We start from the raw sequence: 96,176 nt of genomic DNA on the forward strand, positions 1-96,176 counted from the left end.
CGGCTGGAGCCCCATGGGCGGCGGGTGGGCGGCGCCGTTCGACACCGATCTGCAGGCCCGATCGGGACTCGCGATCCAACTCGTCGACGGCGCCGCGAAGATGGCGCGCGTCGACTGGAAGGCGCAGGGCCTCGACGGCTTCGGTAAGCCAGACGGCTTCCTCGACCGGCAGGTGGATCGCTGGCTGTCGCATCTGGCCGGGTTCAAGTTCCGCAACATTCCAGGACTGGACGAGACCGCAACGTGGCTCCGCAACCACCAGCCCCGGACCTTCGAGCCCGGAATCATGCACGGTGACTACCAGTTCGCGAACGTCATGTATCGGCACGGTGCGCCGGCCGAGCTCGCGGCGATCATCGACTGGGAAATGGCGACGATTGGCGACCCGTTGCTCGATCTCGGTTGGGTGCTGGTCGCGTGGCCGCCCGAGGGGGATGCGATGCAGCATGCCCGCTATCTGAACTACGACGGGATGCCGTCCCGTGAAGACATGCTCGAGCACTATGCGACGGTCAGTGGACGCGACGTCTCCGACGTGGACTACTACGTCATTCTCGCCCGGTTCAAGCTGGCCATCGTGTTGGAGGCGAGTGTCGCCCGGCACGCGAAGGGTGAGGCGGACGACCGCGTCGCCCGTTTCGGTCCGATCGTGCTCGAGCTCATGCAGTTCGCCGCAAACCTGACGAAGACGACGTCGCTCCGCTAGTGCAACGACGTCGCACCGAAGAATCGAGGAATGGGAATGTCCTGGGATTTCGAAACCGATCCTGAATTTCAGAAGAAACTCGACTGGACCGCGCAGTTCGTGCGCGACGAGGTCGAGCCGCTCGATCTGGTGTGGCCGCACGACAACTACAAGCCACTCGACGACGAGCACCGTCGAGTCGTGGATCCGCTCAAGCAGAAGGTGCGCGACCAGCAGCTGTGGGCATGCCATCTCGAACCTGCTCTCGGCGGGCAGGGGTACGGACAGCTGAAACTCGCCCTGCTCAACGAAATCCTCGGCCGCTCCGCCTGGGCTCCGGTCATCTTCGGGACCCAGGCTCCTGACACCGGGAACGCCGAGATCATCGCCCACTTCGGCACCGAGCAGCAGAAGGCGACCTATCTCCAGCCGTTGCTCGACGGGGAGATCTTCTCCTGCTATTCGATGACCGAACCACAGGGCGGCGCCGACGTCTCCGGTTTCGAGACGACGGCCGTCCGCGACGGTGACGACTGGATCATCAACGGGTGGAAGTTCTTCTCCTCCAACGCCCGCTACGCGGCGTTCTGCATCGTCATGGCGTACACGGACAAGGACGCCGGCCCGCACAAGGGCATGTCGATGTTCCTCGTTCCCACCGACTCTCCGGGTCTGACGATCGAGCGCAACCTGGCACTGATCCACGAACCGGCGGACGAGGGCTCGGAAGCCTACATCCACTACGACAACGTCCGTGTTCCCCACACCGCGTTGCTCGGTGACGAGGGACGTGCTTTCGAGGTGGCGCAGGTCCGTCTCGGCGGTGGTCGCGTCCATCACGCCATGCGCACGGTCGGACTGGCGCAGCGTGCACTGGACATGATGTGCGAGCGGGCACTGAGCCGCACCACCCGCGGGAAGGCATTGTCCGAACGCGAGACCGTGCAGAACTACATCGCCGAATCATATGCGGAACTGGAGCAGTTCCGGCTGTTCGTTCTTCGCACGGCGTGGTTGATCGACAAGACCAAGGACTACTCGCTGTGCCGCAAGGACATCAGCGCGATCAAGTTCCTTACCCCCAAGGTCCTCCACGACATCGTCCAGCGCTCGATCCAGGTACATGGCGCCCTCGGTGTCACCCAGGACACTCCGTTGGCCAAGATGTGGGTCACGGCGCCGGTGATGGGCCTCGTGGACGGTCCGACCGAGGTTCACCTGCGCCAGGTGGCGAGGGCTGTGCTCAAGGACCACCGGTCCACCGATGGGCTCTGGCCGACCGACCACATCCCGTCGAAGCTCGAAGCAGCGAAGGACAAGCTCGGCATCGTCTGACCGCCGACCTGGGGAGCGTGGAGCCGCATGTCCGCGCTCCCTTTCCTGTGTCCGCGGTCGAGTGAATTCGATTGGGGGCCTGCCGTGCCCGAGGCTCCGCGGCTTTGACAGATGTGAGCTGGAGCACTAGCTTTCTGAACGGCGTGAAAATTCCGCCATTCAGCTGATCCCCGGGAACATTCTCGCCGGATCTCGGCATCTGATCGGAGATCTTCATGGCTTCGTCTCGTGTGATCAAGATCGGGGCACTCGCGGCCGCCACCCTCGTCGCGGCCGCCTGTGGCGGCTCCGGTGGTAGTGAGGGCCAGACCGATTCACTGACGGTGGCGTGGTTCATTCCACCGTCGTCGATGGATCCGCACATGAATCCGAGTGCGGCCGGCGCTCACCCGTACATCGACCTCCTGTACGACCGGCTGACCGCAATCGAACCGGTCGACGGTGTACCCACGGTGGTGCCGAGTGTGGCGGAGTCCTGGGACTATTCTGCCGACGGCCGGACGCTGACGTTCTCTCTCCGACGCGACGTGAAGTTCCACGACGGCACGCCACTCGATGCGAAGGCGGTCGTCGCGAGTATGGACCGGGCTCTGCACCGCCCGCAGTCTTCGGCTCAGGACAAGTTCACCATGGTCGAGGACGTCAGTGCGCCAGGCGATTACACAGTGCAGTTCGCGCTCGACGAGCCGTCGACCGATCTGCCGTTCATTCTGGCGACGACTCTGGGATCGATCGTCAATCCGAAGGCAGTCGATGACGACCTGGGTGCGCATCCCGCTGGGTCGGGCCCGTACGAGCTGACGTCTCTGACGGTCGGGGACAAGGCAACGTTCACGAGGGTGCACGACTACTGGAACCCGGACACCTACGTGATTCCCAAGGTCGAGATCCGTGGGATCGTGGATGACAACGCGCGCATGAATGCGCTTCGCAGTGGTCAGATCGACGCCGCGCTCTCGCGGATGAGCCAGTACCGGGATGCGACGGCGATGGCCGAGTCGGGCGACTTCACCTTGTCCACCTCGGGGCGGACGTCCTGGTACACCATCTATCTCAACTCCGATCGCGGACCGCTGCGCGATCCCCGCGTCCGTCAGGCGCTCAACTATGCGATCGACCGGGACGCGTTGAACGATTCTCTGATGAACGGACAGTGCGCTCCGACGTCGCAGCCGCTCCAGGAGGGAGTCGACGGCCATGTGTCCGAGGACGGATTCGGATATCGTCACGACCCCGACAAGGCGCGGGCCCTGCTGGCCGAGGCCGGTTACACCGACGGCCTGGAGATCAAGGCGTTGACGACCGGCGCGCACGCTCAACTGTCTGTCGGCATCCAGGCGCAGTTGCAGGCGGTCGGTGTGAAGATCGACTTCGAGAACTCCGATTTCGGTGAAGCGCTGCCGAGATGGGAATCGGGCGACGTCGACGCCTGGCAGTACAGCATGGCGGGAAACCCCGAACCGGGCTTCACCCTTCGCGACCGCTACCTGGACCGGAGCCAGCAGGGCCCGCTCCCCGACGGTTTCGCGCAGACGATCCGGTCAGCGCTTGCATACGAACCTGGTGACCGAACCCGTACCGCACTGCTGGAGCAGGCGTCCCGAGTCGCGTCCGAGCAAGCGCTGGAAGTATTCATCTGCGCGCCGGCAACTCAGTACCTGCACACGCCGGGAGTCGTGGGATTCGACGAGATGACCCCACCGTTCGTCGGTGGCCCGTTCGAACTCCGGCACGTCCATTTCGCGGAGTGATGTAAGGGTCGGCGGCGGCCGGGCGGTGTCAGAAGTCCGTGCCGCCGTCGATGTTCACCAAGGCACCGGTCATATAGCCGGCGCGCGGTGACAGGAGAAACGCAACGAGTTCGCCGACCTCGTCGGGCTGTCCGGGCCTGCCCAGCGCCGCCTCGAGGCCCCACTCCTCCACCATCACCCGTTCCAGAGCTTCCTCGTACGGGTATCCCCGTTCCTCCGCCACGTGGGCACGGATCGCCCGCAACGCGTCCGTCTCGATGGCCCCCGGGCAGATGCAGTTCGCGCGAATGCCCTTGCTGCCATACGCCTTCGCGATCCCCTTGGTTAACACCGCGACGGAACCTTTCAGTGATGCGTACGGCAGCCGCACGAGGTCGGGAGAGCGCACCGAGTATGCCGCCGTCGTCACGATCGTGCCTCGGGTGGAGGTGAGATGGGGGAGTGCGGCCTCGACCGTCCGCGTCGTGCCCAGCACGACGTCGCGGAGAGCCCCGATCCACATCTCCTCGGGTGATTCGATCGGCTCCTTCCCGAGGATGCCGGTGGTCACTGCAACCCCGTCCAGGCGGCCGAGGAGTTCGACGGCCTCTGCCACGGCCTCTTCGGCCTGGCCGGCGACGCCGACGTCGAACGACAGTCCGTACGCACGTGCGGCGCCGGCTTCGCGAATCGCGGCGGCTGCGTGTTCGGCTCGTGCTGCGTCGCGCCCGACCACAACGATCGAGGCACCGTCGCCGGCGAGTGCGCGGGCCGACGCGAGCCCCATCCCTGCAGTTCCACCGACGACGAGATAGCCCTTGTTGCGAACGAGAAGATCCATGTGTTCCACGCTTCCTTGATGTGAGCCCAACCTTCCGTTGATGACACTATCGTCAGAATAATTCGGCCCCAGAGGAGACTGCCCTGTCGGGTCGGGGATCGGTTCGGGATCCGCGCGGGCCTGTCGGCGAGGTTCCGCATCGAGTGAGCGGCGGGATCGCCGTTGTGTCCCCGAGGAGCTTCGGGTTGTCGACATCGGCGAGTCTGCCCAGGTGGGGCTTCGGACGCACCATTGACATGTGAACGGCGTCACAATAATGTGCGTTGTGTCAGATGCTGATCCCCTTCAGAGTTCGATGTTCGTTTCTTTCGGAATCGAAACTGCATGGGCGCGATGGGTGCACTGTCGGGAGCTGCGTCCGATGAACAGGATGTCCGATCTCCGCCGCACCTGCGTGCCATCAGACGCTGTCGAGGCGAGCATCTTCACCCGAAACGTCAATCGAGGAGAGTCGTGAACCGAGTTGAAGGCAAGATCGCTTTTGTCACCGGAGCAGCGCGCGGGCAGGGACGAAGCCATGCTCTGAATCTTGCTCAGGAAGGCGCCGACATCATCGCCTTCGATCTGTGTGAGGACATCGAGACGAACGAGTACCCGCTGTCGACCGAGGAAGATCTCGCGCACACGGTCAAGCTGGTGGAAGCCGAAGGTCGGCGCGTCGTGTCGGCGAAGGTGGACGTGCGTGACCGTGTCGGACTGGAGAAGGCTCTGGCGTCAGCCGTTGCGGAACTGGGTGGTCTCGACATCGTCGTCGCGAACGCCGGAATCTGTCCGCTCGGCAAAGACATCCCGATGCAGGGTTTCGTCGACTCGTTCGACGTCGACTTCCTCGGGGTCGTGAACTCGATCCACGGTGCCCTGCCACACCTGCGTGACGGCGGCTCGATCATCGCCACCGGTTCGCTCGCGGCCCTCATGCCTGCCGGTCTGACCAGCCCGGGAGGAACCGGGTACGGACTTGCCAAACGGATGATCCCGCAATACGTACGCACCGTGGCACATCTGCTGGCAGCCAGGGGCATCCGGGCCAACACGATTCATCCGTCCAATTGCAACACTGATATGTTGCAGAGCCCCCCGATGTACAAGATGTTCCGCGACGACCTCGACAATCCCACTCTCGACGACGTCAAAGACGGTTTCGCGAGCATGCATCCCATCCCGACGCCGTGGGTGGAACCTGCCGACATCTCGAGCCTCGTGGTCTACCTCGCCTCGGACGAATCCCGCTTCGTCACGGGCCAGGAAGTGCGGGTGGATGCCGGTGCTGGACTGGCTCTCGGACTCTGATTCGCACGCTCGACTTCGCCATCGGCAATCGTGCTGCGACGGCGTCGCGGCCCCACACGAAGGAAGTACGTCATGGGATCTTCAGTCAACGCACCGATGAGCGCACCGACGTTGTCGCTCGCCGAACCGCGGATGCTGATCGGCGGTGAGTTGGTCGACGCCCTGTCCGGCCGGGTGTTCGACAACATCGATCCCGCAACGGAGCACGTTCTCGGTGTCACCGCAGATGGATCGACGGAGGACGCCGATCGCGCCGTGAGCGCCGCGCGCCGCGCATTCGACACGACCGACTGGTCGACGAACTCGTCCCTGCGAAGCCGGGTGCTGCGGCAGCTCGCCGACGCGATGGACGAGCGCCGAGTGGAACTCGGCGAGGTCGTCACGGCCGAGGCGGGCGCTCCCATGGCCCTTCACGACATGATGCAAGTCGGTCCCGGCATCGAATCGCTGCGGTGGATGGCGGATCTCGCCGACACCTACGAATACGAGAAGCAGTTCCCCACCCGCGTAGCGCTGGGCACCTCGACAGCGCCGCTGGTCCGAAAGGAAGCGGCCGGAGTGGTCGCGGCGATCACCGCCTGGAACTATCCGTTCTTCCTGAACATGGTCAAGCTGTCCGCCGCACTCGCAGCCGGGTGCACGGTGGTGCTCAAACCCGCACCCGACACCCCGTGGTCCGCGACGATGATCGGAAAGCTCGCCGCCGAGTACACTGACATGCCCGCCGGCGTGCTCAACGTCGTTACCTCGTCCGACAACGCCGTCGGTGAGGCGCTCACCACGGATCCGCGGGTAGACGTCGTCACGTTCACCGGGTCGACGGCCACGGGACGCAAGATCCTTGCCGCCGGCGCACCGACGGTGAAGCGCACCCTTCTCGAACTCGGCGGCAAGTCCGCTGCAATCGTTCTCGAAGATGCAGACATGCAGGCAGCCATCGGGCTGGTCGCCGGTTCGGTCTGCTCGCACGCCGGTCAGGGCTGCGCACTGACCACGCGTCTGTTGCTTCCGCGTTCTCGCTACGACGAGGGGCTGCAGGTCGCCCAGGCGGTCATGTCCGCGATGGTGCCCGGGGATCCGAAAGACCCGTCGACATTCATCGGCCCGGTGATCAATGCGGTTCAGCTCGAACGTGTGCTCGGGTACATCGAACTCGGCAGGACCGAGGGGCGGATCATCTTCGGAGGGGGCCGAGCGGAGAACCACGATCGCGGCTTCTTCGTAAATCCGACGCTCATTGCGGATGTCGCCCCCGATGCGCGGATCGCTCAGGAGGAAATCTTCGGTCCGGTACTCGTCGTGATTCCCTACGAGACCGAGGACGAGGCGATCGATATCGCGAACAACTCGTTGTACGGCCTGTCCGGCTCGGTGTTCGGCGGCGATGTCGCCCATGCGACAGACGTGGCCAGGAGGGTCCGGACCGGCACGATTTCCGTGAACGGTGCTGCGTTCCTCGCCGACGACGTCCCGTTCGGTGGGTATCGCCACAGCGGTCTGGGACGGGAGCACGGCGTCGAAGGCTTCGAGGAGTTCCTCGAGAGCAAGACCATCGGCATACCGGCGACAGCGTGACAGGGGGCTCTCCGACGGCGGAACCGTCGACGGTCCGAGAACCTGTGTGCACACCCGACTGGTGGGCGGACCGCGACCCCTCGCGCCCGGCGGTGGTCGTGCCCGGCGGCCAGACGCTGACCTACGGCGAACTCGCTGCGAAATCACGCTGGCTGGAACGGGACTGGATCTCGAAGGGCATCTCACCCGGGGATCGCGTCGCCGTTGTCATGGAGAACCGCACCGACTATGTCGTCGTCGCGATCGCGGCGTTGCGGTGCGGCGTCCGGTTGGTCGCGGTGAACGTCCACCTGACGCGGGCGGAAGCCGTTCACGTCATTTCCGACTCGGACGCCCGGCTGATCGTCGCCAGCGACCGGTTTGCTGATCTGGTGGCCGAGGCGGCGGGTGCGTCGCCCGCAGTGGAGGCGGTGCAGATTGTCGGCGAAGTCCGGGACGGGTACGAGCGCCTGTACGACGGCGAGGAATCCGGGCCAGCCGCCGGAGCAACACCCAGCGCTGATAGGGCGGTGCGCCAGGGCACCTTCATGTTCTACTCCTCGGGGACCACCGGAAAACCCAACGGAATTCTTCGGGAAATGCCCGACGTGTCGTTCGAGCAGGGCGATCCGTTGACCGCCAACTTCCCGCTGACGTGGGGGTTCGACCAGGACTCGGTGTGGTTGAACTCGGCTCCGCTCTATCACGCGTATCCGTTGCAGACCTGCACGTCCGTGGTCAGGTGGGGCGGAATGCTGGTTCTGACCGAGAAGTTCGACGCCGAGGAGAGTCTTCGGATCGTCGATGAATTCGGTGTCACGCACACCAGCATGGTTCCCACCATGTTCGTTCGCTTCCTGCGTTTGCCCGAGGACGTTCGGCGGCGCTACGACGTCTCGTCGATCCGGTTGGCGATTCATGCCGGCGCTCCCTGTTCGGTGCCTGTGAAGCGCGCAATGATGGAGTGGTGGGGGCCGGTGCTCTACGAGTTCTACGGCGGCAGTGAGAACATCGGCATGGTCCTCATCACGCCGGACGAGTGGCTCGCGCATCCCGGTTCCGTGGGTCGGCCGGCACCCGGAACCATATCGGTGCTCGGCGAGGACCACGCGCCCGTGGCCCCGTACGAGCGGGGAACCATCTGGTTCGACCATGCCCCGAGTTTCAGCTACCACCATTCACCGGAGACGACCGCGGGTGTCTTCGACGCGGAAGGGCGCGCGACGCTCGGTGATCTGGGCTACCTGGACGAGGACGGCTACCTGTACCTCGACGGCAGACGCACCGATCTCATCATTTCCGGGGGAGTGAACATCTACCCCGCCGAAATCGAGGCTCGGCTGGCCGAGCACCCCGCAGTGTTCGATGTCGCGGTGATCGGTGCTCCGGATGAGGAATACGGCCAGCGGGTCGAAGCCTTCGTGCAACTCGACAGCGGCGTTGCGGGCGACGCGGAGTTGGAGCGTGAGCTCCTCGAATTCTGCCGAAGGGAACTTGCGTCCTTCAAGTGCCCGAGATCGGTGACCTTCGAGGAGTCCCTACCGCGGACTCCGGCCGGAAAGCTACTCAAACGCGTTCTGATGGAAAGGGTCTGGACATGACAGCCGTGAAGCAGACTGCAGTGAACGATGCGGTGGTACTGATCCACGGCGGGCAGCACACGAGAGAGTGCTGGGACCCCACCGTCACAGTGCTGAGTGAGCTCCGACCGGATGTGACGGTACTGGCCGTGGACCTACCGGGCCGGGGGTCGAAGCCCGCCGCCCTGTCCGAGGTCGGTATCGCCGAGTGTGTTCGCTCGGTGGTGGCCGACATCGATGCGGCCGGATTTTCCGAGGTGGTACTTGTCGCGCATTCGATGGGCGGCGTCACGATGCCTGGAGTGGCCGCGGCGTTGGGGAAGGAGCGTGTCCGCCGGATGGTCTTCGTGGCCGCTGCGGCACCACCGGACGGAATGTCGATCCTCGATGACCTGATGGGTGAGCTTCAGGAGGACATCCGGGAGCGCGTCGACGCTCCGGCGGAGTCGCCTCCCTTTCCCCGCGAGACGGTGGAATCGCTGTTCTGTAACGGGATGACCGAAGAACAGACGGATTTCGTCGTGCGGTGCATGTGCCCGGAGAGCAACCTCCTCGCCACGCAGAAAGTCGATCGCAGCGACATGCCGCCGTCGATTCCGCGGACCTGGGTACTGACACTGCAGGATCGGGCGGTGCCGCCCGACCAGCAGCGGCAACATGTCGACAATCTCGGGGGAGCCGACGAGATCGTCGAGATCGACACCTGTCACGACGTGATGGTGAGTGAACCGGAGATCCTCGCGAAGATCCTGATCGATCGCCTCGTCTGATCCGAGCGATGCGCAGGAGCACCGGGGAAACGCCTCGGTGCACCTGCGTATCCGGAGGATCAGGGGATGCCGCCGTCGGACCGGACGATAGTTCCGGACGTGTAGCTGGACGCGTCGCTGGCGAGGAAGAGTGCCGCACCGACTATTTCGGCGGGATTCCCGATCCGCTCGAGATGCAGGCGCGAGGCCATTCTGTTCGTGTGCTCCATGTCCCAGGCTGCGGCGATGTCGGTCAGATACTGGCCGGGCATCAACGTGTTCACCCGGACTTCGGGTCCGAGCAGTTCGGCGTAACCCTCGGTCATTGCGTTGAGCCCGTTCTTGGCGGCGGCGTAGGGAATGATCGAGCCCATGGGTCGCAGCGATCCGGTGCTGCTGACGTTGATGACACTTCCCGAGCCGCGTTCCTTCATGCGGGTTCCCACCAGCTGGGTCAGTCGGAAGGGGCCTTTGAGGTTGAGGTTGAGGACACTGTCGTACATCTTCTCGGTGACGTCGGTGACCTTGTCGTACACGGGCGACATCCCGGCGTTGTTCACCAGGACGTCCACCTTGCCGAACCTCGCGTACGTGGCGTCGACCAAGCCTTCGATCTCGTCCCATCGACCCATGTGGCAGCTGTAGGCGAGGGCGTCCCGCCCGGTCGTCGACCTGATCTCGTCCGCGACCTCCTCGCACTTCTCGAGATTGCGGCTCGCGACGACGACGTCCGCCCCGGCTCGTGCGAACGCCACACTCATTTGCCGGCCCATGCCGCGACTACCACCGGTGACCAGCGCGACCTTGCCCTCGAGGCTGAACAAGTCGAACGGGGACGGAAGGTCTCCCTTCGTGTGAACAGGGGTGTCGTCCATACTGGAAGCCATACGTCTCCTCAAAACAGAATCGGATTACTCGATATGCAGAACGATACATCAGAGTCGCAGTCACGGGCAGGGGTCAGTCGCGCCGCACAAGCGGCTGCGCGACGAACCGCACGTCAGCGCCAGTCGGCCGAGGACGAGATCGAGCGTCTGCTCGAGGTGACGCTGGAGCTGATCGAGAAGTCCGCGCCTGCAATGCCTTCCGTGTCAGCGATCGTCGCGGCCGCGGGAATTTCGAATCAGACTCTGTATCGATCCTTTCCGAGCAAGGACGACCTGATCCTCGCTGTCCTCGAGAAGGGTGTCCACCGCGTGGCCGACTACATCACCGCACGCATGGCTGGTGTCGATGATCCGCACGAGCAGATTCTCGTGTGGACGCGCGGAGTCCTACGACAGGTCAGTCACAGCGATGCTGCGCAGACAAGTCGTTCCGTGCTCGAGCACCTCGAGAAGGCCGGATCGTCGAGTCAGGAGGACGGCGGTCAGGACGAACTGCTGAAGCCGGTGACGAGTCTGCTCGCGTCCCCGTTGGAGGCACTCGGATCCGACCCGGTTCTCGAGGGTGCCTGCATCTCCGACCTGGTGCTCGGGGCGATGCGCCGCCACCTCTGGACATCGACCGCGCCCTCTCCCGAGGAGATCGAGGGGATCGGGCGGTTCGTCCTCGGCGGGCTGAATGCGAACAACCGGGACCGATAGCGGGACGTTCGGCCGGTTGACACGTGACGCCTGATCGCCGAGGTTAGGAGAACCGGTGGTGAGTGAACTCCCATCCGGTGTCCTTCATTCACCGGCCGAACGTGTCGTCGCTCCCGTGCATTCGCAGCGCAGCGACGATTGTGGTCGAACTCCAGAAAGGCTTCTACATGTCGACTGGCATCCCCTGTCTCGACGGAACCGTCTCCATCGTCACCGGAGGGGCTTCAGGTATAGGTTTCGCGATCGCCGAAGCGTTGATCGCCGAGGGCTCGACGGTAGTGGTGGCCGATGTCGAGGCCGCCGCCCTCGCGCGAGCAGCCACCGATCTCGGCGCCGCCACGGTGCTCGCCGACGTGAGTAGTGCCGACGACATTCAGCGAGTGGCAAACGAGGTTGTCCGTCGGCACGGGCGCATCGACATCGCTGTCAACAACGCCGGAATCGCGCGCGTAGCACCGTTCGACGAGTTGACGCTCGACGACTTCCGTTGGGTGCTGGACGTCAACCTGTGGGGCGTGATCCACGGGATGAAGTCGTTTCTACCGGTGATCGAACAGACGTCGCAACGCGGATACATCGTCAACACCGCGTCCATCGCGGGTCTGCGCACCGCAGCCGGCCTCGGTGCCTATGCCGTGTCGAAATTCGGCGTCGTCGCGTTGACGGAGACCGTGGGTATGGAACTCGACGCGAGAGGCTCGCACGTCGGTGTGGGGGTACTGCTGCCCGCAATGGTGCGGTCCAACATTGCGACAAGTGAGCGGAACCGGCCGGGTGTGGTTCCCCGTGGCACGAGCGGTTCGGGGGCATCGACACGGGTACCGGTGGCAGCAATGGGCGCGGACGTCGTCGGTCGCCTGGTCGTGGACGCGATCAAGCGGGGCGATCGATACATCGTGAGTCATCCGGAGACGCTCGAATCCGTCCGCGCGCGGCACCGCGGCATCGAGGAGGCGTATGCCGCAATTCCATCCGTCGAATAACGAAGACATACCGTCAGAAAAGTGCGGTGGCTACGTGCCGGCGGGCCCATGTGTGAGAGGTCGTAATGGGTTGGAGCTGCGACCCAACGGGAGATATCGCGGGACATCTTGACACTTGTGATGGCGATCACTAGCGTACGAAGCGTCAGATAATCGGCATAGACCGCGGGCAGAGACCGATGCGCTACCCGGATCGTGCCTTTGTTCGAGTAGGAGTAGCAGTGCCGCTTCAAGACCATATGCAATTGATCTCCGTGGACGACCATTTGATCGAGCCCCCGAATCTGTGGACCGATCGCCTGCCCAAGAAGTTCCACGAGCAGGGCCCGCGGATCGTCGAGATGGACATGAGCCAGAGCCACGGCGACGAGGGGTTGTCGGCGGCTCTCCTCGATGCCGCCCGACAGGGAGACACCGCCCCGAGGGAGAAGAAGCTCGCCCAGGTGTGGTCGTACGAGGGCCGGATCTATCCGAACATCGGTCTCAATGCGGTGGCGGGCAAGAAGCCGCAGGAGTACGGGATGGACCCCACCCGGTATTCCGACATGCTGCCGGGGTGTTACGACCCGAAGGCGCGGGTGGCCGACATGGACATCGACGGCGTGCAGGCTGCGCTGTGCTTCCCGTCCTTCCCGCGGTTCTCCGGCACGGTCTTCCTCGAAGCCGAGGACAAGGAACTTGCGCTGCTCTCAGTGAAGGCGTGGAACGACTTTCACCTCGACGAATGGTGCGCTGCATACCCGGACCGGTTCATCCCGATGATCATTCTGCCGCTGTGGGATCCGCAGGAGGCGGCCAAGGAGATCTACCGGTGCGCGGCGAAGGGTGCGAAGGCGATCACGTTCCCCGAGAACACCGTCGGTTTGGGGTTGCCGTCGTTCTACACCGATTTCTGGGATCCGGTCTTCCGTGCCGCGGAGGAGACGAAGATGCCGCTGTGCATGCACTTCGGCTCGTCGGGTAAGGCGCCGATCACCTCTCCCGAGGCGCCGATGGCGGTCATGATTGCCCTCTTCGGCACCAACTCGATGGATGCGACCGCGGACCTGTTGTTCTCGCCGGTGTTCTACAAGTTCCCGAATTTGAAGGTGGCGCTGTCCGAGGGTGGTATTGGGTGGATGCCGTATCTGCTCGAGCGGATCGACCTGACGTGGGAGAAGCACCGCTGGTATCAGAACGTGAACAAGGAAGTGCGTCCGTCGGATCTGTTCCGCGAGCACATGTACGGCTGCTTCATCGACGACTTCGAGGGTGTCGCCCGTCGCCACCAGATCGGTATCGACAACATCATGTGGGAGTGCGACTACCCGCACTCGGATTCCAACTGGCCCAACAGCCGGCAGTACACCACGAAACTGCTCCAGGATGTTCCCGACGACGAAGCGCACAAGATCGTCGAACTGAACGCCCGCAGGCTCTACAACTTCCCCCGCATCGACAGAAAGTGACGGGATCTGATCATGGCCCACGAGAAGGACATCGACGCGGCAGACTGGACCGACCAGGATCTCCTGACCCGCGACGAAGCCGGTGAACGCCTCGACGACGAGATCGAGACGACACGCACCCGGCTCGCCGAGTTGAAATCCCAGTCCGGCGATGACCCGAATCATGCCTCCGCCCTCGACATGGTCAATCGCCGCTTGGCGGCCATGGAGAATCTTCGCGATTCTCTGTAGATCGCGCTCAGGCCGTTCCGGTTCCACCGGAACGGCCTTCTGCGTCTCGGACGCGCGTTCGAGACTTCGACACGACACACACTGTGAAAGGTGAGGACGGGCATGGGAGCACGACTCGAAGGTAAGGTGGCGCTGGTCACCGGCTCGACCAGAGGTATCGGCCGTTCGATCGCGGAACTCTTCGCATCGGAGGGGGCGAAGGTGGCGGTCACTGGCCGCACCGCGGACCGCGGCCGGAAAGTGGTCGACCGAATCCGGGACGCCGGTGGTGAAGCGGAGTTCTTTCCGCTCGACGTCACGTCGGAGGACAGTGTGCGCGACGTAGTGGCAGCTACCGCAGCGCATTTCGGCACTCTCACGACACTGGTGAACAACGCTGCGCCCACCGATGCTGTCGCGAGTACCGTCAAGCCGCTGCACGAGTACTCGACGGACGAGTGGCAGCGAATCATGACGGGAACGTTGACGGGCAACGTGTTCTGGGCGTCGAAGTACGCGTGGCCCCACCTTGCGCGTGCCGAGGGTGCCTCGATTCTCAACATCTCCTCCGGACAGTCTCTCGCCGGATTCAAGGGCTTCGGGGCGTACGGTGCCGCAAAGGCCGGAGTGAACAGCCTGACCCGATCACTGGCGGTGGAGGGCAGTGCCGACGGCATTCGGGCCAACTGCATCCTCGTGGGACGGGTGGTGTCGTCGCGGGGCGACTCGGGTCATCACACCGGTGGTGGACGCTTGACCCGTATCGGAAATCCGATGGATATCGCTCATGCCGCAACCTGGTTGGTCTCGGACGAGGCGGCGTTTTCCACCGGCGCGTTGGTGACGATCGATGGCGGATTCTCGATCAACGGTGACGCCGCCACCGATGCCGAGAATCTGGCCTCGGTGGCGGGCTGAACCTTCTGTCCGGGCAGGTCAGTTCGGTAGCCGGTCGATCACGTCCGCTGCCGAACTGACCCTTGTCAACACGGTGAGCAGATTTGCCACCATGAAGGTGTGTACCTCGTCCGACGAACCCGCCGTACAGTCCTCTGCAAGGATGACGTCGTAGCCGCGGTTCACGGCTTCGAGGGCAAGTCCCGGAAGTGCGACGTTCGTGGAAATACCTGCCAGCACCAGGGTTTCCACCTTCTGCAACCGCAGCATCGCGTCGAGGTTCGTTCCGTAGAACGCCGTCAGTCCGGTGGCTCGACTGCTCACGATGTCGCTCGGTTCGGGGCCCAGTTCGTGCGGGATCTCGACATCGATACTGCCCGTGCTCATCCCGCGGCTCCGCAGTGCCATCGTCCCGAGATACGAATTGGGCAGCATCCCCTTCTGGTCCTGGCGATGTTCGATGACGCAGTGGAACACTGGCAGACCGCGGGCGCGGAAAGCCCGCGCAAGCTGCGCTGTGCGTGGCACCACTCCGCGTCGGGCGGCCTCGTGTGCGAGTCCCGGCGAAACCGACCTCTCGGGTTCCAGAATTCCGTGCTGACATTCACTGATGACCAGCGCCGCTGAACTGATCGGCCGGGGAAGGGCTCGAGATGGTTGTGAGGACTGGGACGACACGTCGACTCCGTTCGAGTATGAATGGGATTCAAGGTGACGATATAGCCAGTTGCCACTCGGCGATAGTCAAACGGTGTGGATGAACTTGCTGGTAGTCCTGGTTGCCAATTAGTGACACTAATGCCAGAATTGGGGAGCGAGTAACCCGGGTGACAGAGTGGGATGCGCGACCATCCCAGTCCGACTCGGCCGTCGGCCGAAGGAGCCGTGCGGCGCGGGTCCCCACTTACGAAGAATCGAGGCGGTGCCAATGATTGAAACCGACGAGGTCGCGTCCACTCGACTGAACGACCTCACATGGTGGCAGAACGGGGCGGCAGAACGTGATGCGTTGTTCGCGGGCCTCCGCCGCGACAATCCGCATGCATTCGTCCCGCTGCCGGGTCAGGCGGGTGACGGTGCGAGAGGCTTCTGGGCCCTGACCCGTCACGCGGACGTGCTCGAGGTCAGCCGCCGGCCCGAGGATTTCTGCTCGGGTGAGGGCACTCAGATCTTCGATCAGCCGCAGAAGCTCCGCGAGTATCGCGGCTCGATCATCGACATGGACAACCCTGAGCATGCCCGTATGCGCAAGATCGTCTCCCGCGGTTTCACGAACAAGAGCCTCGAGGGTATCCGGAGCGAGGTCGAGACTACCGTCCGCGAGATCCTCGACGAGATGCCGTCATCGGGGGAGTGCGACTTCGTCAGCGACTTCGCGGCGTTACTGCCGCTCCGCATCATCGACAATCTCCTGGGCATACCTCGTGAGCACGAGAAGTTCATTCTCGAGGCCACCAACACCATTCTCGGCGCGAGCGATGCCGAGTACATCGAGGATCAATCCGCGGTCGGTATCGGCAAGGCTGTGACCGCGGCCAGCGAAGGGCTCATCGACCTACTGCGATCGCTGTCGGAAGAGCGAATCGCACGTCCCAAAGACGACCTGATCACCAAACTCGTGGCGGCGGAGGGCGAGAATCTCACTCCCCAGGAGATGGCCAAGTTCTTCATTCTGCTCGTGGGCGCGGGCAACGAGACGACCCGCAACGTCATCACACACGGCCTTTTCGTACTCACGAGAAATCCGGACCAGCGCGACATATGGATGGCGGACTACGACCGCCTGGCGCCGGCAGCCATCGAGGAATTGCTGCGGTGGGCGAGTCCCGTCGTGCACATGCGCCGGACGGTGACGCGAGACGGTGTCCGCCTGGGAGAGCAGGTGTTTTCTCAGGGCGACAAGGTGGTCTTGTGGTACAACTCCGCCAATCGCGACGAGTCCGTGTTCGTGGATCCGTTCAAGTTCGATATTTCCCGTAACCCCAATCCGCATCTCGCGTTCGGTGCTCCCGGACCGCATTTCTGCCTGGGTGCACACCTCGCGCGTCTCGAACTCGACGTCGCGTTCCGGGAACTGTTCAGGCGGTACCCGGACATTCGGGCGGTGGGGGAGCCTGCGGTGCTGCGGTCGAACTTCTTGAACGGCATCAAACATCTCGACGCACACTACACAGTCAAGTGACGGCAATTCGCGAGGAGACATCAGTGACCGAGACGATCGCCGAGCGGGACCTCGGCACATCCGTTCTGCACCGGGTGGAACAAGGGGTCATGACGATCACCTTGAACCGACCGGATGCGGCCAACGCCATCAGACCGGACGACCGCGACCTGCTGATCGAGTTGTTCGCCGAAGCAGATGTGAATGCCGACGTTCGAGTGGTCCTGCTGAGGGCGAACGGACGGCACTTCTGCGCAGGGGCTGACGTGGTGAAACTCGCTGACGGGCATGCGAAGAACGTCAAACGGGTGACCGGCCCGATGCGCACGATCATGAACGGAGCGCAACGCCTGGTGGCATCCGTGCTCGATTGCGGCAAGCCGGTGGTCACTGTCGTACAGGGTGCGGCTGCAGGCATCGGCGCTCACCTCGCCTACGCGTCGGACCTGGTGATCGCGACCGAGCAGGCCTACTTCGCGGAATCCTTCGTCAAGCGTGGGTTGGTGGTGGACGGCGGCGGCGCGTACCTGCTGCCGCGCAGGATCGGCATGCAGAAGGCCAAGGAGATGGTCTTCTTCGGCGAGAAGCTTCCGGCTCGGGAGGCACTGTCTCTGGGCCTGGTCAACCGCGTCGTCGCGATCGACGAACTGGACACGGCAGTGGACGATTTCGTCGGTCGACTGGCTGCTGCGCCCACCAGCGCGATCGCGCTGACGAAACGACTGTTCAACGACTCGCCGGACGGTGACCGAGCCAGCGCCTTCACCGAGGAAGCCATGGCGCAGGAGATCCAGTCCTACTCGCACGATGCGGGCGAGGGCGTACGTGCGTTCGTGGAGAAGCGCTCCGCGGACTTCGTGGGGTGGTGACCACCATGCCTGACAAGACCGCCGCAGTCCCGGCCGAGAAGCCGCGCGCCGACATTCCGACCATCGAGAACGGAAGTCGCCCTTACTGGGACGCCGCGAAAGAGGGTCGCCTTCTCATCGCGAAATGTAACGGCTGCGGGAAAGTCCACCATTATCCGCGCCCGTTCTGCCCGTACTGCTGGAGTGAGGATGTCGTCCAGGTGGAGGCGAGCGGGCGAGGAACCCTCTACACCTATTCCACCGTGTACGTGAACGACCTGCACCCGTTCAAAGGCAGGCTGCCCTACGTCGCGGCGATCGTGGAACTCGAGGAAGGGCCGCGACTGATGACCAACATCGAAGGCTGCGAACCCTCGGACCTCGAAGTAGGAATGCTGGTGCAGGTGGACTTTCGGGCGATCACCGAAGACATCGATGCCACGGTATTCCGTCCTGCCGGTGTGTAGACGCACGGGCCATTCGATAACTGCAAGGAGACACTCACAATGAGCGGATTGCTCGACGGTAAGGTCGCGCTGGTCACGGGTGCGGGTCACGGTATCGGCCGTGGGCACGCCCTGGAACTTGCCAAGCACGGCGCGACAGTGATCGTCAACGACCTCGGAACCTCGATCGACGGGGAGGGCACCGGAAAGGTCGCCGACGAGGTCGTGCAGATAATCAAAGATCGTGGCGGCGAGGCAATCTCGGACTTCAGCGACGTCGGAGACGAAGAACAGGTCGAGTGGCTGGTAGAGCGGGCGTATTCGGAGCTCGGACGGCTCGACATCGTGGTCAACAATGCGGGCATCGTCCGCGACCGGGCGATCTGGAACATGAGCGCGGACGATTTCGATCTCGTCATGCGAGTGCACGTGCGCGGTAGCTGGCTGACCAGCCGCGCGGTGGCCCGCAAGTGGCGGGAGGAATCCAAGGCGACCGGTTCCAAGGTTTACGGCCGCATCATCAACACCACGTCCGGCGCCGGCCTGCTCGGCCACTTCGGACAATCGAACTACGGTGCTGCCAAGGCTGCGATCGTAGGTCTGACCCAGACGCTGAGTCTCGAGCTCGCGTCCCTCGGTGCGACGGTCAATGCGATCAGCCCCGGCGGGCGCACCCGGATGTCCGCCACCATGGCCGGCGCCGATGCCCCGATCGAACCGGATGAGCGCGGCGAGGACGAGTTCGATCCGAAGGATCCGTCGCTCGGCTCACCCGTGGTCGCGTGGCTGGCCAGCCCGGAGGCGGGGCATGTGAGCGGGCAGGTCATCAAGGCGCTCGGCGAGAACATTCAGTGGCTCCAGGGTTGGACACCGGTCTCCACGGTCTCCAACGGCGGCAAGCGCTGGGATGCGAACAAGCTCGGCGCCGTCATGGGCACAGACGTGTTCCGCACCCGGGCCGCGGGACTGCGATTCGGCGGATAGCCGCAGAGTCGTCGCTGATGACGGCCTCGGTCCCTCGGGACCGAGGCCGTTCACGTGTTTTCAGGTCAGTATCGGATCTCGGGGCAGTCCGAGGGTGCGTTCGGCGATGTGATTGCGCATCACCTCGGAGCTGCCCCCGGCGATCGTGAGGCAGCGGGCGAACAGATACGACTCCTCTACCACCGGGAGCCCGCCCGTCGTCGCGGCCAACCCGCCCAGACGCATTCCGAGATCCGTGATCTTCTGGGAGTGTTCGGCTTTGACGAGCTTGGACAGGGCGGCTTCCGGGCCGGGGTCCGTCCCCTGCACAGCGCGTGAGGCCTGTCGGAGGTTGAGCAATCGGAGCGCGTGTCCTTCGGCCAGCAGTTCACCGATCTCGCGGAGGTCCTCGTCCGCGGCCATTGCGAGAAGATCGGTCGCGGCGAGAGGAACGGATCCCGCACCGGCTCCGATCGACACCCTCTCGTTGCCGAACGTCGCTCGCGCGACCTTCCACCCTGCTCCTACCTCGCCGAGAACATTGGAGTCCGGCACGAAGACCTCGTCGAGAAACACCTCGTTGAAGCCGGCCTGACCGTTGAGTTCACGGATGGGGCGCACGTCGACACCCTCCGCTGCGAGATCGACTGCCATCATCGTGATGCCGGTGTGCTTCGGTGCCCGAGGGTCGGTACGGACGGTCGCGATTCCCCAATCGGATTCGTGGGCGAGACTCGTCCAGATCTTTTGGCCGGTGACGCGCCACCCGCCCTCGACCCGGACCGCCGATGTGCGGATCGCGGCGGCGTCGGAGCCTGCCCCGGGCTCGCTGAAGAGCTGACACCATTGCGTCTCGCCGAGCAGCACCGACTTCACCCACCGTCGCTGCTGGTCGGGGGTACCCAACTCCGAGATGGTGAGAGCAATCCATCCAGTGATCGACAAGTCGGGAACCGGTGTGGTGCGGAACTCCTCTTCGATGACGAGTTGTCGGACGGGATCGGCCGCCAGACCCCACGGCTTCTTCCAGTGCGGCACGAGATATCCGCTCTCGACCAGGAACGCGCGCTGCCGATCGTCGGGGAGCGATTGCCAATGATCGCGGGCCGCTCGCGCCGCCGTCCGGTAATCCTGCGCCTCGGGCGGAAGGTCGAGAGTGAGGCGGGGCGTCGGGTCGGCGCGGTATCCCTCCGTGACTGCGCGTGCCGCACTACCGCATTCGGCGACGAAGGACTGGAGGGCTTCGGCTCGACGTAAGTACAGATGAGCATCGTGTTCCCACGTGAATCCGATACCGCCGTGCAACTGGATGTTCGTCCGAGCGCAGAAGATTTGCGCGCGGCGCGCGTATGTCGCGGCGACGGCTGCCGCGAGGCCGGCTCGGTCGGGGTCGGTGATGCGGGCAGCATCCCAGGTGGCGGCCACGGTGAGTTCGGCGTCGAGCAGCATGTTCGCAAGGTGGTGCTTCACGGCCTGGAATGTGCCGATCGGGCGGCCGAACTGAACTCGCTCGAGGGCGTACCGCTTCGACATCTCGACGCACGCCAGGGTACTCCCGAGGGCTTCGGCCGATGCCAGCGTGCGCAGCCTCGTCCGGGCCGCCGACGCTGCACCCGGCAGGACGGTGACCGCCGACAGGGGGACATTCCGTGCGGTCACACGCCCGATCTGCCGTGTGGGATCGAGTCCGGGCAGGATCTCCACGGCCAGGCCCTCCGCGTCGGCGTCGACGACGAGGACGTCCTCATGGGAGAGAAGGACGAGAACGTCGGCGTAGCCAGGGGTGAGCACGCCCTCGGATCGGCCCTCGAGTCCGTGGTGATCGACAACCCAGGTGCCACCCGAACCGAATCCCGCGACCACGGAACCGTCGGCGAGTCCGGGGACGAGCCTTCGCCTCAGTTCGTCGGATCCGTCGTCGCACAGAATCGCGGACGCCAGCACGGTGGGCAGGAACGGACCGGGCACGAGACCGTGCCCTGTCGCTTCGAGGACGACACACAATTCGGCGATGCCGTATCCGGAGCCTCCGTAACTGTCGGGCAGGTGCAGTCCCATCCACCCGAGTTCGGCCATCTCATCCCAGAACGGCGGAAGGGATTCATTCGATTTGTCCAGCGACTCCCGGGCGGAGGCCAACGAAGCGTGACGGGACAGGAAGGCCGTGGCGGCGTCGGCGAGTTGGCGGTGTTCGTCGGTGATTGCCAGAGCCATGTGCGGCTCCTTTCGATTCGGCCGATCCTATTCGGCGGGTGAGGAATTGCATGCCTGACTACGTCCGTGAGCGACGACGTCCGCCGTGCGCCCCGCGACGGCGGACGCGTCGGCCGACCAGGAGCGGTTCACGGCGGCTTCGCGGTGCACGGCATCGGCGATACCGTCGGCCGACGCCGCGTCGTACAGTCTCCACACCGCGTCGAGTGTGGGCTGGTCGGCCGCCGAGAATGCGTCGGCCACGGCCCACCCACGGTCGGCCAGCTCGCAGTCGTCGACGATCTCGTTCACCAGACCCCAGGACAGCGCGGTACGGGCGTCGATATAGCTGCCGGTGGCACTCATCTGGCGAGCACGACGAACTCCGACCGCTTCGGCGAGTCGAGCCGTCAGACCTCCACCCGGGACGATGCCCACCCGGCAATGGGTATCGGCGAATCGGGCAGACTCGCCCGCTATCAGGAAGTCGCATGCGAGAGCCAGCTCGAAACCCCCTGTCACCGCCGGGCCGCTGACGAGACCGATGACGGGTGTCACCAGTTCGGCGACCTGGGTGATGCAATTGCCGTCCGTTGCTTCTGCGCCGTCGAAGCCGCTCTCGGCGAGATCCTTCAGGTCGACGCCGGAGCAGAAGGCTCCGCCGGCGCCGGTGAGCAGGACAACCGTGACGGTGGGATCCGCGTCCGCCGCGCGGAGGTGGTGCACCAGTTCGGCGCTGAGGGCTCTGCTCAACGCGTTGCGCACTCTCGGCCGGTTGAGTGTGAGCATGCGCGCGCTGCCGCGTTGCTCTACGGCGACCAGATTGCCGCTGTCCTCGGCAGCATCTGGTTTGCGTGGGATCGCGTTGCTACTGTCGGTCATCACTTGCAGCCTTTGCTTCGGTATCGGTATCGGTATCGGTGAGTGCGGGTGTCCTGTCCGCCGACACGGCCTGTCGCCGCGTCATGGCACGGATGCGTCGGCGCACGTTGCGCTGCGCGGCCAGAGCGTCCCCCGCGATGATCGCTTCGACCAGTTCGACGTTGCGTTCGTGGATCCACCGGCGTTCCGTCTCTATCGGGCTGACGCCGTGGATGCGGGCAAGGTTGTTGCCGATGTGCATGAACAACTCGAGCACGGGATTACCCGTCAGGCGGGCGATTTCGGTGTGCACGGTGACTGCCTGCGCACGCAGGTCGTCCGAGCGGGCTTCCTCGGCCAGCACCTGACGGAGTCTGTCGATTCCCGCGGGATCGATCGTTGCGGACAACTGCGCGGCTGCGGCGGTCTCCAACGTCTCCATCGTCTCGAACAGGTCGGCGGCAGCAAAACCCGCGTACTCGAGGTACAGCGAGGCGTGGTCGAGCACAGCGGACCGCTCGGGTGCGGTCACCACGAGGCCGCCGCCCGGTCCGCGGCGCGGTTTCGCGACGTGCCTGCTCTCCAGGATCCGGCACGCTTCCCGGATGACCGAGCGTCCCACATCGAACCGTGCCATCAGGCTGGCCTCGGATCCGAGTGCCTCACCCACCCGCCACCCGGCCGCGACGATCTCGTCCTCGATCGCCCGCGCCACATCCGCGGCCCGAGGACGCGGTGGCCCGTCACTGCGGGACTCGGTCTCGTCTTCTGATCGTGCCATGGCTCCTCCTCGGCAATTCCGTGGACTGAATTGAAGGTATCTGCTCTAATCGTTGAAGGGAAGAGGTGAAACTCTCCCAATTGCGTTGACCTAATGCATTGCTCGGTCCGAGTAGAGCTGCCGTCTCCAGTCTGGAGTGACATGAAATTCGAAGTTTGTCGGCGTCCGCCGTTCGATGTGGTCGTCGACCCGGGAACCGGACGCGCCGCCGAGATCGCGCACCGCGCCGAGGACGTCGGGTTCGGCGGCTTCTTCCTCGGCGAAACCAGTCATGATCCCCTGCTTCTCTTGGCGGCGGCCGCGCAGACGACGTCGACGATGACGCTCGGGACAAGTATTTACGTCGCGTTCGCGCGAACACCGATGGTGACCGCGGTCGCGGCCAACGACGTGCAGGCGCTCTCACACGGACGGCTCCGGCTCGGTCTCGGGAGTCAGGTGAAGCCGCACATCACCCGGCGTTTCAGCATGCCGTGGTCGCGGCCGGCGGCGCGGATGCGCGAATACGTTCAGGCTCTGCACGCCATCTGGGACGCGTGGGAGACCGGTTCGCGGTTGTACTTCGACGGGGAGTTCTACCAGCACACCCTGATGACGCCGATGTTCGATCCCGGACCGAATCCGTTCGGGCGCCCGCCCGTCCAGCTCGCCGGTGTCGGTGAGGCGATGTCACGGGTGGCAGGAGAGGTCGCCGACGGATTTCTCGTGCATTCCTTCGTCACCGACCGCTACCTTGCCGAGGTCGTACTACCCAGTGTGAAAGAAGGATTGTCGAGTTCGGGCCGGTCCCGGAGCGATTTCACCATCGGGGTCACCCCGATGGTGGCGTGCGGTACCACCGCGGAGGAGATCGCGGAGGCCCGCGACTACGTGCGCGGGCAGATCGCCTTCTACGGATCGACGCCTGCCTATCGGGGCGTGCTCGATCTGCACGGCTGGGCCGGACTTCACGAGAAGTTGTATGCACTGTCGAAAGCCGGGCAGTGGGACGTCATGCGGAGTCTGATCGACGACGACGTTCTCGCAGCCTTCGCCGTCGTGGGCTCCGTGGAGGAGGTGGCGGACGCACTGGTCGCGCGGTGGGGAGCGGTGTCCGATGACATCAGCGTCGCTGCACGTTCGAGCGAAAGTCTCGAGGGTTGGCGCTCGGTCTTGAAAAACATTGAGGCACAAGATATCAATGAAGTACATGAGTGAGAATTGTCTGACCCCGAAGCACGGTATCCACGCACCGTCGATCAGCACGCCTGCGCGCCGACCGTGTTCGGTCCGTCGCACGACCTCTGTGGACATCGAGCGCCCTCGGGGACACTCCGACCTTCTCCGACTCCGTGGGGCCGGAGTCGATGTCGTGACGGACAAGGCAGGGGAGTGGTCGAGAACAGGCGGGGGTGCCGTCGATGTCGACGTCGACCTGGGCCGAGGGCGCACCGTCACGGACATCGCCGATGGCACCGTGGCGGTCGACCTCACACCACTGATCGGACTCTCCGCATCGTCGGGATTTCGCAAAGCGGCGAAGGGTTGCCTCGCACCTCACGATCAGGGCAGCGTGATCGCGCGACTACTGGACGACGTCCCGGTGGCGACTGTCATCTCGGGATATGCACTGACCCGCGAACTCTCCGCAGAGGAGCAGTTGCGCCTCGGTGGTCGCGGTGCCCTCGCACGGGCCGACTACTGTGCCGGCTTCGCAGCCGGAGGAACGATGATGACGGGCGTCGCGCGAGATGGAGCACCTCCCCTCGTCAACGGCCCGCAGGCGCCGGACCTTGTCGGGGTGGGCGCCGGCTGGCACCTGATGAGTGAACTTCGGCCGGGGTCGATGCGACGCATTCGGCGGATCGATGTGAGTGTGGGCGATGACGCGGAACTGTCGGTGGACGCGATGTTCCGCGACACCTACGTGAACGCCGCCGGGATCGAAACCGTGGTGCACGAGTACGGGACCGACGTTCTCATCGACTCACGCACGTTGACGGTACATCGGTTGACCGTCACCCCGCGTGTCCTGCCCTGGCCGGAATGCCCTGATGCTGTGGCCGGCGCGCAACGCCTCGTCGGGCGCAAGGTCACGGAGATCGAGGGCGTGGTCGGCTCGGATTTCCACGGTGTCGGATCCTGCACCCACCTGAACGACCTACTGCGATCGCTTGGTGACGTCTCCCCGCTCACGGTACTTCTCCCCGGCCCCGACAATTCGTCCGCGCACGTCTGAAAGGCAACACATGACCAGATATGACCGTACCGAAGTGGAGGGCGCCTTTCGGCACTACTTCACTGTGGGCCCCATTTTGGAGAACTGGGACGCGATGGCGCAGCTGTTCACCGACGACGGTGTCTACCGAGACCACTTCTACGGCATGTTCACCGGGCCCTCGGAGATCTCGCGCTATCTCGAAGGCGCCATGGGTGCTGCCCCGTACGTGTACAACCCGCTCGTCTGGTACACGATCGACGACGACCGGGTGGTGTACAAGGTGGTCAACCGGGCAGACAATCCGGAACCGGGCGCACCGGCCCTCGGGTTCGATTCACTACAGGTGCTCACGTATGCGGGACGGGGAAGGTGGTCCGCGCAGGAGGACTGGTGGGCGATGTACGAGATGAAGAAGTTCGCCGCCGAGTTGCGCGAGGCGTCGTCGAAATTTCCCATACCGGACTCGCCCCTCAGCCGAGAGGACTGGGGTGACTGGGTCGACTGGGCGCGTCCGGCAGAGGGCCATGTGGCCCACCCGTCCTGGATGGACAGAGACGGTTTCACACCCATCTCCGGACGGGCCGACATCGACTTCGGGATTCGTAGCAGTTAACACCGAATCAGCTGCGCAGCAGCGTGATCGCACTCATCGGGCAGGCCGAGGCACCGGACTCGGCCTGCCCGGTCTGTGACTCCGCCACCTCGAAATCGGCGGTGGCGGCGAAACCGTCGTCGTCGAGTTCGTAGAGGTCAGGTTCGGTGGCGGCGCACATTCCGTGGCCTTCGCATTGTTCGAGTTCGATGTGAACCTTCATGACGTTACCTTTCGAGTGTGTGTGGGTCGGGTGAGGGAGTGTCCTTCGTGCCGTGCCATCAGGTGCGTAGTCGGTTCTCCCACGCGCGCAGGTCGTCTCGGTTGGCACCGTGATCGACGAGCCAGCCGTCCGGACCCGTGCGCCACCCCTGTAGGCGGTCGACGACTGCGGTGATGGCTTCTTCCGGTGTGAGCAACCATTTCTCGTCCACGACGGGACGATGCCCACCCGCGCGGGCCCTGGCTGACCACCGCCGGCGGAGGTCGTTCATGTTCCGGGCCGTCACCAGATAGTCGGCGATCACTTCGGAAGGCTCGACTCCGGCACCGAGAAGAAGCGCGGCGACCACGACGCCCGTGCGGTCCTTGCCTGCCGCACAGTGCACGAGAACCGGGCCGTCTGCCCTGGCCACGAGCGCGAGCAGACCGGCCACCCGGTCGGGCACGGTATCGAGAATGTGCAAGTACAACCCGCTGAGATCCGGTGGACGTTGGTCGGTCGGTGCCGCAGCGTCGTGCAGAGGCCGGTGATGGGATGCCGTTGGTTGCATCCACTCGAAATGTGCGCGATCACGTTCGGCGGACGAGCGCAGATCCACGACCGCGACGGGTGGCCACGGTGAAACATGTTCGGGTAGAGAGTCTCCGGAGTAGGGCGCATCGCTGCGGTAGAGGATTCCGGTGCGGGTGATACCGCCGTCGGTGAGGCGCAGACCGCCGACGTCGCGCAGGTTCGCGAGGCGGTCGGTGGTCACGGTCTCGTACAGGAGCGCTTCGTGTTCGTCGATCACGCCCGACGTCCCTTCTCTGTGTTTCGCCGGGCCGGCGGCTTCGCGGCGACGAGTTCCCGCAACCGGACCCGATCGGTCTTCGACATGGCGGTCAGCGGAATCTCGTCGACGACCACGAGGTGATCGGGTGCCTTGTAGTCCGCGAGTCGCGTGGTGGTCCATGCGCGGAGTTCCGGCAACGACGGTGCCCTGCCGGGAGACACGGGAACGACGAACGCGACACCTATCTCCCCGATCACCGGAGCGGAGTAACCGATCACCGCTGCGTCCCGGACCTCCGGGTGCTCGGCGAGCACCTGTTCGACTTCGACGGGGTGGACGTTGAAGCCGCCCCGAATGTAAAGGTCTCCGGTCCGGCCGGCGAGAACCACGTTGCCTTCTTCGGTCAGCATCCCCAGGTCGCCGGTGACGAAGTAGCCGTCGGAGTCGAATGCGTCGGCGGTGCGCCCGGGGTCGTTCCAGTAGCCGCGCATCACGCAGCCGCCCTTCACGCGAATGCGGCCGATCTCTCCGGTGGGCAACTCGGCGCCGTCCTCGCCGGTGACCCGCACCGTCATCCCGGTCTGGGGGCGGCCGACAGTCCGGAACTGCACCGAGGGCGGATCCGTGGGCTCGGTGCCACAGACGGTGGGAGATTCGGTCATGGCGTATCGAACGACCAGGGGCACGCCGATCAATGCGGCGGTCTTCTCGACCAGTTCGGGAGAGGCGGGCGCGCTCGCGACGACGCCCACACGAAGGTGCGGCAGGGACTCACGGTTCACGCCGGGTTCGTCGAGCAGCTTTGCCCATTGGGTAGGGACTCCACCACCGACCGTGATCCGCTCGTCCCGCAGCACCGCGAACATTTTCGCGGCCGACCACGGAACTGGGGAGATGACGACGGTCGTTCCCCACACCAGTTGGTCCCAGAGTTTCGACATGTAGCCGGCGTGCGGGAACGGTGTCGACGACAGCCGGCGGTCGTAGGGTGCGCTCATGATCCCGGACGCCATCGCGGACGCCGCGAGGTTGTCGGAATCGAACCATGCCCCCTTGGGAAGGCCGGTCGTTCCACTCGTGAAGATGATCGACACAGGGTCGCCGCGAGTGAGAACCGCATCGGGTAGTGCGCCGGCGGCGCCTCCCTCGGCAGCGGTGAGTTCCGAACGCGGCAGGACGGCGATCCCGTCGGGAACTTCGGGCAGGCCCGCATCGAAGTCGCGGATGACGAGGGCCGGCGCGACGCCGAGCAGGATCGAGTCGGTCTCGCGTGGGCCGAGTCGCGGATTCAATCCGGTGGCGACGGCGCCCAGAAACGCTGCGGCGCAATAGCAGACCGCATAGTCGATCCCAGAAGGCAACATCAGTGCGACGACGTCGCCCTTGCGTACCCCGCGTTCCGCCAGATGTGTGGCGAGTCGGCGAGCTCGGCCGATCCACTGCGCGAACCCGATTCGCGTGCCGTCCGGTTCCACATACGCATCACGCTCACCGTGTACCTGCGCCGCCGCCTCGAGCAGCATCCGGGTGTTGGCGAACTCGCCCACGACCGGTGGCCCGGTCACCCCTGTGGGAGCGACCGGACCGCCGACTGCCGCAGACACGGTCACGGTGCTTCTGATCCGAGGAGTACCGTTCCGCTCGAGCAGAACCAACCACCGGTGCCGCTGACGCAGGCGATCTTCGCGTCCTCCACCTGGCGTGGGCCGCATTCTCCGCGCAGCTGCCTGGCCGCCTCGACGATCAGGAACAATCCGCGCTGACCGGGATGGCAGGCGGACAGTCCGCCGCCGTCGGTGTTCGTCGGCAGTTCGCCACCGAGTCGCAGCGTGCCCTTCTCGACGAAGGCGCCGCCCTCACCCTTCTCGCAGAATCCGAGGTCTTCCATCGTGAGCATCAGCATGTAGCTGAAGGCGTCGTAGACCTCGGCGACGTCCACGTCCGAGGGCTTCAACCCCGCACGCTCGAACGCCAGCGGCCCGGTGATCGATGCCGGCCCGACGGTCATGTCGTCCCACTGGCTGGTGAGCATGTGTGACGTGGCCTCGCCGGTGCCCAGTACCCACACCGGTTCGGAACGAAGGTCCTTCACCCGGTCCTCGGCCACGAGAACCGCGGCGGCGCCGCCGTCCGAACGGATGCAGCAGTGCAGTTTTGTGAACGGATCGGCGATCATGGGGCCGGACAGCACGTCGTCGATGGTGATCGGGTCGCGGTAATACGCTTCCTCGTTGTCCTTGGCGTTGAATCTCGCGGACACGGCCACTTCGGCGAGTTGCTCGATCGTCGTGCCGTACTGGTACATGTGCCTGCGGGCCGCCATCGCGTACTTCGACACGAGCGTGTGCCCGTAAGGGGCATCCCACTGCAGTGGTCCGCGCGAGCCCCAGTTGATGTTCGCGGTCCGCAGTCCCTTGCGCAGGTCGGCGCGTGCCGTCGAGCCGTACGTCAGCAGGACCACGTCGGCATGACCGGCCGAGATCGCGTCCGCGGCATGGGCGAGCATGACCTCCCACGAGGCCCCGCCCACCGACGTCGAGTCGATCCAGCGCGGCTTCAGGCCGAGATACTCCCCGACATCGGTGGGCGGCAGCGTGCCCTGCCCGGTGGAGGCGAGTCCGTCCACGTCCTCGGGGCGCAGTCCCGCGTCGGCGAGGGCCCTGCGACTGGCCTGCCCCATCAGTTCGTAGGCGTTTTTGTCGTCGACGCGTCCCACGTCCGACAACGCGACACCGGCGATGGCAACTCTTCGGCTCATTGCGGTGCTCCCTGCTCCAGAAGTTCGGCCAGCACGTCGGCCGGTTCGTCGAATAGGTGGGTCAGTACGTGCGCGCGCTTGAGGTAGAGGTGCGCGTTGTGCTCGTACGTGTAGCCCATCCCGCCGTGGACCTGGATGCTCGAGGCTGCGTTGCCCACGGCTGCTCGGGCGGCGACGGACTTGGCGGCGAGGATCTGGAACAAAGCGTCCTGACGGCCGGACTGCAGGCTCACGGCGGCGAACAGTGTCTGCGACAGCGCCGCGTCGGCGGCCACCGCCATGTCGGCGCAGGCGTGCTTGATCGCCTGGTTCACACCGATCGGGCGTCCGAACTGGACGCGGGTCTTCGCGTGCTCGGTCGACAGCCGCAGCGTCGCCTCGGCGAGTCCGGACAAGCCGGCTGCGGTGAGTACCATGGCGCGCAACCAGATCGAGTCCGTCTCGGCGGGCAGCCAGTGCTGCACACGCCCGCCGGTGACGGTCGACGTCGCGAGCCGGGTTCCCGGATCCATCGACCTGAGGGGAGTGACGTCGGTGAACTCGGACATCTCGACCAGCGCGGCTCCGTGCCGGGCAACGAGCAGCACGTGGCTGACGCCGACGCAGTCCAGGAGATCGAAGGAGCCCTTGAACCCGTCCTGGTCGATCGCGCCGTCTCCTCGCAGTTCGCCGAGTCCCACCACGGCGTCTCCGGACCCGATGCGGTCGGTGAGATCCTGGTCGCCGTGTGCCGCACTGACGCGGGTGGCCAGTGTGGAGGCGAGGAAGGGACCTGTTGCAAGGTGCTCGGCGAGGGCCGCGAACAGGAGTACCTCGTCGTCGAGGGGCCGGCCGGAGCCGCCGTGGCCCTCGTCGAGCCCCAGCGTGAGCAGGCCCAGTTCGGCGCCCTCGGCCCACACGCTCCGATCCACCGACGACTCCGCGCGCGCACGCCGCCTGATGTCCTCGATCGGCATGCGTGTGCTGATGAAATCGACTGCTGCGGCGACCAGTTCGATTTGGTCCTCGGAGGGGAGAAGATTCATGATCTCTGCTTTCTGTCAGCGCGGGAGGCCGAGGATGCGATCCCCGATGATGTTCCGTTGGATTTCGGACGTTCCGCCGCCGATGGACTGAGAGAAGGAATGGAAGTAGTTTCCGACCCAACCGTGGTGGTCCCATCGCGAGGTTCCGCGGAGGGCTTCGGCGCCGACGATGTCCATCGCCAGCGCGGCAACTTCTTTCGCCAGATCGGCGTAGTGGAGCTTCAGCATCGATCCGCGCGGTCCGGGAGTGTCGGATTGCATGTTCTGGCAGATCCCCACGTAGGTCATCGCACGCAGTGACGCGACGGAAGATCGGGCGCGCGCCAGCCGCCGGGAGATCTCGTCGTCGGCGATGGCCGGACGCCGACCGTCCGGTCCGACGTGGTCGCGGGAAAACTCGATCAGGTCCTCGACGACCCCCGCCAGGCGAACCTGGTTGGCGGTGAAGGCGGTTCCGCGCTCGAACGACAACGTCGACATCGCGACACTCCAACCGGAACCGATCTCGCCGACGACATTGCTGACGGGGATCCGGACGTCGTCGTAGAAAACCTCACAGAATTCGGCACCGCCCTCGATGGTCTCGATGGGACGGACGTCGATGCCCGGTGTATGCATGTCACAGATCACCCAGGTGATGCCCTGGTGCTTCGACCCCGCGTTGTCGGTGCGTACCAACAGTTCTTGGTAGTCCGCGCACTTGGCGAAACTGGTCCAGATCTTCTGGCCGGTCACCACCAGATGGTCGCCGTCGATGACGGCCTTGGTCTTGAGGGACGCCAGGTCGGAACCGGCCTCCGGCTCCGAGAAGCCCTGGCACCACACGGCCTCGCCCTGCAGGATCCTCGGCAGGTGGAACGCCTTCTGTTCCTCGGTGGCGCGGGTGATGAGGGTGGGGCCGGCGTGGTTGAGACCGACGAAGCTCGCATCGATTCCGGGCAGTCCCTGGGCCGCGTACTCCTCGTACCAGATCAACTGCTGGAGCAGGGTCAGACCGCCGCCCCCGTACTCTTTCGGCCAGGCGATTCCGGCCCATCCGCCTTCCCACTGGGTCTTCTGCCAGGCCATGTCGTATTCGCGAATACCGGCGTCGTCCCGCGGGCGCGGGTCGCGGGGCTTGTTCTCGACCAGCCACGTACGTACCTGGTCGCGGAACTCCACCTGCTCCCGTGTGAAGTCCAAATCCATAGGAGACCTTCCATAGCGGCGGATCGCGAAGATCCGCACTCGACCACTCGAGTATAAGTGACAATAGTGTCAGATTAAAGAGGTTCAGGCCGTTTGATCAGAATTGGCCGAATACCGTCTGGCCAGTGCCTCACTGCCCCGGGCAAGGACGGTCACGTCGGCGCCGACGAGGACGAAGCGAGCACCGGCGGCCATGTACCGCCGCGCGATGGTCTCATTGAAGGCATTGACACCGGCAGCCTTGCCGGAAGACGCGATGACGGAAATTGCCTTCTCGATCACTTCGACGACCTCGGGGCTCTCCGGCTTTCCCAGGTAGCCCATCGAGGCCGCGAGATCGGCGGGCCCGATGAAGACGGCATCGATTCCGTCGACGGCAAGAATCTCCTCCAGGCAGTCCAGCCCCTCCATCGACTCGACCTGAACGGTCAGGGTAAGGCCCTCGTCTGCTGTAGGCAGGTAGTCAGAAATTCGGTTCCATCGTGATGCGCGGGCAAGGGCGCTACCTACGCCGCGGATGCCCAGCGGGGGATAGCGGGTAGCCGCGACGAGTGCGCGTGCATCCTCCGCCGATTCCACCATCGGGATGATGAGATTGGTTGCCCCGATATCGAGAAGTTGCTTGATCGCCACGGGGTCGCCGGACGCGGGACGAACGAGAACCTCGACCGGGTACGCCGCCAGCGTCTGCAACTGCGCGAGTGTCGAACGAATGTCGTTGGGGACGTGCTCCTGATCGAGCATGAGCCAGTCGAGCCCTGCACCGGCGCAGATCTCGGCGCTGTACGCGTTGCCGGACGCGATCCACATGCCGATCCGGGGGCGGTCGTCGCGGAGGAGTTCCGCCCATCGATTGCCCATCACCCGGCGTCCTTGGCGAAGGCACACGAGACCGTACCCAGAGGTCCGTAGTCGGCGACGAACGTGTCGCCGGGGTCGGCGAAGATCGGCGTGGTGAACGAGCCCGCCAGAATCACTTCGCCCGCACGCAGGGGCACACCGTGCGGTGCGAGACGGTTCGCGAGCCAGGCCACGCCGTTACCCGGGTGGTTGAGTACCGCGGCTGCGACGCCCGACTCCTCGATGGAGCCGTTGCGCAGCAGCAGCGCACTCACCCATCTCAGGTCGACGTCCATCGGTTTGACGACGCGCCCACCGAGAACGAGGCCCGCATCGGCTGCATTGTCGGCGATTGTGTCGACGATGGTGCGGAGATGGCCGGTCTCCGGATCGCTCATCTGTACTCGTGCGTCGAGGATCTCGAGAGCGGGGGTGACGTACTCGCTCGCGCTCAGGACGTCGTACAACGTCACCCCGGGGCCCTTCAGGTCCTCGCCGAGAATGAAGGCGAGTTCCACCTCGACGCGGGGCCGGATGAATCGCCCGGCCGGCACGGTCCCGCCGTCGTCGAAGAACATGTCGTCGAAGAGCGCGCCGTAGTCGGGTTCGCTGATCGATACGGCGCGCTGCATGACCTTGGACGTGAGTCCGATCTTGCGGCCTTTGACGCTGCGTCCGTCGGCCACCTTCAGGTCGACGAGCGCCCGCTGAACCGCGTACGCGTCGTCGATCGTCATGTCCGGATACTGCAGCGAGAGTTGGCGAATGGGGATCCGAGTCTTTTCCGCTTCGTAGAGGCGGCGCGCCGTGTCGGCGATCGCCTCCGGGTTCAGTGTGCCGGAATCAGGCATGATCATCGATCACTTGCCCAGGAAGGCCAGAGCGGCCGGATTGAAACTCGCGGGATCCTCGAAGTGCGGCCAGTGGCGTACCTCGGGCATCTCGAAGACCTCGGAGTCGGGAATCAGCCTGGCGACGGTGCGCGCGGTGTTCTGGTACTCGCCGTGGTCCTGTCCGGACGCGACGATCATGGTCGGTGCCGTGATGGTCTTCCACTTCTCCTCGGGGATCAGGTTGCGGTCGCGGGCGGCGGCGTCCTGCAGGATAAGTAGGTGGTCGATCGTCTCGCGGGTGTCGTCGCGGCGATAGATGGCCTGACGCAGGGCGACGAGGTCGGGTAGACGGTTGTCCTCGTCGGCGATGAGGTGCTCGAAGACCTTGTGGATCGACTCCCACGTGGGGTTCTCGACCGCGGCGGTGCGCTCGGCACGGATCCGGGCCATGTTGGACGCCGTGGCGATCAGCCCCGCCGGCGACATCAGGATCAGTTTGTGAACGCGGTCGGGATGCTGCACGGCAACAGCAGCGGAGACCCATGCCCCAAGTGACATGCCGATGAAGTGCGCCTTCGACATTCCGAAGTGGTCCATCACGGCCAGCATCTGCCGCACGTAAACCGCAATTTCGTAGTCGTGATCGGGCTTCTCGGAGAAGCCGTTGCCCACCATATCGATGGCGACGCAGTGGTACTGCTCGCTCAGTGCGGCGAGATTCGGGGCGAACGTCTCCCAGTGGCCGCCGGTTCCGTGGAGCAGGATCGCATGCGGCTTGTCGGGAGAGCCTGCCTCGGCGAACCGTGTCCGCACGCCGTCGACATCCACGAATCCTTGACGGAAGTCGAGCTCGCGAAGGAAGCCCCAGATGCTGCGGTAGTTGTCGGTGGCGACGGCCGGGACGGTCATCGTTGTCTCGCTCATGTACAGGCCTTCCTGGATTCGACGGCGGCGCCGCGGCCGGACATCGATCTGACGGTTGTGTCTTATTTTGATCCTAGTATGCACAGTGTGCACGTTTAGGTTTGTGGAATTCAATAGGGTTGAACTGGGAAATCCTGAAGATCCTGGATCGCAGACCTCGATTTCCGGGCATTGTTTCTGACACCCACATACGATATGACTATGAGGGGTGTTCAGTCGATTGGGCAAGCCTCCCTGGACGCGAAGTGCACACCGGACCGCCTGCGATGTCCGTCGCGGGCGGGTCACGAGAAGAGCTGAGGGCAATGTCGGTACATGAGGAGACCCGCGCAGTCGAGCGACGGGAGCTGGCACAGCTGGCCAACGAGTTCGCCGTGGTCCGCGTGTCGCTGGACACGAGCGGTAACGGTCCCAGATTGCTGGTCGAGGACGCCGAGACAGGAGATCACATCTTCCTCTCGCCGCTCGAACTCGCGAGCCTGTGTCTCGCGACCCCCGAGGACCGTGAGGAATGGATGCGCGTCGGCAACTACCGCGACGAGCACCGCGACCGCTCACTGGGTCCGGTGGGGACGGTTCGCCCCCTCACCAGGGACGTGTCGTGACGGTCGACCTGGTCGGTCTCGGCATGACCACGATGTCGCTGAGGCCTGGTGACACCCCACTGCAACTCGCCTGCCAGGCGACCCGGGCTGCTCTGGCCGACGCCGGAATCACACACGCGGACGTCGACGGACTTCTCGTCGGGTCCTCACAGGGTGTACGGCCCGACCGCCTCGGGGTGACGTTCGCGGCACAGGGCGGATTCTCGGACCTTCGACTTCTCGAACACATCGAGATCAAAGGCGCCACCACGATCGCGATGATCCAGCGAGCACAGGCTGCCATCGACGCCGGCGCGGCCGGGACCGTCGTCTGCGTCTTCGCCGACGCCCCGCTGGTAGAAGGCAAGGGGGCGGGATCGACGTACGCCCACAGCGGGGGCAACACCGGGACGCGGGGTCTCGAGCGGGCTTCGGGACTGCTGGGGTCGGTGCCCACCTACGCATTGCTCACCCAGAGATGGATGCACCTCACCGGGGGCACGGCCGCCGACCTGTGTGCCGTCGCCACGACCACCCGCAGCTGGGCCTTGGGAAATCCCGACGCCGTGGTCACGAAGCCGCTGGACGACGAGGGGTACCTGGCCAGCCCGATGATCGCCGATCCACTGCGCCGCCTCGACTGCGCACGGCCTGTGAACGGTGCCGTAGCGGTGGTCGTCACCGGTGACACCGGGATCGGCAACGACATCCGGCTCACCGTCCGCGGGACGGGGCGGGACCACCCGGTCCGGCATCGCCGGGCCGGGGGAGAGTCGTGGTTCGGCGGGGGCGCGCGTGCAGTGGACGACGCGCTCGGTCAGGCGGGAATGTCCCGGACGGACCTGGACGTCGCGCAGCTCTACGACCCGTTCTCGGTCGTCACACTCCTCCTTCTGGGGGAGTACGGGCTCACCGGCGGAACGCCGGCGGGCGAGTTCGTACGAGGCGGCGGAACGAGCCGGGGTGGCGCACTTCCTACCAACACCGGCGGCGGTCAGCTGTCCGGCTTCTACCTTCAGGGCATGACGCCCCTCGCGGAGGCGATGATCCAACTGCGCGGCGAGGGAGGTGAGCGCCAGGTGCCCGGCGCTCGCACCGCCCTCGTCGGTGGAATCGGTGGCCGGGTCGATCACCACGCCGCCATGATCCTGGAGAGAGCGGCATGACCACGACGACGTATGACACCGACTGGCTGCTCCACCCCGGTCTCGAGCCGGATGTGGCTGCCGACTCTCTCGCACCCCTCTACGAGGCGAGCGCCCGCGGCGAACTCGCCCTGCCCTTCTGCACCCGCTGCGGAATACCCCTCGGCCTCGAGCAGTACGTCTGTGACGGTTGCGGGTCGAGCGACAGCGACTGGAGAGTGGTCGAACCGACCGGAGTCGTACATTCCGCCACGACGATGCACCGCTTCGAGCCGGGACTGGTGCGGACGGCCGAGCCCTACGCGATCCTCGACGTCGAGCTGTCCGCGGGGCACCGGTTGATCATGACCACGCTCCACCCGACGGCTCACCCGCCCCGTGTCGGCGACGCCGTCGAGGTCGACTTCCGGCGACTGGGCAACGTATGGATTCCCGCTGCGTGCAACACCGAGACATCAAGTGAAACAACAAGTTCGGCTGAGCCGACCGCCCGGACCACAGCCCCAATCGAGACGGAGGCCCACTCATGACCACCATGGAATCGACGCCGACCACGGCGCCCGACGACTTCGACGTCGCGCGCATCGTGCAGAACGATCGCGTGCACGGTTCGGTCTATACCTCGCCCGAGATCTTCCAACGCGAGATGGACACCATCTTCCGGAAAGGGTGGGTCTACGTAGCGCACGAGAGCGAGGTCAGCGAGCCGGGCGACTACCTCACCCGCCGTATCGGCCACGACCCGGTGGTCGTGGTCCACGGCAAGGACGGCACGATCCGGGTCCTGCTCAACCGCTGTTCGCACCGCGCCAACAAGCTGTGCAACGCGGAGATGGGCAACGCCAACTCCTTCCGATGCCCGTACCACGGCTGGACTTTCAGCAACGACGGATCGCTCACCGCTGTTCCGATGCGGAACGGCTACGGCGAGGCCTTCCAAAAGGTGCGCTCGGAACTGGGCATGGCCGAGGCCCCGCGCGTGGACAGTTACGGCGGCTTCCTCTTCGCGTCCCTCACTGCCGACGGTATCTCACTGCAGGAACATCTCGGCAACGCGACGAAAGCGATCGACCGACTGCTCAACCTGTCACCGACGGGCACCATCGACCTCCGGTCGAACTGGATGAAGCACCTCCACCACGCGAACTGGAAGATGGTGGTGGAGAACAACGTCGATGGCTATCACGCGCTGTTCACCCACGCATCGGTCTACGACGCCATCCGGCCCGCCAAGGTGTCGCACATTCCGTCGAAGGTCGATGTCGTGGTCCGCGACATGGGCGGCGGGCACTCGGAGATCGACTACTCGGCGGAGTACCGCAAGTTGGACGAGGAATTCGTCTGGTACGGACGCACACCCCGCGAGAAGCTGCCCGAGTACGTCGCGGCGCTGGAGGCGGCACACGGTCCCGAGAAGACGCACGACTCACTCGTGGTGGGCCCGCCGCACACCCTGATCTGGCCCAACCTGTTCCTCGCCGAAATGAACATCATGTACGTCGAACCGATCGGTCCCGACGAGACGGTGGCCTACACCACGGCAGCGCTGTTCCCCGGGCAGGACCGCATGAACGAGCGGATGCTGCGCCGCTCGGAGGGCGCGATGGGCCCGGCCGGATTCCTGATCGCCGACGACGGTGAGATCGGAATGCGCAATCAGGCAGGCCTCGCCGCCCGGGACCCCGAGTGGCTGAGACTGTCCCGCGGTCTGGAGACCGATGCGCAGGACGAAACCGGAATCGTCAACAGCGACAAAAGCGCCGAGACCCCGCAACGCGGTTTCTACCGCCAGTGGGCGAGCGTCGTCGGACAGGAGATCTGAGCATGACCACCGTGGAGAATTCGGCGGCCCCCGCCCTGCAGAGTGCACCCCTCCCGCTGCCCGCGCCCGACGCCGACATCGTGGCCTTCCTCAACCTCGAGGCGCGCCTCGCGGACGAGGCCCGGTACTCCGAGTGGGAGCTCCTGTGGGACAACGACGCGCTGTACTGGGTCCCCATGCATCCCGACGACGACCCGAAGACCCGGTTGTCGTACATCTACGACAACCGGCGTCGCATCAAGAGCCGGGTGGCTCAGCTCAATACCGGAAACCGGCATTCGCAGACCCCGCCGTCGGTGATGCGCCGACTGCTCAGCAACTCCGAGGTGCTGGACACCGACGAGGACACCGTGACCGTGGGATCTAACTTCGCGCTCTTCGAGTACCGCTACTCCCAGCGGGTCTGGGCCGGCCGGGTGATCCACCGTGTCCGCCGCACACCCGGCGGACTGAAGCTGGCCGGGAAGACGGTCCACCTCATCAGCGCGGGCGGCCCCGTGGACACACTCGCTTTCCTCATCTGACCGAAAACGCACCCCACCATCGAAGGCGCCGCCTTCCAGAATCAAATTTGCGAGGAACAGTGCTAGTAGGCGACATCCCACGGAACAACGCACGGCGATACCCGAACAAGCCCGCCGTCGTCGAGGGCGATCGAACCCATACGTGGACGACGGTCGACGAACGGGCCCGGCGGTTGGCGAACCATCTCCTCGACCAGGGTCTGGCGAAGGGTGACCGGGTCCTCGTCATCGCCCGCAACTGCATCGAATGGCCGGAGATCACCTACGCCCTCGCCAAGTCCGGACTCGTCGCGGTTCCGGTGAACATCCGCCTTGCTCCCGACGAACTCGCGCACGTCCGCGACGACTCGGGGGCTCGCGGCGCGATCGTCCACACGGACCAGGTGGAGCGGTTCGGCGCGGAACTGAACGATCTGGCCCCGGTTCTCGAGATCGGGGGCAGCGTCGTCGGTGCCGACTACGAGACGGCATTGCGCGGTGCGCGATCCACCGAGCCGACTCCGGCGGATCTCACTCCGGACGACATCCAGTTCATTCTCTACACGAGCGGAACGACAGGACGCTCGAAAGGGGTTGTGAACACGCACCGCGGGATGCTCGCCCAGGTCGTGGACACCACTCTCGTCACCGAAGGCGATCGTTCGGACGTCTTCCTCGCCACCACCCCCTTCTTCACCGCAGGCGGGATGGTGCGCACCCTGTCCTGGACCTATCTGGGTCAGACCATGGTGATCCACCGTCGGTTCGACCCTCAGGCCGTCATCGACGAGATCGAGCGCAGTGGAGTCACGTTCACCACCTTCATCCCCACGATGCTTCAGCGGACCCTGCGGATCCTGGAGGAGGGACCGGCACGGGACATGTCCAGCCTGCGCCGAATCAGCTACGGTTCGGCGCCCGTCCCTCCGGGGTTGGCGAAGAAGGCTATGGACATGCTCGGCTGCGACATGCAGCAGCGATACGGGCTGACCGAATGCGGTGGGCAGGCGACGATCCTGACGCCCCAGGACCACCGGGACATGGTGGCGGGCAAGACCTCGATCCTCACCTCGTGTGGTCAGGAGACACCGATGTGTTCCATCCGCATCGTGGACGCCGACGGCAACGAACTCCCTGCAGGTGAGATCGGCGAGATCGTGATCGAGAGCGAAGCGAACGCGGTCGGGTACTGGAACCGCCCGGAGCAGACGGCCGAGGCGTTCCGCTCCACCGGTCTCTGGTCCGGCGATCTCGGTTACCTCGACGAGGAGCGATACCTGCACATCACCGGGCGCAAGACCGACATGATCATCTCGGGCGGATTCAACGTGTACCCGGCGGAGATCGAGCGGGTCATCGGGCACCACACACAGGTCGAGATGGTGGCCGTGGTGGGAATTCCCGATCCGGAGTGGGGCGAGACACCGGTCGCGGTGATCGTCCCGCGCGGTGACGTGGACGAGGACGCCCTCACGGCCGAGCTGACGGCGTTGTGCCGGGCGGAGCTGGCCGGGTACAAGCAGCCCAGGCGCTTCGTCTACCGCGGCGACTTCCCCCTCGGCCCCGCAGGCAAGATCCTCAAGCGCGTCATCGCCGACGACCTCCGGGTCTCGGCGGAGTAGGGAGGACGGGCATGGTCAGCGCCCAGAGCGTGGTCGACGCGAGCCGAGTACAGGTGGAATCGATCTGGGAGACGCTGGCGGCGAGAGCCGCCATCACCCCGTCCGCCGAGTTCGCGGTCGACGAAACGCGGCGTTCCTTCTCCTTCGACGCATTCCGGCGGTTGGCGGAAGGAATCGCGGCGACGCTCTACACGAGAGGGATTCGAGCCGGTGACGTGGTGTCCTGGCAACTGCCGAACACGGTCGAGACCATGGCTCTGGCCATGGCCCTGTCCCGGCTCGGCGCGGTGCAGAACCCACTCGTCACGATGTTGCGTGACCCGGAGATCGCGTTCATCAGCGAGCAGGTCGGTTCGCGCCTCCTGATCGTGCCCCGGATGTTCCGCGGATACGACTACGCGGACATGGCGGCGCGGGTCGCGGCCGGAAGTGCCCGCGGCCTGGAGGTACTCGTCGTCGACGGGGACTGGGAACTCGGCGACCCGGCGGTCCTACCACCACCGGCGCATCCCGCGGGCCCGGACGACGTGTCGTGGATCTTCTTCACCTCCGGTACCACCGCAGCTCCCAAGGGCGTCAAGCACACCGACGGCGGACTCCTCGCGGCAGCGGCGACTTTCGTCACCAACGTCCGGGCCCGTCCGGAGGATCGCTGCGCCGCACTGGCACCGGTCGCCCACATCGGGGGCATCGCGCACCTGCTGCACGCGGTGATCGTCGGACACGCCCTCATCGTGAGCGCGACCTTCGTCCCCGAGGAGACGACGAATCTTCTGATCGAGCAGAACGTCACCCTGGTGGGTTCCGGTCTTCCGTTCACCAACGAGTACCTTCGCCTCTCCCGTGAACGGGGTGCGGTGCCGCTGTTTCCCCACGCCCGGGCCACCCTCGCGGGTGGATCACCGCGACCCCGTGCGCAGCACGCCGCGGCGAAGACCGCCCTCGGCGGGGTCGGCGTCATCTCGGGCTACGGAATGACCGAATGCCCCTACATCACCTGGGGTACCCCGGACGACACGGACGAGCAGCACGCGGTCTTCGAAGGCTTCCCCGCGGGTGGGGGTGCGGTCCGGATCGTTCGCACCGACGAAACCGACGCGGCGCCCGGTGAGATCGGGGAAATCCGGGTGCGCGGACCGCAGCTGTTCAAAGGCTACGTGGACAGCGCACTTGACGAGGGAACGCTCGACCGCAACGGATTCTTCCGCACCGGCGACCTGGGCTATGTGGACGCCGACGGTTGTCTGGCGGTCACCGGCCGCATCAAGGACATCATCGTCCGGAAGATGGAGAACATCTCGGCGCGTGAAGTCGAGGAAGCCGTCGTCGGCCATCCGGCCGTCGCGGACGTCGCGGTGATCGGGATACCGGACCCGAACAGCGGCGAACGGGTCTGTGCCGTGGTGGTACCGGCGAATCCCGGCCAACCGCCGACACTGGAGGACCTGCGGGACTTCCTGCACGCGGTCGGTCTGAACATCCGTAAGTACCCGGAGCAGGTCGAGGTGCTCGACGTGCTGCCACGCAACGCGATGGGAAAGATCGTCAAACCCGAACTACGGAAGCTGTTTGCCTCCGAAGACAGCACGCAACCGACGCCTTCGGGACATACACGAGTGGAGCCGAACATGCTCGAAACCGTATTCGACACCATCGAATTCGAGGTCGCGAACCATATCGCCATCATCACCCTGAACCGCCCGGACCAATTGAACTGCTTCAACGAGGCCATGACCCGGGAGGTGGCCGCGGTGTGGGCACGGGTGCGGGACGACGACGACATCCATGTCGCCGTGGTGCGCGCGAAAGGGGAGCGGGCCTTCTGCACCGGAGTCGATGTCAGTGCCGCACCCTGGTGGACCCACCTGAACCAGTGGAACCAGGAAGACCCCGGAGTGCTGCTGGGCCCCCGGCAGCACAAGGTGTGGAAGCCGGTCGTCTGCGCGGTGAACGGCATGGCCGCCGGCGGCGCGATGTATTTCGTCAACGAGTCCGACATCGTGATCTGCTCGGAGGACGCGACCTTCTTCGACCCACATGCTAACGGCGGCAGGGTCTCCGCCCTCGAGCCGATCGGCATGCTGGCGCGCGGAATCCCGTTCGGGGAGGTCATGCGGTGGGCGCTGCTCGGCAGCGACGAACGCATCACGGCGCATACCGCACTGCGGGCCGGAATCGTCACCGAGGTGACCGCACCCGGGCAGTTGTGGGATCGCGCCCACGAACTCGCGACCGAGATCGCGGGACGGCGCCCCGAGGCCATCCAAGGAACCGTTCGCGCCATCTGGGAATCCCTCGACATGATGCCGTCGATGGCACTGCGCAACGGACTGTCCTACACCCAGATCGGAAACAACGGCAGGGACGACGTCGACTCCCGCACCAACAAGCGCAAGCCGCGATTCCGCTGAACCTGCCCCACCGAACAAGGAGTGTGCTGTGAGCAGCAGCGTCGTTACAGAACAAGTGATCCGGTTTCCGCTGCTGATCGGCGGCGCCGAGGTGGAAGCCGAATCGGGCAAGACGTACGACAGTCTCGACCCGTTCACCGGAAGGCCCTGGGCCACGGTCCCCGACGGTGGCGCGTCCGACGTCGACCGTGCGGTTCGTGCCGCGAGGGAGGCACTGAACGGTCCGTGGGGCCGGATGACCGCGACGGCCCGCGGCAAGCTCATCTGGAAGCTCGGCGACGTCATTGCCCGTGAGGCGGACAACCTCGCCGAACTCGAGGTCCGCGACGGCGGAAAGCTGTTGCGGGAGATGGCCGGACAGATGAAGGGTCTGCCCGAGTACTACTACTATTACGCCGGCATGGCCGACAAGCTCGAGGGTGGTGTCATTCCGACGGACAAGCCCAACTACCTCGTGTACACGAAACACGAGCCGGTCGGTGTCGTCGGGGCGATCACCCCGTGGAACTCGCCCCTGCTGCTGCTCACCTGGAAGCTTGCCGCGGGACTGGCGGCGGGGTGCACGTTCGTCGTCAAGCCGAGTGACCACACACCCGCGTCGACGCTCGCCTTCGCGCGGCTGTTCGAGGAAGCGGGCTTCCCGCCCGGGGTCATCAACGTGGTCACCGGATGGGGTCCCGAGACGGGCGCCGCTCTCGCGTCGCATCCCGGGGTCGACAAGGTGGCCTTCACCGGTTCCACCGGTACGGGCATCAAAGTCGGTCAGGCCGCCCTGGAGAACATGACCCGGTTCACGCTCGAGCTCGGCGGCAAGTCGGCTCAGGTCGTGTTCCCCGACGCCGACCTCGACGCCGCTGCCAACGGGGTGATCTCGGGGATCTTCGCCGCGACGGGACAGACCTGCCTCGCCGGGTCGCGCCTGCTCGTGCACGAGAGTGTCGCCGAGGAACTGGTGTCGAAGATCGTCGCCCGGGCATCGACGATCGTCCTCGGGGACCCCCGGGATCCGGCCACCGAGATGGGGCCGGTCTCCAACGAGCCGCAGTTCCGGAAGGTGCTGTCGCACTTCGAGTCGGCGCGCGAGCAGGGAGCGACCATTGCCTACGGTGCAGAAGCAGTGGAGGAACTCGGCGGCTACTTCGTCAAGCCCACCGTCCTGACCGATGTCACACCGGACATGCGCGCTGTGGCCGAGGAAGTGTTCGGACCCGTCCTGGTCGTCTCCACGTTCACCGACGAGGACGAGGCAGTCGCGGCTGCGAACGGCACGGAGTTCGGTCTCGCGGGTTCGGTGTGGACCAAGGACGTTCACCGGGCGCATCGGGTGGCAGGCAAGCTGCGTGCCGGCACGATCTGGATCAACGCGTATCGTGCCGTCTCCCCGAGCGTGCCCTTCGGCGGCATGGGGGCCAGCGGCATCGGCCGCGAGAACGGTATCGACGCCGTCAAGGACTTCACCGAAACCAAGGCGGTGTGGGTCGAGCTGACCGGCGACACCCGTGACCCCTTCACGCTCGGCTGACCCCGCGCATCCCACTATCGAAGGACTGGACAGTGTCAGAATCAGGAAAGATCGAAGCCGTCATCGTCGCCGGTGCCCGTACGCCCATCGGTACGGCGTTCAAGGGCACTCTGCGCGACACCACCGCCATGGAACTCGCCCGTGTCGTACTCGAAGAAGTGCAGAAGCGCTCCGGGCTCGAGGTTTCGCAGATCGACGACATCATCCTCGCCGAGTCCAACTACGGCGGCGGTGACATCGCCCGCCACGCGGCGGTGGTCGCCGGGATGCTCCAGGTGCCCGGACAGGCCGTCAACCGGCACTGCGCAGGCAGCCTCACCGCGATCGGCAACGCCGCCGCTTCCGTGATCGCGGGAGCGGAGCGCGCGGTCATCGCGGGTGGCGCCCAGTCGACCTCCACCGGCCCGCTGCAGAAGTTCCGCACTCCCGGGACCGTCGACGAGTTCACCGACAAGTGGATGCCGCCGACACACCCGGACTCCGCCGAGGCACCCAACATGGACATGTCCATCACGGTGGGGTGGAACACGGCACGTGAGGCCGGCATCACGCGCGAGGAAATGGATGCGTGGGCTCTCAGATCACACGAACGCGCTTTCGCTGCAATCGATTCCGGTGCATTCGCGGACGAGATCGTCCCGGTGCAGGTGCTGCAGTCGGACGGCTCGGTGATCGAATTCTCCACCGACGAGCATCCGCGCCGCGGTTCTACCGCGGAGAAGCTGGCGAGGCTGAAGGTTCTCCACCCCGAGATCGAGGACTTCTCCATCACCGCGGGTAACGCCAGCGGCATCAACGATGCCGCCGCTGCGGTGGCGATCGTCGGCAGCGACCTCGTGGCCGAGGCCGGACTGACACCCCTCGCCATCGTCAAGTCCTGGGCGGCGACGGCAGTGGACCCGGCGCGCACCGGACTTGCGGTGCTGGACGTGATCCCCAAGGTGCTGGACCGGGCCGGAATCTCGATCGCCGACGTGGGCCTGTGGGAGATCAACGAGGCGTTCGCGTCGGTTCCCGTTGCGGCGTGCAAAAAGCTCGGGATCGACGAATCGATAGTGAACACCGCCGGTAGCGGATGCAGCCTGGGTCACCCGGTGGCCGCCTCGGGCGCCCGGATGGTCGTCACGCTCATGAACGAGCTGCGTCGACGGGGTGGCGGTTTCGGCGTCGCGGCGATGTGTGCCGGTGGCGGTCAGGCCGGCGCAGTGGTGATCGAAGTTCCGGCCTCGAAAGACTAGAAATGAACACAACTGTCAGATAAAGTGAGGGAACGGCAGCCCGGGCGGGTGGGTACCTCGAATCCTCGCCCGGGCCGCCGAGACAAAACTCCCGGTGTGGCCCCAAGTGCGGCGCAGCCCACAAGGAAAGGCGGTTCGGATGGAGCTCGATGTAGAGCCTATGGACGTTCCGGAAACGCTGAGCATTCAGGGGGCCGGACTTCAGCTCTCGGCAGACCGGTGGAAAAGGTTCGGCACCAGCAACGAACCCGCTGGTGTCGTCCTCCTGCTGCACGGCGGCGGACAGACCAGGCACTCGTGGCGCCGAACCGGTGAACGCCTGGCGGCGGCCGGCTGGACCGCGTACGCGGTCGACCTCCGCGGCCACGGTGACAGTGAGTGGGACGAGTCCGGTAACTACGGTATGTCGATCATGACCGAAGACGTCCGTTTGATTGTCCATCATGTCAGAAATGAGCACGGTGACCTTCCGGTCGCTCTGGTCGGCGCCTCTCTCGGCGGCAAGGTGTCGTTGATCGCGATCGGTGAGGATCCCGAGCTCGCGCAGGCACTCGTGCTCGTCGACATTGCAGTGCGTGTCGAGGTCGCGGGCGGGCAGCGCGTCCGGCAGTTCATGACGAGCGCCCCCGACGGCTTCGCCTCCCTCGAGGAAGCCTCCGAGGTGATCTCCGCATATAACCCACGCCGCCGCCACTCCGGCAACCTCGAAGGCCTGAAGAAGAATCTCAGGCTGCGCGACGGTCGATGGCACTGGCACTGGGATCCCCGTGTGATGTTCAACGACGATGCGAGTACGCATCCTGATACGCCGGTCAGCGCAGTCATCTACGAACGTTCGCGCCGGGCGGCACGCAACATCACCTGTCCGGTCCTGCTGGTACGCGGCAAGGAATCCGACGTCGTATCCGACGAGGGCGTCGCCGAGATGCGCGAACTGATACCGCACGCTCAGGTCGTCGACGTCAGAGATGCCGGCCACATGGTGGCGGGCGACGACAACGACATCTTCACCGCGAGCTTGCTCGGGTACCTCGACCAGGCGATTCGGGCTCACGCCCAGGAGTCGTCGAAGGGAAGTCAGTAGCAGATGGAATCCACCACTCAGGCGGCGACCGGACCGGTCACCAAACTCGAACAGGTCGTCATCCGTATCGCCGGTGACTCCGGCGACGGCATGCAGTTGGCCGGTGATCAATTTACCGCGGAGGCAGCCGCTTTCGGCAACGACCTCGCGGCGCAGCCGAACTTTCCCGCCGAGATCCGGGCGCCACAGGGAACGCTGCCCGGCGTGTCGAGCTTCCAGATCCAGATCGCCGAGTACGACATTCTCACGGCGGGTGACCGCCCGGATGTCCTCGTCGCGATGAACCCGGCCGCACTGAAGGCGAACATCGGCGATCTGCCTCGCGGCGGCACGCTGATCGTGAACAGCGACGAGTTCACCAAGCGGAATCTGTCGAAGGTCGGGTACGACGGCAACCCTCTCGAGACCGCCGAGTTCGAGGACTACCAGGTCCACGAGATCGCCATGGCCACAATCACACTGGGTGCGGTGGAATCTGTCGGGCTGGGCAAGAAGGACGCCGAGCGGTCGAAGAACATGTTCGCACTCGGGGTGCTGTCCTGGATGTACGGCCGGCCTCTCGCCGCCATCGAGGAGTTCCTGGGCAGCAAGTTCGTAAAGAAACCGGACATCGCGAAGGCCAACGTCCTGGCCCTGCGTGCAGGGTGGAACTACGGCGAGACGACAGAGTCGTTCGCCACGAGCTTCGAGGTGGCGCCGGCGACCCTGCCCGCGGGAACGTACCGGCAGGTCACGGGCAACACCGCCCTGGCCTACGGGTTGCTGGCGGCGGGCCGGACGTCCGGGATGGACGTCTTCCTCGGCACCTACCCGATTACGCCTGCCTCGGACATTCTGCACGAGCTCAGCAAGCACAAGCACTTCGGCGTCGTCACCTTCCAGGCAGAGGACGAGATCTCCGGAATCGGAGCGGCGCTCGGCGCGTCCTACGGCGGTGCCCTGGGTGTGACGAGCACGTCGGGTCCCGGACTCGCCCTCAAGTCCGAGGCGATCGGGCTGGGCGTGATGACGGAACTGCCGTTGGTCATCGTCGACGTGCAGCGAGGTGGGCCCTCGACCGGGCTGCCGACGAAGACCGAACAGTCCGACCTGCTGCAGGCCCTGTACGGCCGCAACGGGGAATCCCCGGTCGCGGTGATCGCGCCGCAGTCGCCCGCCGACTGCTTCGATGCCGCCCTCGAGGCCGCGCGCATCGCCGTCACCTACCGCACTCCCGTTCTCGTGCTGTCCGACGGTGCCATCGCGAACGGCTCGGAACCGTGGAGTATCCCGGACGTCGGCGCGCTACCCCCGATCGACCCGGCGTTCGCCGCCGCCGGGCAGGGAGGTGGTGCCGAGGGCGGCTACCTGCCCTACGCCCGTGACCCGCAGACGCTCGCCCGCGACTGGGCTGTACCCGGTAGCGCAGGTTTCGAGCACCGGATCGGTGGACTCGAGAAGGAGAACGGCAGCGGCGACATCTCGTACACCGACGTCAACCACGAACTGATGACCCGGATTCGGGCCGCGAAGATCGCCGGCATCGAGGTTCCCGATCTGATCGTGGACGATCCCGACGGTGACGCCGACGTGCTGGTGATCGGCTGGGGTTCGTCCTATGGCCCGATCGGTGAAGCTGTCCGGCGAATGCGCCGTGGTGGCAACAAGATCGCTCGTGCGCACCTGCGGCACCTGAATCCGATGCCGGCGAATCTCGGCGACGTGTTGACCGGATACCGGCGCGTGCTGGTGCCCGAAATGAACCTGGGCCAACTGTCGATGCTGCTCAGTGCTCGGTTCGATGCCGACATCCAGCCCGTCACCAAGGTGTCGGGCATGGCGTTCCGGGCCGACGAGTTGCACGAGGCATTCCTCGAAGAGTTCGGCGGCACGCTCGCCGGCTCCGAATCCGCCAAGACCCCGGCCGCCCTCGCTGCCGTCGTCACACGCTAGCGCCGCGACCCACAGTTTCTCGATTGGAGTTCCCATGACCAGTGTCATCCCGTCCGATCTTCGTGGAATCGAACTAGGGCTCAGTGCCCTCGACACCGTCCCGAAGTCGGATGTGCCGATGAAGGCCAAGGACTTCGCGTCCACCCAGGAGGTGCGCTGGTGCCCCGGTTGTGGTGACTATGTGATCCTGGCAACCGTCAAGAGCATGCTTCCGCAGCTGGGCCTCAAGCGGGAGAACATCGCGTTCATCTCCGGTATCGGCTGTTCCTCACGGTTCCCGTACTACCTGGAAACGTACGGTGTGCACTCCATCCACGGCCGGGCACCGACCCTCGCGACCGGCCTGTCGGTCACCCGGCCCGACCTGTCGATCTGGGTGGTCACCGGTGACGGCGACGCCATGTCGATCGGCGGAAACCATCTGATCCACGCTCTCCGCCGCAACGTGAACATGCGGGTCCTGATGTTCAACAACAGGATCTACGGCCTCACCAAGGGGCAGTACTCGCCGACCTCGGAGGTCGGCAAGGTCACCAAGTCCACGCCGATGGGATCGGTGGACGCACCGTTCAACACCATGTCCCTCACCGTGGGCGCCGAGGCCACGTTCGTTGCCAGGGCCCTCGATTCGGACCGTGCAGGGCTGACCGAGGTGCTGATGGCTGCGGCCCGCCACCGCGGGACGGCGTTCGTCGAGATCCTGCAGGACTGCCCCATCTTCAACGACGGATCCTTCGACGCCCTCCGCAAGGAGGAGGCGGCGAAGCGACTGATCCCGCTCCGGCACGGGGAGCCGATCACCTTCGGCGCCGACGACGAACTGTGCGTCGTGCGTAATGGTTTCGGACTGCGAGTAGCGGACACCGCCGACGTCGCCGCTCACGAGATCGTGATTCACGATGCCCACGGTGACGATCCGGAGTACGCGTATGCGCTCTCGCGCCTCTCCGATCAGAGCCTGAGCTACACCGTCACCGGCATCATCCGATCGGTGACCCGCCCCACGTACGACGACGCCGTCCGCGACCAGGTCTCCACCGCGCAGGCTTCCGGAGGTGAAAGCCTGCAGGACACCCTCAACGGCCACAACACGTGGACCGTCGACTGATCAAGGGCCCCGCAGTCCCGATACCAGCGAATAACCATCCCGAGATGAAGGAACACACCATGACCGTCGATTCCGATGCCGCCAACAAGGTGCTTGCCGGGCTGCGGCCCTTTCCCGTCGCCATCACCACCGTCGACGGTGGGTTCGGCAACGGCCTGATGTCGCTGTCCGCGGGCTCCGCAAGCATCATTCCCGAAGCTCCGCGCGCCACCATCAGCCTCACCAAGTACAACAAGACCCACGACATGGTGGCAAACTCCGGCATCTTCGTCATGCACATGCTCAGCGCCGAGGACGATCAGCTCGAGAAGTCCCTCGAAATCCTGATGACGCTCGGCGGCAGTTCGGGCCGTGACGGGGAAAAGCTCGCGAAGCTGCGCACCAAGACCGGAGTCACCGGGGCACCGATCCTGCTCGACGCGCACAGCTACGTCGAAGCCCGGATCGTCGGCACCCTGGACGTCCAGGAAAGCTCGATTTTCGTCGGCGACGTCGTCGCTGCCGAGATCCTCAACCCTGGCCAACGTCTGAAGATCAACGAGGCGTGGGGCAAGCTCCCCGAGCAGTGGATCGCCCAGTACGACGCGAACCACGAGCCGCAGCTCGCCAACGCCCGCGCGCGACGCTTCGGCCAGACGGTCTAGGAACGGCAGATGACCACTGTCGAACAGACCTCCGTCACGGGAGCGTGGGAACTGCCCGAAGAGTTCCGCATGCTCCGCGACACCGTGCGAAGGTTCATGGAGTCGGAAGTACATCCGCTCGAGGCCACCCTGCCGCACGACGCGGCCGGCCTGCCCCGCGAACAACTGATTCCGCTGCAGGAGAAGGCGCGTTCGCTCGGCTTGTGGGCGATGCAGACACCGGAGGAGTTCGGCGGTGCCGGCCTCAGCGTGCTGGGGCAGGTCCTTGTGGCCGAGGAAGCCGCGAAATGCCGCATGGGTGCGTTCTTCCCGGCGCTGGGTGCGTTCGGTGGCAATCCACCGAACGTCATGTACAAAGCGACGGAAGAGCAGTTTCGCAAGTACGCACAGCCGATCATCGACGGCACGGCCACCAAGGCGTACACCTCGATCAGCGAGGCGTCCGGGGGGTCGGATCCGGCGCGGGCGATCAAACTCAAGGCAGTCCGCAACGGCGACCACTACGTGCTCAATGGGAGCAAGATGTGGACCAGTCACGCGGAGAAGGCGGACTGGGGCGTCGTCTACGCACGCACCGGTGAGGGCCGGGGCGGCATCTCCTGTCTCATCGTGGAGAAGGACACTCCGGGAATGTCTTTCCACCGGATCGGGGTGATGGCGTCGTTCGCGCCGTACGAACTGCATTTCGACGACGTCCGCATCCCCGTCGGTAACCTGATCGGTGAGGAGGGCAGAGGGTTCGCCCTCGCCTCCGACTTTCTGGTGCACGGCCGGATCCAGTACGCAGCCGGTCCCATCGGCATCGCGCAGACGGCCCTCGACATGGCGTGCCGGTGGGCGAAAGACCGGGATGTGTTCGGCGGAAAACTTGCCGACAAGCAGGGTATCCAGTGGATGCTCGTCGACTGCGAAGTCGAACTGCGGGCCGCGCGACTGCTGATGTACCAGGCGGCGTGGAACGCGGATCTCGGCCGGGACGTTCGGACCGACGCGTCCGTGTCCAAGATGTACGGCACCGAGGTGGCGTACAAGGTGATCGACCGGTGCATCCAGATCCACGGCGCTCTCGGGCTCTCCGACGAACTGCCACTCGAACGGTGGTTTCGCGACCTTCGCGTGAAGCGACTGGGTGAGGGCGCCACCGAGGTTCAGCGCGTCGTCATCGCGCGCGAACTGCTGAAGTGACAGGAGAACTCAGGGCCATGGATCTGAAATTCAATCTGATGTTCCCGATGCGCGCCGTGAAGCACTACCCGCAGTGGATCGGCAACAGTAGTCTCGGGCAGGTCGCCAAGTGCGTCGAGGACGCCGGTTTCGACGGGTTCTCGATGAGTGAGCACCCGTACCCGGACAAGAAGTGGCTCGCCAACGGCGGTCACCACGCCTTCGACCCGTTCGTCGCACTGAGTATGGCAGCGGAGGCGACGACACGGATTCGACTCATCACGTACGTGATGGTGGCTGCGTATCGCAGCCCCTACCTCGGGGCCAAATCGGCAGCGAGCCTCGACCTGCTGTCGGGTGGACGGCTCACCCTCGGCATGGCCGCGGGCTATCTCGAGACCGAGTTCAACGCGCTGGGAGCAGATTTCGCTCGCCGTGGGAAGTTGCTCGACGAGGCCATCGCCGCGATGCGCGCCACCTGGGTGGGCGAAGATCACGACGGCCCGGAGTTCGGATGCAGCAACCACCTCTCGCTCCCGCTGCCGGCGCAGCCCGGTGGACCACCGATCTGGATCGGGGGCAACAGCAAGGCAGCCCGACGTCGCGTCGTCGAATCGGCGGACGGATGGATGCCGATGGCGCAGTCCGCTCAAATGGCGGAGATCACGAGAACTCCGCCGCTCGAAGACATCGACACCCTTTGCGAGATGATCTCCGCGCAGAACAAGAAGCGGGCCGAAGCCGGCAAGTCGTCCATCGACGTCTCGTTCGTGCCCTTCGAGAAGAACCTGCAGCAGTCCGGCGACTCCACCGCATTCTGCGACGCCCTCGCACCGCGGTTGAGTGCCTACGCGGACGCCGGCGTCACCTGGATCACGATCGAGCCGTCCAGTCGCAGTCTCGGCGAGTTCGAGCGCGACATCGCCATGATGAGCGAACGGCTGATCAGCCGATAGACCCGGCGGTGTCCCGGCACGAAAATCGAGCGGACCCGCGCGTTCCGATGGAGCGCGCGGGTCTCCGCTTCCCACGATCAGGAGCGAGACGAAGGAGTCACAGTGCCCAAATCGACTGTCCCGAGTGAACAATCCGTGACGTCCCCCTATCAACCGGGGGAGTGGGCGCGAGACGTGGTGGAGGAAATGCCGGGGAGCCGCGAGTTCGGTGAGCTCGTCGAGACGTTCCGTGAACTGCAGTCCGCACTGTGTGCAGCAGCGCCTTCGGTCGAACTCATGGCGCAGTTGAACCGGGAGTTCCGGGATGCGACGGAGCGGCTGACGGAGTTCCGGGTGCCCGAGCTCGAACGCTACCCGCGGCGGCCCGATCTGACCGGCCGGGGACATCCGGTGCTGATCCCGTACATTGTCCAGGAACTACGCGACCGGGACATGGTCGCGGTCGTCGAGTTCACCGACTCCCAATTGGGCGGAAACGGTGCCGTCCACGGCGGCACCATCCCGCTGCTGTTCGACGATCTGCTCGGGATCTTCGTGAGTATCAAGGGACAGCCGGGATCGCGGACCGCGTTCCTGAAGGTGAACTATCGGAAGATCACCCCGATCCACAGGAAGCTTCGAGTCGAAGCATCCATCGACCGGATAGACGGTCGCAAGACGTGGATCACGGGGCGCCTCCTCGACGGCGACGAACTGCTGGCCGAGGCGGAAGCGCTGTTCCTGCGACTGCTACCCGGGCAGCCATGACGGCCGACGTACGCCACCGGATGGGTGACCTGCAGTTCGGCGTCTACGTCCCCCAGTTCAAGATGGATGTGTCCGCCGTACTCGCGACCGCGACAGTGGTGGAAGAATGCGGGTTCGATTCCTTCTGGCTGATGGACCACCTCTACGCGCCGGGCGCTCCTCCGTGCGACACGCTCGAAAGCTGGACTCTGCTGACGGCAGTCGCCGGTGTGACCTCGCGAATACGACTCGGCCATCTCGTTGGATGCAATCCGTTCCGGCATCCCGCGCTGCTCGCGAAAATGGCGGCCACCTTGGACCAGATCAGTGGTGGGCGGCTCGATCTGGGACTGGGTTGGGGCTCGGTCGAGGCCGAATTGACCGCGTTCGGGTTTCCGCTCGGATCCAGACGTGAGCGCTCGGAAGCGTTGGGGGAGACTCTCGATATCCTGGAACTGATGTTCACCGGTGAGCCCTTCGATTACGAGGGCCGGCAGTTCCAGCTGCATAGCGCGTACGGACTTCCACTTCCCGTGCACGGCCGGATCCCCATTCACATCGGCGGTGGTGGCCCGACGCTGACCATGCCGCTGGTCGCCCGGTACGCCGATTGGTGGAACTGCGTTGGGGGAGCGAGGAACAGACTCGAGGAACTGTCCGAGCTGAAAGGTCGAGCACGGATCTCCGCCCAGTACGCCGTCGGAATGGCAGCGGACGAAGCGGACGTCGAACACGTGGCAGCAGTGACCGCGCGGCGGATGCCGGTACCTGCGTGGGGAGCCGCCCTCGTCGGCACCTCCGCGCAGCTGGTCGAGCAGTTTCGACGGGAACACGAACGCGGAGTGGAACTATTCGTCCTCCGGTTCCACGATTTCGCTGCTGCAGACACCCTCAGACGTTTCGCAGGTGAGGTTCTGGAACCACTCAAAGCATTGGTGGAGGCGTGATGGTGAAGTTGGGTTACAAGGCTTCTGCGGAGCAGTTCGGTCCGCGGGAGTTGGTGGAGCTGGGTGTTCTGGCGGAGGCGCACGGGATGGACTCGGCGACGGTGTCGGATCATTTTCAGCCGTGGCGGCACGAGGGTGGCCATGCGCCGTTTTCGTTGGCGTGGATGACGGCGGTCGGGGAGCGGACGGAGCGGCTGCAGTTGGGGACGTCGGTGATGACGCCGACGTTCCGGTACAACCCGGCGGTGGTGGCGCAGGCGTTCGCGACGATGGGGTGTCTGTATCCGGGGCGGATCATGCTCGGGTTGGGTACCGGTGAGGCGCTCAACGAGATCGCGACGGGTTTTGCCGGAGAGTGGCCGGAGTTCAAGGAGCGGTTCGCGCGGCTGCGGGAGGCGGTCCGGTTGATGCGCGAACTGTGGTTGGGTGATCGGGTCGATTTCGAGGGCGAGTACTTCAACACCAGGGGGGCGTCGATCTACGACGTGCCCGAGGGCGGGATTCCGGTGTACATCGCCGCCGGTGGTCCGGTGGTGGCCCGGTATGCCGGTCGTAGTGGTGACGGGTTCATCTGCACGTCCGGTAAGGGCATGGAGTTGTACACGGAGAAGTTGATGCCGGCGGTCGCGGAGGGGGCGGCGAAGGCGGACCGTGATGTGGCGGAGATCGACAAGATGATCGAGATCAAGATTTCGTACGACACGGATCCGGAGTTGGCGCTGGAGAACACGCGGTTCTGGGCGCCGTTGTCGTTGACGCCGGAGCAGAAGCACAGCATCGATGATCCGATCGAGATGGAGAAGGCGGCGGATGCGTTGCCGATCGAGCAGGTGGCGAAGCGGTGGATCGTGGCGTCGGATCCGGATGAGGCGGTGGCGCAGATCCGCCCGTATCTCGATGCGGGGTTGAACCACCTGGTGTTCCACGCTCCCGGGCATGATCAGAAGCGGTTCCTGGAGTTGTTCGAGCGGGATCTAGAACCCCACCTCCGTGAACTTCCTTCTACGCCAAGCGCGGATACAGCCTCAAACGCTTCGTACACCACGGTCCAGTCAGCTCCCGGCACCCGGGCACGCACGAAGGAATAGGGATGCCTGCAAAGCTACCGAAACTACCTATACCGATCTCGGAGGTGTGGGACTGGCAGTTGTCCGCTGCATGTCGTGGTACCGACACGACAATTTTCTACCACCCGGACAACGAACGTGGTGAAGCACGGTCGGAGCGGATACGTGTTGCCAAACTGATCTGCGATAGCTGTCCAGTGCGAGCGGCGTGCTTGAACTACGCGTTGGAAACGGCCGAACCCCACGGCACTTGGGGAGGTTTCACTGAGGAAGAACGCAAGGAATGGCGACTCCGGAAACGGTTCCGATCCCTGCGCGAAGACCGCGAACGCAGACTCAACCAACGGCCTGCGCTCGTGTCGAGAAAGAATGAGGAAGCCGAGCCCTCGGCTGCCGGCAGGGCATTCCGACGCTGCGGTACTTCCAGGTGAGTCGCATTCGAGTGTGCGAGCAGTGCAGAGCACACTGAGTAGTGATACAGCGGAACCTCGAGAATCGAGCGTCAATGACTCGGCTCGGTAACGAGTGCCGTACTTGCAAGAGGCAGGACTGCATCGATCTTCTCGACTCTTGTGATGCAGACGAGCGGGATCGGATGGAGTTCGAGCGGTGGGCATATCTATGCCAGGCGCAAACGTTGTAAATGGTGCTCTGTGCCCTGCAGCGGACCGCGCCCCACGCGGGCGGTTCTGCTCCGCGCCCTGCAAACGTTCCGAACGCGGATGCTCGGTCCGCGCTCTTCACTTCGGACAGGGAGCGATCCGCAGGCACAAATGTGGCCGAGGCGATACGTTCCGGACGAGCACAGGAAGGTGACAGTTCCCGGTCGAGATGAGATCAGTCGGTACTCGGTGAGCCACGTCGGGGTCTGCTCGTACAGCGAGTGCGTCGATATCGACTTCCCGGAGACCGGTGAGTACGCGTTACCCGTCGACGCCATGCCAATCGATCAGATGTCCAACTCATGATTCGCGCCCACGCTCGGGCTGATCGCGCCAGCACCAATGCCGGGCTGCGGGGTGCCGGACGTCTGAACTGCGCGGCGTATCGAGGTTGAGAGAACGTCGAGATAGGGCCGAGGCATCGGGTGGCGGCGTTACCCTGAGAACACAGGTTTTCAAGGTATGCGCGGTGTCGATCGTCGAGCGTCGCGGATCGGATGGATCGCTGGATAGCTGATGACCGAGGACGAAGATCCCCTGGTAACGCAACGCAACGTGGGCGCAGCGGTCGTTGCGCAGCTAGAGGCAGAAGGGTTCGAGAACGCCGAGGAGATCGGGCGCGGTGGCTTCGGCGTCGTTTACCGCTGCACTCAGCCGGGCATCGAACGTGTCGTCGCAGTGAAGGTGCTCACCGCCGACCTGGACGAGGTGAATCGAGCGCGATTCCTCCGGGAACAGCGGGCTATGGGCAGGCTGAGCGGACACCCGAATATCGTCAACGTGCTGCAAGTCGGCGTCACCGAGGGTGGTGTCCACTACATTGCGATGCAGTACCACGCGCAGGACTCGCTGGATATGCGGATCCGCCGACACGGGCCGCTCCCGATCGACGAGTCGCTGCGGTTAGGGGTAAAGATGGCCGGGGCAGTGGAGACCGCGCACCGGCTCGGGATCTTGCACCGTGACATCAAACCCGCAAATATTCTACTCACCGACTACCGGGATCCGGCGTTGGGTGATTTCGGGATCGCGCACATGTCCGGCGGATTCGAGACCGGCACGGGTACCGTCACCGGTTCGCCGGCCTTCACCGCCCCAGAGGTGCTCCGGGGCGATTCGCCGAGCCGGGCCTCGGACGTATACGGACTCGGTGCGTCTTTGTTCAGCGCCCTGACCGGTCATGCCGCCTTCGAGCGCCGCAGCGGTGAGCAGGTGGTGGCCCAGTTCCTGCGGATTACCACCCAGCCGGTACCGGATCTGCGCGAGCACGGAATCGACGACGACGTGTCCGCGGCGATCGGACGCGCAATGGCCGCAAATCCTCAGGACCGGCCCTCCGCTGCTGAGCTCGGTGACGAACTGCGGCGGATCCAGCTGCGCCTCGGCTTCCCCGCCGACGAGATGTCTCTGCACGCCGAACCAGGCGCACAGCAGCAATCACCGGTTCCAGGCGTTACACCATTCGCCAAGCACATTACGTTGGCGCACCGCCAACCGACGTCACATGCCACTCGGGGCGTCAAGGGAAACCTTCCGATCGAGCTCACCAGCTTCGTCGGGCGTCGGAGTGAACTGACGGACACCAAGGCGATGCTGTCGGACTCCCATCTTGTGACGCTGACCGGGATCGGCGGTGTCGGCAAGACCCGTCTGGCCTTGCGGGTTGCCGAGAATATGCGACGTGAGTTCGTTGACGGAGTATGGCTGGTGGAGTTGGGTGAGCTGTCCGACGGGACGTCGTTGAGCGATGTAGTGGCTGCCGCGCTCGGGTTGCGTGAACAGGCGGGGACACCGTTGCATGAGGTACTGCTGGAGTTCCTGGCCTCCCGGGAATTGCTGCTGGTGCTCGACAACTGCGAGCAGATCGTGGACGCGGCGGCCCGGCTGGTCGAGACCCTATTGCGCGCCTGCCGAGGAGTGCGGGTCCTCGCCACGAGCCGCGAACCTCTGGGGATCGGTGGCGAGGCGGCGCTGCGGGTTCCGCCACTGACGGTGCCCGACCCAGATCGGCACTCGACGCTGCGGGGCCTACCCCGCTATGACGCGGTCACCCTGTTCGTCGACCGCGCCGTCATCGCCGTCCCGGGGTTCGAGCTCACCGACACCAACAAGGATGCAGTCGCCCGAATCTGCCATCGACTGGACGGGTTGCCTCTACCGATCGAGCTGGCGGCGGCTCGGCTGCGGGCGATGTCGCCCGAGCAGATCCTGCAGCGGCTCACCGATCGTTATGCGCTGCTCACTCGCGGCAGCCGGCTGGCGCCCTCACGGCAGCAAACTCTCAGACTGTGTATCGACTGGAGCTACGAGCTGTGCACACCGGATGAGCAGGCGGTGTGGTCTCGACTGGCGGTGTTCGCCGGAAGCTTCGAACTCGACGCCGCCGAACAGATCGGCGGCCGCGGTCTGGAGCCGGAGAATCTCCTCGACCTGGTGACCTCACTGGTGGACAAGTCGATACTGATCCGCGAAGAAGCCGGTCCCGTGGTCCGATTCCGGATGCTCGAGACTCTGCGCGACTACGGTCGAATGCAATTGCAGGAGAGCGGTGAGTACGACCAATTTCGCAGGCAGCACCGGGATTGGTACGAGAAGTTGGCACTTGCGGCGGAAGATGAATGGATAAGCTCGCGGCAGTTGGACTGGATCGCCCGGCTCGGGCGGGAGCAGTCGAATACGAGAGAGGCGCTGGAGTTCTGCGCGACAAATAGCCCCGAGACCGGACTGCGCATCGCCGCCGCCCTATTCCCCTTTTGGATCTCTCAGAGCTGGTACAGCGAGGGACGGCGTTGGCTAGATCGCCTCCTGGCCAGCGCTCCGGGACTGCCTACCCGCGAAAGAGTCAAGGGCTTGTATGCGGACAGCGTCCTGGCCGAATTGCAGGGTGAGATTCCGGTGGGAACCGCACTCGTGGAGGAGGGGCGCGCATTGGCCGAACAGTCGACCGACCCGTTGGTCCACGCACTCGTGGCCTATTCCGACGGAATGCTCGCGCTCTTCAGCGGTGATCTTCGTCGTGCACCCTCGCTCCTACACAGTGCCCTCGAGACTTTCACCAGCCGGAAGAACCACCCACTGCACATCGGGGCGCTACACATGCTGGGGATAGCCCACGAACTCCTCGGCGAAACGGAGCAGGCAATCGAGTGCTACGAGCAGGTCCGCGCAACCACGGAAGCGCGCGGTGAATCGATGTACCGCGCGTACGCACTGTGGGGTATGGGTGTTGCAGTGTGGCGGCAGGGTGATGTGGTTGGGGCGGCACGGCTACTCGAACAGTCGCTGCGCCTGGCGCGGCAGGTGAACAGCCCACGAACTGTCGCCACCTGTCTCGAAGCCCTGGGCTGGCTCGCCGCGACCGAGCGTGACGCGCATCGCGCGATCGTCTTGATTGCTGCGGCCGAGGCCCTGGGGCACTCCATTGGCAGCGCCGGAGTCGTGTTCCCTACGATGCTCGCTCACCACCAGCAGTGCGAGCAGTCGAGTCGTCTGGCTCTGGGGGAGCGAGCATACGAGGCGGCCCGCCGGGAAGGCCGGTCCTTGGGGCTGGGAGCCGCCTTCGCCTACGCTCTCGGCGAGCCGGCGCCAACTTCCTCGGCCTCCACGGAAACATCGCCGAAGCTGACTAAACGAGAACGCCAGGTCGCCGATCTAGTCGCCCAGGGCCTTACCAACAAGGAGATCGCAGCTCGACTCGTGATCTCGCCCCGCACTGCCCAGGGACACGTAGAGCATCTCCTCGCCAAACTCGGATTCACCTCCCGCGCAAAGATTGCCGCGTGGGTAGTGAAACAGACGGGAAGCGAGCACTAAGGTGGGCTCGGTCGATCGCCGCCAGGGCTTCATTCGAATTGGTGGCCCAGGCGCTGATCAGCCGCGAGACTACTCCCCGCGCTCGATGCATCGAAACTTCCAGCACGGTGTTCCCAGGAGGTTCGAAGAGCTACGGTCGATCTCGATCTCGACCGTCGTCTCAGTCATCAGGGGCGCCTTCGGCGTTCTTGCGGACACGGGCGAACAGTGCGCGCATCTCTCGGACGTTGGATGCTCGGACGACGTGGTAGGCCTCGGCGTACGGGTGGACGACGTTCACGGAGCGCCCGCCCTCGTCGAGGATGGCGTGGTGGATCCGGAATTCGGAGTGCATGTGCTCGCGGAGGAAGTTGACGCCGACGTTCATCAGTTCGAGCGCGTCTTGTGCGCTGCGGCTGAGTTCCGGTGAGGCTCCGGCGTGCGAGGCGATGCCGTGAAGCGCACGTAGGACTGCATATCTGAAGTCGTCATATTCACAACTCCTGACCAGCAGGTAGCAAGTCAGTGCAGGCTTGTCGCAACCTGGGCCGCGATCCAGGAAACCAATGCCGACCGAACGAAATCAGTTCTATTCATGTCTACAGTGCGTGGGTCGGGCCCGAATATCCCCCACAAAGGATGAGCCGGATCGTGGCGCTGCGGGCCCATTGTGTCACCCTCCGGATCGATTGAAGGGTACATCTCTGCCGACGGAAGCCGTTCCATGTGAACGAGTTCCGGATGCAGTGCGTGCAGCAGACTGGTCTCGAAGTACCCCGCATGGTCCGGTGGGACCGGTGAGGCGGGGCAACGATTGACCGCGGTAGCGAACACCGCGAGTGTGCGATCGGACCGCCCGTTCCATGCCTCGGCAAGATCGTCGATCATCTCGAGTTGCTCGTCGGCGAAGTGCCCGGTGAACACCACGGCCAGTCGGACGCCGAACGACTCCAGCTTCGCCAAGGTCTGCTCGAGGTGCGTCCGAATCGAATCAGGGGAGTTCATCATGATCGTCCACGGGTAGTCCGAGTGCCCACCGCCGGTGCCCTGGTACACCGGCGGAAGCACGATGCCGCCGGTATCGGTCGCGGCTCCGACGCAGACTCCGTGGGCGGTGAGCGCGTCGAGCCCGATCGGCAGATGCGCGCTGTGGAATTCGAGAGTGCCCAAGGGTAGGTACGCCACCGGGGCCGCGGCAAGTGCGGCGTCGAGCTCGGAAGGGGACATCAGTTCCGCTTGCACGGCGCCTCTTGCAGTCGAAGAAGTCATGGCACGCACTCGCTTTACTTGTAGTAGTTACGCGGCCAGTTGTGCTCGGACAGCTTCAGCCGAAGCTCTTCAGGGAAGGGTTTGCCGTCGGAGTAGGAGATATTTCGCGCAACGTTCCGGCGCGAGCTCATTCCGGCGATCACCGTGGAAACCTCGGGGGAGCTCAGTGCGTAGCGCATAGCGGCCTCGGCAAGCGTCGGGAAGTACAGCGAGCAAAGTTCTTTCAGCGCCTCGACCCGAGCGAGCGTCTCGGCGAAACGTTCGCCGCGGAACATCTCGTGCTGCTGGGAGCCAGGTTCCCACGAGTCGTAGGTCTCGGCCGTCCACTGTCCGCCCAGTGAACCCGAGTCGAGTGCAACGCGATCGATGAAGGCGGTCCGTGTCTTGCGTCCGGCCGGGAACAGTGCGTCGGCAGGACGCTGCTCGAACATGTTGAAGATGACCTGGATCGAATCGACGAGGCCGAGCGAGGCGATGTCGATGCCTTCCTCCGGTCGATAGTCGCGGATCGATACTCCGATCTTGTCGATCTTTCCTTCGATGCGAAGTGCGTTGAGGGTCTCGAGCCAGTCCAGGTTACGCGTGCCGTCGGCGAACCAGCCGTGCAGCTGAAGCAGGTCCAGTCGTTCGACGCCCAAGCGCCTCAGCGCTAGATCTACACCGTGGCGCAGGTGCCATTCTGGATAGCGGCCGGACATGAGCGGTCCGTCTTCGTCGGGGCTCGGCCACACGACGGGCTGTATTTTCGTAGCGACATAGACTTTGTCGCCAGTCCACCGCCGAAGTGATTCGCCGACGACTTCTTCGCTGTGGCCTGCCCCGTAGAGTTCGGCGGTGTCGACGAAATTGATTCCCTGCTCGTAGGCGTGCAGGAGTGTCCCGATCGACTCTTCGTCGTCGACCTTGCCCCATTGCCCGCCGAGTTGCCAGGCCCCGAAGGATATTTCGCTGACATCCCAGCCTGTGCGGCCGAAGCTGCGGTACTGCATGAGTGGTGAACCTCGTTGTCTTTGGGTGAGACGGTTTGTGGTGGCGGTGTACTTCGGGTGAGGCTCAGGGGATGACCAGGGTTCCTATTCCTCGGCTGCGCATCAGCAGGCCCTTCTTGACGAGAACGTCGACAGCGGAATGGACCGTGGAGTACGAGAGCCCGATCCGCCGACCAAGAACGGTCTCGCTTTCCAGCCGATATCCTCGTTCGAGCGTGCCGTTGGTGATCGCGGACTCGATCCGTTGAGCGAGCTGAGCGTAGAGCGGTATAGGCAGATCGCGGTCGAGGTCGTGGACGAGTTCGTCGGGCAGGGTACGTACGAGAACAGCGGGCATGGGGTTCCTCGGGTCGAGTGCTCAGGATGCGACGAAGACAGTGCGTAACCACTCGAGCGCGTCGTCGTTCGGCAAGGAGCCGTCACTTGCATCGTGGCGTCCGTATTCCCCGACACGTTCGGCACCCAGTGCGCGCAGCTTCTCGTCGATGATTTCGCTTCCGTGACTATAGGTCTCGTAGCTGCTGTCCCCGAGTCCGAAGACTGAATAGCGAACCGCGCTCAGGTCGGGGGAGTCGGCCTCCAACGCCTCGAAGAACGGGCGCGCGCCGCTGGGAAGTTCGCCGTCACCGTGGGTCGAGCACACAACGATGTAGCTGTCTTCGGTGGAGAATTCCGAGATGTCGTAGTCGGTCATGTCGATGGCCACGGCATTATGGTTGCCGTCGAGCTCCTCGACGAGGTCCTCGGCGACCATCTCAGCGTTGCCTGATTCGGTTCCGAAAAGAATGACGGTCCTGCTCATGGTGTACTCCTCGATCAGATAGTGGCGGAATGGTGTGCGAAGTCGAGCGCGCTGTACCCGGGCTTGGATGCCGCAGTGCTGCGAGCGTTGAAGTCGGCGATGATGGTGTCTGCGACCATGCGTGCGTCGGCGCGGTTCTCGGGAATGGTTCCGCGCGGTCCACGTCGGACCCATCCGACGCAGAACAGACTGTCGCCCAGAATGCCCCGGTCGAGGTCCACATGCTCGGCCGAGGCGTGGTCGGCCCGGAGTAGCGGTGCGCTCTCGTTCTCGGCGAACCCGATGGCGGTGCAGACGGAGTCGGTCTCGAGACGGACCGTCCGGCAGCTTTCGTCCAGTGCTTGGACAGTGAGGCCGGCGACGGCGTCGTGGCCGTCCAGTTCGACGGGCTCCCAACCGAAGTGGAACCTGGCGATGCGCTGTGCACTCGGCTCGGAACTGTCGATCAGCATCTTGACCGCATCATGTCGCGACGGATCTTCGTCGTCCGCGGGTGTGACCATATCGGCCTCGAAGCGAACATCGGACAGTTTGGCCAGTTCCTTGATCATCGCGAGATCGAACTTGGCCGCGGCAGGCAGGGATCGACCGACGATATCGATCTCGCGGACGGGACCAGAGGTGATGGCGCCGATCACGTCATCTGCGACACCGAGTGCGCGAAGCTGCTCCGGCGCGGTCAGGAACAGTCGGAGCAGGTCGATGGCGACATTTCCATGACCGACGATCACGATGTGTGCGCCGAGGTGCAAACCTTCGACTGTCTCGTCGGGGTGGCCGTTGATCAAACGCGTCAACCTGCCGGCCCCATACACACCGGGGAGGTCGGTGAGACAGTCGAGTGTACGGTCCGCGTGAAGGCCCGTAGCCAGGACGACGATGTCGAACGTCGATCGGAGTTGGTCGAGTGTCACATCGCCGCAGCCTTCGACCGAGGTCACGATGGTGGAGCCGACGAAGGTGACGTTGTCGCGTGTGAACAGGCGGTCGAACTGTTTCGACACGGCGCGTGTGCCCGGGTGATCCGGAGCCACTCCGTATCGCACCAGGCCGTACGGGGTGTCGAGGCGATCGAATATGACGATCTCGGATTCGCGCCATTGCTTGCGTAGGAACTGTGCGAGGTAGCACCCGGACGGTCCGCTGCCGACGATCGCGACCGATGGCTGCGACTCGATGGTGTTCGTCGTGTCCATGACGGGTCTCCCTGGCGGTGAATGTAGTTGATTGTGTGACAAGGACGATAACACCGGAATGGAGCTCCGAAAATCGAATTCCAAGGTTTTCGACGAGTTATTTTTCGACGTCTGAAGATTCTGTATTCCAGTAAATACATATCCTTGACGAAGTTGTATTCGAGTCCATACCAAGTTGTATTGATGGCGATACAAATCGAGGATGGAGTCTTGTTGGACCGTGCCTGCAGAAACGGGAGACCGGTCCGGACGATCCGCGCGATTCTTCGGTGGTTGGCGGGCCTGAACTTGTTGCGTTGGCCCCGTGACCTGCACAAAAGAAGAGATTGGATATGAAAGCAATACAAATATCGGATTCCGGCTCGACGAAAAATAGTTGAAAGAGTTTCCGCTGAGATAGTGACGCGGACCACGTCCATGGCCTAGCATTCGATATCGATCAACTCGCGTCATGACCGACTTTTCGGTTCGAGCGAATTACGCAAAGGAGCGTAGGAGACGTGTCCCACGGATCACTCACCACTAATTCAGTGGAAATGGACTTGCCGCCTCTCGGCGATGGTGCTTACAACCGGCGAATCGGCCTCGTTGCAGTCGTCGCTACTTTCGGCGGCCTGCTGTTCGGTTACGACACGGGCGTTCTCAACGGTGCCTTGTCGTTCATGGTCGAACCCGGTGGACTGTCGGCGTCCGGCCTGACATCGGTGCAGGAAGGACTGATCACGTTCACTTTGCTCATCGGAGCGGCGATCGGTGCGTTCAGTGGTGGTCGACTTTCTGATGCGATGGGGCGGCGACGCAACATCATCCTGCTTGCCATTCTGTTCTTCATCGGCGCTGTCGGATGCGTCGTATCACCCGGTTACGGAAGTTTCCTCGTCTTCCGTTTCGTTCTGGGTCTTGCCGTCGGTGGAGCATCGGTAACCGTCCCGGTCTATCTCGCCGAGGTCGCACCGTTCGAGAAGCGTGGCAGCATCGTCTCGCGTAACGAGCTTATGATCGTGTCCGGCCAGTTCCTGGCGTTCGCTGTCAACGCGATCATTGCGAACATCTTCGGGCATCACGACGGCGTGTGGCGCTACATGTTGGCGGTGGCTGTGGTGCCGGCCGTGTTCTTGTTCTTCGGGATGCTGCGGATGCCCGAAAGTCCGCGCTGGCTCATCGCCAACGGTCGAGACGACGAAGCTCTGGCGGTGCTGTTGACCGTCCGATCCCACGAACGTGCTGTCGCCGAGATGGACGAAGTTCGCCAGCTTGCAGAACTCGAGAAGGTCGAGAAGGCCGGCACCTACTCCGAGATCTTCCGCACGCCCTGGATTCGCCACTTGTTGTTCGTCGGCATCGGCCTGGCCATGTATCAGCAGCTGACGGGTATCAACTCGATGATGTATTACGGCACGCAGGTACTCGACGAGGCCGGATTCGGCTCGAGCGCCATCACGTTCAACGTGCTCACCGGCGTGATCGCTGTCGGCGCAATGCTTCTCGCCCTGACGTTCATCAACAAGTTCAACCGTCGCACGCTGTTGATCTTCGGCTTCGCCGGCACGACATTCGGGCACATTTTCGTTGGAACCATTGGACTGGCACTCCCAGAAGGCAATCCCGTTCGTCCTTGGCTACTGCTCATCGGCATTCTGGTCTTCGTCGGTATCGTCCAGGGCACCATCGGTCCGGTCGTATGGCTGATGATCGCCGAGATCTTCCCGCTCAAGTGGCGAGGACGCATGATCGGCCTCGCAGTACTCGCGCTCTGGGGCATCAACGCACTCATTTCGCTTGCCTTCCCGATCTTGGTCGAAGCCCTGCATTTCGGGACATTTCTCCTGTTCGCGGTGGTGTGCTTCCTCGGCACACTTTTCATGATCACCTCCGCGCCCGAAACACGTGGTCGCACCCTCGAGGACCTCGAGGAGCAATTCCAGGAGAAGTACCGCTCGCTGTAGTTCTCCAACCGCATCCGCAGTGGCCACGTCGGATCGACGACGAGCCGATGCCTACACGGTAGAAACATCCAGGCGCGCAAGCGCTGTACACGTCGAAGTGAGGTCCGAAGTCCATGACATCCACCGCTGATACGCAGGCACCGCTTGTGCACGGATGCTCAGTCGCGCATCACCCGAGCCCCGCCGCGGAGTCGCCCGGCACCGATCGGCAGTCGGATGCCGGAACTTCGCCCGCTTCGGTCGAACATGCCACCGCACCGGACGATCTGACCGTCTACTACGACCCGCTGTCGTATTCCGCTTACGACTATCCCTACGACACCTACAGGCGCCTCCGAGATGCGGCTCCGGTCTACTACAACCCGGACCGCGACATCTACGTGGTGTCACGCTATGACGACGTCCGTGCAGGCTTGGCCAACCACCAGCAGTTCGTCAACGGGCTTGGGAACGACATCGACGGCACGCACGACTCTTACGGTGAAGGGATCCTCGTTGCTCAGGATCCGCCTCGCCATACGGCCCTGCGCCAAGCGGTTCGTCGCACCTTCGCTGCCCGCGAGATCCTCGCTCGCGAGGAAGGTACCCGGGACTTTGCGCGAAAGCTGTTGGCTGACATGCACGCGAAGGGTAGTGGGGACTTCGCCAGTGACTTCGCGCTGCCGATGTCCATCGGAATGGGCATCTCACTGCTCGGCTCTCCGGCCCAGGACAATGCAGTCATTGTCGAACACCTGTGGCGCGCCATGGAGCGAACCGTTGGAAAGTTCGGAATCCCGGCCGATGCGGCAGCAGCAAATCAAGAAACCGAAGTCCTCCTCGCGGAACGATTCGCCGCCCGACGGGTGGAAATCGATGCAGGCGCCGACACTTCGGGCTCGGACGCCTACACGCAGATCCTGCTGGCACAGCGAAAGGGAAAGGTCTTCGAGGCCGAGATGGACGGGTTGGCACACCTGGTGCTATCGGCGGCGAGCGACGCTCCCGCGGCCCTGCTGACCAACATCGTGTATGTCTTCGACAAGTTCCCACGTCTGCAGGGCTACCTGCGGCAAAATCCTGACATGATCAAGCAGTTCGTGGACGAGACCCTCCGCTACGAGACACCAGGTCAAAACCTGTCGCGTCAGACGACCGAGGACACCGTCATTGCGGGTGTCACAATTCCCGCCGACTCGCGAGTGATGTTCTTGCAAGGCTCCGCCAACCGCGACGAGCGTGTCTACTCCGATCCCGACACATTCGACATCAACCGCGAGTTCACACCGAAGAATCGAAGCATGTCGTTCGGCGAGGGCATCCATGCATGCATGGGTGCACCCTTCGCGCGGCTCGCCGCCAAGATCGCCGTCGAGGAACTTCTCGCAGGACCGGAGATCCGCATCGTCGGGCAGCCCGAACGCTGGGTCAAGCAGATGGTCCGCGGATTCTCACGGCTGCCGGTGGAGTTCTCCGCGCCGGGTGCTCAGGTGGCGCGAGCCATCTATTCGCTACCTCGGTGACCAATCCTCCACCTGTTGCGGCGTGCCGGGGCCGGCATGGGTGACAATGGAGAAGTGGCAGCCTTTGTCGTCGAGCATGATTCCCCGCTGACAGCCTGGGGGCAGATCCGACGTGATCTGCGACGCCGCATCGATGAGGGCGAGTTCGTGTCGGGAGCTCGCATTCCCACCGAAGCTGCGTTGATGGAGCACTACGGCGTCAGTCGAGTGACGGTCCGCCGGGCAATCGCGGCCATGGTCGAAGACGGATACGTCGAGAGTCGACGTGGATCCGGCACCTATGTGACAGGTCGAGAGCTGACAGGCAGATTCGATCTCGACCTGCACAAACCGTGGCGGCAGCAACTGATCGCGAAAGGCCACGACGCGAGATCTCGGATGGACGACAACGTGGGCGCCCCCGTTCCACCTGAACTGGAGAGGACCTTCAAGCAGTTTGTGCTGCCCGGACGCTTGATATTCGCCCGTGAGATACATCTTGTCGACGAAATTCCGATCGGCCTCACGGAATCTTGGTCGCCGGCCGAGTTAGCCGGCGCTGAGGCAATCGTTCCTTTGGCACCCGATCAACCTGTTGTTGCAGAGTGTTTCGCGGAGATCGGCTTTGCGACGACGCTCCAGGCCGAACTCCTGCACTCATACTTGGACATACCACTCGTAGTGGTGCACGCCCAGTCCCGACTTGCGGGTACTCGACAGTTGGTCGAACTGTCGCGGACATCATGGCTCGGGAGCAGAGTTCGGTTGTCCTATGACCGCGAACTCGTTCTGTCCGATATCGATAGCATGCAATTCTTTCCCAACCTGCCTGACCGTGACGCGGCAGACTCTGACTGACAGCGGCACGTCAACTTGGTGAAAGTCTCGCGATTCGCGAGCCAGGGAGGTATGCGAGAAGTCTCGACGAGTGTATCGACGACAAGGACGGACGCGATGATCGGGCGTCACCACACCCTTCGCCGTGAGGGGTCTCGGGTTGGAGTCGCGGGTGCAGTTGTTCGAGGACATTCGCCGGGACGCTCGGTGCGAGGATCTGTCGATCCGCGCACCCCAGATGACTGGACGAAGACGTCCGCCGGCCCTTTGCTCTGCGCCGCCATCGTCGACTCGGTGTCCGGGCACTGACGCACGACCCTGCCTCAGCGCAGTTCACCATGGGTGAGGTCATTTGAAGCCGCCTCAACCTCCAGCGGATTGCCAAAACATGCAGTGAGTGCAATCATTTACTGCATGCAAGAAAAGGCTGGGTTGCGTGAGCGTAAACGGCTGGCGACTCGTCAACTCATCGAAACCACGGCGGTCGAACTGGTGGGCGCGCGTGGGTACGACGCGGTGACAGTGGACATGATCTGTGCCGCGAGCAACGTCTCGAGCAGGACCTTCTTCAACTACTTTCCGTCCAAAGATGCCGCGGTGATCGGCGATGTACTCGTCATTCCTGATGACGACACCGTCAATCGGTTGCTCGACGAATTCCCTGCAGACCCGCTGCGCGCGGTGGTTCACATCTTCGAGACTGCGGTACACGGCGTCGGTGACGACTTCGATCTCCAGTCGCAGCGCCGCCAGATCATCAAAGGCAATCCGGAACTTCTGCAGCGCCACTTGAGGGGCTTGCACGAACTGGAGGAGTCTCTGACCCGACTCGTGGCGCAGCGTTTACTGGCAAACCCGGAACAGCGACACCTCGCAGGGAGGGTGGACGCCGAAGAGGAGGCCAGTGCCACGGTCATGACAGCGGGAGCCGCGATGCGCTACGTCTTCCGCCGCTGGCAGAACAGCGACAAGAACCAGACCCGAGCTGAACTCCTCACCCCTGCGCTCGAGTTGATGGCCGAAATCATTCGGCCCGCAGACCATCAGAAGTAAGGATCTCGATGACCACACCGACACCGCCGTCCCCGGACCCCACCCCGGAGCTGACCGATCGTGGGCCGGCGGAGGCATCTTCGAGCGATCACCGCAGCATTGTGCTGGTATTTGCAGGCTTGATGATTACCATGCTGCTTGCATCATTGGATCAAATGATCTTCAGCACTGCGCTGCCCACCATCGTCGGGGAGCTCAACGGCGTGAACCACATGTTGTGGGTGACCACCGCATACATCCTTGCCTCGACGATCATGATGCCCGTCTACGGAAAGCTCGGCGACCTCATCGGTCGCAAAGGTCTGTTCATCGGCGCCATCAGCATCTTCATCGCCGGATCGATCATCGGAGGCCTCGCGCCCGGCATGACCGCTCTGATCATCGGGCGCGCCGTTCAAGGCCTCGGTGGCGGCGGACTGATCCTGCTGTCCCAAGCGATCATCGCCGACGTCATCCCCGCCCGCGAACGCGGAAAGTACATGGGCGCCATGGGCGGTGTGTTCGCACTCGCTTCGGTCGGCGGACCGTTGCTGGGTGGGTGGTTCACCGAGAGCATCGGCTGGCGCTGGGCATTCTGGATCAACGTGCCACTGGGATTTCTCGCCATCGCCGCCGCGGTACTGTTCCTCCACCTGCCCAAGGGCCGTACCACCAAACCCACGATCGACGGCTGGGGTATGGCGCTGATTGCGGTCGCAGCCACCTGCCTCATCCTCTTCACCACGTGGGGTGGCAACACCTACGCCTGGGGTTCGACCGTCATCATCGGCCTCATCGTCGGCGCCGTCGGCGCCTCCATCGCCTTCGTCATGGTCGAACGTCGATCTGCGGAACCGATCATCCCCCTGCACCTGTTCGCCGAACGCAACTTCGTTCTCACCACCGTGGCGGGTCTGATCACCGGAATCGCGATGTTCGGCGCCTTGGCATACCTACCCACGTACCTGCAGATGGTTACGGGCAAGAATGCCACCGAGGCCGGCCTGCTGATGATTCCGATGATGGCGGGGCTGCTCGTCGCCTCGATCGGATCCGGACAAGTCGTAAGTAAGACCGGACGATACAAGTGGTTCCCGATCATCGGCACCCTCATCGTCGCGGGTGCCCTGGTGCTGCTGTCGACACTGACGCCCACCACGTCACTGGTAGTGATCGGGTGTTACATCGCTCTCATGGGAGTCGGACTCGGGCTCGGCATGCAGATCCTCATACTCATCGTCCAAAACACGTTCCCTGCAAGTGAAGTGGGAACAGCAACCGCATCCAACAACTTCTTCCGCCAGATCGGGGCCTCACTCGGCGCCGCGATCGTCGGAAGCCTGTTCACCACGCGCCTGACGAACCTTCTCGCCGAGCGCATGCCGGAAACCGGCACGGCGCTTCCTCGAGGCGAGAACTCACTGACCCCGGCCATCCTCAAAAGCCTCCCAGAGCCGGTACGTGAGGTGATCATCGGCGCCTACAACGACGCGTTGACCCCGATCTTCCTCTACATGGTCCCACTCGTGATCCTCGCGGTCCTCCTCCTGCTCTTCGTCCAGGAAAAGCCTCTGGCGACCCGCATCGACCGCGAACCGAACGTCGATCTCATCGGCGCCCTCGACGGGCCGGAAGACGGTCAGACCGCAGCATCCGGCATCGGGTCACCCCAGACCAGTACGTCGAGGTAAGGCGAGGAAATGGGCTGTGCGGCAGCAGCACGTTGTCGTGACGGCAATTCAGACCGGTCCGCCGCCCCACCCCTATTGCGCGGGGAGAGGTTTCGACGCATGTAAAACCGCCCTCGGACGCTGTCTGAGGGCTTCAGACAGGTTCCTTTCTACTGCTCGACCGGGTTGTGGCCGCCGTGTTGCCACCGGAACCTGCTCGGCCGTGTCATGTCGGGTCCGAGGGAGGGTTGTTGTTGGAGCGCTGTCCTCGACTGGGTGCAGATGTGATGCTGCCTCGATCCACCGGCTCCGCGCTGGTCGGCGATCGTCGCTACTTCGACGATGAGGGTTCGGACGATACCGCGGGCAGTGGATTTGTTGTGGCTATCAATTGGCTCAGGAGGTTGCGCGAGAGAGTTGACGCGATTTCTGTCCGAGGTCGATAGTGCGCTCAGAGTTCGAACCAGTGTGCGTGGTTGTCGATATCTATGAGCAGGGACACGCCCGATTGGCGTGTCCCTGCTTGTTCTTGGCTGGGTCCGAGGGGACTTATGCGACGGGATCAGGCGTGACCGGACGTGTTTCCATTGATTTCACGGAGTCTTGGGTGCGTCTTCGCCCGGCGACCGCGAACGCTGCCGACAAGACCACTGTGGCGACCACGAACACATAGGTCATCGCGTCGATCGGAGCCGGGGGTGGGTTGATGATTGCGCTGACAAGCAACCATGCCATCGTCAGCGCGCCCACGGTGCACGCGATGACCAGACCCGCACCCAACTTCTTCTCGCGCGCGACCAGTCTCACTGCTCCAGCGCAGATCAGGACATAGGGAATGACCCAGAAGTATGCGACCAGCGTCGCGACGGCAGAGTAGATCGTCAACGGCGATCCCAGGTCCAGCGCGACCATGGTCACGAGCCCCACGAGACCGACACCGACCGTCAGGACAATGGCATTGACAGGACTGTGTAGACGACGATGTACTTGCGCGAACCGGATCGACAGCAGTCCGTCCGCTGACAGTGTCGCGGCGAACCGGGAACCGTAGTTGGCGAAGCCGATGAGGGACGCGAACGTGGCGATCGCCAAGACGAGATCCGATGCCTGTCCGATTCCCTCACCAAGGCCCGATTGCTGCGCGAGGGCTGCGGGTCCGGACATCCCCGCTTCGATGTTCGTCGAGGCCTGCATCAAACCGGGGATTTGAAGGAACGTTGCGGCGAGATACGCGACGCCGAGGATCACCGGGACGCTCATCACGGCTGCGGGGACATTGCGTTTGGGATCCTTGGTTTCGGCGGCCAGGGCGGCGCAACTCTCGAGGCCGACGACAAAGGCAGCACCAATAGCGATGCCGGCAATGATGCCACTGGTCGTCGAGCCCTGCAGTGACAACTGTTCGCCGAGATGAAGGCCCGTGTGGATAGCGCTGGCTCCGGTGATCAGCAGCATCAACGGCAACGACAATACGGTGAGCGATACCGCGACGACGACCGACGTGTCCAGGCCTCTGCATGTCACCGCGATGACCACGATCGCGGACACTACGTAGATCAAGATTTGGGTGCCGTGGTCCAGCCCGGAATCGACGCCCACCGACAGGAGGAAGCTGCCCGAGTAGAGGCCGATGATCAACAACATCGACAGAATTTGTGCAAGGTAACCAAGGAACAGGGTCGCGGCCATCAGGTAGCGCGCCCAAGGACCGAAGACTTCGGCGATATACGAATACAGCGACCCCGTGGCGACGAACCGCTTGGCAAACGTGATCACGGCAACGCCGACGCATGTTGTCGCAATTGCAGAGATCAACGATGCCAACCAACTGCCGTTGCCGGCCGTGGCCACCATTAGAACGGGGAAGCTGGCGATCGCCACGGCAGGGATGAACGACGCCAGAGCGAGCGAGATGATCTGAGTTCGACTCAGATGCCCTTCATCAAGACCGGGTAGTTCGATCTCGCCAGTGACGGCAGATGCCGGTTTATCAATCATTGCTGGATCCTCCAGGCCTGTCCTGACGATGACAGGCCGTAGTTGCCTCGTCAAGAGTTGCTCTTTCAAATGGGGTGGGACGTCGGGTAGCGATTGATGGATGCGGTAGCCGCTCGTATCGACCAGTGAATGCGGGCAGGAGCGGCGGACTTCCTCTTGGTTCGTTTCGGCATGAGGATCACCTTCTGGTGACTGCCCTCACGTCCTTCCGTCAAACGTGAGCTGAGTCACCGACTGGGGCATTCGGTCAAGTTAGTTGCCCAAGCCGGATGTGTCAACACTTGACCGAATCGCTTCGCTGTGTCCCGGCCAACTCGTACCTGTGCGACCATCTTGTCCAAGCGATCAAGTCGTTGGCTCAAGTAATTAGGCGTGTTCTTCGAGTGCGATGTCAACGTCACCGAATCCCCGGTTACACACTGTTGACCTGCAGGTACCGGTGTTACGTTGATGTTTCCCAACGGTCCGATCAGAGAAGGCGCACCCGCACCGGGCTCGCCTGGTTGGATCTCGCGAACGCGACGACTGCAGATGTACATGACCCATGACCCATCGGCCTCTTGGGTGACCCAATCTTCCCTGCGAGACCACTCTTCGAATCCGAGGCGCTTCAGCCGTGGCATGCCGCGCAGTGCGCAGTCGCGCCGCGCCGCGCCGAACCAACGCGGTACGTGGAGCGCTCCGCGGCATCGTATCGCGGGGCGCAGCTGCGGACCCGACCGAGAATGATCGCGGCTGACCGCCATGACAAGTGGTGACAATGTCCGAGGACAACATCAACAAGTGCACGGAGCACGGCGACTGGGGCCTGCGGCGAAATTGCTGATCAACGAGTCTCTACCGACCGGTCGGCACCGCCAGACTTCCTACAGGCCTGGGACTTGCCGATCCTGCGGTTCCGGACCTCTGCAGACACCGACCGCGCCGACTTCCTGCGTATTACTCATCGATGCGGATGCCGGTTTCCGTGACAGTGATCTGCTACGTCAACCCAGGGTGCTTCCTTCGGGTGGCGATCGCCGATGTTCGTTTCCACCGCCTCGATGAGTTTGCCGCTGCGAAGATCTTGTGCACTACGCGGTCCGGAAGCGCTCATCGTAATCGGTGAATTCAGCTCTCACGAGGATCAGATCGCGCTGCTCGATGCGGGGGCGGACCACGTCTTGAACGTACGGACAGCAGCCCGGAAAGTGATCGAAGGGGTCCGTTCGACTCTGAGGAGGGCGCGGAATTCGACCACCGCTCACGACACCAGTCTCCTAGGATCGAGACCCGCGCCCTGGCCCACGGTTACGCGAATAATCAGCTTTATTGGTGCGGACCATCGTGCGCCGAGTGATACCGCATGTCTCGAGGCAACCGTGGGTCGGCGGGCGAGAGTGGCGACCGATCCACATCCACGTTGGAACTCCTTGGGGGAGAGGGGATCGGCCAACGATGTCCGGGGTAGGCTTCCGGTTTCAGCACGGAAGCCGACCTCCGGCATGTCGCTCACGTGCAGAGATCACGCGAGACAACAGAATTATGATGCCTCGGGTGCGAAAACTATATGGTCGCAACACTTCCCGAATTCCGGCGGCAGCGTGATCGGGGCCGACCCGGTGGGGAGCGAAACCGACCTCCGGCCGGCATGCGGCACTCGACGGCTGCCATCCGGCGCAGGAGCGACCACAGATCTTCGAGACGCGATCTCCGGAGTGCAGCGGCGGCCGAGTCGCCGGTGCCCTAGCGGGCCAGATAGCCGCCGTCCACAACGAGATCGGAGCCGGTCATGTATGAGCTGTCGTCCGATGCCAGGAAGGCCACTGCTCGTGCGATCTCGGCCGGCTCGGCGAGCCGTTTGAGGGGGGTGTTGTCGATCGACGAGGCGAGATCGAGTTCGTCGTCGTTCATCGGGGTCTTGATGTAACCGGGGCACACCGTGTTCACACGGATTCGGGACTCCGCCAGTTCGAGCGCGACACTGCGGGTCATCTGCCTGACGGCGCCCTTGGTGGCGGTATATGCGAGGTAGTCGGGATCACCGACGTACCCCATGATCGACGCGATGTTGATGATCGATCCGCCTCCCGCCGCACGCATCGACGGTGCGACGGCACGCATGCCCAGGAATGGTCCCGTCTGATTGACGGCGACGATCGAGTCCCACGCCTCGCGGTCGGAGGCGACGCCTTCACCCGGACCGGAGATCCCAGCGTTGTTGACCAGGACCCCTACGCCGCCGACACAGCGCTGCGCCAGTGCGACGGCGTCACCCCAAGAGGTTTCATCGGTGACATCGAGGTGCGTGTAGTGGACGTCGAGTCCTTCGGCGCGTAGTTGTGCTGCATATTTCTCGCCAGCGTCGTCGAGCACGTCGGCGAGAAGGACCTGGGCACCGCGTTCGGCGAGGACGCGGCCGATCGCGGCCCCCAATCCCCGTGCGGCGCCGGTGACGATCGCACCGCGTCCTTCGAGTGTGGAATTCATGTACTACTCCGATCGGTCGTGGGCGGCCCCACGCGAGGATCCTGCCCGAGCAGGTATCGGCGAACGATGGGCTGACGGCTCACAGGCCGAGGTAGTCCTCGATGTCGTCGTAGTTGACCTGCCACAGTCCGGGGTACCCGTGGCTGTCGTCGTGGAAGGAGCGGAAGCCGAGCAGCTGCTGCACCCGGGGGGACAGCGTCCGAGCAAGCTCGAGATCGATGACGTGCGGGTACGCCTCCTCAGGTACGAGGTATCCGGGGTTGAAGGTGAAGGCCACTCCCCGACGGCGAACATCGGAGGTGACGTTGGCCCCGCCGCCGTGCGCCAGTTTCCCGCTGAAGAACAGGGCGTCGCCCGCCCTCATCGTCGCGGGAATTGTCTGTTCCGGGGTGCCGCGGTCGTTGAAGTCGGGCCACTTGTGGCTGCCCGGAATGACGCGGGTCGCGCCGTTCTCCTCGGTGAAGTCGGTCAGTGCGATGAGGAAGTTGCACATCACCTCAGGGCCGTGGGGGCCCAGTGCGAGGAACGGCGGGTAGTTCTCGAGGTCGCGGTGATGCGGCTGTGCCCTGTTTCCGGGGCCGATGTCGATCACCTGGGCGGTGCCCATCCAGTACGAGTCGTAGGAGTCGAGCATCGCCCGGTCCGCGACGGCGAGGGCGAGGTCGTGATCGATGATCTCTTCGCGGAAGGTCTTGCTCAAGGTGACGAGATTCGTCAGGCGCCTGGTCTGCGCACCGTGAAAGTCCTGGACTCCTTCGTTCGAGGACAGCGACCCGGGCCGGAGGCCGTCGAGGTGCGGGTCGATCTCGGCGTTGAATCGGGCGACTTGGTCGTCGGTGAGCATCCCGTCGATGATGACACCGCCGTCGCGCTCGACGATCGCTGCGATCTCGTCCGCCGTGGAGGTGTTCGGAACATGAGCGAGGGCTGCCTGAGTTGTGCTGGTCATCGGACTTCCATCCTTCGGTAGGTGGTCAGCAGGGAATCTCGTCACGTGGCAGGTGCTGCTTCAGCCGCCACAATTTCATGGGACAGTGACTTGAGTCACTGACTTGGTCATATGGTCAAGATAGTTGCTCGAGTTTGAAGTGTCAACGCCTGTTCGCGGGAGTGGTGTGGGGCGTTCAACCCATATTGACCGAATGACTTGTTCGAATGCCCCAGTCAAAGTCGGTCCATTAGGCGCTGTTTTTGCCGTGGTGTCAAGTGCTGGCCAGAAATAGCTAGAACTGTTTTGCATCAACTGAATTCGTCGTTTCTGGCATGTTTCAAACGCGTCACCAACACCGCATTGCAGCCGCGGATCTGCCCGACTGGTGAACTGGGCTTCGTTCCCGCATAGCCCGACGGCTTTCGATGCTTGCCGGGAGGCGGTGGTGGGGATCCAGGCGGGACTATCACGGACGCACCTGACGCGACGCCACGAACTTTGGTAGGCCCAGAGAATCCCATTACTGTGACGTAGGATATGACTGAGTCAATCGCCCAGGTCGGTTCGTCCACCCTCGGCGGTTATGAACAATCAGGCCGATAGTGAGGAACCGGATATGGCACATGTACCGGCTGAGCAGCGCCGTCATCTCTTCGTGGAGGCTGCGGTTCGCGTGATCGCGCAGCACGGGGTGTCCGGTGCGACCACCCGCAAGATCGCCGAGGAGGCCGGCGCACCCCCGGCGACCCTGCACTATTGCTTCCGCAGCAAGGAGGAGATCTTTTACGAGCTGTTCAAGCAGCAGGCCGAGAAGATCGAGGAGAAGGCCGACTATGGCGTGGAGGGGGAGGGGCTGGCCGCTGCCTCGGCTCGCCTGCTGAATGAGATCGTGGCGTGGTATCGCAGTGACCCGGACTACACCCGAGCGCAGATGGAGCTGCTGATGTGGTCGATCCGCCAGCCTCAGTACCCCGATCTGGCGGTGCGGTCGTATGACATCCATGAAAAGCTCTTCGCCGAGGTCCTGCGGCACGGCCTGGCCGAGGGTGAGGACGAGTCCCTGGTCGACCTGCTCGCCGAGCAGATCCCCGCCGTCGCGGACGGACTGTCGCTGCAGTGGTTCACCTATCAGGACGACGACAAACTCCAACGAGGCATGGAGTTCGCGGCCCAGTCCTTCGCGGCACTCATCGAGCAACGTCACGGCCGCACGAAAACTGTGAAGGGGCGTTCGAGCAGAACCCCTGCGGCAGCGTCCAAGAAGCCTGCGGCGACATCGGCAAGGCGGACGGCGAAGACATCGAAGTAGGACCCCGGGCCTACCGCGCGGTCCCCGCTCCGTCGATCACGTATCCACCGCCCGCGAGATTAGGAAGATTCGGCGGAGGCGAGGAAGACCGCGACATTGGCAACATCCTGAACGTCCGCGAGGCGGCCTTTCGGCGTCCCACCGGCCCATTCGTCGAGCGTGGTGCCTGCAGCGATCGCTGCTTCGTCCGCCGTCGCACTACGGGTGAACGTGGGATGGATCGAATTCACCCGGATATTGTTCGCGGCCTGCTCGATTGCGCGTGTTTGGACACGAGTCGGACGGCGCCTCTGGAGACCCCGTGCAGCACATGCTGTGCCGCGCCGATGAGTCCGGCGGTCGACGAAGCGTTGATGATCCGCCGGTGACATGGACTTTCATCAACCGATTCCACATTTCGACCGAAATCTCGGTCAGGGGCGCGGCCGCGACTTCCTCCACCGTCTGGTGGGCGGTGTCGCCATCGATGTCGGTGACGACAGGTTCCGGCCTTCGCCACCGACAACGACGATGCCCTACCGATTCCGGCGCCGCCGCCGGTGACGAGCGCGATGCTCCGTTCGTGTGACGACACGACAATCACCCTCCGGGTTGGGTGTACGGAATGTGGTTGGGGCTGCGGTCAGTCAGAGACTCGGACCACGAGCTTCCCGAAGTTCTTGCCCTGCAGCAGCCCGAGGAATGCTGCAGGTGCCTGCTCGAGTCCGTCGACCACTTCTTCGCGGTACGCGAACCGTCCTTCGGCCAACCAGCGCGACACGTCCGTCTGGAACTGATCGTGCAGGTCATCGGCAAAGTCGTAGACGATGAAGCCGCGCACGGTAAGGCGTTTGACCAGGACCTTGGAGAAGAACCCGGGAAGCCGGTCAGCGCCGTCCGCCACGTAGGTGTCGTTGTACTGGGCGATCAGACCGCAGACCGGTACTCGGGCGAAATCGTTCAAGAGTGGAAGGACGGCTGACGCCACCTCGCCGCCGACGTTCTCGAAGTAGACGTCGATACCGTTCGGGACCGCAGCCCGCAACCGGTCCGCGAAGTCGGGCGCCCGGTGGTCGATCGCAGCATCGAAACCGAGTTCGTCGAGCAGGAAGGAACACTTCTCGGGCCCGCCGGCGATTCCGACGGCACGCGCCCCCCGCAGTTTCGCGATCTGTCCGACCGCGGAGCCGACAGGTCCGCTGGCTGCGGCAACGACAACGGTCTCGCCGGGCTTCGGCTTTCCGATCTCGTGCAAACCCGCGTATGCGGTCATTCCGGGCATACCGAGAACGCCGAGGGCGGTCGAGACAGGCCCGGCGGCGGGATCGAGCTTGCGGACGTCGGCGCCGTCGACCACGTCATGGGTTTGCCATCCCGAATCTGACAACACGATGTCGCCGGGCTTGAAGTCGGGGTGGCGAGAATCGAGGACCTCAGAGACCGTGCCACCCACCATCACGGACCCGACGTCGACGGGGTCGGCGTAGGACTCGCCGGCGTCCATGCGACCCCGCATGTACGGGTCGAGCGAGAGGAACTGCGTGCGGAGTAACAGTTGCCCGTCGCCCGGATCGGGGGTGCCGCAAGGTTCGAGACGGAAGTTGTCGACTGTGGGGCTGCCGGTGGGGCGCGAGGCGAGAACGATTCGTGACGAGCTGATGGCCATGACGACCTTTCCGGAAAGATGATGTGGAGACGAACGGGCTTCCCGTCGGCGTCACGGTGACGGTGACGGTGACGGACCGCAGCGTGGGGGATTCAGGAATACTCGGCAGCGACTGATGTGAGTTGGCTGATCAGTTCGGTGGCGTGTGTGCGGTCGATCTTTCCGCTGGCATTGTGGGGGAGTTCGTCGATGATGACGAATTGTTCGGGGACGGCGTAGTCGGGGACGCGGCCGTGCAGTTGTGCTTTGGCGTCGGTTTCGTCGAGCGTGTGCCCGTCGCGCAGGACGACGCCGGCGACGATACGTTCTCCCATGACCGGGTCGGGGAGGCCGACCACGACGACCTCGGCGATCGCGGTGCTGTGTGCGAGGAGGTCCTCGAGCTGGGTGGGCAGGATCTTCTCGCCGCCGCGGTTGATGACTTGATTGATCCGGCCGAGGAGCCGCAGTCGCCCGTCCGGGTCGACGGCTCCGACGTCGCCGGTGCGGAGCCAGTGTCCGCTGAACGCGTCTGCGGTGGCGTCGGGCCGCTTCCAGTATTCGAGCATCCGCATCCGCCCGCTGACCCACACCTCGCCGGCGGTGCCCACTGGCACCTCTTTGCCTTCTGTGTCACGGATAGAGCACTGCACGCCTGCCACGGGGTAGCCGACCGTGTCGCCGTGTTCGATGATTTCCTCGGCGGGCAGCAAGTGAGTAGCCGAGGTGAACTCGGTCAGGCCGTAGACGTGGAAGAGGTTCAGCTCTGGCCAGCGTTCGAAGAACTCGGTGCTCCACGCCGGTGGCATTCCGGCACCCCCGACCAGGGCGTGCCGGCAGGAACCAAGAATTGTGTCAGCGTCCTCGGTGAGCATGAGCATGCGGTAGATACTCGGGACGGAGGCGAGGTGAGACGGTGGTCGCCGGGTCATGGCGTCGATGGCGGTCGTGGTGCGGAACCGCGGCACGAGATCGACCTGGCCGCCGATGACCAGCATGAATCCGAGTTGGTCGACGTAACCGGTGTTGTGGAACAGCGGAACCAGGATGGTCGAGATCGCGCGTTCGCCGAGCGGCATCCACGGCACGTATACACTCGACGAATCAACGAGGGAGGCGTGAGATATCGAGGCCGCCTTGGGGTTTCCGGTTGTTCCGGAGGTGAAGCTCAGCAGGGCGAGGGCATCGCGGTCTTCTGAGGTGGGTGCGTGCCAGCGGTGATCGGTGGGCATCCCGGTGAACGCGTCGGTGATGTCCCCTGAGCCCAGCGAATGCACCGGCGTTCCGGATTCGGCGATTCGTGCGGTGGTGAACACCTCGAGCTGGGTGTGGTCGACGAGGACGATGCGGGGTTCGACGAGGTCGATCAGGGGCCGGAGTTGTTCGGCCCCGAGCCGCGAGTTCAAGGGCACGATCACCGCGCGCATGCGCAGCGCCGCGAGGAAGGTTACTACCCAGGCCGGGGTGTTGATGCCCGAGAGGACGACCCGGTCTCCCGGCCGGACCGCGGCCGCGGACAGGCGTGCGGCGGTGCTGTCGATGAGTGAGAGAAGTTCTGCGTAGCTGATTTCGGTGTCGGACGAGGACACGGCGATCGCGTCGGGGGTGTGGTGTGCCCAGTGTTCGACGTGGTCGGTGACGCTGTTGAGCAGGTTGCTCATGAGGGGACCGCCTGTGTGGTGACAAGTTCGACGAGCGGGGATTCGGTTCCGGCAGGTTCGGTGTAGTGGGGGTCGAGTGCGGCGAAGAATTCCTCCGCCGGCACTGCCGCTTCGGGGGTGACCACACCACGGAGCGAGAAGTCGCCGCGGGCCAGTAGCCGGAGGGCGACGGCCGCGGGGACGGCGGTGGCGCCGGCCATCTTTCCTGGTGCCCAGCGCGTGATGCCCGCCGCGGCGATCGTCTCGACCCCGCCTCGGGTGCCCCGGGCCCAAGCGAATACGGGTGGGAGCCGGCGGGTGCGGGGAGCGTCGGTCGGTCGTGGCGGGGTGCGGTCCATCGCCACCGCGGCGTGGTCGACAGTGATTCGACCGGATTCGACGCCGTCCATCAGGTCGGTGACGTAGTCGAAGTACCAGTCGGGACCCGACATGACGTTGACGCAGCGCTGCAGACCCGAATAGGTGCGGGGAAGCGTTACGGCCTCGGGATGCCCGACGGTACGCACCACGACGTCCCCGATACCCGGGTAGTGGATCGGGAGGGTCTGCAGAGGCGCCACATCCACCCATTCGCCGTCTTCGACCGCCCGGATGGTGCCGGTGCACTGGTGCACCACGTGCAGCATGGCGGCCTGGGGGCGAACGCTGCCGGCGTCGGACGCGATCCCGACCAATGCCCACCCGGTCAGCAACTCGTGAACCTCGTCGAGTTGGGCGGCGGCCTTGGCGGCGAGCACATTCGACACGCCCGGGCTTGCGCCCATCCCGATCAGCGCTGTTACATCCGCAGCCTTGGCCGCTTCATCGAGTTCGAACGCTTGAAGGGTCGGTTCCCAGTCGTCGTTGATGTCGACATACTGGCAGCCCGACTCGATCGCCGCCTTCATGATCTTGGTCCCGAACCGCGTGTACGGCCCGAGGGAGCTGAGCACGCCCCACGCACCCGAGAACAACTGCCGTGGATCGTCGCGATCAGCATCGAACTTCACCGCCGAGACCCGCGGACCCAACTCGGCGGCCAGCGACTCCGCCGCTGCGATGTTGAAGTCGGCGATCACGAGTTCGGTGAACTCGTCGAATTCGGCGGCGGTGCGGACCGCGCGTGAACCCATGGCGCCGGCTCCGCCGACGAATACCACCCGCATCTTATTTTCTCCAGTTCACGTTGTTTACAGATTGTCCCGGGCACACCCTGGCCGGCCACATCGGTCGGCGCTCCGACAAACTTTGCGCCGACCGATGAAATGTCAGTTGCGTTGTGGCCGGATCGCGGCGAAGTCCGATTTCTTGTACAGCCGCGTCTGACGCCAGAAGTTCGGTGTCAGATCCGGCCACAGGGTGTCGACTCGGCCGTCTGCGGACTGGTACCAACTGCTGCAACCACCGGTCACCCACACCGTCTCGCGCATCTTCTTCTGGGTCTGCTCGTACCAGCGTGTCTGAACGTCGAGGTCGAGATCGAGGGCGGCACCGCGGGAGCGGAGCAGCCGCTTGACGGCTGTGGTGATGTAGCGTGCCTGCGCCTCGATCATGAACACCACCGAGTTGTGGCCGAGGCCGGCGTTCGGTCCGAACATGATGAACAGGTTCGGGAAGCCGTGGGTCGCGACCCCCAATTTCGTTGCGGCCCCATCCTTCCATGCGTCGGACAACTCGACACCACGGCGACCGAACACCTTCATCGGCGCCAGGAAACTCGTGCCGGTGAACCCGGTGCCGAAAATGATCGAGTCGACCTCGTGCTCCTCGCCGTCGGTGGTGACGATCGAGTGCGGCCGAATCTCGGCGATGCCCTCGGTAACGAGCTCGACGTCGTCGCGCTGCAGAGTGGGATACCACTCGTCGGAGACGAGGCGGCGCTTGCACCCGGGGTCGTAGTCGGGGGTGAGCTTGGCGCGCAGTCCCGGTTCGGGCACCTGTTCGGCGAGGAAATCGAGGGCCTTCTCGCGGTAGTTCTCGACCACCTTCGGGTGGTTGCCGAGGAAGCCGCGGGACAGGGTCTCGAAATCCCAGTAGGTGCGCCACCGCTCGAACCGCTCGAGGAGCGGGAAGCGTCGGTAGAGGCGGCGGGTGCGGGCGCTGATGGGCTGGTCACCGCGTTCCATGACCCAGTGGGGTGAACGCTGGAAGACATACAGCTTCTCGGCATCGTTGGCGATCTTCGGGACGAACTGAATCGCGCTCGCGCCGGTTCCGATGACCGCGACCTTCTCGCCTTCGAGATTGTGGTCGTGACGCCACTGCGCCGAGTGGAAGGTAGTTCCCTCGAACGACTCCAATCCCGGAATCTGTGGAATCGAGGGTTGGCTGAGTATACCGACACAGCTGATGACGGAACGTGCAGTCACGGACTCACCCGAGGTGAAGCTCACGGTCCAGTTCAGAGCACTGTCGTCGAACCGGAGTTCGGACACTTCGGCACCGTACTTGATGTGCGAGTCGATCTCGAAGTCTTTGGACACCTTGACCAGATAGTCGTGGATCTCGTTCCACGGACTGTAGGTCCTGGTCCACTCCGGATTCTGAGCGAATGAGAACGAGTACAGGACACTGGGAACGTCGCATGCGGCCCCGGGATAGGTGTTGTCGCGCCACGTTCCCCCCACGTCATCGGCACGCTCGTAGATGACGAAATCCTCGATCCCGGATTCCTTCAGCTTGATCGCGGCGCAGATCCCGGAGAATCCGGTTCCGATGATGGCGATGTGGTTGTCGGTCACTGTGGTGTTACCCATGATCGCTCTTTCTGTTTCCGTGGTACGCGTTTCGGTCATGCGCCGACATCCCTGGTCAGGGTTGCGTGTATCGCTGCAAGAGAATCTCGACCGTGCCCCGCAGCCATTGCGGCGCGCAGATTTTCCAGCAGAGCAGCGTTCAGGTGTGCAGGTTGCCCGGAATGCTGGATCGACTCGGTGATCATGGCGATCGCCTTCTCGTAGGTAACGACGGCCGCCTGGTCGGTCGTATAGTCACCGGAGACGATCTCGCGTGCGCCGTTTTCGATCTCGGTCCTCAGTTGGTCTGTCCATCTGAGCGCGTAGGGCACGAGCTTGTCCGCTGTCATCCCTGAACGCGCGGCATACGCGGTGGCCTCGTAGAACGCCCCCATCGCAACGCAGAAGAAGCTGCCGGTGATCGAAGTGTCGATGACATTGGCGTGCTCGATCTGCTCACCGACAAAGGCGGTGCCGGAACCCAACGACATCAGCACCGGACGGTGCGCATCCCACACGGTTTCAGGGCCCGTGATCACGACGTCGGCGTCGGCGCCGATCGCCTTGGGGTAGGCCAGGATCGCACCGTCGAGATACTTGATACCGGTGGGGGCCAGGTGGCTTTGCAACTCGATAGCTGCTGCCGCGTCTCCGGTCGTCAGGTTCAGAACCGTTGCAGCCTCCGGGCGGCGCGAGTCCCTGTTGATCTCGTCCAGCACGTCCCGGACCGACCGGTAGTCGGACAGCACAATGACGGTCAACTCGCTCTCGGCCAGCACCTCGGTAGGGGTGCCTGCTGCCGAGGCGCCCAATTCCACCAACCGTTCGGCCTTCGACGCCGTGCGGTTCCATACGGTGACCGAATGGCCGGCCACGAGAAATGCTTCGGCGATTGCGGACCCCATGAGGCCGAGTCCGAGAACTCCTATCCGTGCCATGCGTTCACCCTTTCCGTTGATCGCGCGTTCACAGCTGAATCCAGGTGGTCTTGAGCGAGGTGAACTTTTCGAGTCCGTGTTCGCTCTTGTCGGCGCCGTGCCCGGATAGCTTGCGGCCGCCGAAGGGCACGGTCAGATCGCCTTCTTCGAAGCAGTTGACCCAGACGATTCCGGCGTCGATGCGGCGTGAGACATCATGGGCTGTACGCAGATTCGTGGTCCAGACTCCGGACCCGAGTGCGTACTGCGAGTCGTTCGCCAGCGCCACAGCCTCGTCGGCGCCATCGAACGATGTCACCGCGAGGACGGGGCCGAAGATTTCCTCCTGGAACAACGCCTGCTTGGGGGCGACACCAGTGAAGACGACCGGATCGAAGTAGAACCCGTCGCCATCGGCGATGTCGGGGGACCCGAGTTCGAGTGTGGCACCTTCCTGGACGCCGCGCCGGACATGGGCTGCGACATCCTTGCGGTGCTTGGCGCTGGAGAGGGGACCGATTACCGTCTCGGGGGCAAAGGGGTCACCGACCTTCTTGGCGGCGATCCTTTCGATCACGTTGCTGACGAATTGCTTCTCGATGCGCTTGTCGACGATCAGTCGCGCGCCTGCAGTGCACATCTGGCCGGCATTGAAGGTGATCGCCCATGCGACCGACTCTGCTGCTGCGTCCAGGTCCGCGTCGGCGAACACGATGTGCGGGCTCTTTCCACCCAGCTCCAGATGCACGGGTTTGGCGTTGGAGTCGCCGGAGTAGTGCATCAGCTGCTTCCCGACACCCGGTGAGCCGGTGAATGTCAGGCAGTTGACGCCCTCGTGACGAGCCAGACGCGATCCGGCCTGTCCACCAGTCCCGGTCAGTACTTGCAGCACCCCGGCGGGCAGACCTGCGGCGGTACCGAGCTCGGCGACCCGAAGCAGCGACAACGGGGACTGGATGGCGGGTTTGACCACGACACTGTTGCCGACGACCAGTGCTGCCGCGATCTTCCAGCTGCTCAGCGTCATGGGGAAGTTCCACGGGGTGATCGCGGCGACCACACCGACGGGCTCGCGCGTGACCAAGGCGACTGCATCGGCGAGTCCTCGAGGGGATTCGTCGAGCTGCTTGTCGGCAAGCTCGCCGTACCACCGGTACGTCTGCTCGGTGGTCTTCAGCTCGATGTCGCGGGCGTCGAGGACGGGCTTGCCCATTTCGAGGGCGACCAGTGCCGCGAGCTCGTCACGGTTGTCGTGAATCAGATCCGCCCACCGCTGGAGTGCCTTGCCACGCTCACGCGCCGAGATCCGCGACCAGTCGCCGCGTTCGAAGGCAGCCCGTGCACCGGCGACAGCGAGGTCGACGTCGTCGTCGCCGGCCAACGGCACCTGAGTGACGGCGCTTCCGTTGCGCGGGCTGATCACATCGTGAACGGAGTCGCCAGTGCCTTCTCGCCAGCCACCGTCGATCCACATCGCGGTCGGCAGAACCAATTCGCCGATGTACTGTTCCCACTCTGCGCGTGTCTGGGCCATTACTGAAGCACTTCCTCGGGTACGGATCCGCCGAGGCCTGCGACGGCTCCAGACGGGTCGATGGTGTCTGCTGTGACATGAATGGGGGGCACTCGGCCGGCCCAGGGCGCGGCCTGCTCGAGCTCTGAGGCCAGCGCCAATAAGGTGTGCTCACCGCCCTGCGCGGCGGCGAATTGACCACCGACCGGTAGACCGTCGACCATGCCGATCGGCACTGAGATCGCCGGCTGACCAGTGACGTTGAACAACACGGTGAAGGGCACGTGTTCGAAGATCTCGCGGATCCACGATTCGGCGCTCCAGCCCGGTTGGTTTCCGCGCATGCTCCCGACGCTCCAGGCGGGAGTGGCGACCGTCGGCGTCATCAGGACGTCGTACTCGTCGGCGAAGAAGCCGGCGGTGCTCCGCGTGATGTCGTTCTGCCAGGAACGGGCCTCCGCGACATCTGTCCAGCGGAGATCGAGACCGCGGCGGGCGCATGCGGCAGTGGAAGCCTCGACACGTGCCAGCGATGCATCGGCATCGTCGCTTCCGCTGATCTCCTGGATCGTGTGGCCGATCGACGCGGAGAAGAAGCGGATGTTGAGTTCGAGAAGCATCGAGCCATCGACGGTTGGCTGCGCGTAATCGACGTGGTGGCCCAGTTGTTCGAGCAGCTGGGCAGTTGCCAGGACCTGTTCGGCGACCCTCGGGTCGACGGCGGTACCGAACGGTGACTCCGTGCTCACCGCGATCCGAAGAGGATGCCGCGCATCGATGAGGGCGTCGGAATACCGGCCAGGTGGGCGAGCGACCAGGTAACGGTCGCCGGGAACACCGCCGTGTACCTCGTCGAGGAGTGCGGCAGCATCGCGCACCGTGCGGGTGATTGCGAACTCGCTCGTCAATCCGAAGAGGGGTTCGTCGGCACCTGGACCGACCGGTGTCCGGCCCCGGGTCGGTTTGAGCCCGACGAGCCCGCACAGAGCCGAGGGGATACGGATTGAACCGGCCGCGTCGTTGGCGTGCGCCCAGGGAACTGCGCCGGACGCGACGAGTGCGGCTGATCCACCACTGGATCCACCGGGGGTGCGGGTGGGATCCCAGGGGTTGCGGGTTGGTCCGCTGAAAACTGGCTCGGTGGTGCAGCTCAACCCGAATTCCGGGGTGGAGGTACGGCACACAGTCGCCAAACCTGCCTCGCGCCAACGTGACATGAGATCGGAGTCGGCAGAGGCAACGAAATCACGGGTCAGAGCGCTGCCGGATTCGGACGGAACACCCTGTGCGGTGAGCAACAGATCTTTGACCGCGAACGGGACGCCGGCGAACGGGCCCCGGGTGTCGTATTCGAGTGGGTGCTGGAAGAGGGGTCCGACGACCGCATTGAGGCTCGTGTTCACCTTCTCGATTGCCGTGACGGCAGCCCGGAATACCTCACCGGCCGAGACGGTCCCGGAGCGGATCAGGTGACGCAACTCGGTCGCGTCGGCTGCGGCGTACTCATGCAGCTCCACGGCGACCTCCTTGATCTGCTGATGCCTGGTCGATGAACCAGTCGAAGATCGCATCCTTGTGCCGCCATTCCGGATGCCACTGCACTCCGACGACAGGTTTGTCGCCGTACTCGATTGCTTCGACGACCCCGTCGGGTGCCCACCCCGTCACGGTGAGACCGGTCCCGGAGGTGTCGACGGCCTGATGGTGGAGGGAGTTCACGTTTGCGGTGCGCCCGTAGATGTTGAACATCGTCGATCCGGTCAGGAACTGCACCGTGTGCGTCTCGTTCTCGACCGGCTGACCTGGCTGCTGATGATGAAGTTCGTGCGTCGGCAGGTCGGGTACGAGACTGCCGCCGAGTGCGACGTTGAGGATCTGCATTCCGCGGCAGATACCGAGTATCGGGATTCCGGCATCGAGCGCATCGCGGATCAGGGCGATTTCGTATTCGTCGCGAAGTGGATCAATGTCGCAAGCATCGACAGGTTCGCCGCCCCAGCGGACCGGGTCGACGTCCTGGCCGCCGCTGATCAACAGTCCGTCCAGGCGGTCGATCAGATCCGGGCCTGTGGATTCGTACGGAAGTTGCACCGGTAGACCACCGGCGGCGGCTACCTTGGTCGCAAAATCCGAGACATGGACGTCGAACGGCTTCTTCTGATAGCGGGCTTCCATGTCGACGCGGGTTCCTTGCCAACGACGCCCAGAGATACCGATGAGTGGTCGCACGATGCTTCCTCCTGTCTCTACTGATCGAATTCGACGACGACGCGGGTGATCCCGCCCTGGCGCATGGCGTCGAATCCGTCGTTGATCTCGTCGAGTCGGATCCGTTCGGACACCATCTCGTCGAGCCGAAGTCGGCCTTGGAGGTAGTAGTCGACGAACCGTGGGATGTCGACCATGAATTGGTTCGATCCGAACAGGGATCCCTGGATGCGCTTTTCCTTCACGAAGAATTCCGACGACGGGATGCGCAGCGGCTGCTCGTCGGGGACCATGCCCAGAATCGTTGCCACGCCGCCCGGCGCGAGCATGGTTACGGCTTGCTCGGCAGTGACGCGGACTCCGATCGCCTCGAACGAGTAGTCGACTCCACCGCCGGTCAGCTCGCGCACCGCCTCGACGGAATCGACTTCACGGCCGTTGACCGTCGAAGTCGCACCGAAGAACTTCGCCTGCTCGAGGGCATGTTCGTTGACATCGATGGCGATGATCTGGGAAGCGCCGGCAAGGCGGGCGCCTTGAATCGTTGCGATCCCGACACCGCCGCACCCGATGACCGCGACAGTCGATCCCGGCTGTACCTGCGCGCCCCGGAATACTGCCCCCACGCCGGTGACGATCGAGCAGCCGAGAAGGCATGCCCGGTCGAAGGGCATGACCTTGTCGATCTTGACGACACCGTTCTCGTGAACCAACATGCTGTCGGCGAAGCCGCCGAGTCCGCCCATCGTTCCTACCGGCCGGCCCGCTGCATTGGTGAGCTTGGGGCGTGGCCTGGTCCGCAGTGCCTGGTGGTTCAGGCACAGGGACAGTTGGCCGTTGGTGCAGTATCGGCAGTACCCGCAGAAGATGGTGGCGCAGGTGACGACGTGATCACCCGGCCGGACCGACGACACCTCGCTACCGACCGCGGCGACGACACCGGCGACTTCGTGCCCGAGAACCTCTGGCAAGTCGGTGCTCCAGGTCGCATCGATGTAGTGCAGATCCGAATGGCACAGCCCTACCGCCGCTGTGCGGATGACCACCTCACGTGGTCCGGGGTCGTCCATGGTGAGGTCTTCGAGCTCGAGTTTTCCCGGAGCCGAATTGAGCACTGCCGCTCTCATAATGAGCTTCCTGCCGATCGTGGTGTTCGCTGTCAGATGTGTTCGAAGTAGCGCTGAAGTTCCCAGTCGGAGATGCCGGCGTCCGGGTCGCCGCCTGTGGTGTGGAACTGCAACCACTCCCACCGGCGCGTACCGGCCCAGTAGTCGACCAGATCCGCTCCCAGGACCTTCGACAACAGGGTGTCGGCGACCAGGATGTCCGTGGCTGCGGACAGGCTCGTCGGGATCTTGGGTACCGTTCCTGCGGGAAGCCCCCACGCCATGACATCGCATTCGGGTCCCGGATCGATGTGCTGGTCGAGCCCGATGATGCCGCCCGCGAGGAAAGCCGCGAACGCGAGATAGATGTTCACGTCGGCTGAGGTCACTCGGTACTCGACTCGGGTCTGCTTGGCATCGCGGCAGATCGCACGCACTGCCGTCGACTTGTTCTCCACGCCCCAGGTGATGCTGGTGGGCGGGCCATCCAACTCTACGATGCGCTTGTACGAGTTGATCGTCGGGAACTGGAACGTCGTTGCGGCCGGCAATGTCTCGAGCACTCCACCGATGAAGTCGGTCATCGCCTGCGACGGCCGGTGCGGGTTGTCCGGGTTGTGGAAGGCGTTGACCCCGTCTCGTTCGAGGGACAGATTGATATGCGAGCCCTGACCGTACTGGTCGGGTGCCCAGCGTGCCATGAAGGTGACCGTGCGGCCCAGTTCGTACGCGACAGTACGCATGGCCTGGCGGGTCCGCACGTACAGGTCAGCGGCGGTGACGATGTCGGTGGGGGAGATGTTGAATTCGATCTGTCCGATCGAGGACTCGTCGGCCCAGCCTTCCCAGGGGATTCCGAGTTCGTCGAGTCGACGCGCAACCGCATCCATGTATTCGGTGAAATCACGCGAGCGGCTCAGGACGTAGACGGCACCCGACGAGCCACCCAGAGGGTGGAGATTCTTGAAGTCCTGGGCGCGGGCCTGCTCGATCGACTCCTCGAAAACGGTGGCCTCGATCTCGATGGCGGCCTTGCCGGTATACCCACGCGCAGCCAGCTCCTCGACCATTCGCTTGAGGGTGGACCGTGAGCAGACTGGGAGCGGCACGCCGTTCTGGTCGGTGATGTCACACAGCACAGACCCCAGACCGTCGAGAGAGGGGTCCACGACGAGGGTGCTCGGATCCGGCCTCAACTGGATGTCGCGGAGTTCACCGCGCCAGTCACCGAAATCGAATCCCAGCTGAGGGATGTTGGCCATGTCCACACCGAAGACGATGTCCGCGAAGCTGAATCCGCCACCGTGAGCGCCCGAAATGAACTTTTGCGGGGCGAGGTGCTTTCCGATCAGGACACCGTCGAGGCTGAGGGTTTCCGCCCGAACGGTGCGGATGGAATGCTGATCGACCCACGCCGCCGCATCGAAATTGTCAGACATCGTAAACCGCCTTCATAGATGCGCCGGTGACAACAGACCACTCGCGGAAGGTGCCACTGATGGTCAACTTGCCCGCGAACAGCGAATCGGGGAATGTCTCCAAACCACCGAGGATGCGGCGCAAATCTGCTTCCGCACCGTGAATCTCATAGGGTCGTGCGCTGTCACCGACGACCACTTGGTCGCCCGAGTCGGTCGCGACGAACTTCAGCGCCGGCATGCCGGGGATATTCTTCGTCAGCTCCCAGAATTCGGCCGCGACATCGGACAGCTCGGGCAATTCCGGCTCGAGGACCGCGGCGACCGCTGCCGCCCCGGGCTCCACGTCGTCCTGGCTCCCAGCGAGGCGGCGAGTTGCCGGATCGACGTCGACGACCACGTCTGTGTCCGTTGCGAGACCACGGTGCACCCGGACCTCCGAGGCGCCCGAAACTATTGTCGCCCTCTGGAAATCGGAGGCCGAGCGAACGCCGACGACAGCGGGCAGGGTGGACAGCAATTCGATGCCGGCCGGCGTGCCTGCGGACCGGCGCAGCGCTGTGGTGATGGCGCGGACAAAGGGCGTCGCGTCGTCCTCCCGGACGATCGGGGGAGTGGTGGCGGTGCTCATTTTGCTCCAAACAGAGTCTGTGCGGCCATGGTCGTGCTGATCTCCCTGTCCTCGAGGAGGATGTGAGGATCGTTCATCTCGTACGCGCCGAGGAACGGCGGGCACACGTCGTAGCCCAGGAGTCGCTGGACCTCTTCGGAGTACTCGAGGACTTTCTCGCGGGGGATGGCGAGGTACTGGTTCTCCTCCTGCCGCAGGTTGCCCAGATCGAGACCGATCGTGAGGCCGGTGCGCGGCTGGTCGGACCGGTTGTGCCCACCGCCGTGATAGACACCGCCCACCCAGATCAGTGCAGATCCGGCTGCCATCACCGTGGGAATCGCTTCGGACTCGAGGGGGGTGCGCTCGTCGTCCCAATGGTGGCTGGCGGGAATGACCATCGTGCCGCCGTTTTCCTCGGTGAACTCACTCATCGCGAGCATCAGCTGGACGCGGCTGTGCGGGCCGGGGTGGCGGCGAAGGTGGATCGCGTCGTCGCGGTGGAGGGGCTGCTTGCCCTGACCCGGGTGAATTTGGATGGCCTGGCTGATACTGATCTGAATGGTGGGCGTGATGTCCATCCACTCGTCGAGATACACCTTGACGGGCTTCTGCATCAGCGCGCGGGCGGTCTGGAGATACGACGGCTGGGTGACCACCGTTTCCATGCGGTTGCTACGGGCAAACAGCGACGAGATTCGACGGGTCTTCTTGCCGAGGTACTCGTCGGCTCCGCCGGGGGTCTTGTCGAGGTCAGGTCCGAGATCGTCCCACAGCCCGGCAAGGGTCTGATCGTCGATGAAGTTCTCGACGATCACGCCGCCCTCGCGGTCGACGATCTCGATGATGTGTTCTACCGGGGTGTCGTTCGGAACAGTCTGCAAGGCCGCCATCTGTTCATCTCCTTGTGTATGTGTCAGGACTATGCGTCGCGCGTGATCGGGTAGGGGTGCGTCTAGGGCAGAAGTTGGGTGGACAGTGCGGGTAGCGACTTGTCGCCCAAACCTGCTTCATGGGCTCGTCGCAGGTCGGCGACGAGGGGAGCAATATGCAGGTCGCGGTGTCCGGCGAGAACGCTCATCGCCTCCGCTGCCATCTCGGTCCCGCGCCAGTGCACGTCGATATCGGCCTGATCGGTGTCGAACTTGCCCGCCCGCATTTCGGCGACCGCGATCGGGATCTGGTGGCGGAGCAAAGCGACCAGTTCGAGTGCCACCCGTTCGATGCTCTCGAACGACACGTTCTCGTGCCGCGCGAAGACAGTCGACTCGACGAATGCACCGATAGCTGTGTGATAAAAGTTGATGCACATCGCCGTGTCGATCGCCGCCGCCACTCCGACGGATTCCCCGGCGTACCAGGATGCGCCTCCCAGCTCGGAGAGCAGTTCGCGATTGCGGTTCCACACCTGTTCGGACCCCGAGTAGACGATTCCGAGGTCCTTGGTGCCGACCGCTTCGGGGTAGTCGGGAATGATGCCGTCCAGGTACTCGGCGCCGGCGTCGTGGAAGAGTTTCTGCAGTTCGCCCGCTTCGCGTGGCACTCCCGTCGAGAGATTCACGATGGTTCGGCCCTTCACCGCGGACACCGCTTCAGGAGCGTCGAGCAAGGCGCGAACCGCTGCATTGTCCGACAGGCAGATCACCGACAGGGGACTGGCAGCAAGCGCGGCCGCTGCGGAGGGCGCAGACTCCGCCTGAAGTCCCACATTCCTGCCCGGCGTCCGGTTCCAGACGGTGGCAGAACGGTCAGCAGCGTCGAATGCCCACGCCAGTGCATATCCCATGTTTCCGAGCCCGAGCACCGATACTTCGCTGACCATGGTTTCCTCCGCTGCGTTCGTGGGCAATCCGATGTGGCTCCCGCTCTCGGCGAGCGAACGGAGCGATCACATCCTGGTTGGGTCGTGATCCAAGTCACTCGACTTGGGCACATGGTCAAGCTAGTTGGTCTACTCGACGGCTGTCAATCCCTTCGGGGCAATTGATTAAGCCGCATGACTTGTGCAGTTGATCAACTAGCGGACTCTGTCCATTAACCGCGTCGGTTTCGGGCTTGTCAAGTCGTACGTCTGATGCTCGGAATAGATTACCGTGCAACAATATTCAATGTTACGTAGATGTTTCTGTGCGGTAAGGATACGGTGCCGTTCTCGGCTTCGAAGTGGGCGAGGCGTCCTCGCGTGCCTGGGCTGTCGATCTGGGGAGTCGAAAGAATTTCTCTTGACAGGCAAGTGGGCCATATGGTCAAGTCAGGTGATCTCACCGCGCAGCCGCATGTAGGGAGCCCTTCTCCGGCTGTCGCGCGAGGCGTGCTGCTTATCCGGAAGCGTCGGCCTCGTCGTGGTCCCACGATCGCGCGATCAGGCGTGTTCCGGCCCGAATTCTCCGATGAAAGTTGGCACCCGTGTCCGAACCGAATGTCACTGCCCTGACTCCACTGGCTTTCCTCGACCGTGCCGCCAAGACCTTTCCGGACAAGACCGCAATCGTCCTCGGAGGTCGACGTGCGACCTATAGCGAGTTCGCAGCGGAGGCCGCCGCACTCGCGCGTGGGCTCGCTCGCCTCGGCGTCGGCGAGCAGGATCGCGTGGCCTATCTCGCTCCCAACGTTCCGGAACTACTCGTTGCGCATTTCGGAGTTCCGTTGTCCAAGGGTGTCCTGGTGGCACTCAACACCAGGCTGGCGTCGGCAGAGATCGCCTACATCCTCGCCCACTGCGACGCCAAGATCCTTGTCGTCCACGAGTCGCTATTGGACTCGATCCGGCCCATCGCCGGTGAATTGAGACTGTCCACGGTTGTGGTCATCGGTGCCGGCGATATCGCCGGCGTCGATGCCGTCGAATATCGAAAGATTCTCGATCACAATGCGCACGAGCCGATCGACTGGACGGTCCGGGACGAGCTGGCGACGATCAGCATCAACTACACCTCGGGCACCACCGGGCGTCCCAAAGGGGTGATGTACACCCATCGGGGCGCATACCTGAATGCGATGGGGGAGCTGATCCATTCTCGGCACACCTCCGGCAGCGTCTACCTCTGGACCTTGCCCATGTTCCACTGCAACGGCTGGTGCACACCGTGGGCGATTACCGCCATCGGTGGCACCCACATCTGTCTCGAGGCAATCGACAGCGAGAAGATCTGGACCCTCTTCCGCACCGAGGGGGTCAGTCATTTCAACGCGGCCCCCACAGTCCTGGTGATGCTGGTCAATTCTCCCTCGGCGGCGGCCCTTCCGCAGGCCGTCACGGTGACAACGGCCGGCGCCCCTCCCAGCCCCACCATCATCGAGCAAGCTCGGGTGCTCGGGTTCGAGATCATTCACGTCTACGGCCTGACCGAGACATACGGACCGTATTCGGTGTGCGAAACACAGTCCGACTGGGCCGAGCTACCCGCAACCGAGCAAGCCAGACTCGCAGCTCGTCAAGGCGTAGGAATGATCCACACGGACGGAGTGCGGGTGGTGGACAAGAACATGACCGACGTCCCCGCGGACGGGTCCACCATCGGCGAAATCGTGATGCGAGGCAATGGCGTCATGAAGGGATATCTCAACGATCCCGCGGCCACCGAAAAGGCTTTCGAAGGAGGGTGGTTTCACTCCGGTGACCTCGGGGTCATGCATCCCGACGGCTACGTCGAGCTCCGGGACCGTAGCAAGGACATCGTCATCTCCGGAGGAGAGAACATTTCCTCTGTCGAGGTCGAACAGGTGCTTGTCTCACACCCGGCCGTTCTCGAAGCTGCGGTGATCGGCGTACCCAGCGAAAAATGGGGGGAACGACCCAAGGCATTCGTGGTGACGAAGCCGAACGCGCAGGTGACACCCGACGAACTGCGGAGTCATGCGGCCACTCGAATGGCGAAGTTCAAGGTGCCCGACGTCATCGATGTCATTGACGCACTTCCGAAGACATCTACTGGCAAGATCCAGAAGTATCAACTGCGAGACAGAGAGTGGTCCGGACACCACACCCGCATCCAAGGGTGAGGTGGCGCAGACCGAAATGACCTTCCGGATCGGATCCGGTGGACTAGGACGGAGAAAGACGTTGGGGTACTCCACGCTCACCGAGCGACGCGCTCAGTTGGTGCGCGCCGCTGCGCGGGTCATCGCGCGTGAAGGGCTGTCCAAGGCCACCACTCGTCGCATCGCGGAAGAAGCGAGCCTCAACCTCGCGGCACTCCACTACAGCTTCGGGTCGAAAGCCGAGTTGTTCGCCGCCGTTCTCGAAAACACCGAGGCCTTTGCGTCGGGGCCTTGGGAGTCGAGCAACCCGAACTCGAGTCCACCTCTCGAGGACGCGGTGGCGGCAATGGTATGCGGTTATCAGCAGCTGTTCGACGGAAGCTCGGATGTCGCCATTGCGCAGTACGAACTGTTGCTGTGGGCACTGCGGACTCAGCAGAGCGACAACCTTGCTGCGCAGAGTTTCCGTAAGCACGTGGATGCGGTTGCAGACCGGCTGGCCATATCGGCTCTGGCAGAGGGGATCGATCCGGTCATTTTGGCGGACTACCTGGTCGGGATGCTGGACGGACTGGTCCTCCAGCAAATGGCATCCCACCGGCAGCGCATCGGCGGGCCCGAAACAGTGGCGCTGGCACGATATCTGGTGGAGCTCGCCCGTTCCGTCACGCACATTCGTCGTTTGGAGTCCGAGCAGTACCTTGCAGCACGAGCCTGAGCGGCGGATCGCATTCTGAACAGTGGCAGTGCAGTGCCACTGAAGCGGTGCGGACGTGAGCGATGATGAGCCGGTCAGTTACCCGGGGATTCGGCCCGTGCTGCGCTGATCGATGCTCGCGCGGCCGCGGCGTACCGATCTGAACTGCGTTTCCCCGTCGACGAAACCGCTCGTCGGCGATACCCCACCTTCGAGAAAGAGACTGCCCCATGAACCAAACGACCTTGTCAGTCTTGGGACCTCCCGGTTCACCGGTGCCGGACGATTTCGTCAGCGGACTGGAAGGCGTGGTCGCGTTCACCAGCGACATCGCCGAACCCGACAAGGACGGCGGCGCCCTGCGCTACCGCGG

Annotated in this window: 86 protein-coding genes and 2 pseudogenes (1 of these 88 only partly in view); 50 read left to right on the top strand and 38 right to left on the bottom strand. The window is 64.1% G+C overall.

Annotated elements, in window-relative coordinates; all coding sequences use genetic code 11:
- The 3 genes from ACFVJ3_RS21355 to ACFVJ3_RS21365 form a co-directional block, all read left to right on the top strand.
- On the top strand, positions 1 to 706 hold the 3' portion of the coding sequence (locus ACFVJ3_RS21355) for a phosphotransferase family protein (protein ID WP_378453919.1). Its footprint begins 371 nt before the window's first position; only the last 706 of its 1,077 coding nucleotides appear in the window; the start codon falls outside the window, past its left edge; it ends in the stop codon at positions 704 to 706.
- Positions 707 to 742: 36 nt separating this feature from the next.
- Complete coding sequence (locus ACFVJ3_RS21360) at positions 743 to 2,020, top strand: acyl-CoA dehydrogenase family protein (protein WP_378453920.1); 1,278 nt, start codon at positions 743 to 745, stop codon at positions 2,018 to 2,020.
- Between the two features lie 215 nt (positions 2,021 to 2,235).
- Complete coding sequence (locus tag ACFVJ3_RS21365) at positions 2,236 to 3,771, top strand: ABC transporter substrate-binding protein (protein ID WP_378453921.1); 1,536 nt, start codon at positions 2,236 to 2,238, stop codon at positions 3,769 to 3,771.
- 28 nt (positions 3,772 to 3,799) lie between these two features.
- Here ACFVJ3_RS21365 and ACFVJ3_RS21370 read toward each other — a convergent pair whose 3' ends face one another.
- Positions 3,800 to 4,591: an SDR family NAD(P)-dependent oxidoreductase gene (locus ACFVJ3_RS21370; RefSeq protein ID WP_378453922.1), complete on the bottom strand. Its 792-nt coding sequence runs from the start codon at positions 4,589 to 4,591 to the stop codon at positions 3,800 to 3,802.
- Positions 4,592 to 5,044: 453 nt separating this feature from the next.
- Here ACFVJ3_RS21370 and ACFVJ3_RS21375 point away from each other — a divergent pair, with 453 nt between their 5' ends.
- The 4 genes from ACFVJ3_RS21375 (at position 5,045) to ACFVJ3_RS21390 (ending at position 9,785) form a co-directional block, all read left to right on the top strand.
- Positions 5,045 to 5,881 (top strand): mycofactocin-coupled SDR family oxidoreductase, encoded by an 837-nt coding sequence (locus ACFVJ3_RS21375; RefSeq protein ID WP_378453923.1) that lies wholly within the window; start codon positions 5,045 to 5,047, stop codon positions 5,879 to 5,881.
- A gap of 72 nt (positions 5,882 to 5,953) precedes the next feature.
- Complete coding sequence (locus ACFVJ3_RS21380) at positions 5,954 to 7,456, top strand: aldehyde dehydrogenase family protein (RefSeq protein WP_378453924.1); 1,503 nt, start codon at positions 5,954 to 5,956, stop codon at positions 7,454 to 7,456.
- A complete protein-coding gene (locus ACFVJ3_RS21385) occupies positions 7,453 to 9,036 on the top strand; it encodes an AMP-binding protein (protein WP_378453925.1) in 1,584 nt (527 codons plus the stop codon). The genes ACFVJ3_RS21380 and ACFVJ3_RS21385 overlap by 4 nt, the downstream gene beginning before the upstream one ends.
- Positions 9,033 to 9,785 carry an alpha/beta fold hydrolase gene (locus ACFVJ3_RS21390; protein WP_378453926.1) on the top strand — a complete coding sequence of 251 codons (753 nt, stop codon included), beginning with the start codon at positions 9,033 to 9,035 and terminating at the stop codon, positions 9,783 to 9,785. The genes ACFVJ3_RS21385 and ACFVJ3_RS21390 overlap by 4 nt, the downstream gene beginning before the upstream one ends.
- Positions 9,786 to 9,844: 59 nt before the next feature.
- Here ACFVJ3_RS21390 and ACFVJ3_RS21395 read toward each other — a convergent pair whose 3' ends face one another.
- Entirely contained in the window at positions 9,845 to 10,639 is a 795-nt protein-coding gene (locus tag ACFVJ3_RS21395) for an SDR family NAD(P)-dependent oxidoreductase (RefSeq protein ID WP_378454003.1), read from the bottom strand.
- Between the two features lie 45 nt (positions 10,640 to 10,684).
- Here ACFVJ3_RS21395 and ACFVJ3_RS21400 point away from each other — a divergent pair, with 45 nt between their 5' ends.
- The 5 genes from ACFVJ3_RS21400 (at position 10,685) to ACFVJ3_RS21420 (ending at position 14,909) form a co-directional block, all read left to right on the top strand.
- Positions 10,685 to 11,350, top strand: coding sequence for a TetR/AcrR family transcriptional regulator (locus ACFVJ3_RS21400; protein ID WP_378453927.1), 666 nt, complete (start codon positions 10,685 to 10,687; stop codon positions 11,348 to 11,350).
- 167 nt (positions 11,351 to 11,517) lie between these two features.
- Positions 11,518 to 12,333, top strand: a complete 816-nt coding sequence (locus ACFVJ3_RS21405) for an SDR family NAD(P)-dependent oxidoreductase (RefSeq protein WP_378453928.1) — start codon at positions 11,518 to 11,520, stop codon at positions 12,331 to 12,333.
- Positions 12,334 to 12,554: 221 nt separating this feature from the next.
- On the top strand, positions 12,555 to 13,781 hold the full coding sequence (locus tag ACFVJ3_RS21410) for an amidohydrolase family protein (protein WP_378453929.1): 1,227 nt from the start codon (positions 12,555 to 12,557) through the stop codon (positions 13,779 to 13,781).
- Positions 13,782 to 13,793: 12 nt separating this feature from the next.
- Positions 13,794 to 14,012 carry a hypothetical protein gene (locus ACFVJ3_RS21415; protein ID WP_378453930.1) on the top strand — a complete coding sequence of 73 codons (219 nt, stop codon included), beginning with the start codon at positions 13,794 to 13,796 and terminating at the stop codon, positions 14,010 to 14,012.
- Positions 14,013 to 14,114: 102 nt separating this feature from the next.
- Positions 14,115 to 14,909 carry an SDR family NAD(P)-dependent oxidoreductase gene (locus ACFVJ3_RS21420; protein ID WP_009472439.1) on the top strand — a complete coding sequence of 265 codons (795 nt, stop codon included), beginning with the start codon at positions 14,115 to 14,117 and terminating at the stop codon, positions 14,907 to 14,909.
- Positions 14,910 to 14,927: 18 nt separating this feature from the next.
- On the opposite strand, the gene ACFVJ3_RS21425 is transcribed toward ACFVJ3_RS21420, so the two are convergent.
- Positions 14,928 to 15,566, bottom strand: coding sequence for a cysteine hydrolase (locus tag ACFVJ3_RS21425; RefSeq protein WP_378453931.1), 639 nt, complete (start codon positions 15,564 to 15,566; stop codon positions 14,928 to 14,930).
- Between the two features lie 250 nt (positions 15,567 to 15,816).
- Between ACFVJ3_RS21425 and ACFVJ3_RS21430 the strand changes: the two genes are divergently transcribed.
- Genes ACFVJ3_RS21430 through ACFVJ3_RS21445 form a run of 4 tightly spaced genes read left to right on the top strand, consistent with a single transcriptional unit; the run spans position 15,817 to position 19,327 of the window.
- A complete protein-coding gene (locus tag ACFVJ3_RS21430; protein WP_378453932.1) occupies positions 15,817 to 17,070 on the top strand; it encodes a cytochrome P450 in 1,254 nt (417 codons plus the stop codon).
- Positions 17,071 to 17,093: 23 nt separating this feature from the next.
- Entirely contained in the window at positions 17,094 to 17,918 is an 825-nt protein-coding gene (locus ACFVJ3_RS21435) for an enoyl-CoA hydratase/isomerase family protein (protein ID WP_378453933.1), read from the top strand.
- Between the two features lie 5 nt (positions 17,919 to 17,923).
- Positions 17,924 to 18,364 (top strand): Zn-ribbon domain-containing OB-fold protein, encoded by a 441-nt coding sequence (locus tag ACFVJ3_RS21440; RefSeq protein WP_378453934.1) that lies wholly within the window; start codon positions 17,924 to 17,926, stop codon positions 18,362 to 18,364.
- Positions 18,365 to 18,403: 39 nt separating this feature from the next.
- The gene (locus ACFVJ3_RS21445; RefSeq protein ID WP_378453935.1) at positions 18,404 to 19,327 is read left to right on the top strand and encodes an SDR family NAD(P)-dependent oxidoreductase; all 924 of its coding nucleotides are present in this window, start codon (positions 18,404 to 18,406) and stop codon (positions 19,325 to 19,327) included.
- Positions 19,328 to 19,387: 60 nt separating this feature from the next.
- Here ACFVJ3_RS21445 and ACFVJ3_RS21450 read toward each other — a convergent pair whose 3' ends face one another.
- From ACFVJ3_RS21450 to ACFVJ3_RS21460, 3 genes are read right to left on the bottom strand one after another with little or no spacing between them, the layout of a single operon-like run.
- A complete protein-coding gene (locus tag ACFVJ3_RS21450) occupies positions 19,388 to 21,520 on the bottom strand; it encodes an acyl-CoA dehydrogenase (protein WP_378453936.1) in 2,133 nt (710 codons plus the stop codon).
- Positions 21,521 to 21,547: 27 nt separating this feature from the next.
- Positions 21,548 to 22,381, bottom strand: coding sequence for an enoyl-CoA hydratase (locus ACFVJ3_RS21455; protein WP_378453937.1), 834 nt, complete (start codon positions 22,379 to 22,381; stop codon positions 21,548 to 21,550).
- Positions 22,368 to 23,141 carry a FadR/GntR family transcriptional regulator gene (locus ACFVJ3_RS21460; RefSeq protein WP_378453938.1) on the bottom strand — a complete coding sequence of 258 codons (774 nt, stop codon included), beginning with the start codon at positions 23,139 to 23,141 and terminating at the stop codon, positions 22,368 to 22,370. Before ACFVJ3_RS21460 ends, ACFVJ3_RS21455 begins: the two co-directional genes overlap by 14 nt.
- Before the next feature lie 141 nt (positions 23,142 to 23,282).
- Between ACFVJ3_RS21460 and ACFVJ3_RS21465 the strand changes: the two genes are divergently transcribed.
- From ACFVJ3_RS21465 to ACFVJ3_RS21475, 3 genes are all read left to right on the top strand, one after another.
- Positions 23,283 to 24,338 carry a TIGR03617 family F420-dependent LLM class oxidoreductase gene (locus ACFVJ3_RS21465; RefSeq protein ID WP_378453939.1) on the top strand — a complete coding sequence of 352 codons (1,056 nt, stop codon included), beginning with the start codon at positions 23,283 to 23,285 and terminating at the stop codon, positions 24,336 to 24,338.
- Between the two features lie 154 nt (positions 24,339 to 24,492).
- Complete coding sequence (locus tag ACFVJ3_RS21470; protein WP_378453940.1) at positions 24,493 to 25,359, top strand: DUF2889 domain-containing protein; 867 nt, start codon at positions 24,493 to 24,495, stop codon at positions 25,357 to 25,359.
- 10 nt (positions 25,360 to 25,369) lie between these two features.
- Entirely contained in the window at positions 25,370 to 25,954 is a 585-nt protein-coding gene (locus ACFVJ3_RS21475; RefSeq protein ID WP_378453941.1) for a nuclear transport factor 2 family protein, read from the top strand.
- 7 nt (positions 25,955 to 25,961) lie between these two features.
- On the opposite strand, the gene ACFVJ3_RS21480 is transcribed toward ACFVJ3_RS21475, so the two are convergent.
- The 9 genes from ACFVJ3_RS21480 to ACFVJ3_RS21520 all read right to left on the bottom strand — a co-directional run bounded on the left by ACFVJ3_RS21480 (position 25,962) and on the right by ACFVJ3_RS21520 (position 34,496).
- On the bottom strand, positions 25,962 to 26,156 hold the full coding sequence (locus tag ACFVJ3_RS21480) for a ferredoxin (RefSeq protein ID WP_378453942.1): 195 nt from the start codon (positions 26,154 to 26,156) through the stop codon (positions 25,962 to 25,964).
- Between the two features lie 58 nt (positions 26,157 to 26,214).
- Complete coding sequence (locus tag ACFVJ3_RS21485; RefSeq protein ID WP_378453943.1) at positions 26,215 to 26,946, bottom strand: tyrosine-protein phosphatase; 732 nt, start codon at positions 26,944 to 26,946, stop codon at positions 26,215 to 26,217.
- On the bottom strand, positions 26,943 to 28,451 hold the full coding sequence (locus ACFVJ3_RS21490) for a class I adenylate-forming enzyme family protein (protein ID WP_378454004.1): 1,509 nt from the start codon (positions 28,449 to 28,451) through the stop codon (positions 26,943 to 26,945). The genes ACFVJ3_RS21485 and ACFVJ3_RS21490 overlap by 4 nt, the downstream gene beginning before the upstream one ends.
- Positions 28,452 to 28,534: 83 nt before the next feature.
- Positions 28,535 to 29,686 carry an acetyl-CoA acetyltransferase gene (locus tag ACFVJ3_RS21495; RefSeq protein ID WP_378453944.1) on the bottom strand — a complete coding sequence of 384 codons (1,152 nt, stop codon included), beginning with the start codon at positions 29,684 to 29,686 and terminating at the stop codon, positions 28,535 to 28,537.
- A complete protein-coding gene (locus ACFVJ3_RS21500) occupies positions 29,683 to 30,711 on the bottom strand; it encodes an acyl-CoA dehydrogenase family protein (RefSeq protein ID WP_378453945.1) in 1,029 nt (342 codons plus the stop codon). The genes ACFVJ3_RS21495 and ACFVJ3_RS21500 overlap by 4 nt, the downstream gene beginning before the upstream one ends.
- Before the next feature lie 15 nt (positions 30,712 to 30,726).
- A complete protein-coding gene (locus tag ACFVJ3_RS21505; protein ID WP_378453946.1) occupies positions 30,727 to 31,899 on the bottom strand; it encodes an acyl-CoA dehydrogenase family protein in 1,173 nt (390 codons plus the stop codon).
- An 84-nt stretch (positions 31,900 to 31,983) separates the two neighbouring features.
- Positions 31,984 to 32,760, bottom strand: coding sequence for an aldolase/citrate lyase family protein (locus tag ACFVJ3_RS21510; protein WP_378453947.1), 777 nt, complete (start codon positions 32,758 to 32,760; stop codon positions 31,984 to 31,986).
- A complete protein-coding gene (hpaH, locus tag ACFVJ3_RS21515; RefSeq protein WP_378453948.1) occupies positions 32,760 to 33,590 on the bottom strand; it encodes a 2-oxo-hept-4-ene-1,7-dioate hydratase in 831 nt (276 codons plus the stop codon). Before hpaH ends, ACFVJ3_RS21510 begins: the two co-directional genes overlap by 1 nt.
- A gap of 9 nt (positions 33,591 to 33,599) precedes the next feature.
- On the bottom strand, positions 33,600 to 34,496 hold the full coding sequence (locus tag ACFVJ3_RS21520) for an alpha/beta fold hydrolase (RefSeq protein WP_378453949.1): 897 nt from the start codon (positions 34,494 to 34,496) through the stop codon (positions 33,600 to 33,602).
- Positions 34,497 to 34,801: 305 nt separating this feature from the next.
- On the opposite strand from ACFVJ3_RS21520, the gene ACFVJ3_RS21525 reads away from it, so the two are divergent.
- The 21 genes and pseudogenes from ACFVJ3_RS21525 to ACFVJ3_RS21625 all read left to right on the top strand — a co-directional run bounded on the left by ACFVJ3_RS21525 (position 34,802) and on the right by ACFVJ3_RS21625 (position 59,446).
- On the top strand, positions 34,802 to 35,101 hold the full coding sequence (locus tag ACFVJ3_RS21525) for a hypothetical protein (RefSeq protein WP_378453950.1): 300 nt from the start codon (positions 34,802 to 34,804) through the stop codon (positions 35,099 to 35,101).
- On the top strand, positions 35,098 to 36,246 hold the full coding sequence (locus ACFVJ3_RS21530) for a thiolase family protein (RefSeq protein WP_378453951.1): 1,149 nt from the start codon (positions 35,098 to 35,100) through the stop codon (positions 36,244 to 36,246). Before ACFVJ3_RS21525 ends, ACFVJ3_RS21530 begins: the two co-directional genes overlap by 4 nt.
- Complete coding sequence (locus ACFVJ3_RS21535) at positions 36,243 to 36,755, top strand: Zn-ribbon domain-containing OB-fold protein (RefSeq protein ID WP_378453952.1); 513 nt, start codon at positions 36,243 to 36,245, stop codon at positions 36,753 to 36,755. Before ACFVJ3_RS21530 ends, ACFVJ3_RS21535 begins: the two co-directional genes overlap by 4 nt.
- Complete coding sequence (locus ACFVJ3_RS21540) at positions 36,752 to 38,047, top strand: Rieske 2Fe-2S domain-containing protein (protein WP_378453953.1); 1,296 nt, start codon at positions 36,752 to 36,754, stop codon at positions 38,045 to 38,047. The genes ACFVJ3_RS21535 and ACFVJ3_RS21540 overlap by 4 nt, the downstream gene beginning before the upstream one ends.
- Positions 38,048 to 38,049: 2 nt before the next feature.
- Positions 38,050 to 38,571 carry an aromatic-ring-hydroxylating dioxygenase subunit beta gene (locus tag ACFVJ3_RS21545; protein ID WP_378453954.1) on the top strand — a complete coding sequence of 174 codons (522 nt, stop codon included), beginning with the start codon at positions 38,050 to 38,052 and terminating at the stop codon, positions 38,569 to 38,571.
- Positions 38,572 to 38,630: 59 nt separating this feature from the next.
- The gene (locus ACFVJ3_RS21550) at positions 38,631 to 40,172 is read left to right on the top strand and encodes a class I adenylate-forming enzyme family protein (RefSeq protein ID WP_378453955.1); all 1,542 of its coding nucleotides are present in this window, start codon (positions 38,631 to 38,633) and stop codon (positions 40,170 to 40,172) included.
- Between the two features lie 11 nt (positions 40,173 to 40,183).
- Positions 40,184 to 41,701 (top strand): annotated as a pseudogene (locus tag ACFVJ3_RS21555) (AMP-binding protein); the annotation flags it as partial.
- A gap of 99 nt (positions 41,702 to 41,800) precedes the next feature.
- Positions 41,801 to 42,583: an enoyl-CoA hydratase/isomerase family protein gene (locus ACFVJ3_RS21560; RefSeq protein ID WP_378454005.1), complete on the top strand. Its 783-nt coding sequence runs from the start codon at positions 41,801 to 41,803 to the stop codon at positions 42,581 to 42,583.
- Between the two features lie 55 nt (positions 42,584 to 42,638).
- Complete coding sequence (locus tag ACFVJ3_RS21565; protein WP_378454006.1) at positions 42,639 to 44,105, top strand: aldehyde dehydrogenase; 1,467 nt, start codon at positions 42,639 to 42,641, stop codon at positions 44,103 to 44,105.
- Between the two features lie 32 nt (positions 44,106 to 44,137).
- A complete protein-coding gene (locus tag ACFVJ3_RS21570; protein WP_378453956.1) occupies positions 44,138 to 45,343 on the top strand; it encodes a thiolase family protein in 1,206 nt (401 codons plus the stop codon).
- Positions 45,344 to 45,482: 139 nt separating this feature from the next.
- Complete coding sequence (locus ACFVJ3_RS21575) at positions 45,483 to 46,427, top strand: alpha/beta fold hydrolase (RefSeq protein WP_378453957.1); 945 nt, start codon at positions 45,483 to 45,485, stop codon at positions 46,425 to 46,427.
- Positions 46,428 to 46,430: 3 nt separating this feature from the next.
- Complete coding sequence (locus ACFVJ3_RS21580; protein ID WP_378453958.1) at positions 46,431 to 48,359, top strand: 2-oxoacid:acceptor oxidoreductase subunit alpha; 1,929 nt, start codon at positions 46,431 to 46,433, stop codon at positions 48,357 to 48,359.
- 34 nt (positions 48,360 to 48,393) lie between these two features.
- The gene (locus ACFVJ3_RS21585) at positions 48,394 to 49,467 is read left to right on the top strand and encodes a 2-oxoacid:ferredoxin oxidoreductase subunit beta (protein ID WP_378453959.1); all 1,074 of its coding nucleotides are present in this window, start codon (positions 48,394 to 48,396) and stop codon (positions 49,465 to 49,467) included.
- Between the two features lie 59 nt (positions 49,468 to 49,526).
- Positions 49,527 to 50,111, top strand: coding sequence for a flavin reductase family protein (locus tag ACFVJ3_RS21590; protein WP_378453960.1), 585 nt, complete (start codon positions 49,527 to 49,529; stop codon positions 50,109 to 50,111).
- Between the two features lie 9 nt (positions 50,112 to 50,120).
- On the top strand, positions 50,121 to 51,296 hold the full coding sequence (locus ACFVJ3_RS21595) for an acyl-CoA dehydrogenase family protein (RefSeq protein ID WP_378453961.1): 1,176 nt from the start codon (positions 50,121 to 50,123) through the stop codon (positions 51,294 to 51,296).
- A gap of 17 nt (positions 51,297 to 51,313) precedes the next feature.
- Positions 51,314 to 52,231, top strand: a complete 918-nt coding sequence (locus tag ACFVJ3_RS21600) for an LLM class F420-dependent oxidoreductase (RefSeq protein ID WP_378453962.1) — start codon at positions 51,314 to 51,316, stop codon at positions 52,229 to 52,231.
- Between the two features lie 102 nt (positions 52,232 to 52,333).
- Complete coding sequence (locus ACFVJ3_RS21605) at positions 52,334 to 52,978, top strand: PaaI family thioesterase (RefSeq protein WP_378453963.1); 645 nt, start codon at positions 52,334 to 52,336, stop codon at positions 52,976 to 52,978.
- Positions 52,975 to 53,904, top strand: coding sequence for an LLM class flavin-dependent oxidoreductase (locus tag ACFVJ3_RS21610; RefSeq protein ID WP_378453964.1), 930 nt, complete (start codon positions 52,975 to 52,977; stop codon positions 53,902 to 53,904). Before ACFVJ3_RS21605 ends, ACFVJ3_RS21610 begins: the two co-directional genes overlap by 4 nt.
- Positions 53,904 to 54,992, top strand: coding sequence for a glucose-6-phosphate dehydrogenase (coenzyme-F420) (gene fgd / locus ACFVJ3_RS21615; protein WP_378453965.1), 1,089 nt, complete (start codon positions 53,904 to 53,906; stop codon positions 54,990 to 54,992). The genes ACFVJ3_RS21610 and fgd overlap by 1 nt, the downstream gene beginning before the upstream one ends.
- 2 nt (positions 54,993 to 54,994) lie before the next feature.
- Positions 54,995 to 55,402 (top strand): WhiB family transcriptional regulator, encoded by a 408-nt coding sequence (locus tag ACFVJ3_RS21620; RefSeq protein WP_378453966.1) that lies wholly within the window; start codon positions 54,995 to 54,997, stop codon positions 55,400 to 55,402.
- A gap of 747 nt (positions 55,403 to 56,149) precedes the next feature.
- Entirely contained in the window at positions 56,150 to 59,446 is a 3,297-nt protein-coding gene (locus tag ACFVJ3_RS21625) for a protein kinase (protein ID WP_378453967.1), read from the top strand.
- A gap of 160 nt (positions 59,447 to 59,606) precedes the next feature.
- Here the strand turns inward: ACFVJ3_RS21625 and ACFVJ3_RS21630 are convergent, their stop codons facing one another.
- The 6 genes from ACFVJ3_RS21630 to ACFVJ3_RS21655 form a co-directional block, all read right to left on the bottom strand.
- Complete coding sequence (locus tag ACFVJ3_RS21630; protein WP_378453968.1) at positions 59,607 to 59,813, bottom strand: hypothetical protein; 207 nt, start codon at positions 59,811 to 59,813, stop codon at positions 59,607 to 59,609.
- Positions 59,814 to 59,947: 134 nt separating this feature from the next.
- Positions 59,948 to 60,652 (bottom strand): creatininase family protein, encoded by a 705-nt coding sequence (locus tag ACFVJ3_RS21635; RefSeq protein WP_378453969.1) that lies wholly within the window; start codon positions 60,650 to 60,652, stop codon positions 59,948 to 59,950.
- A gap of 56 nt (positions 60,653 to 60,708) precedes the next feature.
- On the bottom strand, positions 60,709 to 61,683 hold the full coding sequence (locus ACFVJ3_RS21640; protein ID WP_378453970.1) for an aldo/keto reductase: 975 nt from the start codon (positions 61,681 to 61,683) through the stop codon (positions 60,709 to 60,711).
- Positions 61,684 to 61,747: 64 nt separating this feature from the next.
- Positions 61,748 to 62,020 carry a GntR family transcriptional regulator gene (locus tag ACFVJ3_RS21645; RefSeq protein WP_378453971.1) on the bottom strand — a complete coding sequence of 91 codons (273 nt, stop codon included), beginning with the start codon at positions 62,018 to 62,020 and terminating at the stop codon, positions 61,748 to 61,750.
- Between the two features lie 21 nt (positions 62,021 to 62,041).
- The gene (locus ACFVJ3_RS21650; RefSeq protein ID WP_378453972.1) at positions 62,042 to 62,485 is read right to left on the bottom strand and encodes a flavodoxin domain-containing protein; all 444 of its coding nucleotides are present in this window, start codon (positions 62,483 to 62,485) and stop codon (positions 62,042 to 62,044) included.
- Positions 62,486 to 62,499: 14 nt separating this feature from the next.
- The gene (locus ACFVJ3_RS21655) at positions 62,500 to 63,681 is read right to left on the bottom strand and encodes an FAD-dependent oxidoreductase (protein WP_378453973.1); all 1,182 of its coding nucleotides are present in this window, start codon (positions 63,679 to 63,681) and stop codon (positions 62,500 to 62,502) included.
- Between the two features lie 500 nt (positions 63,682 to 64,181).
- Between ACFVJ3_RS21655 and ACFVJ3_RS21660 the strand changes: the two genes are divergently transcribed.
- The 5 genes from ACFVJ3_RS21660 to ACFVJ3_RS21680 all read left to right on the top strand — a co-directional run bounded on the left by ACFVJ3_RS21660 (position 64,182) and on the right by ACFVJ3_RS21680 (position 70,668).
- Positions 64,182 to 65,627, top strand: a complete 1,446-nt coding sequence (locus ACFVJ3_RS21660; protein WP_378453974.1) for a sugar porter family MFS transporter — start codon at positions 64,182 to 64,184, stop codon at positions 65,625 to 65,627.
- 113 nt (positions 65,628 to 65,740) lie between these two features.
- Positions 65,741 to 67,129, top strand: coding sequence for a cytochrome P450 (locus ACFVJ3_RS21665; protein ID WP_378453975.1), 1,389 nt, complete (start codon positions 65,741 to 65,743; stop codon positions 67,127 to 67,129).
- A gap of 54 nt (positions 67,130 to 67,183) precedes the next feature.
- On the top strand, positions 67,184 to 67,966 hold the full coding sequence (locus ACFVJ3_RS21670; RefSeq protein ID WP_378453976.1) for a GntR family transcriptional regulator: 783 nt from the start codon (positions 67,184 to 67,186) through the stop codon (positions 67,964 to 67,966).
- A 393-nt stretch (positions 67,967 to 68,359) separates the two neighbouring features.
- Positions 68,360 to 68,998, top strand: coding sequence for a TetR/AcrR family transcriptional regulator (locus ACFVJ3_RS21675; RefSeq protein ID WP_378453977.1), 639 nt, complete (start codon positions 68,360 to 68,362; stop codon positions 68,996 to 68,998).
- Between the two features lie 8 nt (positions 68,999 to 69,006).
- Complete coding sequence (locus tag ACFVJ3_RS21680) at positions 69,007 to 70,668, top strand: MDR family MFS transporter (RefSeq protein ID WP_378453978.1); 1,662 nt, start codon at positions 69,007 to 69,009, stop codon at positions 70,666 to 70,668.
- Between the two features lie 528 nt (positions 70,669 to 71,196).
- On the opposite strand, the gene ACFVJ3_RS21685 is transcribed toward ACFVJ3_RS21680, so the two are convergent.
- The 3 genes from ACFVJ3_RS21685 to ACFVJ3_RS21695 form a co-directional block, all read right to left on the bottom strand.
- Positions 71,197 to 72,645: an APC family permease gene (locus tag ACFVJ3_RS21685; RefSeq protein WP_378453979.1), complete on the bottom strand. Its 1,449-nt coding sequence runs from the start codon at positions 72,643 to 72,645 to the stop codon at positions 71,197 to 71,199.
- 1,725 nt (positions 72,646 to 74,370) lie between these two features.
- On the bottom strand, positions 74,371 to 75,114 hold the full coding sequence (locus tag ACFVJ3_RS21690; RefSeq protein ID WP_378453980.1) for an SDR family NAD(P)-dependent oxidoreductase: 744 nt from the start codon (positions 75,112 to 75,114) through the stop codon (positions 74,371 to 74,373).
- A 79-nt stretch (positions 75,115 to 75,193) separates the two neighbouring features.
- A complete protein-coding gene (locus tag ACFVJ3_RS21695; protein WP_378453981.1) occupies positions 75,194 to 76,063 on the bottom strand; it encodes a phytanoyl-CoA dioxygenase family protein in 870 nt (289 codons plus the stop codon).
- A 598-nt stretch (positions 76,064 to 76,661) separates the two neighbouring features.
- On the opposite strand from ACFVJ3_RS21695, the gene ACFVJ3_RS21700 reads away from it, so the two are divergent.
- Entirely contained in the window at positions 76,662 to 77,354 is a 693-nt protein-coding gene (locus ACFVJ3_RS21700; protein WP_378453982.1) for a TetR/AcrR family transcriptional regulator, read from the top strand.
- Between the two features lie 59 nt (positions 77,355 to 77,413).
- Here ACFVJ3_RS21700 and ACFVJ3_RS21705 read toward each other — a convergent pair whose 3' ends face one another.
- Positions 77,414 to 77,584 carry an SDR family oxidoreductase gene (locus ACFVJ3_RS21705; RefSeq protein ID WP_378453983.1) on the bottom strand — a complete coding sequence of 57 codons (171 nt, stop codon included), beginning with the start codon at positions 77,582 to 77,584 and terminating at the stop codon, positions 77,414 to 77,416.
- A gap of 71 nt (positions 77,585 to 77,655) precedes the next feature.
- On the opposite strand from ACFVJ3_RS21705, the gene ACFVJ3_RS21710 reads away from it, so the two are divergent.
- Positions 77,656 to 77,922 (top strand): hypothetical protein, encoded by a 267-nt coding sequence (locus ACFVJ3_RS21710; RefSeq protein ID WP_378453984.1) that lies wholly within the window; start codon positions 77,656 to 77,658, stop codon positions 77,920 to 77,922.
- Between the two features lie 54 nt (positions 77,923 to 77,976).
- Here ACFVJ3_RS21710 and ACFVJ3_RS21715 read toward each other — a convergent pair whose 3' ends face one another.
- The 13 genes from ACFVJ3_RS21715 to ACFVJ3_RS21775 form a co-directional block, all read right to left on the bottom strand.
- The gene (locus ACFVJ3_RS21715) at positions 77,977 to 78,999 is read right to left on the bottom strand and encodes an NADP-dependent oxidoreductase (protein ID WP_378453985.1); all 1,023 of its coding nucleotides are present in this window, start codon (positions 78,997 to 78,999) and stop codon (positions 77,977 to 77,979) included.
- A 92-nt stretch (positions 79,000 to 79,091) separates the two neighbouring features.
- Positions 79,092 to 80,639 (bottom strand): class I adenylate-forming enzyme family protein, encoded by a 1,548-nt coding sequence (locus ACFVJ3_RS21720; protein WP_378453986.1) that lies wholly within the window; start codon positions 80,637 to 80,639, stop codon positions 79,092 to 79,094.
- On the bottom strand, positions 80,636 to 81,784 hold the full coding sequence (locus ACFVJ3_RS21725) for a saccharopine dehydrogenase family protein (RefSeq protein ID WP_378453987.1): 1,149 nt from the start codon (positions 81,782 to 81,784) through the stop codon (positions 80,636 to 80,638). The genes ACFVJ3_RS21720 and ACFVJ3_RS21725 overlap by 4 nt, the downstream gene beginning before the upstream one ends.
- A gap of 102 nt (positions 81,785 to 81,886) precedes the next feature.
- Positions 81,887 to 83,374, bottom strand: coding sequence for a flavin-containing monooxygenase (locus tag ACFVJ3_RS21730; protein WP_378453988.1), 1,488 nt, complete (start codon positions 83,372 to 83,374; stop codon positions 81,887 to 81,889).
- Positions 83,375 to 83,409: 35 nt separating this feature from the next.
- Positions 83,410 to 84,312 (bottom strand): NAD(P)-dependent oxidoreductase, encoded by a 903-nt coding sequence (locus ACFVJ3_RS21735; protein ID WP_378454007.1) that lies wholly within the window; start codon positions 84,310 to 84,312, stop codon positions 83,410 to 83,412.
- A gap of 7 nt (positions 84,313 to 84,319) precedes the next feature.
- Positions 84,320 to 85,804 carry an aldehyde dehydrogenase family protein gene (locus ACFVJ3_RS21740; protein ID WP_378453989.1) on the bottom strand — a complete coding sequence of 495 codons (1,485 nt, stop codon included), beginning with the start codon at positions 85,802 to 85,804 and terminating at the stop codon, positions 84,320 to 84,322.
- Positions 85,804 to 87,300 carry an amidase gene (locus tag ACFVJ3_RS21745; RefSeq protein ID WP_378453990.1) on the bottom strand — a complete coding sequence of 499 codons (1,497 nt, stop codon included), beginning with the start codon at positions 87,298 to 87,300 and terminating at the stop codon, positions 85,804 to 85,806. Before ACFVJ3_RS21745 ends, ACFVJ3_RS21740 begins: the two co-directional genes overlap by 1 nt.
- Positions 87,287 to 88,012, bottom strand: coding sequence for a gamma-glutamyl-gamma-aminobutyrate hydrolase family protein (locus tag ACFVJ3_RS21750; protein WP_378453991.1), 726 nt, complete (start codon positions 88,010 to 88,012; stop codon positions 87,287 to 87,289). Before ACFVJ3_RS21750 ends, ACFVJ3_RS21745 begins: the two co-directional genes overlap by 14 nt.
- Before the next feature lie 17 nt (positions 88,013 to 88,029).
- A complete protein-coding gene (locus tag ACFVJ3_RS21755) occupies positions 88,030 to 89,118 on the bottom strand; it encodes a Zn-dependent alcohol dehydrogenase (protein ID WP_378453992.1) in 1,089 nt (362 codons plus the stop codon).
- Between the two features lie 32 nt (positions 89,119 to 89,150).
- Positions 89,151 to 90,536, bottom strand: coding sequence for a glutamine synthetase family protein (locus ACFVJ3_RS21760; RefSeq protein ID WP_378453993.1), 1,386 nt, complete (start codon positions 90,534 to 90,536; stop codon positions 89,151 to 89,153).
- The gene (locus ACFVJ3_RS21765; protein WP_378453994.1) at positions 90,529 to 91,146 is read right to left on the bottom strand and encodes a hypothetical protein; all 618 of its coding nucleotides are present in this window, start codon (positions 91,144 to 91,146) and stop codon (positions 90,529 to 90,531) included. The genes ACFVJ3_RS21760 and ACFVJ3_RS21765 overlap by 8 nt, the downstream gene beginning before the upstream one ends.
- A complete protein-coding gene (locus ACFVJ3_RS21770; RefSeq protein WP_378453995.1) occupies positions 91,143 to 92,018 on the bottom strand; it encodes a phytanoyl-CoA dioxygenase family protein in 876 nt (291 codons plus the stop codon). Before ACFVJ3_RS21770 ends, ACFVJ3_RS21765 begins: the two co-directional genes overlap by 4 nt.
- 62 nt (positions 92,019 to 92,080) lie before the next feature.
- Positions 92,081 to 92,947, bottom strand: a complete 867-nt coding sequence (locus ACFVJ3_RS21775) for an NAD(P)-binding domain-containing protein (RefSeq protein WP_378453996.1) — start codon at positions 92,945 to 92,947, stop codon at positions 92,081 to 92,083.
- Positions 92,948 to 93,531: 584 nt separating this feature from the next.
- On the opposite strand from ACFVJ3_RS21775, the gene ACFVJ3_RS21780 reads away from it, so the two are divergent.
- The 3 genes and pseudogenes from ACFVJ3_RS21780 to ACFVJ3_RS21790 form a co-directional block, all read left to right on the top strand.
- Positions 93,532 to 95,127 (top strand): long-chain-fatty-acid--CoA ligase, encoded by a 1,596-nt coding sequence (locus ACFVJ3_RS21780; protein WP_378453997.1) that lies wholly within the window; start codon positions 93,532 to 93,534, stop codon positions 95,125 to 95,127.
- Position 95,128: 1 nt separating this feature from the next.
- Entirely contained in the window at positions 95,129 to 95,824 is a 696-nt protein-coding gene (locus ACFVJ3_RS21785; protein ID WP_378453998.1) for a TetR/AcrR family transcriptional regulator, read from the top strand.
- A 209-nt stretch (positions 95,825 to 96,033) separates the two neighbouring features.
- A pseudogene (locus tag ACFVJ3_RS21790) lies at positions 96,034 to 96,176 on the top strand (citrate synthase); the annotation flags it as partial.

Origin of the sequence: Rhodococcus sp. NPDC127593 (assembly GCF_042671975.1) — a bacterium.
GTDB lineage: Bacteria > Actinomycetota > Actinomycetes > Mycobacteriales > Mycobacteriaceae > Rhodococcus_F.

What these genes read in the sequence shown, in the direction of transcription:
- ACFVJ3_RS21400 (WP_378453927.1), top strand. Translation starts at nt 10,685, where the DNA reads ATGCAGAACGATACATCAGAGTCGCAGTCACGGGCAGGGGTCAGTCGC.
- ACFVJ3_RS21600 (WP_378453962.1), top strand. Translation starts at nt 51,314, where the DNA reads ATGGATCTGAAATTCAATCTGATGTTCCCGATGCGCGCCGTGAAGCAC.
- ACFVJ3_RS21690 (WP_378453980.1), bottom strand. Translation starts at nt 75,114, where the DNA reads ATGAATTCCACACTCGAAGGACGCGGTGCGATCGTCACCGGCGCCGCA.
- ACFVJ3_RS21645 (WP_378453971.1), bottom strand. Translation starts at nt 62,020, where the DNA reads ATGCCCGCTGTTCTCGTACGTACCCTGCCCGACGAACTCGTCCACGAC.
- ACFVJ3_RS21590 (WP_378453960.1), top strand. Translation starts at nt 49,527, where the DNA reads ATGACCGTCGATTCCGATGCCGCCAACAAGGTGCTTGCCGGGCTGCGG.
- ACFVJ3_RS21420 (WP_009472439.1), top strand. Translation starts at nt 14,115, where the DNA reads ATGGGAGCACGACTCGAAGGTAAGGTGGCGCTGGTCACCGGCTCGACC.
- ACFVJ3_RS21755 (WP_378453992.1), bottom strand. Translation starts at nt 89,118, where the DNA reads ATGAGAGCGGCAGTGCTCAATTCGGCTCCGGGAAAACTCGAGCTCGAA.
- fgd (WP_378453965.1), top strand. Translation starts at nt 53,904, where the DNA reads ATGGTGAAGTTGGGTTACAAGGCTTCTGCGGAGCAGTTCGGTCCGCGG.
- ACFVJ3_RS21440 (WP_378453934.1), top strand. Translation starts at nt 17,924, where the DNA reads ATGCCTGACAAGACCGCCGCAGTCCCGGCCGAGAAGCCGCGCGCCGAC.
- hpaH (WP_378453948.1), bottom strand. Translation starts at nt 33,590, where the DNA reads ATGCCTGATTCCGGCACACTGAACCCGGAGGCGATCGCCGACACGGCG.
- ACFVJ3_RS21730 (WP_378453988.1), bottom strand. Translation starts at nt 83,374, where the DNA reads ATGGGTAACACCACAGTGACCGACAACCACATCGCCATCATCGGAACC.
- ACFVJ3_RS21455 (WP_378453937.1), bottom strand. Translation starts at nt 22,381, where the DNA reads ATGACCGACAGTAGCAACGCGATCCCACGCAAACCAGATGCTGCCGAG.
- ACFVJ3_RS21680 (WP_378453978.1), top strand. Translation starts at nt 69,007, where the DNA reads ATGACCACACCGACACCGCCGTCCCCGGACCCCACCCCGGAGCTGACC.
- ACFVJ3_RS21465 (WP_378453939.1), top strand. Translation starts at nt 23,283, where the DNA reads ATGAAATTCGAAGTTTGTCGGCGTCCGCCGTTCGATGTGGTCGTCGAC.
- ACFVJ3_RS21650 (WP_378453972.1), bottom strand. Translation starts at nt 62,485, where the DNA reads ATGAGCAGGACCGTCATTCTTTTCGGAACCGAATCAGGCAACGCTGAG.
- ACFVJ3_RS21725 (WP_378453987.1), bottom strand. Translation starts at nt 81,784, where the DNA reads ATGCGGGTGGTATTCGTCGGCGGAGCCGGCGCCATGGGTTCACGCGCG.
- ACFVJ3_RS21460 (WP_378453938.1), bottom strand. Translation starts at nt 23,141, where the DNA reads ATGGCACGATCAGAAGACGAGACCGAGTCCCGCAGTGACGGGCCACCG.
- ACFVJ3_RS21525 (WP_378453950.1), top strand. Translation starts at nt 34,802, where the DNA reads ATGTCGGTACATGAGGAGACCCGCGCAGTCGAGCGACGGGAGCTGGCA.
- ACFVJ3_RS21740 (WP_378453989.1), bottom strand. Translation starts at nt 85,804, where the DNA reads ATGGCCCAGACACGCGCAGAGTGGGAACAGTACATCGGCGAATTGGTT.
- ACFVJ3_RS21595 (WP_378453961.1), top strand. Translation starts at nt 50,121, where the DNA reads ATGACCACTGTCGAACAGACCTCCGTCACGGGAGCGTGGGAACTGCCC.
- ACFVJ3_RS21655 (WP_378453973.1), bottom strand. Translation starts at nt 63,681, where the DNA reads ATGGACACGACGAACACCATCGAGTCGCAGCCATCGGTCGCGATCGTC.
- ACFVJ3_RS21635 (WP_378453969.1), bottom strand. Translation starts at nt 60,652, where the DNA reads ATGTCCCCTTCCGAGCTCGACGCCGCACTTGCCGCGGCCCCGGTGGCG.
- ACFVJ3_RS21370 (WP_378453922.1), bottom strand. Translation starts at nt 4,591, where the DNA reads ATGGATCTTCTCGTTCGCAACAAGGGCTATCTCGTCGTCGGTGGAACT.
- ACFVJ3_RS21580 (WP_378453958.1), top strand. Translation starts at nt 46,431, where the DNA reads ATGGAATCCACCACTCAGGCGGCGACCGGACCGGTCACCAAACTCGAA.
- ACFVJ3_RS21560 (WP_378454005.1), top strand. Translation starts at nt 41,801, where the DNA reads ATGCTCGAAACCGTATTCGACACCATCGAATTCGAGGTCGCGAACCAT.
- ACFVJ3_RS21685 (WP_378453979.1), bottom strand. Translation starts at nt 72,645, where the DNA reads ATGATTGATAAACCGGCATCTGCCGTCACTGGCGAGATCGAACTACCC.
- ACFVJ3_RS21620 (WP_378453966.1), top strand. Translation starts at nt 54,995, where the DNA reads ATGCCTGCAAAGCTACCGAAACTACCTATACCGATCTCGGAGGTGTGG.
- ACFVJ3_RS21430 (WP_378453932.1), top strand. Translation starts at nt 15,817, where the DNA reads ATGATTGAAACCGACGAGGTCGCGTCCACTCGACTGAACGACCTCACA.
- ACFVJ3_RS21675 (WP_378453977.1), top strand. Translation starts at nt 68,360, where the DNA reads ATGCAAGAAAAGGCTGGGTTGCGTGAGCGTAAACGGCTGGCGACTCGT.
- ACFVJ3_RS21630 (WP_378453968.1), bottom strand. Translation starts at nt 59,813, where the DNA reads ATGAACGTCGGCGTCAACTTCCTCCGCGAGCACATGCACTCCGAATTC.
- ACFVJ3_RS21450 (WP_378453936.1), bottom strand. Translation starts at nt 21,520, where the DNA reads ATGGCTCTGGCAATCACCGACGAACACCGCCAACTCGCCGACGCCGCC.
- ACFVJ3_RS21585 (WP_378453959.1), top strand. Translation starts at nt 48,394, where the DNA reads ATGACCAGTGTCATCCCGTCCGATCTTCGTGGAATCGAACTAGGGCTC.
- ACFVJ3_RS21545 (WP_378453954.1), top strand. Translation starts at nt 38,050, where the DNA reads ATGACCACCGTGGAGAATTCGGCGGCCCCCGCCCTGCAGAGTGCACCC.
- ACFVJ3_RS21695 (WP_378453981.1), bottom strand. Translation starts at nt 76,063, where the DNA reads ATGACCAGCACAACTCAGGCAGCCCTCGCTCATGTTCCGAACACCTCC.
- ACFVJ3_RS21365 (WP_378453921.1), top strand. Translation starts at nt 2,236, where the DNA reads ATGGCTTCGTCTCGTGTGATCAAGATCGGGGCACTCGCGGCCGCCACC.
- ACFVJ3_RS21640 (WP_378453970.1), bottom strand. Translation starts at nt 61,683, where the DNA reads ATGCAGTACCGCAGCTTCGGCCGCACAGGCTGGGATGTCAGCGAAATA.
- ACFVJ3_RS21480 (WP_378453942.1), bottom strand. Translation starts at nt 26,156, where the DNA reads ATGAAGGTTCACATCGAACTCGAACAATGCGAAGGCCACGGAATGTGC.
- ACFVJ3_RS21495 (WP_378453944.1), bottom strand. Translation starts at nt 29,686, where the DNA reads ATGAGCCGAAGAGTTGCCATCGCCGGTGTCGCGTTGTCGGACGTGGGA.
- ACFVJ3_RS21445 (WP_378453935.1), top strand. Translation starts at nt 18,404, where the DNA reads ATGAGCGGATTGCTCGACGGTAAGGTCGCGCTGGTCACGGGTGCGGGT.
- ACFVJ3_RS21770 (WP_378453995.1), bottom strand. Translation starts at nt 92,018, where the DNA reads ATGGCGGCCTTGCAGACTGTTCCGAACGACACCCCGGTAGAACACATC.
- ACFVJ3_RS21535 (WP_378453952.1), top strand. Translation starts at nt 36,243, where the DNA reads ATGACCACGACGACGTATGACACCGACTGGCTGCTCCACCCCGGTCTC.
- ACFVJ3_RS21360 (WP_378453920.1), top strand. Translation starts at nt 743, where the DNA reads ATGTCCTGGGATTTCGAAACCGATCCTGAATTTCAGAAGAAACTCGAC.
- ACFVJ3_RS21510 (WP_378453947.1), bottom strand. Translation starts at nt 32,760, where the DNA reads ATGGGCAATCGATGGGCGGAACTCCTCCGCGACGACCGCCCCCGGATC.
- ACFVJ3_RS21505 (WP_378453946.1), bottom strand. Translation starts at nt 31,899, where the DNA reads ATGGATTTGGACTTCACACGGGAGCAGGTGGAGTTCCGCGACCAGGTA.
- ACFVJ3_RS21520 (WP_378453949.1), bottom strand. Translation starts at nt 34,496, where the DNA reads ATGAGCGAGACAACGATGACCGTCCCGGCCGTCGCCACCGACAACTAC.
- ACFVJ3_RS21390 (WP_378453926.1), top strand. Translation starts at nt 9,033, where the DNA reads ATGACAGCCGTGAAGCAGACTGCAGTGAACGATGCGGTGGTACTGATC.
- ACFVJ3_RS21765 (WP_378453994.1), bottom strand. Translation starts at nt 91,146, where the DNA reads ATGAGCACCGCCACCACTCCCCCGATCGTCCGGGAGGACGACGCGACG.
- ACFVJ3_RS21775 (WP_378453996.1), bottom strand. Translation starts at nt 92,947, where the DNA reads ATGGTCAGCGAAGTATCGGTGCTCGGGCTCGGAAACATGGGATATGCA.
- ACFVJ3_RS21575 (WP_378453957.1), top strand. Translation starts at nt 45,483, where the DNA reads ATGGAGCTCGATGTAGAGCCTATGGACGTTCCGGAAACGCTGAGCATT.
- ACFVJ3_RS21720 (WP_378453986.1), bottom strand. Translation starts at nt 80,639, where the DNA reads ATGAGCAACCTGCTCAACAGCGTCACCGACCACGTCGAACACTGGGCA.
- ACFVJ3_RS21610 (WP_378453964.1), top strand. Translation starts at nt 52,975, where the DNA reads ATGACGGCCGACGTACGCCACCGGATGGGTGACCTGCAGTTCGGCGTC.
- ACFVJ3_RS21380 (WP_378453924.1), top strand. Translation starts at nt 5,954, where the DNA reads ATGGGATCTTCAGTCAACGCACCGATGAGCGCACCGACGTTGTCGCTC.
- ACFVJ3_RS21405 (WP_378453928.1), top strand. Translation starts at nt 11,518, where the DNA reads ATGTCGACTGGCATCCCCTGTCTCGACGGAACCGTCTCCATCGTCACC.
- ACFVJ3_RS21715 (WP_378453985.1), bottom strand. Translation starts at nt 78,999, where the DNA reads ATGGCCATCAGCTCGTCACGAATCGTTCTCGCCTCGCGCCCCACCGGC.
- ACFVJ3_RS21625 (WP_378453967.1), top strand. Translation starts at nt 56,150, where the DNA reads ATGACCGAGGACGAAGATCCCCTGGTAACGCAACGCAACGTGGGCGCA.
- ACFVJ3_RS21700 (WP_378453982.1), top strand. Translation starts at nt 76,662, where the DNA reads ATGGCACATGTACCGGCTGAGCAGCGCCGTCATCTCTTCGTGGAGGCT.
- ACFVJ3_RS21540 (WP_378453953.1), top strand. Translation starts at nt 36,752, where the DNA reads ATGACCACCATGGAATCGACGCCGACCACGGCGCCCGACGACTTCGAC.
- ACFVJ3_RS21500 (WP_378453945.1), bottom strand. Translation starts at nt 30,711, where the DNA reads ATGAATCTTCTCCCCTCCGAGGACCAAATCGAACTGGTCGCCGCAGCA.
- ACFVJ3_RS21760 (WP_378453993.1), bottom strand. Translation starts at nt 90,536, where the DNA reads ATGTCTGACAATTTCGATGCGGCGGCGTGGGTCGATCAGCATTCCATC.
- ACFVJ3_RS21665 (WP_378453975.1), top strand. Translation starts at nt 65,741, where the DNA reads ATGACATCCACCGCTGATACGCAGGCACCGCTTGTGCACGGATGCTCA.
- ACFVJ3_RS21395 (WP_378454003.1), bottom strand. Translation starts at nt 10,639, where the DNA reads ATGGACGACACCCCTGTTCACACGAAGGGAGACCTTCCGTCCCCGTTC.
- ACFVJ3_RS21490 (WP_378454004.1), bottom strand. Translation starts at nt 28,451, where the DNA reads ATGCTGCTCGAGGCGGCGGCGCAGGTACACGGTGAGCGTGATGCGTAT.
- ACFVJ3_RS21475 (WP_378453941.1), top strand. Translation starts at nt 25,370, where the DNA reads ATGACCAGATATGACCGTACCGAAGTGGAGGGCGCCTTTCGGCACTAC.
- ACFVJ3_RS21415 (WP_378453930.1), top strand. Translation starts at nt 13,794, where the DNA reads ATGGCCCACGAGAAGGACATCGACGCGGCAGACTGGACCGACCAGGAT.